The following is a 115343-nucleotide window of genomic DNA, read 5'->3' on the forward strand; positions in this document are numbered from 1 at the left end:
CCGCAGTTCCACGACCTTTAACCGCGACCAGCCTTCAATTCCTAATGACTGGCACAGCATTCCATAACGGGCGGTAATATCGCGCATTGGGTTTTCCAGGACTTTTAGCGCGTAGGGGATTGCCATCAGCGCATTGGTGAAAATCACGATGCCGTCGGCGGATTCCGGTAAGCCAATGCTGTTATTGAGCAGTAAAAAGAAGCCTGTCGCCAGTACGATCCCCGGCATCGCGAGGATCAACATCCCGCTGAGTTCCAGCGTTTGTCCGGCGAATAGTTGCTGGCGTTGGCGTAGCTCGCGGCTACTCCACAGCAGCATCATGGTCAGCACCACACACAGAACGCCCGCCGCCAGCGCAATACGTAGCGATGTCCAGACAGCCTGCCACAGAATGGGTTGCGCCAGCACCTCCGGCAGGCTGCGGTTGACGCCATCGACCACCACGGCGACCAGCGGCGGAAGCAGCATCAGCAGCGCCAGCACGATTAATAAGGCGTCCGTCAGACGGCTGTGGAGACGATCGTCAGGATCGCGCCAGCCCTGCGTCAGCGTCATCCCCGGCGCAATCGCTTTGCTCAACCGTTGGCTTAGCAGTACCAGCGCCAGGCAGCAGACCATCTGGATTAATGCCAGCATCGCCGCGCGGGCGGGATCGTAGTCATAACTGAGCGCCTGAAAGATAGCCAGTTCGATAGTGGTGGCCTGCGGGCCGCCGCCGAGCGACAGAACCGTTGCGAAACTGGCGAAGCAGAGCATAAAAATCAGCGCCGCGACGGGCGGAATTTGGCGGCGTAGCCACGGCCATTCGACAAAACGGAAAAAATACCAGCCGCGCATACCGAGCTGGGCGGCGAGCTGGCGCTGCTCGCCGGGAATGCTTTCCAACGATTGCAGCAACAAACGGCTCGCCATTGGCAGGTTAAAAAAGACGTGCGCCAGTAAAATGCCCTGCAAGCCGTAGGGGGAGAATGTCCACTGAAGCCCCAGCATCTGCCACAGCGAGGCCAGCCAGCCCTGACGGCCATACACGCTAAGAATACCGAACACGGCAACCAGTACCGGCAGAATCAGCGTCATGGCGCACAGACGCAGCAGCGCCAGACGTCCAGGAAAACGGCGTCGATAAAGCGCGCGGGCGAGAAAAACCGCCGGGACCACAGACAGCACTGCGGACAGAAACGCCTGCCAGAATGAGAAGCGCACCACATGCCACAGATAGCTATCCCGCCAGATTGTCGACCACGCGCCCGACGGCGCGTTCAGCCAAAGCGCCAGAAAGGCCGCCAGCGAGACGGTTATCATCAGCGCGGCGGCGCACAGCCCCGGAATCAGCCAGCCGGGAATTAACGGCTGACGGCGCGTTGCCATTCGCTAATCCATGCCTGGCGTTGTGCTGCCACTTGTTGCGGCGTGAATTCCAGCGTTGTGGCGGGTTTGGCCAATGATTCAAACCCTGCGGGTAAGGCGACGTCCGCTACCGGGTACATCCAGTTGCCGGTGGGTATGGCGTTCTGAAACGCCGGAGAAACCATAAATTTGAGGAATTTCTCCGCCAGTTCCGGCTGCTTACTGGCGACGGTACGCGCCGCGACTTCTACCTGTAAGTAATGGCCTTCGCTGAAGTTCGCGGCGGCGTAATTGTCCTTCTTCTCTTCAATAATGTGATACGCCGGAGAGGTGGTGTAACTGAGCACCAAATCGCTTTCACCTTTCAGAAATAAACCGTAGGCCTCGCTCCAGCCTTTCGTCACCGTCACCGTTTTGGCCGCCAGTTTTTGCCAGGCCTGCGGCGCGTTATCGCCATAGACTTTGCGCATCCACAGTAACAGCCCCAGCCCTGGCGTACTGGTACGCGGGTCCTGATAAATCACCCGCCATTTTTGATCGCTCTCGACCAGTTCTTTCAGGCTTTTCGGCGGATTTTTCAGCTTGCTTTTATCGTAGACAAAGGCGAAATAGCCGTAATCGAACGGCACAAATGTGTCGTTTTTCCAGCCGCCGGGCACCTTGACCGCCTCATTCGCCACGCCGCTTTTGGCAAAGAGTTTAGTTTGCGTGGCCGCTTCCAGCAGATTGTTGTCCAGCCCCAACACCACATCGGCTTTGCTGTTCTTCCCCTCCATCCGCAGGCGGTTGAGCAGTGAAACGCCATCCTCCAGCGCCACCAGTTTCAGCTCGCAGTTGCAATCGGCTTCAAACGCTTTTTTCACCGCCGGGCCTGGCCCCCAGTCGGCGGCGAACGAGTCGTAGGTATAGACGGTGAGAACGGGTTTGGCGAAAGCAGGCGCCGCGCACAGGAGTAAAAGCGGAAGATATTTTTTTAACACTTTGCACCTCAGTTAAAGAGTGGCAAAGGACTTGAGAGGTAACCTCAAATCCCTTCGCCGGCATTATCCGGATCAGGTTCGACGGGTATTTTCTCAGCGCGCGCATGAGCGCGGCACCCCGTTGAGTTCGGCGTTAGTGTAGTGATTTTGTTGCCGGGCAGCAATCAAGAGCTGGCGTTAAGGATCTGGCGGCGCAAACCACGCCGATTTAAAATCAAACCAGCCGAGGGTATTCATGCGCAGCCCGCGCATACTGCGTTGTCCCTGGATAATCAGCCAGTGGTGGATCAACGGCACAATCGCTTTGTTGGCCAGCAGTTGCTGGCACCAGTTCGCCAGGTTCATCTCGCCAGCGCGCCACTGCGCGGCGTCGTCCTGCCAGTCGCGCGGAATGCAGTTCTGCAAGAGTGGTACTTCGCACAGGTGCGCGAACAGCGAGAAATCCAGCGGCAGCGTAAAGTTAGCGCTATTGAGCCAGATATCGCTTTCGATCTCGCCGGCGTGCCATTGATCGTAGTCGATCTCCTGAATATGCAGATGCACCTGATGCTCAGCCAGAAGCGCGCTCATGATACGGGCGATAACCCGGTGCTCAATGTGTTCGCGATAGAAGGTCAGCGTGAGGGTTTCCAGACCGGCGGGTTTTTCGCCCGGGCCTGGGCGGGCGTGATGCCAGCGCGGTAAAAGCCCATAGGCCGGGAACCAGAGCTGCTGTAGCGGTTCATCGGCATGATAGAGTAAATTGGTGGGGGAGAGGACGTGGCTTACCCATTCTCTGACCTGCGGATGCGCGCCGCGCGGCGTTCTGGCGTCGAATAGCAGGTAATAGCACCCCTCTTCCAGTCGGCTTTCTATCGCTTTTTCACCGCCTTGTATCGGCCCTTCCAGCATCAAGCCGCAGGCCGGTTCTTCACTGATATCCGGCAGTACCCAGACGTTCACTTCGTCTATCAACGCCCGATAGCCGAAGTAATCATCAAAGGCGAGTATCTTGAGCTGGTTTGGCGTATTACGCCGCACGGCATAAGGCCCGGTGCCGATAGGGTGGCTGGCGAAATTAGCCAGCGTTTCCCACTCCCGCGGCAAAATCATCGCCGGGACCTGGCCCAGCAGCCACGGCAACCAGCGATCCGGCTGGGAAAGATGAATATCCAGCGTCCACGCGGTAGGGGAGTCTATCTTTGTGATGTGCGAGTAAAGCGGAAGCGTATTGATACGCGTCAGCGAGGCGATGACATCTTCCATCTCCAGCTCGCGGCCATGATGAAAATGAATGCCGGGGCGCAGGTAGAAGCGCCACAGTAAAGGGGAAATTTGCTGCCAGTGGTGCGCAATGTCCGCTTCCAGTTCCCCGTTTTCCTCATTTACCCGCGTGAGCGAACTGAAAATTTGCCGGGCAATATGAGTTTCCGAGCGACGTAATGCGGTTCCCGGCAGGAGATTGTGCATCGGACGATAGTAAAGAACCCGCAGAATATGCCGCCCCTGGCGGAAGCTGCGTCCCAGATGGGAAATCAGCATTTGCCTGACAGCGCTTTTATCGCCGACCAGTTGTACCAGTTGATCGATTCGATCTTGTTCCAGCAGGTCTTCCGCCCGCTGCTGTTGCAGCGCCAGTCCGGTATACAGGAACGTCAGACGCGAACGCTTTCCGCGTCCGACCTCGGCTTCCCATGTTAGCCAACCGCGCGCCTGCATCGTATTTAGCAGCGTACGCATATGGCGACGCGAACAGTTCAGCAGATCCGCCAGCTCATTAAGCGTGGTGTCTTGCGTTTTACCGTCACAACATTGCCAGAGACGGATAAATTGTTGTTGCAGGCGACCTGAGGGCATAAAAGGGGAACTCCGATGAAAAACTCAGCAATTTTATTATCCCTATATTAGGCCAATAATATCTTTCGATGAAGCAAGAGGAAGAGGTCACTATGCGCCAGTTCTGGTTGAGATATTTTGCCGCGACGGAAAAAACGTCCTGGCTGGCTTGCCTGAGCGCGCCGCAGCGCTTAAAAATGCTCGCGGAACTGATGCAGTGGGAGGCGACCGATTGAAGCCAATTGCAGACATCATGTGTGACTGAGTATTGGTGTAGGCGATAGCCTAAAATCACCCGCCAGCAGATAATATCTGCTGGCTTTTTTTATTTCGGCTGTTTCTGGATGACGACGATGGGACGGCGTCTCAACGGGATTTATGCGGCGGTTTCTGTGGTCACGCAGGTGGTGAGCGGGCGAGTAAAAGACGTATAAAAAATGCCGGAATATCCCCGGCATGAGCGACTGATGAGTAACCCGGAGCTTGATGGCGCTACGCTTATCAGGCCTACAGGATATAGTGGCAACCTGGTGATATTGCATAACCTGTAGGCCCGGTAAGGCGTCAAGGGTTACCGCATAAATGCCGGTTGTTTATTTTCGTAGGCGGCAATCGCGTCTTCGTGCTGCAGCGTCAGCCCAATGCTGTCCAGACCGTTCAACATGCAGTGGCGGCGGAAGTCGTCGATTTTAAAGCTATAGGTTTTATCGCCTGCTTTCACCACCTGTGCTTCCAGATCCACTTCAAAATGAATCCCCGGATTGGCTTTCACCAGAGCAAACAGCTCATCGACCTGTGCGTCGCTCAGGGTTACCGGCAGCAGTTGGTTGTTAAAGCTGTTGCCGTAGAAGATGTCGGCGAAGCTTGGCGCGATCACCACTTTAAAGCCGTAATCGGTCAACGCCCACGGCGCGTGTTCGCGTGAAGAGCCGCAGCCAAAGTTTTCTCGCGCCAACAGAATCGACGCGCCTTGATATTCCGGAAAGTTCAGCACGAATTCCGGATTTGGCTGTTGGCCCTTTTCGTCCAGGAAGCGCCAGTCGTTAAACAGATGGGCGCCAAAACCGGTGCGCGTAACCTTCTGCAAAAACTGTTTAGGGATAATTGCATCGGTATCGACGTTGGCGGCATCCAGTGGGACAACCAGGCCGGTATGCTGGGTAAATTTCTCTGCCATGGTAGTTTCCTTATTTGATGCTGCGAATGTCGGCGAAGTGGCCGGTAACGGCGGCAGCGGCGGCCATCGCCGGGCTAACCAGGTGAGTGCGACCCCCGCGGCCCTGACGGCCTTCAAAGTTACGGTTGCTGGTGGAGGCGCAGCGCTCGCCCGGGTTCAGGCGGTCGTTATTCATGGCCAGGCACATGGAACAGCCTGGTAAGCGCCATTCAAATCCTGCTTCGATAAAGATCTTGTCCAGACCTTCCGCTTCCGCCTGCGCTTTCACCGGACCTGAACCCGGCACCACCAGCGCCTGCACGCCAGGCGCAACTTTGCGCCCTTTGGCGACTTCCGCCGCCGCGCGCAAATCTTCAATACGCGAATTGGTACAAGAGCCGATAAAGACTTTATCAATAGCAACGTCCGTTAACGGTACGCCCGGCTGTAAGCCCATATAAGCCAGCGCTTTTTCGGCGCTGGCGCGCTCAACCGGATCGCTAAAAGAGGCGGGATCGGGGATGATGTCGGTGACGGAAATCACCTGGCCCGGATTCGTGCCCCAAGTCACCTGCGGCGCGATCTCTTCTGCTCGCAGGGTGACGACAGTATCAAAGGTCGCGCCGTCATCGGTTTTCAGCGTTTTCCAGTACTTGACGGCTTCGTCAAAATCGCGGCCCTTCGGCGCGTGCAAACGCCCTTTTACGTAGTTGAAAGTGGTTTCATCCGGGGCGACCAGACCGGCTTTGGCGCCCATCTCAATCGCCATATTGCACAGCGTCATGCGGCCTTCCATACTCAGCGCGCGGATAGCGTCGCCGCAAAATTCAACCACGTGCCCGGTGCCGCCGGCGCTGCCGGTTTTACCGATGATCGCCAGCACGATGTCTTTGGCGGTAATGCCCGGTGCGGCGTTGCCAGTGACTTCAATCTTCATGGTTTTAGCGCGCCCCTGTTTCAGGGTTTGCGTCGCCAGTACATGTTCTACCTCAGAAGTGCCGATGCCGAAGGCCAGCGCGCCAAACGCGCCGTGGGTGGCGGTGTGGGAGTCGCCGCAGACGATGGTCATGCCCGGCAGGGTGACGCCCTGTTCCGGCCCCATCACATGGACGATGCCCTGATATGGGTGATTCAGGTCATACAGCTCGACGCCGAACTCGTTACAGTTCTTAATCAGCTCCTGCATCTGGATACGCGCCATTTCACCTGAAGCATTAATGTCTTTAGTCTGCGTCGAGACGTTGTGATCCATCGTGGCGAAGGTTTTCCCTGGCTGACGTACCGGACGATGGTGCGCGCGCAGACCGTCAAACGCCTGCGGAGAGGTGACTTCATGCACCAGGTGGCGGTCGATGTACAGCAGCGGCGTTTCGTTTGGCGCCTCAAAGACCACGTGGGCATCAAATAATTTTTCGTATAACGTTTTGGCCATGATTACACCCCTTCTGCGACATAGCGGGCGATAATATCGCCCATCTCATCGGTACTGACTGCGGCAGCGCCCCTGGCTAAATCGCCGGTGCGAACGCCCTCTTCTAATGCGCGATTGATCGCCTGTTCAATGGCCGTTGCCGCATCGTTGGCATCCAGGCTGTAGCGCAGCAGCAGCGCCAGCGACAGGATCTGCGCAATTGGGTTGGCGATATTTTTCCCGGCGATATCCGGCGCGGAGCCGCCAGCCGGTTCATACAGGCCAAACCCTTGCTCGTTCAGGCTGGCGGAGGGCAACATCCCCATTGAGCCGGTGATCATGGCGCATTCGTCGGACAGAATGTCGCCGAACAGGTTAGAGCACAGCAGTACGTCAAACTGCGACGGGTCTTTAATCAACTGCATGGTGGCGTTATCGATATACATGTGCGCGAGTTCCACATCGGGATACGTTTTCGCGACATCATTGACGATCTCACGCCACAGGATAGAGCTTTGCAGTACGTTGGCTTTATCAATAGAGGTGACTTTACGGCGGCGTTTACGCGCCGATTCAAAGGCGATACGGGCAATGCGCTCGATCTCAAAGCGGTGATAAACTTCGGTATCAAAGGCTTTTTCGTACTGACCGCTGCCTTCACGGCCTTTTGGCTGTCCGAAATAGATCCCGCCGGTCAGCTCGCGCACGCACAGGATATCGAAACCGTTAGCGGCGATATCGGCGCGCAACGGGCAAAATGCTTCCAGTCCCTGATACAGTTTCGCCGGACGCAGGTTACTGAATAATTTGAAATGCTTGCGCAGCGGCAGCAGGGCGCCGCGCTCTGGCTGGCTTTCCGGGGGCAAATTTTCCCATTTCGGGCCGCCGACGGAGCCAAACAGAACGGCATCCGCCTGTTCACACCCTTCAACGGTGGCTTTCGGCAGTGGATGACCATGATTGTCGATAGCAATACCGCCGACGTCATAGTGGCTGGTGGTAATACGCATATCAAAACGGCTGCGTACCGCATCCATAACTTTCAGGGCTTGCGCCATGACTTCCGGGCCGATGCCGTCGCCCGGCAATACGGCAATATGATAGTTCTTCGACATTACACGGTTTCCTTGTTGTTCTCTTTATTTTGAGCTTTGCGTTGCAATTCTTTTTCAACTTCGGCGGCGCGCCAGATATTGTTCAGTACGTGCACCATCGCTTTGGCGGAGGATTCGACGATATCCGTCGCCAGCCCGACGCCGTGGAAGCGGCGACCATGATGGTTCACGACGATATCGACCTGACCCAGCGCGTCTTTGCCCTGGCCTTTGGCGTTCAGGTCGTATTTAACCAACTCAACGTCGTAGCCAGTGATGCGGTTAATCGCCTGATAGATGGCGTCGACCGGGCCGTTGCCGTTCGCCGCTTCGGCCTTGATCTCTTCACCACAGGCCAGCTTCACGGAAGCGGTGGCGATATCGCTGGAGCCGGACTGCACGCTGAAGTAATCCAGACGGAAATGCTCTGGTTCTTCTTGCTGTTTATTAATAAACGCCAGCGCTTCCAGGTCATAATCGAACACCTGGCCTTTTTTGTCCGCCAGCTTCAGGAACGCGTCGTACAGGTGGTCCATGTTGTAGTCTGTGTCCTTGTAACCCATCTCTTCCATGCGATGTTTCACGGCGGCACGGCCAGAGCGGGAGGTCAGGTTCAGCTGTATCTGATTCAGACCGATGGACTCTGGCGTCATGATTTCATAGTTTTCGCGGTTCTTGAGGACGCCATCCTGGTGGATGCCGGAAGAGTGGGCGAAAGCGCCGCTGCCGACAATCGCTTTGTTGGCCGGGATCGGCATGTTACAGATCTGGCTGACGGTCTGGCTGGTGCGCCAGATTTCGTGGTGATTGATGTTGGTGTGTACGTTCATGATGTCTTTGCGCACTTTAATCGCCATGATCACTTCTTCCAGTGCGCAGTTACCGGCACGTTCTCCGATACCGTTCATCGCGCCTTCAACCTGACGCGCGCCCGCATGTACTGCCGCCAGCGAGTTGCCTACTGCTATCCCTAAATCGTCGTGGGTATGAACGGAGATGATGGCTTTGTCGATATTGGGGACACGTTCATACAGGCCGGAAATGATTCCCGCAAACTCAAACGGCATGGTATAGCCCACGGTATCGGGAATATTAATGGTTCTCGCGCCGGCGTTTATAGCGGCTTCCACCACGCGCGCCAGATCGTCAACAGGCGTCCGGCCAGCATCTTCGCAGGAGAACTCTACGTCATCAGTGTAATTACGCGCCCGCTTAACCATGTATACCGCGCGTTCGATGACCTCATCCAGCGTGCTGCGCAGCTTGGTGGCGATGTGCATTGGCGAGGTGGCGATAAAAGTATGGATGCGAAACGCGTCGGCGACCTTCAGCGCCTGTGCCGCGACGTCGATGTCTTTTTCTACACAACGCGCCAGGGCGCAAACGCGGCTGTTTTTAATGGTGCGGGCGATGGTTTGGACGGATTCAAAATCACCCGGAGAAGAGACCGGGAAGCCCACTTCCATGACATCAACACCCATGCGCTCAAGGGCCAGGGCAATCTGCAGCTTCTCTTTCGCGCTCAGGCTGGCCTGTAACGCTTGTTCGCCGTCGCGTAAGGTCGTATCAAAAATAATGACTTGCTGGCTCATGATGTGGTCCTTGTCTCCAGGGGCGCCTTGCGTCAGGCATAAAAAAACCCGCGCAACGGCGCGGGTTTTGTTTGACTTCGAGCTGACTTAATGTTGAATGCCGCCCACCGGTCTACCGCGCACAATAAATGCGTTGAGTAGTAGTAGCCCAGTGAAACGAACGATATGTGACATTAATTCAGCTCCAGCGAATGCGTTATGCTTTTAGTGGTACTGGATATGCCGTTTAATGTCAACTCTATTTTCTGTCGCCATTGCATTTTGTTGACGATATCCGGATACGTACTTTAGCTAATTGTGCTGGGCTGCGCGTCCAATAAAGGATAAAAGAACGAGTGGACATTCATACTTTTCATTGTTTGAAATATTTAGGCATTTTTGTTTGCAAATTGGTTAGGGGAATGGCCTGTTAAAGGTATGCTAAAGGTTTGGTTTATCTTTTTGATTTGTTTTATATTTTAACAAATAACCTTGTTTACTTAATGGATAAGGATAAAGTTATTGATAAATTAATGTTAACTTTTTAGCTATTAATAATATAAACATTTAATTGAAACTTAAATGATCATTCACTTGGTGTATGATTGTGTATTCGCCATAGTTATGGTTATATTGCTTGCGTAATTTAAACATTATGAATCGCAATGGTGTGACTCAGGACACATTACGCTTGCGCTGGCATTCTATTTGTCTCTGTCAGCGTCTTTATGTTTTCCGAATTTTAACGCTTTCCCTTTTTCTTATTTTATATGCATGGTAAATCATATTTTCAGGAATTATTTCTGCCTTCAGCCAGAAAAAGGGAGTTAAGCGTGACAGTGGAGTTAAATATGCCAGAGGTCAAAACCGAAAAGCCGCATCTTTTAGATATGGGCAAACCACAGCTTCGCATGGTTGATTTGAACCTATTGACCGTGTTCGATGCGGTAATGCAAGAGCAGAATATTACGCGCGCCGCCCACACGCTGGGAATGTCGCAGCCTGCGGTCAGTAACGCCGTAGCGCGTCTGAAGGTTATGTTTAATGACGAACTTTTTGTTCGATATGGACGAGGAATTCAGCCGACTGCCCGTGCATTTCAGTTATTTGGTTCAGTCCGTCAGGCGTTACAATTGGTGCAAAATGAATTGCCGGGATCGGGGTTTGAGCCGACCAGCAGCGAACGTGTATTCAATCTTTGCGTGTGCAGTCCGCTGGATAATATCCTGACGTCACAGATTTATAATCGTGTAGAAAAAATTGCGCCAAATATTCATGTCGTTTTTAAAGCGTCGTTGAATCAGAATACTGAGCATCAGTTACGCTATCAGGAAACCGAGTTCGTTATTAGTTATGAAGAATTCCGTCGTCCTGAGTTTACCAGCGTACCGCTATTTAAAGATGAAATGGTTTTAGTCGCCAGCCGAAAACACCCGCGTATTAGCGGCCCGCTACTGGAAGGCGATGTTTATAATGAACAACATGCGGTTGTTTCTCTCGATCGTTATGCGTCATTTAGTCAGCCGTGGTATGACACGCCGGATAAACAGTCGAGCGTGGCTTATCAGGGCATGGCGCTTATCAGCGTTCTGAACGTGGTTTCGCAGACGCATTTGGTCGCTATTGCCCCGCGCTGGCTGGCGGAAGAGTTTGCGGAATCGCTGGATCTGCAAATATTGCCGTTGCCTTTAAAACTGAATAGCCGGACATGCTACCTTTCCTGGCATGAAGCGGCTGGGCGTGATAAAGGGCACCAATGGATGGAAGATTTATTAGTTTCTGTTTGTAAGCGATAAAACCGGGCAGAATAAATCAGAAACAAATTCTGGTTTATTCTGCTTTTTAGCGTATATAAAAAATTTTATGCTGAATTAACGGTGAGCGATTCTTTTCGTCGTTGTGAAAAATAGATGAATTGCTGTAAGTCTGCATTTATAAGCGATTATTTATTACCTGGTGTGATTCAGACGGAGTATTTCTCCATTTCTTCTCTTCTTGCCTCCTGATTATTCTAACCTTCCCCATCTTTACGTCATTCCACCCAATTGCCAGGCGTGATAGCGAGCGGTTAAGGTGTCCGTCAAACCGTGATGACAGGTATAAAGTGGAGGCAAGCCGTGGAGATGTTGTCTGGAGCCGAGATGGTCGTCCGATCGCTTATCGATCAAGGCGTAAAGCAGGTGTTCGGCTATCCTGGAGGCGCAGTGCTTGATATTTATGATGCGCTACATACCGTTGGAGGGATCGATCATGTGCTGGTGCGTCATGAGCAGGCCGCGGTGCATATGGCGGATGGCCTGGCGCGAGCCACTGGCGACGTTGGCGTGGTGCTGGTGACTTCCGGACCGGGAGCGACCAATGCGATTACCGGGATTGCTACGGCCTATATGGATTCCATTCCGCTGGTGATTCTTTCCGGCCAGGTCGCCACCTCATTGATTGGCTATGATGCCTTTCAGGAGTGCGACATGGTGGGGATTTCCCGACCGGTGGTCAAACATAGCTTCCTGGTCAAACAGACGGAAGATATTCCCCTGGTGCTTAAAAAGGCCTTCTGGCTGGCGGCAAGCGGACGTCCTGGGCCGGTGGTCGTGGATTTGCCGAAAGATATTTTGAATCCGGCGAAAAAAATGCCGTATGCCTGGCCGGAGACGGTCAGTATGCGCTCTTACAATCCCACAACATCAGGACATAAAGGACAAATTAAGCGTGCCTTGCAAACGCTGGCGTCGGCAAAAAAGCCGGTGGTCTACGTTGGGGGAGGGGCGATAAGCGCGGCCTGCTATGCGCCGTTGCGCCACATCATTGAAACCTTTAACCTGCCGGTGGTCTCTTCATTAATGGGACTGGGCGCGTTTCCTGCTACTCATCGCCAGTCGTTAGGAATGCTGGGAATGCATGGCACTTATGAAGCCAATATGACCATGCATAACGCCGACGTGATTTTCGCTGTTGGCGTACGATTTGACGACCGCACGACGAATAATCTCGCTAAATATTGTCCGAACGCGACGGTATTACACATCGACATTGACCCGACGTCCATATCCAAAACGGTTAACGCTGATATCCCGGTGGTGGGCGATGCCCGCCTGGTACTGGAACAAATGCTGGAGCTACTGGCGCAGGATGCGCCGTCTCAGCCGCAGGATGATATTCGCGACTGGTGGCAGCAGATAGAGAGCTGGCGCGCCCGTCAGTGCCTGAAATATGACGCGGAAAGCGAAAGCATTAAACCCCAGGCGGTGATTGAAACCCTCTGGCGTCTGACGAAGGGCGACGCTTACGTGACGTCCGATGTAGGACAACACCAGATGTTTGCCGCCCTCTATTACCCGTTCGATAAGCCACGTCGCTGGATTAATTCCGGCGGGCTCGGCACGATGGGTTTTGGCCTACCGGCTGCGCTGGGCGTTAAAATGGCCCTGCCGAAAGAAATGGTGGTCTGCGTGACCGGCGATGGCAGTATACAGATGAACATTCAGGAGCTGTCGACAGCCTTACAGTATGAACTGCCGGTACTGGTTCTGAACCTGAACAACCGTTATCTGGGGATGGTAAAACAGTGGCAGGATATGATCTATTCCGGTCGCCATTCTCAGTCTTATATGCAGTCGTTACCGGATTTTGTGCGCCTGGCGGAAGCATATGGCCATGTCGGGCTGCAGATTAACCACCCGGATGAGCTGGAAAGTAAACTCAGCGAAGCCCTTGAGCATGTGCGTAATAACCGACTGGTGTTCGTCGATGTCACCGTTGATGGCAGCGAGCATGTCTATCCGATGCAGATTCGCGGGGGCGGGATGGACGAAATGTGGTTAAGCAAAACGGAGAGGACCTGATGATGCGCCGGATTTTATCGGTATTACTGGAAAACGAATCTGGGGCGTTATCGCGGGTTATCGGCCTCTTTTCGCAACGCGGATATAATATTGAAAGCCTGACCGTCGCGCCGACAGACGATCCGACGTTGTCGCGTATGACTATCCAGACGGTAGGCGATGAAAAAGTGCTTGAGCAAATTGAAAAGCAACTGCACAAGCTGGTTGATGTGCTGCGCGTCAGCGAGCTGGGACAGGGAGCGCACGTTGAGCGGGAAATCATGCTGGTGAAAATCCAGGCCAGCGGCTACGGACGGGAAGAGGTGAAGCGTAATACGGAAATTTTCCGTGGTCAGATTATTGATGTCACGCCAACGCTGTATACCGTTCAACTGGCGGGCACCAGCGATAAACTGGATGCTTTTCTGGCCTCGCTGCGCGACGTGGCGAAAATTGTTGAAGTGGCGCGTTCAGGCGTCGTCGGGCTTTCGCGCGGCGATAAGATTATGCGCTGAGCTGATTCGCCGGATGACGACGCGGTTGCGTTTTATCCGGTCTACAGGCTGATATCTGGCCCAGGTCCGATAAGCGTAGCGCCATCAGGCAGGTTTGCCGGATATCAGCCAACAGGAATTATCGCCCAACCCAATATCACCGGTTGGGCTTTTTTTTGCGAAATCCGTGGTAACCCGGAATAAAAGCGGTTGCCGGAGTGATCAAACTGCGCTTAGATGTTAACGATTTTAACCCATGCCGACATAAAGGTTATGGTTTGTACAATTTACACAAGGGGCAATTGTGAAACTGGATGAAATCGCTCGGCTGGCCGGTGTCTCGCGCACAACTGCAAGCTACGTTATAAACGGTAAAGCAAAGCAATACCGCGTGAGCGACAAAACCGTAGAAAAAGTCATGGCGGTAGTGCGTGAGCACAATTACCATCCTAACGCTGTGGCTGCCGGGCTGCGTGCTGGACGCACACGTTCCATTGGTCTGGTGATCCCGGACCTTGAAAACACGAGCTACACCCGTATCGCAAACTATCTTGAGCGCCAGGCACGCCAGCGTGGCTACCAACTGCTGATCGCCTGTTCTGAAGATCAGCCGGATAACGAAATGCGCTGCATTGAGCACCTTTTGCAACGCCAGGTGGATGCAATCATTGTTTCAACTTCGTTACCGCCGGAGCATCCCTTCTATCAGCGCTGGGCCAACGATCCGTTCCCCATCGTCGCGCTCGACCGCGCGCTGGATCGCGAACATTTCACCAGCGTGGTCGGCGCCGATCAGGATGATGCCGAGATGTTGGCGGAAGAGCTGCGTAAATTCCCGGCGGAAACGGTGCTTTATTTGGGCGCGCTGCCGGAGTTGTCCGTCAGTTTCCTGCGCGAGCAGGGGTTCCGCACCGCATGGAAAGACGATCCGCGGGAGGTGAATTTCTTATATGCCAACAGCTATGAGCGCGAAGCCGCCGCGCAGCTGTTTGAGAAATGGCTGGAAACGCATCCTATGCCGCAGGCGCTCTTTACGACATCATTCGCGCTATTACAGGGCGTGATGGACGTTACGCTGCGGCGCGATGGAAAACTGCCTTCGGATTTAGCGATTGCGACCTTTGGCGATCATGAGCTGCTGGATTTTCTGCAATGCCCGGTACTGGCGGTGGCGCAGCGTCATCGTGATGTCGCGGAACGCGTGCTGGAGATTGTGCTGGCAAGTCTTGATGAACCGCGTAAACCGAAACCCGGCTTAACGCGTATTCGGCGAAACCTGTATCGTCGCGGCATTCTGAGCCGTAGCTAAAGGACCGGCGGTAAAAGACTCTCTCTTCTGCCGCCGTCAAACAAATGCGTATCAGTAAAAATATCCCTCAAATAATTAAGATTATTCCTTAAAATTATCCGAAAATTCTTTTTTATTACCTTTCTTTTGTCCGAAATCGTCCATATTCCACTAATTAAGACGTAACGAGTCTTTTCCTTTGTCTTGTTTTGTTACAAGCAGGCAAGAAATCGTCGAATTAACAGCCACTTTTTGTCTTTGGCGCGACAGTCGCTCGTAGGCGCTGGTATAGCAGGCACCGCACACGTTAAACAGGCACTGTTAACACGGTGCAATATGTCCTAAAATGCCGCTCGCGTCGCAAACTGACACTTTATATTTTTCTCGGATTATATTGAGTCCGTTTTAAACGGCGGTGGGCCTTTGGTTTTTTTCTTACAAATATTCATAACGTTAATTTGGCTTGCACGCTGGGCGGAAATTAATCAACGCAGATATTCGCCGTAAACATTGGCTTTTTTACTTAGGTAAGCGTTGTGACTTGCTTGACAAGCTTTTCCTCCGCTCCGTAAACTCCTTCGAGTGGGAATTTGTGGGATAAAGTGGTAAGAAGGGGTGAGACTGGCATGTTCCGGGGGGCAACGTTAGTCAATCTCGACAGTAAAGGGCGCCTGACCGTGCCGACCCGTTATCGGGAGCAACTGATCGAGAGCGCTACCGGTCAAATGGTATGTACCATTGACATCCATCACCCATGCCTGCTGCTTTACCCCCTGCCTGAATGGGAAATTATTGAGCAAAAGTTATCTCGTCTGTCGAGCATGAACCCGGTAGAACGTCGCGTACAGCGTTTACTGTTGGGCCATGCCAGCGAATGTCAGATGGATGGTGCAGGTCGATTACTGATCGCGCCAGTTCTGCGGCAACATGCCGGACTGACGAAAGAAGTGATGCTGGTTGGACAGTTCAACAAATTTGAGCTGTGGGATGAAACGACCTGGTATCAACAGGTCAAGGAAGATATCGACGCTGAACAGTCAGCTACCGAAACGTTATCGGAGCGGCTGCAGGACTTGTCTCTATAAGATGATGGAAAATTTTAAACACACTACGGTACTGTTGGATGAAGCCGTTAATGGGCTGAATATTCGTCCGGATGGTATCTATATTGATGGCACATTTGGTCGCGGCGGCCACTCGCGCCTGATCCTCTCGCAACTGGGCGAAGAGGGGCGCTTGCTGGCGATCGATCGCGATCCGCAGGCGATCGCCGTTGCGCAGGCCATCAATGATCCTCGCTTCTCCATCATTCATGGACCTTTTTCCGCGTTGGCTGATTATGTAGCCGAGCGCGAGCTTACCGGCAAGATTGACGGGATCCTTCTCGATCTTGGCGTCTCTTCTCCGCAGCTTGACGATGCGGAGCGCGGTTTTTCATTTATGCGCGACGGTCCGCTGGATATGCGAATGGACCCGACGCGCGGCCAGTCTGCCGCCGAGTGGTTACAAACGGCGGAGGAGGCGGATATCGCCTGGGTGCTGAAAACATTCGGCGAGGAGCGTTTTGCCAAACGTATTGCTCGCGCCATTGTTGAGCGCAATCGCGAACAGCCGATGACCCGCACCAAAGAGCTGGCGGAAGTGGTTGCGGCGGCGACCCCGGTAAAAGACAAATTCAAACATCCCGCGACCCGTACCTTCCAGGCGGTGCGCATCTGGGTAAACAGTGAACTGGAGGAGATAGAGCAGGCGCTAAAAAGCTCGCTCAGCGTACTGGCCCCAGGCGGGCGGCTTTCAATCATCAGTTTCCACTCGCTGGAAGACCGTATTGTGAAACGCTTTATGCGTGAGCAAAGCCGCGGTCCGCAGGTGCCGGCGGGATTACCGATGACGGAAGCGCAGCTCAAAAAACTGGGCGGTCGTGAGTTACGAGCGTTAGGCAAGTTGATGCCGGGTGAAAAAGAGGTAGCTGAAAATCCTCGGGCCCGTAGTTCAGTTCTGCGTATCGCAGAGAGGACGAACGCATGATCAGCAGAGTGACAGAAGCCCTAAGCAAAGTGAAGGGATCGATAGGAAGCAACGAGCGCCATGCCTTGCCTGGCGTGATCGGTGACGATCTTTTGCGGTTCGGGAAGCTGCCACTCTGCTTGTTCATTTGCATCATTTTAACGGCGGTGACGGTGGTCACGACGGCGCACCATACTCGTTTACTCACCGCGCAGCGTGAACAATTGGTTCTGGAGCGCGATGCATTGGACATTGAATGGCGCAACCTGATCCTTGAAGAAAATGCGCTCGGCGATCACAGCCGGGTGGAGCGGATCGCAACGGAAAAGCTGCAAATGCAGCATGTTGATCCGTCCCAAGAAAATATCGTAGTGCAAAAATAAGGATAAACGCGACGCATGAAAGCAGCGGCAAAAACGCAAAAATCGAAGCGCCAGGAAGAACAGACCAACTTCATCAGTTGGCGTTTTGCGTTGCTGTGCGGCTGTATTTTACTGGCGCTGGTTTTTTTACTTGGACGCGCGGCGTGGCTACAGATTATCGCCCCGGATATGCTGGTGCGTCAGGGCGATATGCGTTCGCTGCGTGTTCAGGAAGTCTCCACCTCACGCGGTATGATTACCGACCGTTCCGGGCGTCCACTGGCGGTCAGCGTACCGGTTAAGGCGATCTGGGCCGACCCGAAAGAAGTTCATGACGCTGGCGGCATCAGCGTTGGCGATCGCTGGAAAGCGCTTTCTACTGCGCTCAATATTCCGCTCGATCAGCTCTCCGCCCGTATCAACGCCAACCCGAAAGGGCGTTTTATTTATCTGGCGCGCCAGGTAAATCCTGACATGGCGGACTACATCAAAAAACTCAAACTGCCGGGCATTCATTTGCGTGAAGAATCCCGCCGCTACTACCCGTCAGGAGAAGTAACCGCTCACCTCATCGGTTTTACCAACGTCGACAGTCAGGGGATTGAAGGCGTTGAAAAGAGCTTTGATAAGTGGCTTACCGGTCAGCCTGGCGAGCGAATCGTGCGTAAAGACCGCTATGGTCGCGTGATTGAGGATATCTCCTCCACTGACAGTCAGGCAGCGCACAACCTGGCGTTAAGCATTGATGAACGCTTACAGGCGCTGGTTTACCGCGAACTGAACAACGCGGTGGCGTTTAACAAGGCGGAGTCCGGTAGCGCGGTGCTGGTCGATGTCAATACCGGTGAAGTACTGGCGATGGCGAATAGCCCTTCCTATAACCCCAACAACCTTGCCGGTACGCCGAAAGACGCGATGCGTAACCGTACCATCACCGACGTGTTTGAACCGGGTTCTACGGTTAAGCCGATGGTGGTGATGACTGCGCTTCAGCGCGGTATCGTCAACGAAAATACGGTGTTGAATACCGTTCCATACCGAATTAACGGCCACGAAATTAAAGATGTGGCGCGCTACAGCGAATTAACCCTGACCGGGGTTCTACAGAAGTCGAGTAACGTCGGTGTATCCAAACTGGCGTTAGCGATGCCGTCCTCAGCGTTAGTAGATACTTACTCACGTTTTGGGCTAGGAAAGGCGACCAATTTGGGGTTGGTCGGAGAACGCAGTGGCTTATATCCTCAAAAACAACGGTGGTCCGACATAGAGAGGGCCACCTTCTCTTTCGGCTACGGGCTAATGGTAACGCCGTTACAGTTAGCGCGAGTCTATGCAACGATCGGCAGCTATGGCATTTATCGCCCGCTGTCGATTACCAAAGTTGATCCGCCTGTACCCGGCGAACGCATCTTCCCTGAATCCACCGTACGCACCGTGGTGCATATGATGGAAAGCGTGGCGCTGCCGGGCGGCGGCGGCGTGAAGGCGGCAATTAAAGGCTACCGTATCGCGATTAAAACCGGTACGGCGAAAAAAGTGGGGCCGGACGGTCGCTACATCAACAAATACATTGCTTACACCGCAGGCGTCGCGCCTGCGAGTCAGCCGCGCTTCGCGCTGGTGGTTGTCATCAACGATCCGCAGGCGGGTAAATACTACGGCGGCGCCGTTTCCGCGCCGGTATTTGGTGCCATCATGGGCGGCGTTCTGCGCACCATGAACATCGAACCGGACGCGCTGGCAACGGGCGAAAAAAATGAATTCGTAATTAATCAAGGCGAGGGAACAGGTGGCAGATCGTAATTTGCGCGACCTTCTTGCTCCGTGGGTGGCTGGACTACCCGCGCGAGAACTGCGAGAGATGACGCTCGACAGCCGTGTGGCTGCGGCGGGCGATCTCTTTGTGGCAGTGGTGGGTCATCAGGCGGACGGGCGTCGATATATCCCGCAGGCGATAGCGCAAGGCGTAGCTGCCATTATTGCAGAGGCGAAAGACGAGGCGAGCGACGGTGAGATTCGCGAAATGCACGGCGTACCAGTCGTCTATCTCAGCCAGCTCAATGAGCGTTTATCTGCGCTGGCGGGCCGCTTTTACCATGAGCCATCTGAAAACATGCGTCTGGTGGCGGTGACCGGCACCAATGGCAAGACCACCACCACCCAACTACTGGCGCAGTGGAGCCAGTTGCTCGGCGAAACCAGCGCAGTGATGGGAACGGTAGGCAACGGACTGTTGGGTAAAGTGATCCCGACGGAGAACACAACCGGTTCCGCTGTGGATGTTCAGCATGTGCTGGCCAGTCTGGTTGCGCAGGGCGCGACCTTCGGCGCGATGGAAGTCTCTTCTCACGGCCTGGTGCAGCATCGCGTGGCGGCGTTGAAATTTGCCGCCTCCGTGTTTACTAATTTGAGCCGCGACCATCTCGACTATCATGGCGATATGGCGCATTACGAGGCGGCAAAATGGATGCTTTATTCCACCCACCATCACGGACAGGCAATCGTCAACGCCGATGATGAAGTTGGACGCCGCTGGCTGGCGTCGCTACCCGATGCGGTCGCGGTATCAATGGAAGGGCATATCAACCCTAACTGTCACGGTCGTTGGCTGAAAGCGGAGGCGGTGGAGTACCACGACCGCGGAGCGACGATTCGTTTTGCTTCAAGCTGGGGTGAAGGCGAAATCGAAAGCCGCCTGATGGGCGCGTTTAACGTCAGCAACTTACTGCTGGCATTGGCGACGCTGCTGGCGCTGGGCTATCCGTTAACGGATTTGCTGAAAACCGCCGCGCGTTTGCAGCCGGTTTGCGGGCGTATGGAAGTGTTCACTGCGCCAGGCAAACCGACGGTGGTGGTGGATTACGCGCACACGCCGGATGCGCTGGAAAAAGCGTTGCAGGCGGCGCGCCTGCACTGCGCCGGAAAATTGTGGTGCGTCTTTGGCTGTGGCGGGGATCGTGACAAAGGTAAGCGCCCACTCATGGGGGCCATTGCCGAAGAATTCGCGGATATCGTCGTGGTGACTGACGATAACCCGCGTACCGAGGAGCCGCGCGCCATTATCAACGATATTCTGGCCGGAATGCTGGACGCCGGGCAGGTCAGGGTAATGGAAGGCCGCGCTGAGGCGGTAACCAATGCCATTATGCAGGCAAAAGACAATGACGTCGTGCTGATTGCAGGTAAAGGGCACGAGGATTACCAGATTGTCGGCACGCAGCGTCTTGATTATTCAGACCGCGTGACCGCAGCGCGTTTGCTGGGGGTGATCGCATGATTAGCGTAACGCTCAGCAAAATTGCCGATGTCCTTGGCGCCGAACACCGCGGGGCGGATCTCACGCTCGATACGGTCATTACCGACACACGGAAAGTGACGCCGGGATGCCTGTTCGTGGCGCTGAAAGGGGAACGCTTTGATGCGCATGATTTTGCCGATAAAGCAAAAGCGAACGGCGCTGGCGCCCTGCTGGTCAGTCGTCCTCTGGATATCGATCTTCCGCAGGTGATTGTAAAAGACACGCGTCAGGCATTTGGCCAACTGGCCGCCTGGGTACGTATGCAGGTACCGGCGCGGGTGGTGGCGTTAACCGGTTCGTCCGGCAAAACCTCGGTCAAAGAGATGACCGCCGCGATTCTTAGCCAGTGCGGAAATACTCTGTATACCGCAGGCAATTTTAACAACGACATCGGCGTGCCGATAACGCTGCTGCGCTTAAACCATGATTATGGCTATGCGGTAATCGAGTTAGGCGCTAATCACCAGGGAGAAATCGCCTGGACCGTTAGCCTGACGCGCCCGGAAGCGGCGCTGGTCAATAACCTGGCGGCGGCGCATCTGGAAGGTTTCGGCTCGTTGGCCGGCGTGGCGAAAGCGAAAGGCGAAATCTATACCGGTTTGCCTGAGAACGGTATCGCGATTATGAATGCCGATAATAATGACTGGCTGAACTGGCAAAGCATTATTGGCGATCGTCAGGTGTGGCGCTTTTCGCCGAATGCGGCAAACAGCGACTTTACCGCTGCGAATATCCACGTGACGTCACACGGTACTGAATTTACCCTGCAAACGCCGATGGGCAGCATTGATGTGCTGCTGCCGTTGCCGGGGCGGCACAATATTGCCAACGCGCTGGCGGCCGCTGCTTTATCAATGGCGGTGGGGGCTACGCTGACGGCGATTAAAGCAGGGCTGGCGGCGTTAAAAGCCGTACCCGGGCGTCTGTTCCCGATTCAGCTAAGTGAAAACCAACTGGTACTGGATGACGCTTATAACGCCAACGTCGGTTCGATGACCGCCGCAGTGCAGGTCCTTTCTGAAATGCCCGGCTACCGTGTGCTGGTGGTAGGCGATATGGCCGAGCTGGGCGCAGAAAGCGAAGCGTGCCACCTCCAGGTTGGCGAGGCCGCAAAAGCGGCGGGTATTGATCGCGTGTTAAGCACCGGAAAACTCAGTCAGGCTATCAGCCACGCCAGCGGCGTCGGCGAACATTTTGCCGATAAAGCCGCGCTCATTGCGCGTTTACACGCTCTGCTTCAGGAGCAACCAATGATGACTATTTTAGTGAAAGGATCACGCAGCGCCGCGATGGAAGATGTGGTTCATGCGTTACAGGAGAAAGGTTCATGTTAGTTTGGCTGGCCGAGCATTTGGTCAAATATTATTCCGGCTTTAACGTCTTTTCTTATCTGACGTTTCGCGCCATCGTCAGCCTGTTGACCGCGCTGTTCATCTCTTTATGGATGGGCCCGCGTATGATCGCTCGTCTGCAAAAACTCTCTTTTGGCCAGGTGGTACGTAACGATGGCCCGGAATCGCACTTCAGTAAACGCGGTACGCCGACGATGGGCGGCATCATGATCCTGACGGCGATTGTGATTTCCGTTCTGTTATGGGCTTACCCGTCTAACCCGTACGTCTGGTGCGTGCTGGTGGTATTGATCGGCTACGGCATTATCGGTTTTGTCGATGACTACCGCAAAGTGGTGCGGAAAGATACCAAAGGGCTGATTGCGCGCTGGAAATATTTCTGGATGTCGGTTATCGCGCTCGGCGTGGCCTTTGCGCTTTATCTCGTCGGGAAAGACACGCCCGCGACCCAACTGGTGGTGCCGTTCTTTAAAGATGTTATGCCGCAATTGGGGCTGTTTTACATTCTGCTGTCCTACTTTGTTATCGTCGGTACGGGTAACGCCGTAAACCTGACCGACGGGCTTGATGGCCTGGCGATCATGCCGACTGTTTTCGTTGCCGCCGGCTTTGCGCTGGTGGCCTGGGCGACCGGGAACATGAACTTCGCCAATTACCTGCATATTCCGTATTTACGCCATGCGGGCGAGCTGGTGATTGTCTGTACGGCGATTGTCGGCGCGGGATTAGGATTCTTGTGGTTTAACACCTATCCGGCGCAGGTTTTTATGGGCGATGTCGGATCGCTGGCGTTGGGCGGTGCGTTGGGCATTATCGCCGTGCTGCTGCGTCAGGAATTTCTGCTGGTGATCATGGGCGGCGTCTTTGTGGTGGAAACTCTGTCGGTCATCCTGCAGGTGGGCTCCTTTAAACTACGCGGACAGCGTATTTTCCGTATGGCGCCTATCCATCACCACTATGAACTGAAAGGCTGGCCGGAACCGCGCGTGATTGTGCGCTTCTGGATTATTTCGCTGATGCTGGTGCTGATTGGCCTGGCAACGCTGAAGGTACGTTAATCATGGCTGATTACCAGGACAAAAACGTCGTCATTATTGGTCTGGGCTTAACCGGACTCTCTTGCGTGGACTTTTTTCTCGCTCGCGGCGTGACGCCGCGGGTGATGGATACTCGCGTGACGCCGCCGGGTCTGGATAAGCTGCCGCAAGAGGTTGAGCGTCACGTTGGCGGCCTGAACGACGAGTGGCTCTTAGCGGCGGATTTAATCGTCGCCAGCCCTGGTATTGCTCTGGCGCACCCTTCGCTGAGCGCTGCCGCCAGCGCTGGAGTAGAAATTGTCGGCGATATCGAACTGTTTTGCCGCGAAGCGCAAGCGCCGATTGTAGCCATCACCGGCTCGAACGGCAAAAGCACCGTGACCACCTTAGTGGGCGAGATGGCGAAAGCGGCGGGCGTCAATGTCGGCGTTGGCGGCAATATCGGTCTTCCGGCGCTGATGCTGCTGGATGCCGATCGCGAATTGTACGTGCTGGAATTATCCAGTTTCCAACTGGAAACTACCTCAAGTTTGCAAGCGGCGGCGGCAACGGTGCTCAACGTCACTGAAGATCATATGGACCGGTATCCGTTTGGTTTGCAACAGTACCGGGCGGCGAAACTGCGCGTCTACGAGAAGGCGAAAGTGTGCGTAGTGAATGCCGATGATGCGTTGACGATGCCGGTTCGTGGGGCCGATGAGCGCTGCATCAGCTTTGGCGTCAATATGGGCGATTATCACCTTAATCGTCAGCAGGGCGAAACCTGGCTGCGAGTCAAAGGCGAGAAGGTGCTGAACGTGAAAGAGATGAAGCTTTCCGGTCAGCATAACTATACCAATGCGTTAGCGGCGTTGGCGCTGGCGGATGCCGTAGGTCTGCCGCGCGCCAGCAGTTTGAAGGCGTTGACGACATTTACTGGTCTGGCGCATCGCTTCCAGCTGGCGTTGGAGCATAACGGCGTACGTTGGATCAACGACTCGAAAGCGACCAACGTCGGCAGTACCGAAGCGGCGCTAAACGGTTTGCATGTGGACGGTACGCTACATCTGCTGCTGGGCGGCGACGGTAAGTCGGCAGACTTTTCTCCGCTGACACGCTATCTGACCGGCGATCGTATCCGCCTGTATTGCTTTGGGCGCGATGGCGCGCAGCTTGCCGCACTGCGTCCGGAAATCGCCCAACAGACTGAGACGATGGAAGAGGCGATGCGTTTGCTGGCGCCGCGCGTTCAGCCGGGTGATATGGTGCTGCTGTCGCCCGCCTGCGCCAGCCTCGATCAGTTTAAAAATTTTGAGCAACGGGGCGATGTCTTTACCCGTCTGGCGAAGGAGTTAGGTTGATGCGTTTATCTCTCCCCCGTCTGAGAATGCCGCGCGTACCAGGCTTTGGCCTCCTGGCCTGGCTGTTTGCGGCGCTTAAAGGCTGGGTGATGGCTTCGCGCGATAAAGACGCCGACAGTCTGATCATGTATGACCGCACGCTGCTATGGCTGACCTTCGGGCTGGCGGCGATTGGTTTTGTCATGGTGACGTCGGCCTCCATGCCAGTCGGGCAGCGCCTGGCGAACGATCCGTTTTTGTTTGCCAAACGTGATGCGCTCTATATCTTCCTGGCATTTTGTCTGGCGATGGTCACGCTACGTTTGCCCATGACCTTCTGGCAAAAATACAGCACGACGATGCTGATTGCGTCGATCATTATGCTGCTTATCGTGCTGGTCGTCGGGAGCTCGGTTAACGGGGCGTCGCGCTGGATTGCGCTGGGGCCGCTACGTATTCAGCCTGCGGAGTTTACCAAGCTGTCGCTGTTCTGCTACCTCGCGAACTATCTGGTGCGTAAGGTTGATGAAGTGCGAAATAACCTGCGCGGCTTTTTAAAACCAATGGGCGTGATTCTGGTGCTGGCGGTGTTACTGCTGGCGCAGCCTGACCTCGGGACAGTGGTCGTACTGTTTGTCACCACGCTGGCGATGCTGTTTCTCGCCGGGGCGAAATTATGGCAGTTCATCGCCATTATCGGGATGGGCATCTCGGCGGTGATTCTGTTAATCCTCGCCGAACCGTATCGTATTCGCCGCGTTACCTCGTTCTGGAACCCCTGGGAAGATCCGTTCGGCAGCGGTTATCAGCTGACGCAGTCGCTGATGGCTTTTGGTCGCGGTGAGATATGGGGGCAAGGGCTGGGGAATTCGGTGCAGAAACTGGAGTATTTGCCGGAGGCGCACACCGATTTCATCTTCGCCATTATTGGGGAAGAACTGGGTTATATCGGTGTGGTATTGGCGCTTTTAATGGTATTCTTCGTCGCTTTTCGCGCGATGTCGATTGGCCGTAAGGCATTGGAGATTGACCACCGTTTTTCCGGATTTTTAGCGTGTTCTATCGGTATCTGGTTTAGTTTCCAGGCGCTGGTAAACGTTGGCGCGGCCGCGGGGATGCTGCCGACCAAAGGCCTTACGCTGCCGCTGATCAGTTATGGCGGGTCGAGTCTGTTGATTATGTCGACGGCCATTATGTTTTTATTACGTATTGATTATGAAACGCGTCTGGAAAAAGCGCAGGCGTTTACACGAGGTTCTCGATGAGTGGTCAACCGAAGCGGTTAATGGTGATGGCGGGCGGTACCGGCGGGCACGTGTTCCCGGGACTGGCCGTTGCGCATCATTTAATGGCCCAGGGCTGGCAGGTTCGCTGGCTGGGTACCGCCGATCGTATGGAAGCGGATTTAGTGCCGAAGCATGGCATCGACATTGACTTTATTCGGATCTCCGGTCTGCGCGGTAAAGGCGTAAAAGCGCTTCTGGCGGCGCCGCTGCGGATTTTTAACGCCTGGCGGCAGGCGCGGGCGATCATGAAGCGGTTTAAGCCGGATGTCGTGCTGGGAATGGGCGGTTATGTTTCCGGCCCCGGCGGTCTTGCCGCCTGGTCATTGGGTATTCCGGTCGTTTTGCATGAGCAAAACGGTATCGCCGGGCTAACCAATCAGTGGCTGGCCAAAATCGCGACCACGGTGATGCAGGCGTTTCCCGGTGCGTTTCCGAACGCGGAAGTGGTGGGTAACCCGGTGCGTACCGACGTACTGGCGTTGCCGTTGCCGCAGGAGCGTCTGGCCGGTCGTGACGGCCCGATTCGCGTGTTGGTGGTCGGCGGTTCTCAGGGGGCGCGAGTCCTGAACCAGACGATGCCGCAGGTTGCCGCCAGACTGGGCGATACGGTTACAATCTGGCATCAAAGCGGAAAAGGCGCGCAGCACACGGTAGAGCAGGCGTATGCCGGGGTGGGACAATCGCAGCATAAGGTAACGGAATTTATCGATGACATGGCCGCCGCCTATGCGTGGGCGGATGTGGTGGTGTGCCGTTCCGGCGCTTTAACGGTGAGCGAGATCGCCGCCGCCGGGTTACCGGCGATATTCGTGCCGTTTCAGCATAAAGACAGGCAGCAGTACTGGAATGCGCTGCCGTTAGAAAACGCCGGCGCAGCTAAGATTTTTGAGCAGCCGCAGTTTACTGTAGAGGCTGTCGCCGACACCCTGGCGGGGTGGTCGCACGAGGCGTTGTTAACCATGGCGGAGCGTGCCCGCGCGGTATCCATTCCGGATGCTACCGAGCGCGTCGCCAGTGAAGTCAGCCGGGTTGCCCGGACATAATTTGTGGCGGTGCCTTTTGCATCGCAGGGTTTTTCTACCCTCAATAATTTGGGTTGCAGGCAAGCCAACGCATCTGCAATTTGAAGTATGGCGGGTATTGGAGTTAATGGCGTAAAGAATGAATACACAACAACTGGCAAAACTGCGTTCCATCGTGCCCGAAATGCGTCGCGTTCGGCACATTCACTTTGTCGGCATCGGTGGTGCTGGTATGGGCGGTATTGCCGAAGTTCTGGCCAATGAAGGGTATCAGATCAGTGGTTCCGATTTAGCGCCGAATCCGGTGACCCAGCAGTTGACGAGCCTGGGGGCGACGATTTTCTTTAACCATCGTCCGGAAAATGTGCGTGATGCCAGCGTGGTCGTCGTTTCCAGCGCAATTTCCGCGGATAACCCGGAAATTGTCGCGGCGCATGAAGCGCGTATTCCGGTTATTCGCCGTGCGGAAATGCTGGCGGAACTGATGCGTTTTCGCCACGGCATCGCCATTGCCGGGACGCACGGAAAAACCACAACGACCGCGATGGTGTCCAGTATTTATGCCGAAGCGGGGCTGGACCCGACTTTCGTGAATGGCGGATTGGTGAAAGCCGCAGGCGTTCATGCGCGTCTGGGCCATAGTCGTTACCTGATTGCCGAGGCAGATGAGAGCGACGCATCCTTCCTGCATTTGCAGCCGATGGTTGCGATCGTCACCAACATCGAAGCCGACCATATGGATACCTATCATGGCGACTTTGAAAATTTAAAGCAGACGTTTATTAACTTCCTGCATAACCTGCCGTTCTACGGTCGCGCGGTAATGTGCGTCGACGATCCGGTCATCCGCGAGTTGCTGCCGCGGGTGGGGCGTCAGACCACGACGTATGGCTTTAGCGAGGATGCTGACGTCCGCGTAGAAGATTATCAGCAGATAGGGCCGCAGGGGCACTTTACGCTGTTGCGCCAGGGAATGCCGGATCTGCATGTCACGTTGAATGCGCCGGGTCGCCACAATGCCCTGAATGCGGCCGCAGCAGTGGCGGTAGCGACCGAAGAAGGCATCGCCGATGACGCTATCCTGCGCGCGCTGGAAAGCTTCCAGGGGACCGGGCGTCGTTTTGACTTCCTCGGCGAGTTCCCGCTTGAGCCGGTGAATGGTAAAGCCGGGACGGCGATGCTGGTGGATGATTATGGCCATCATCCGACTGAAGTAGACGCCACCATTAAAGCTGCGCGAGCAGGGTGGCCGGATAAAAACCTGGTGATGCTGTTTCAGCCGCACCGTTACACGCGCACGCGCGATCTGTATGACGATTTCGCCAATGTGCTGACCCAGGTCGATGCGCTGCTGATGCTGGACGTTTACCCGGCGGGCGAAGCGCCGATTCCGGGCGCGGATAGCCGTTCTTTATGTCGTACGATTCGTAATCGGGGAAAAATTGACCCGATTCTGGTTTCCGATCCGGCTCAGGTTGCGACAATGTTAGCGCCGGTGCTGACGGGTAACGACTTGATATTAGTGCAAGGCGCAGGAAATGTTGGCAAAATTGCGCGTTACTTATCTGAAATCAAGCTGAAGCCGCAAATCCAGGAGGAAGAGCAACATGGCTGATAAAATCGCGGTCCTGTTGGGCGGAACCTCTGCGGAGCGGGACGTTTCGTTAAATTCCGGCGCGGCAGTGTTGGCCGGGTTACGTGAAGGCGGCATTGATGCGCATCCCGTCGATCCGCAAGAGGTCGATGTCGCGCAGCTTAAAGCAATGGGCTTTCAGAAGGTCTTTATTGCGTTGCATGGCCGTGGCGGTGAAGATGGCACCTTACAGGGAATGCTTGAACTGCTCGGCCTGCCTTATACCGGCAGCGGCGTGATGGCCTCGGCGCTTTCCATGGATAAACTGCGCAGTAAATTGCTGTGGCAGGGCGCAGGCTTACCGGTTGCGCCGTGGGTCGCGCTGACGCGCGCTGAGTTTGAAAAAGGCCTTAGCGAAGAACAAAAAGCGCGAATTTCGGCGCTGGGTTTACCGCTGATCGTCAAACCCAGCCGTGAAGGCTCCAGCGTCGGTATGACGAAAGTAGTAGAAGAAAATGCTTTACAGGGTGCGTTATCATTGGCTTTTCAGCATGATGACGAAATACTGATTGAGAAATGGCTGTGCGGTCCGGAATTTACGGTGGCGATAGTTGGCGAAGAAATTTTACCGTCAATTCGTATCCAACCGGCAGGAACCTTCTATGATTATGAGGCGAAGTATCTCTCTGATGAGACTCAGTATTTCTGCCCTGCCGGTTTAGAAGCGTCCCAGGAAGCCGCGCTACAGTCTCTCGTCCTGCAGGCATGGAAAGCTTTAGGCTGCACGGGATGGGGGCGTATTGACGTCATGCTGGACAGCGATGGTCAGTTTTATCTGCTGGAAGCCAATACTTCTCCGGGGATGACCAGCCATAGTCTGGTGCCGATGGCGGCGCGTCAGGCGGGAATGAGCTTCTCGCAGTTAGTGGTACGAATTCTGGAGTTGGCGGACTGATATGTCGCAGGCTGCGCTGAACACGCGAAACAGTGATGAAGAGACGCCTTCTTCACGCCGCAATAATGGAACGCGTCTTGCAGGAATTTTATTCCTGCTGACGGTACTGTGCACCGTGTTTGTTAGCGGGTGGGTCGTGTTAGGGTGGATGGAAGATGCGCAGCGTTTACCGTTATCAAAGCTGGTATTAACCGGCGAGCGTCACTACACGCGTAACGATGATATCCGTCAGGCGATACTGGCTCTGGGCGCGCCGGGAACCTTCATGACGCAGGATGTGAACATTATCCAGAGCCAGATTGAGCGTTTGCCGTGGATTAAACAGGCCAGCGTCAGAAAACAGTGGCCTGATGAATTGAAGATTCATCTGGTTGAATATGTGCCGATTGCGCGTTGGAATGATCAACATATGGTCGATGCTGAAGGGAACACCTTCAGCGTGCCGTCAGACCGCATCGGCAAACAGGTTTTACCCATGTTGTATGGCCCGGAAGGCAGCGCGAGTGAAGTGTTGCAGGGATACCGCGAGATGGGGCAGGTGCTGGCTAAGGATAAATTCACTCTGAAGGAAGCGGCGATGACCGCACGTCGCTCCTGGCAATTGACGCTTAATAACGGCATTAAGCTCAATCTCGGCAGGGGCGATACGATGAAAAGGTTGGCTCGCTTTGTAGAACTCTATCCGGTTTTACAGCAGCAGGCGCAAACCGATGGCAAACGGATTAGCTACGTTGATTTGCGTTATGACTCAGGTGCGGCAGTTGGCTGGGCGCCGCTCCCCCCTGAGGAATCTAATCAGCAACAGAATCAGGCACAGGCAGAACAACAATGATCAAGGCGACGGACAGAAAACTGGTAGTAGGACTGGAGATTGGCACCGCGAAGGTTGCCGCTTTAGTAGGGGAAGTTCTGCCCGACGGTATGGTCAATATCATTGGCGTGGGCAGTTGCCCATCGCGGGGTATGGATAAAGGCGGGGTGAATGACCTTGAGTCAGTGGTGAAATGCGTTCAGCGCGCCATTGACCAGGCGGAATTGATGGCTGATTGCCAGATCTCCTCGGTATATCTGGCGCTTTCCGGCAAACATATTAGCTGTCAGAATGAAATTGGTATGGTGCCCATTTCCGAAGAGGAAGTGACGCAAGAAGATGTGGAAAACGTCGTGCATACTGCGAAGTCAGTGCGCGTGCGCGATGAGCATCGCGTGCTGCATGTGATTCCTCAGGAGTACGCCATTGACTACCAGGAAGGCATTAAAAATCCGGTCGGTCTTTCCGGCGTGCGTATGCAGGCGAAAGTACATTTGATTACCTGCCACAACGATATGGCAAAAAACATTGTCAAAGCTGTTGAACGTTGTGGTCTGAAAGTTGACCAACTGATATTTGCCGGACTGGCGGCCAGTTATTCCGTGTTAACGGAAGATGAACGTGAACTGGGCGTCTGTGTCGTGGATATCGGCGGTGGTACAATGGATATCGCCGTTTATACTGGCGGCGCGCTGCGTCATACCAAAGTGATCCCTTACGCGGGGAACGTGGTGACCAGCGATATCGCTTATGCCTTTGGTACGCCGCCGAGCGATGCTGAAGCCATTAAAGTTCGCCACGGTTGCGCGCTGGGCTCCATCGTCGGTAAAGACGAGAGCGTTGAAGTACCGAGCGTGGGCGGGCGTCCGCCGCGCAGCCTGCAACGTCAGACGCTGGCGGAAGTGATTGAGCCGCGTTACACCGAGCTGCTCAATCTGGTCAACGAAGAGATATTGCAATTACAGGAACAGCTTCGCCAACAAGGGGTAAAACATCACCTGGCGGCGGGGATTGTGTTAACCGGCGGCGCGGCGCAAATCGAAGGGCTTGCTGCTTGCGCTCAGCGCGTGTTTCATACGCAGGTGCGTATCGGCGCGCCGCTGAATATCACCGGTCTGACGGATTATGCCCAGGAGCCGTATTACTCAACGGCGGTGGGATTGCTTCACTACGGGAAAGAGTCCCACTTAAACGGTGAAGCAGAAGTGGAAAAACGTGTTACGGCATCAGTTGGCTCGTGGATCAAGCGACTTAATAGCTGGCTGCGAAAAGAGTTTTAATTTTTATGAGGCCGCCAGATATTACGGCCTCAGGCGACAGGCACATGACGGAGAGAGATTATGTTTGAACCTATGGAACTAACCAACGACGCGGTGATTAAAGTCATCGGCGTCGGTGGTGGCGGCGGTAACGCTGTTGAACACATGGTGCGCGAGCGCATCGAAGGTGTTGAATTCTTCGCGGTGAATACCGACGCTCAGGCGTTGCGTAAAACGGCGGTTGGCCAGACCATTCAAATTGGTAGCGGCATTACCAAAGGTCTGGGCGCCGGCGCTAACCCGGAAGTCGGTCGTAACGCGGCGGACGAAGACCGTGAAGCGCTGCGTGCGGCGCTTGAAGGCGCAGACATGGTATTTATCGCGGCAGGCATGGGCGGCGGTACCGGAACCGGCGCGGCGCCAGTGGTTGCTGAAGTGGCAAAAGATTTAGGTATTCTGACCGTTGCCGTGGTGACTAAGCCTTTCAATTTTGAAGGCAAAAAGCGCATGGCATTTGCGGAGCAGGGTATTACCGAGCTGTCCAAGCATGTGGACTCGTTGATCACCATCCCGAACGACAAGCTGCTGAAAGTGCTGGGCCGTGGTATCTCCCTGCTCGACGCGTTCGGCGCGGCTAACGACGTGCTGAAAGGCGCGGTTCAGGGTATCGCAGAGCTGATCACCCGCCCGGGCCTGATGAACGTCGACTTTGCTGACGTGCGTACCGTGATGTCTGAAATGGGCTACGCAATGATGGGCTCCGGCGTGGCGAGCGGTGAAGACCGTGCGGAAGAAGCGGCTGAAATGGCTATTTCTTCTCCGCTGCTGGAAGATATCGACCTGTCCGGCGCGCGCGGCGTGTTGGTCAACATTACGGCGGGCTTCGACCTGCGTCTGGACGAGTTTGAAACCGTCGGTAACACCATTCGCGCGTTTGCGTCGGATAACGCCACCGTGGTTATCGGTACTTCTCTGGACCCGGATATGAACGACGAACTGCGCGTGACCGTTGTTGCCACTGGAATTGGTATGGACAAGCGTCCTGAAATCACTCTGGTCACCAATAAACAGGTGCAGCAGCCGGTGTTGGATCGTTATCAGCAGCACGGTATGGCGCCGCTGACGCAGGAGCAAAAAACGGTCGCGAAAGTGGTTAACGACAATACACCACAGGCGGCGAAAGAGCCGGATTATCTGGATATCCCCGCATTCCTGCGTAAGCAAGCTGATTAAGAATTAGCTGGAATTTGGGATTCTGGGCTCTTTGTGCTAAACTGGCCCGCCGAATGTATAGTACACTTCGGTTGGATAGGTAATTTGGCGAGATTATACGATGATCAAACAAAGGACACTTAAACGTATCGTTCAGGCGACTGGCGTCGGTTTACACACCGGCAAAAAAGTCACCCTGACATTACGCCCTGCGCCGGCCAATACCGGGGTCATCTATCGTCGCACCGACTTGAATCCACCGGTAGATTTCCCGGCCGATGCCAAATCTGTGCGTGATACCATGCTCTGTACGTGTCTGGTGAATGAGCATGATGTACGGATTTCAACCGTTGAGCACCTGAACGCTGCTCTGGCGGGCTTAGGTATCGATAACATCGTTATTGAGGTTAATGCCCCGGAAATCCCGATCATGGATGGCAGTGCCGCTCCGTTTGTCTACCTGCTGCTTGATGCCGGTATTGATGAACTGAACTGCGCCAAAAAATTCGTACGCATCAAAGAGACTGTTCGGGTTGAAGATGGCGATAAATGGGCTGAATTCAGACCGTACAATGGTTTTACGTTGGATTTCACCATCGACTTTAACCATCCGGCGATCGATTCCAGCAGCCAGCGCTACGCGATGAACTTCTCTGCGGATGCGTTCATGCGCCAGATCAGCCGTGCGCGTACCTTCGGTTTTATGCGTGATATCGAATATCTGCAGTCCCGCGGCCTGTGCCTGGGCGGCAGCTTCGATTGTGCCATCGTTGTTGACGATTATCGCGTATTGAACGAAGACGGCCTGCGTTTTGAAGATGAATTCGTTCGTCACAAAATGCTCGACGCGATCGGTGACTTGTTCATGTGTGGTCACAATATTATTGGTGCGTTTACCGCGTATAAATCCGGTCACGCATTGAATAACAAATTGTTACAGGCAGTCCTGGCAAAACAGGAAGCCTGGGAATTTGTGACCTTCCAGGACGACGCAGAACTGCCGTTGGCTTTCAAAGCGCCTTCGACGGTACTGGCATAACGACATACGCTGTCGTATAAAATTCGACTGGTTAACCTGGCACTCTCTCCGGCCAGGCGAGCCAGTCGTTTTTTTTACTATCCTTTATCTGCGCTTTCCTTAATACAGCCATTTTGACAGGGTTAAATGGAAACACGGCGCGTTCGCTGTTTTCTTAGCCGATTTTCACCTTAGCTTCTCGTCATTACTGCTGTAGCGCGTACGCTTTAATGATAAGATTTGTGCGCAAATTGTTTTGATTCCGTAAGCCCATGAGGGGCATATCAGGTGGCAATGACGTGAGTGGAATACTGACGCGCTGGCGACAGTTAGGCAGACGATACTTCTGGCCGCATCTCTTATTAGGGATGGTCGCGGCGAGTTTTGGTTTGCCCGCGCTCAGTAACGCCGCTGAAACCAATACGCCTGCAAGGACGACCGCCAGCACCGCGTCTAAAGTTAACTTTAGCCATCTTGCGCTGTTAGAAGCCTCTAACCGTCGTCCCAATTTCACCGTAGATTACTGGCATCAGCACGCTATTCGCACGGTGATTCGCCACCTTTCTTTTGCAATGGCGCCGCAAACGCTGCCCGTTGCCGACGCGCCGTCGCCATTACAGGCGCATCATATCGCCTTACTGAATACGCTCAGCGCGATGCTCACGCAGGAGGGCACGCCGCCGGCGATTGTTCGCCGCCTCTCCCTGGCGTATTTTGCGCCACAAACCGCATTTAGCATCCCGGCCTGGATAAGTCAGGCGCAGGGTATCCGCGCCGGTCCGCAACGTCTCAGCTAACGAAAAAAGACCCTTTTACTTTATTTGTAGCTCCGCGGCGCGGGGCATTTGAGACTTTATTATGCTAATCAAATTATTAACCAAAGTATTCGGTAGCCGTAACGATCGTACGCTGCGTCGTATGCGTAAGGCCGTCAGCCTTATTAATGCGATGGAACCGGAGATGGAAAAACTCTCCGATGACGAACTGAAAGCGAAAACCAACGAATTTCGCGCCCGTATTGAAAAAGGCGAAAGCGTAGAGAGCCTGATTCCGGAAGCGTTCGCGGTGGTGCGTGAAGCCAGTAAACGCGTCTTTGGGATGCGTCACTTCGACGTTCAGCTATTGGGTGGTATGGTGCTCAACGATCGCTGTATCGCCGAAATGCGTACTGGTGAAGGTAAAACGCTGACCGCAACGCTGCCAGCCTACCTGAACGCGCTGTCCGGCAAAGGCGTTCATGTGGTAACCGTGAACGACTATCTGGCGCAGCGTGACGCCGAAAACAACCGCCCGCTATTCGAATTCCTCGGTATGTCCGTTGGTATCAACCTGCCAGGTATGCCTGCGCCAGCCAAACGTGAAGCTTACGCTGCCGACATCACTTACGGCACTAACAACGAATACGGTTTTGACTACCTGCGCGACAACATGGCGTTCAGCCCGGAAGAGCGCGTGCAGCGTAAACTGCATTATGCGCTGGTGGATGAAGTCGACTCCATCCTGATCGATGAAGCGCGTACGCCGCTGATCATTTCCGGCCCGGCGGAAGATAGCTCGGAAATGTACAAAAAAGTGAACAAAATCATTCCGCACCTGATTCGTCAGGAGAAAGAAGATTCTGACACTTTCCAGGGCGAAGGCCACTTCTCCGTTGATGAGAAAGCGCGCCAGGTTAACCTGACCGAACGCGGTCTGGTGCTGATTGAAGAGCTCTTGGTGCAAGAAGGCATTATGGATGAGGGCGAGTCGCTCTACTCGCCTGGCAATATTATGCTGATGCATCACGTCACCGCCGCGCTGCGCGCGCACGCGCTGTTTACCCGTGACGTGGATTACATTGTGAAAGACGGCGAAGTCATCATTGTTGATGAACATACCGGTCGTACCATGCAGGGGCGTCGCTGGTCTGACGGTCTGCACCAGGCGGTAGAAGCGAAAGAAGGCGTTGAAATTCAGAATGAAAACCAGACGCTGGCGTCTATCACCTTCCAGAACTACTTCCGTCTGTATGAAAAACTGGCCGGTATGACCGGTACGGCGGATACTGAAGCCTTCGAATTTAGCTCTATCTATAAGCTGGACACCGTCGTTGTTCCGACCAACCGTCCGATGATCCGTAAAGATTTGCCGGATCTGGTCTACATGACCGAAGCGGAAAAAATCCAGGCCATTATCGAAGATATTAAAGAACGTACCGCGAACGGTCAGCCAGTGCTGGTCGGGACGATTTCTATCGAGAAATCTGAAGTGGTCTCCAGAGAGCTGACCAAAGCGGGTATCAAACATAACGTACTGAACGCAAAATTCCACGCCAACGAAGCAGGCATCGTTGCGCAGGCTGGTTATCCAGCGGCGGTCACTATCGCTACCAACATGGCGGGTCGTGGTACCGATATTATGCTGGGCGGTAGCTGGCAGGCGGAAGTCGCCGCGCTCGAAGCGCCGACGGAAGAACAGATTGCGCAGATTAAAGCGGACTGGCAGGTACGCCATGACGCGGTTCTGGCTGCCGGCGGTCTGCATATCATTGGCACCGAGCGCCATGAATCCCGCCGTATCGACAACCAGCTGCGTGGCCGTTCCGGTCGCCAGGGCGATCCGGGTTCTTCCCGTTTCTACCTGTCGATGGAAGATGCGCTGATGCGTATTTTCGCCTCCGATCGTGTCTCCGGTATGATGCGTAAACTGGGAATGAAGCCGGGCGAAGCGATTGAGCACCCGTGGGTGACGAAAGCTATCGCTAACGCGCAGCGTAAAGTAGAAAGCCGTAACTTCGATATTCGTAAGCAACTGCTGGAATATGATGATGTGGCGAACGATCAGCGCCGTGCAATTTATACCCAGCGTAACGAACTGCTGGATGTGTCTGACGTGAGCGACACCATTAACAGCATTCGCGAAGATGTCTTTAAGGCGACTATCGACGCCTACATTCCGCCGCAGTCGCTGGAAGAGATGTGGGACATCCCGGGTTTGCAGGAACGCCTGAAAAACGACTTCGACCTGGAGATGCCGATTGCCGAATGGCTGGATAAAGAGCCGGAGCTGCATGAGGAGACGCTGCGTGAGCGCATCCTGGCGCAGTCCATCGAGGTGTATCAGCGTAAAGAAGAGGTGGTTGGCGCTGAAATGATGCGTCATTTCGAAAAAGGCGTAATGCTGCAAACGCTCGATTCCCTGTGGAAAGAGCATCTGGCGGCGATGGATTACCTGCGTCAGGGTATTCATCTGCGCGGCTATGCGCAAAAAGATCCGAAGCAGGAATACAAGCGCGAATCCTTCGCTATGTTCGCCGCGATGCTGGAATCGCTGAAATATGAAGTGATCAGTACCCTGAGCAAAGTCCAGGTACGTATGCCTGAAGAGGTCGAAGCGATGGAAATGCAGCGTCGCGAAGAGGCGGAGCGCCTGGCGCAGATGCAGCAGCTAAGCCATCAGGATGACGATGCCGCCGTGGCTGCCGATCTGGCCGCCCAAACCGGCGAACGTAAGATTGGACGTAACGATCCTTGCCCTTGTGGTTCCGGTAAGAAATACAAACAGTGTCACGGTCGCCTGAGCTAATGCGATAAACTTACCGGCCTGATAAGACATAATGTGTTGCCATCCGGTCGGTGCTGGCATTATTGCCGAAGGGCGCTACGCTTATTCGGCCTGGCATTGAACACAGATAAAAAGGCGCAGGCGACTGCGCCTTTTTTATGGATGCAACAAGATGAAAAAACTGCAAATCGCGGTTGGGATTATCCGCAACCCGAACGACGAAATTTTTATCACCCGACGCGCCGCTGATGCGCATATGGCGAACAAGCTGGAATTTCCCGGCGGAAAAATTGAAGCCGACGAAACACCAGAGCAGGCGTTGATCCGGGAGTTACAGGAAGAGGTGGGGATTACGCCAACACAGGTGACATTATTCGACACTCTGGAATATCAATTCCCGGATAGACACATTACGCTGTGGTTTTGGCTGGTTGAACGCTGGGAGGGCGAACCGTGGGGGAAAGAAGGACAGCCGGGACGGTGGATCGCGCAGAACGCGTTGAATACGGAAGATTTTCCGCCGGCCAATGAACCGATTATTCGTAAATTACGCCAATTTTCGCCTTAGTGGGGGATCGCAACACGATCCCCATCGATCTTATTAGCGATTTAATGTCGACATAATTTCCGGCCAGTAGCGGGGGCCGGCCGCGGCGTCGTGAGGAAAAACCGCCTCAATTGCCGCCAGCTCCTGCGGGCTTAGGGTCAGTGATAACGCGCCGAGGTTTTCATCCACCCTGGCGCAGTGGCGGCTACGTTTCTGTTATAGCCTAATCTCGCCGGTTTATTTGTATTATCCCGGCCGCGCGCATATGGCACCAAAACTACGCGTATTTATTGATTATTTTTGTCATAAGGCGATATTGCCGTCTCAACAGAGCCATCACTGTTAGCGCTCTTCGCTCCAGTCGTCGCTATCAGACTGGTCGCCGCTGCTGGCGATTCGTTTCTCTTCGGCGGCCCATTCGCCCAAATCAATTAACTGACAGCGTTTAGAACAAAATGGGCGGAAGGGGCTAATTTCCCCCCAGACGACCGGTTTACCGCAGGTCGGACAGTTTACGACGGTCACGTCAGACATTTTTACTCCTTAGCAACAGGCCAGTTCAAAATCAAGACGCTCCGGCACCAGACCATTTTCACTATCCAGCGGCATAAAGCGAATGGCAAAACGGCTCTTATGGCCGGAAATTTGCGGATAAAGTTGTGAATCGAGCGTCAGTATAAGACGCAGCAAATCGGCGTCGTCCCCGTTATCCTGATAAAAACCGTTCAGGCTGGTTTGCTTACGGAAAGGCGCTGAATTACGGATCAGATCAAGCACCAAAGTCAGCGCCTGGGTGAGGGGATTCAGGCTGGCAAGCCAGCTTTCAATCTGGGCGTCGCGCTGCGCCTGTTGTAGGTGCAACCAGATATGCAGAGTGGGTAAATCGAAACTGCAACAGCCGCCAGGAATACTTAAGCGTTGACGCACAAGGGCAATCAAGCGATCTTCGCGTAGCTGCTGGCCAATCCTCGGGGCGGAGATCAGCACGCTGCCCGCCGATTTTAACTGCTGGCGCAGGGCTTCAATACGGTCTTGATCGACGCCGGGAACCTCAACCCAGGCCTGTAATTTACGCTGCTGGCGCTCCAGTTCTTTCAGCAGTTCGGTACGGACTTCGCCCCGTTCGAACACATCCAGTAGATCGCTGATGTTACGGAAAAAATGCAGTGCGCCAGCATGGTCTGCAATTGGCAGGTTGATGGAGAGCTGTTGGATCAAAAACTCTATGCGCAGCCACGTACGCATCTTCTCATTGAGAGGGTGTTCAAATAGGACCTGGGTGTGCATTACGGTTTTTCCTGTGAGACAAACTGCGACGCGAGCTTAAGATAACTGGCGTGCAGGCGGGCCACATCTGATGCGATAGCATCCGGTGCGCCGTTATTATCAATAACATCGTCCGCCACGGCAAGGCGCGCTTCACGCGTCGCCTGCGCAGCGAGAATGTGTTCAACATGCTCGCGCGTAACATCATCACGCTGCATTGTGCGTATGAGCTGCGTTTCGGGCGTCACGTCAACCACCAGTACGCGGTTGGCTTTTTGATACAGCCTGTTTTCAACCAGCAGAGGCACAACCCATAACACATAGGGCGACGTAGCCTGTTGAAACTGTCGTTGGGTTTCCTGCTGAATTAAGGGATGAAGCAGAGCGTTAAGCCAGGCTTTTTCTTCCGGATGCGAAAAAATACGCTCACGCAGCGCCCGGCGACGTAACGTGCCGTCGGCGGCGATAAGTTCACAACCAAAATGTTCCGCTATTGCGTTCAGGGCGGGCTGCCCTGGCTCAACCATCTGGCGCGCGATAATATCCGCGTCGATGACGGTTATTCCGAGGTCAGCGAAGGCATCAGCGACGGTACTTTTACCGCTGCCAATACCGCCGGTTAAGGCTACGGTATACCTCATATCTCCAGCTTCCGGAATTTTAGTTTGACAATCAAAAGGTTAAATTTTAAGCATACAAAGACGATACGCTCTGAGCATTAACCTACTATTCGCCAGGTAAATTTATGGGATTGTAACGTAAAAAAAGAGAATTTCGCAGTCTTGTACGGCCATGATTAGTGCGTATGATAGCGTCACTGGAGTTGTGAGTTTCGATTTTTCGCCATTAACCCCAGGAATCCGTACATGCGTATTGAAGAAGATCTGAAGTTAGGTTTCAAAGACGTTCTTATCCGTCCTAAGCGTTCTACCCTCAAAAGCCGTTCCGATGTCGAACTGGAACGTCAATTCACCTTTAAACACTCAGGTCAGACCTGGTCTGGCGTACCGATTATCGCGGCCAATATGGATACCGTCGGGACGTTTGAAATGGCGCAAGCATTGGCCGGGTTTGATATTCTGACTGCTGTACATAAACATTATACCGTTGAAGAATGGGCAGCTTTTATCAACACGGCCTCGGCTGATGTTCTGAAGCATGTGATGGTTTCCACCGGGACCTCTGATGCTGATTTCGAAAAAACCGTGCAGATTCTGGCGCTGAATCCTGCGCTGAACTTTGTCTGTATTGATGTGGCCAATGGCTATTCAGAACATTTTGTGCAGTTCGTCGCAAAAGCGCGTGAAGCATGGCCGACAAAAACAATCTGCGCAGGCAATGTGGTAACGGGCGAGATGTGCGAAGAGCTTATCCTCTCCGGCGCCGATATCGTGAAAGTGGGAATTGGTCCCGGCTCCGTATGCACGACGCGTGTAAAAACCGGCGTTGGTTATCCGCAACTGTCGGCGGTTATCGAATGTGCTGACGCGGCGCATGGCCTGGGCGGTATGATCGTCAGCGATGGCGGCTGCACCATGCCAGGCGACGTAGCAAAAGCCTTTGGCGGCGGCGCGGATTTCGTTATGTTGGGCGGCATGCTGGCGGGGCACGAAGAGAGCGGCGGCAGCGTGGTAGAAGAGAACGGCGAGAAATTTATGCTGTTCTACGGCATGAGTTCGGAATCTGCGATGAACCGTCATGTCGGCGGCGTTGCGAAATACCGCGCGGCAGAAGGTAAAACGGTTAAATTGCCGCTGCGTGGGCCGGTGGGCAATACCGCCCGCGATATCCTGGGCGGTCTACGCTCAGCCTGCACTTATGTCGGCGCGTCTCGCCTGAAAGAGTTGACCAAACGCACCACCTTTATTCGGGTGCAGGAACAAGAAAACCGCATTTTCAATAGCCTCTAATATTCTGGCTGGCGTAAATGTGCGCCAGCCTTATCCCATCCCGCTCATCGCGTCTCCCAGATGAAAAATCGGCAAATACATCGCCACCACCAGCGTACCGATAATTAAGCCGGTGATGATCAATAACGCCGGTTCCAACAGCGACGCCAGATTATCGGCCAGCGCCAGCGTAGTTTCACTGTGGTGACGGGCAAGGTTATGCAGCATGATATCGAGTGAACCTGACGCTTCGCCCGTTCTGACCAGTTGCAGGCATAGCGGACTAAATTCCTGGGTATTTTTTAGCGCCAACCAGACCGGATTGCCCGCGGCGATCTCCTGATGTACCTGCGTTAAACGCTGTGACCAGTAAGGGCAGCCGAGACTCTCGATAGCGCTTTCCAGCCCCTGAAGAAAAGGAATGCCTGCGCTTTGGGTCAATGCCAGTACGGTGAATATTTGCGCTAGTTTCTGGCCTCTTATCAGGCGACCCATAACAGGAAGCCGTAGCAGAAGATGCTGCCGCTGCGCTTGCCAGGACGGTTTTTGTTTTACCCTGCGGTGAGCGATAGCAATGAGCATCGTCAGGAACAAGATGAGCCAACCCCATGTCGACCCCCATTGCGCTATCGCAATAATACCGCGTGTCAGAAGAGGAAGCGGGGTATTGAAGCTACGGTAAATGGCGGCAAATTCCGGCAGGACAAAGTGCAGCATGGCGAAAACGACCAGGGCGGCCATTGTTAGAATAATGGCGGGATAGCGCAGCGCCTTTTTCACGCTAACCGTAATCTGCCGTTGCGCTTTTTGCTGACGGGCCAGTTCAAAGCAGCATTCGGCCAGTTTGCCGGTCAGTTCTCCGGTGCGGATCATCGTCTGGTAGAGCGGCGGAAATACCTGCGGCCAGGAGACTAATGCGCTGGAAAAAGGGACGCCCTGTTCAAGCTCATGAGCCAGCGTGCGCAACAGCGCTTGCCATTGTCGGTGGGGATGCTGTTTCGCAAGGAGTTCCAGCCCTTCTGAAAGCGTCAGCCCGGCATGAATGAGCGTGGCCAACTGATGAATAATTTCAGCGCTTTGCTCTTCTTTCCACAGTGCGGCGTTAACGCCTATGCGCTTGATGCGAAGCGGCATAATGCGCTGATGTTGCAGGGTGATGATCAGCGCCAGACGATTGTCCACCCATACAACGTCTTGTTCCAGTTGACCTTTATCGTTAACGCCTTGCCAGCGCCAGAGCTGTTTAACGCTCATGGGGCATTCCCAGAACGCGCAGTATCTCTTCAAAGGACGTCATGCCTTGCTCAACGGCGCGACAGCCATTTTCAAAAAGCGTCCCTGTACCGGTCTGTTGGAGGTGGGCTTCCAGTGCTTGCGCCGATGCGCCGCTCGCAATTAACTGACGTAATGCCGGGGTAACAGTTAACACTTCGAATAACGCGGTTCGGCCATAAAAGCCGTGGTAGCAATGCTGACAGCCGCTTGCCTGCCAGCGCGGTAGCGCGCTGGGCCAAAGATTGGGCGATAGTACCACGGGATCGCTCAGGCGCTGTTTGCAGTGCGGGCAAAGCTTCCTTACCAGGCGTTGCGCTACCACCAGCGTAAGCGCCGATGAGATCATCCAGCGTGCTACGCCCATTTGCTGCAAACGTATCAGGGTTTCGCTGGTGGAGTTCGTATGGAGCGTTGAAAGTACCAGATGGCCCGTTTGTGCCGCCTTAATGGCGATTTCTGCGGTGTCGCCGTCACGAATTTCACCTACCATGATGATGTCAGGGTCCTGGCGTAAAAGCGCGCGCAGCACATTTTGAAAGGTGAGCCCAGCGCGGGGATGGATCTGCGTCTGGTTAATCCCATCCAGTGGAATTTCTATCGGATCCTCAACGCTACAGAGGTTGATACCCGGCGTATTCCGGGTTTGTAGCGCGCTGTATAGCGTGACCGTTTTTCCGCTACCGGTGGGGCCAGTCACCAGTACCAGCCCCTGAGGTTGCTGTAGGGCTTGTCTAAAAGCGGTAAGTTGTGCCCCGTACATGCCCAGCGTGTCCAGATCCAGCGTTTGTTCAACCTGATGCAACAACCGTAAGACGACTTTTTCGCCTTCTTGACAGGGAAGCGTGGCGATACGAAAAGAGATGCTGTCTCCCGTCAGGTCAACGGTAAATTGCCCGTCCTGCGGCAGCCGATGTTCAGCGATGTCCAAATTTCCCAGGACTTTCAATCTGGCCGTCAGCGCAAGCCCCGTCTCTTTGGCGATGTCCTGCAGAATATGAAGAACACCATCGATGCGGAGCCTTATCCGGTAGCGGCTGGCGCCTGGTTCGAGATGGATATCAGAGGCGCGTTTCGCCATCGCCGAGCGTAATATCTGATTGAGAAGCTGGGCCGCGGTTTCTCCGCCTTTCGCGGCGTTTGCCGAGGGTGCCTGATCCGGCTTATGCCGATGATTTTCCATTTGCTGGCGAGTCCAGCACACAATATCAATCTGTTTTTGCGTGGCGAAATGCAGAGCGTCCAGTAACGCATGAGAGGGCGCGTCGACCACCGCAACAGTGATACTGTTGCTGGCGCTATTGATCAGTACAGCCTGATGACGTTGACACAAGGTATTGAGCTGAGCGTCTTTCATCTTGTCTCCTTAGTTGGCGTCAAAACGGAAGACATCTTCACAAGCCTGTTGTAACGCGCTGTCGCTTTGAATATTGCAGTTACGCGTCCAGCCGGTAATGCCGTTAGCATTGTCCCAGGCGGGCGTCATGATGACGCTAAGCCCGCTCAGACTCTCCTGGCCGGTAAGCGTGATGACGCCTTTTTCCACGCTCATGCCCGAAACATAACGGGTGATGACGGGCGAGGGGATACCGTTGACGCCCGCATCGCATGTGCTCGTCCCTCCATGTTCCAGAGCGCAGAGTTCGACGGCGGTACGGTAGGGGACAAACGTTTGCAACATATCCGTCAGCGCCGCTTTACGCAGATAGTTCTGGTAAGCCGGAATGCCAATGGCGCTTAAAATGGCGATGATGCCAATAACGACCATCAGTTCGATAAGCGTGAAACCGCGTTGTTTTTCCATTGTTCGCTCCTTGAGTTAGCTGGCGCTACTGTGGCAAACGAGGAAAGAGCAGGCGAGCGGCAAAAGGTAAAACGGGAAGGCGGATTCTGAAGATTTTTGCTGCGTTACATGACACGGCAACGTTATTGCGAGGCGCTACGAATATTTTACCGAATCACGACGCGGATAGCCGGACAGGTGATTTATAGACCCGACAGCGCAGCGCCATCGGGCGGAGAGGATCAGCAAAAACGCATGGAGAGATCGAGCGCGCGTACGTGCTTGGTCAGCGCGCCAACGGAGATGAAATCCACCCCGGTTTCAGCAAATTCGCGTAAGGTTTCCGCGGTGACGTTGCCGGATACTTCCAGCCGCGCCTGGCCGTTGACGCGTTTCACCGCCTCGCGCATCTGGTCGGTGTTGAAATTATCCAGCATGATAATATCCGCGCCTGCTTTCAGCGCATCGTCCAGTTCATCCAGATTTTCGACCTCGACTTCTACCGGCACGTCCGGATGTAGCCAGAACGCTTTTTCCACCGCCTGACGAACCGAACCGGAGGCGATGATATGGTTTTCTTTAATCAGGAACGCGTCAGTGAGGCCCAGACGATGATTGGCGCCGCCGCCGCATAAAACCGCATATTTGAGCGCGGTGCGCAGACCCGGCAGCGTTTTACGCGTGTCGAGCAACTGGGTTTGGGTGCCAGCCAGCAGTCCAACGTAGCGGCGTACTTCACTGGCGACGCCGGAAAGGGTCTGGACAAAGTTTAGCGCCGTGCGCTCGCCGGTCAGCAATACGCGAGCCGGGCCGTTCAGTTCAAACACTGTTTGGTTGGCGTGAATGGCGTCGCCGTCATCGACATGCCAGGTGAGGCGCACATCATCGCCCGCCAATTGGATGAAGACCTCTTCAACCCAGCGCTTGCCGCAGAAAACGCCGTCTTCACGAGTGATCACCGTGGCATGGGCTTGCGTATCTGCCGGCAAAAGTTGCGCGGTGATATCGTTGCCAGCATCGACTTCTCCACCTAAATCTTCACGCAGCGCCTGAGCAACGGCGGCAGGGATATCGAGATTAATGCGTTCCAGTAGCGCGTCACGTCGGTCGTCTGGGTTATAACGGCGAGGCGGCATGATAAAACTCCAAATTGCTAACGAATCATAAGGTAGAAACATGCTACTCTGAAGCAGCTATAAGCACCACTCAAAAGGAGACTCCGCATGTTGCCAGATAAGGGTTGGTTGGTAGAGGCGCGACGCGTCCCTTCTCCGCATTATGATTGCCGTCCGGATGACGAAAAACCGTCCTTGCTGGTGGTGCATAATATTAGCCTGCCCCCCGGCGAGTTTGGCGGTCCGTGGATCGATGCATTATTCACCGGAACGATAGATCCAGACGCCCATCCTTTTTTTGCAGAAATCGCTCATCTTCGTGTTTCGGCCCATTGTCTGATTCGTCGCGACGGTGAAATCGTCCAGTATGTGCCTTTTGATAAGCGTGCGTGGCATGCGGGCGTGTCAAACTATCAGGGGCGGGAACGTTGTAATGATTTCTCCATTGGTATTGAGCTGGAGGGGACGGATACGCTGGCTTATACCGATGCGCAGTATCAGCAGCTAGCCGCCGTGACGCGCACGCTTATCGCTTGCTATCCGGCGATCGCCGACAATATGACCGGACACTGCAACATTGCGCCTGACCGCAAAACGGACCCTGGCCCTGCCTTTGACTGGCCGCGCTTTCGCGCTTTGGTAGCCCTCTCGTCGCACAAGGAGATGACATGACGCTGTTTACGACATTACTGGTGCTGATTGTCGAGCGCCTGTTTAAGCTGGGCGAGCACTGGCAGCTCGATCATCGGCTGGAGGCGCTATTCCGTCGGATTACGCATTTTTCGATGTTGCGCACGATGGGAATGACGGCGATCGCGATGGTGGTGACTTTTCTACTGCTCCAGGCGTTAAAAGGGCTGCTATTTAACGTGCCGACACTGGTGGTGTGGATTCTCCTGGGCGTGCTGTGTATCGGCGCGGGCAAAGTGCGAGTACATTATCACGCCTGGCTGAAAGCGGCATCCCGTAACGATCCGCATCCTTGCGAGGCGATGGCCAGCGAGCTTACGCTGATTCACGGCGTGCCGCCGGATTGTAATGAGCGTGAATTTTTGCGTGAGCTGCAAAATGCGTTGTTATGGATAAATTTCCGTTTTTACCTCGCACCGCTATTTTGGTTTATCGTTGGCGGTCCATGGGGGCCGGTAACGCTGGTGGGCTATGCGTTTTTACGGGCCTGGCAGACCTGGCTGGCGCGCTATCAGACGCCGCACCAACGTTTGCAATCCGGCATTGACGCTATTCTTCATGTGCTGGACTGGATTCCGGTACGTCTGGCGGGCGTAGTGTATGCATTACTGGGGCATGGCGAGAAAGCGTTGCCGGCCTGGTTTGCCTCGCTGGCGGATCTGCATACTTCGCAGTATCAGGTGCTCACACGTCTGGCGCAGTTCTCACTGGCGCGTGAACCGCATACTGACAAAGTAGAAACCCCCAAAGCGGCGGTGTCGATGGCGAAGAAGGCCTCGTTTGTGGTGGTGGTGATTATTGCGTTGCTCACCATTTATGGGGCATTAGTGTAGCGTTGTGCCGATGGCGCTAACGCTTATGCTGCCTACAATGGAAAAATCTGTAGGCCCGGTAAGCGCTAGCGCCACCGGGCAGTGCAACGGCTTAGATCGTATCGGCTGGCGGCACGCCAAAATCAGGCATCCCGTTTTCGTCCCAGCGCACCCGTTTCAGACGCGTATGGCGGTTGGGATCGTACAACGGATCGCCTTCAATTTCGGTGTAATTTCTCGCGTGGTACACCAGTACATCTTCACCTTCCGGCGTTTGCGTAAAGCTGTTATGTCCCGGCCCATACTGGCGATTTTCATAGCTGGTGGTAAAGACCGGGCGCGGTGATTTATGCCAGTTGGCCGGATCGCGCGGATCGTCGTTTACGTTAATCCACAGTAATCCCATACAGTAGTTTTCATCGGTGGCGCTGGCCGAATAGCTGATAAACAGCTTGTCGCCATGCACCACGACGGCCGGACCTTCGTTAACCCAAAAACCCCGACACTCCCAGTCGTACTCTGGCTTACTGAGTCTTACCGGCTCGCCTTTAATCGTCCACGGATTTTCCAGTTCAGCCAGATAAATATTTGAGTTACCGGCAATATCCGGCGCTTTTTGCGCCCACAGATACCACTGCTTTCCCTGATGATAAAAAGTGGTGGCATCGAGGGCGAAGGTATCAAACGGTGTTTTAATTTGACCTTTCTCCGTCCACTTGCCGGTGAGTGGGTCGGCATCGGCGCACTCCAGGGCAAACATGCGATGCTGGAACATTCCCAGCTTATCAAGCGCTTGAGTATGGGTAGCGGCAAAATAGATGTACCACTTGCCGTTGATGCGGTGCATTTCCGGTGCCCAGATGAGCTGGCTCATCGGGCCACTTTCCGGTTTGCGCCAGACGACAACGGGGTCGGCGGCGCGCAACCCTTCCAGCGAATCAGCCCGGCGGATTTCCAGCCTGTCATATTCCGGTACGGAGGCAATAAAGTAGTAATCGCTGCCGTCGCGTAAAATAAACGGATCGGCACGTTGTTCAATAAACGGGTTTGGCCAGTTTGCCATCAGGCTTTCCTTACGCTTTCAGCGGCTTTGAGGTCCTGCAACTCACTCAATTCGCGGTAATTAGTGCGACGTTTTTCCAAATCGTCCTGGATTTTTTTCATCAGTTCACGGTCAACTTTCAGCAGACGTACCACGCCTGCGGTAATCAGATAGCCAACGCCGGGGATAACGGTAAACAACAGCATAATACCGTTCATCGCCGAGGCGCTTTGCGCTTTGGCGCTGGCGTCATAACCGTACCAGGAGAGCAAAAAGCCGACCATCGCCCCGGCAATCGCCAGGCCCAGTTTCAGGAAGAACAGATTACCGGAGAAGCTAATACCGGTAATGCGTTTGCCGGTTTTCCATTCGCCGTAATCATCGACGTCCGCCATCAGCGACCAGTGCAACGGGGAAGGGATCTGATGCAGAATATTGAGCAGGAAGTAGAGCGCCACTATCATCACGGTAGCTTTCGGATCAAAGAAATAGAACGCGCAGGAGAAAATCGCCAGCGCGATATTGGTCCAGAAAAATACCTTCAATTTACACCAGCGATCGGTTAAGACTTTTGCCAGCATACTGCCGATCATCATACCGACCACGCCAAGGCTAATAAAAAGCGTAGCGAAATGGGTGCTTTGTCCCATCACCCAGGTGACGTAATACATGGTCGCCGCCATACGGATAAACCCCGGGCAGACGTTACATAAGGTCAATAGCAGAATGCGTACCCATTGATCGTTTTTCCACACGTCTTTGAAATCATTCTTCATATCATCGTGCGTCGGAACGGCAGGGCGAACGCGTTCGCGGACGCTGGCAAAGCAGAACAGAAACATACCCATGCCGATAATCGCCAGCACGGTCATCGCCAACTGATAGCCTTTGGCTTTGTCGCCGCCGCCAAACCAGTCCACCATCGGCAATAGCGTTAACGATAGCAACAGCGTCGCGATGCCGACTAACACGAAGCGATAAGCCTGACAGGCCACGCGCTCTTTTGGATCGTTGGTGATCACGCCGCCCAGTGAGCAATAGGGAATATTGATGGCGGTGTAGGTCACGGAAAGCAGAAAATAGGTGACGAAAGCATAGACAACTTTGCTGTTATAGCCCCAGTCCGGCGTCGTGAACATCAGCACGCTGAACAGCGCGTAGGGAAATGCAATCCACAGTAGCCAGGGGCGGAAACGACCATATTTACTTTGGGTACGATCGGCAAGCGCGCCCATCACCGGATCGGTAACGGCATCGATAACGCGTACTGAAAGGAGTAAAACACCGACTAACGCCGGGGCAAGACCAAAAATATCCGTATAAAAGTAATTAACAAACAGCATGATAGCGCCAAAAATAATGTTACATCCGGCGTCACCCATGCCATACCCGATTTTCTCTCTTACCGAAAGTCTGCCCTTATCCATTGAGACTTCTCCCCATCAGATGATGGCGGTAATTATTCGCCTGCGAGCTTTTTTTTGCGTAGCAGGATCACGCCGCTGATATGGATAAAATGGTTATACGTGGGAAACTGTGAGGCAGATAACACCCTCCCCGGACGGGGAGGGCGGAAAAGTAACGTCACGATCAGTGGGCTTTCACCGTTTTTGCCGTTTTTTCTTTACACAGATAGCCGACGCCCAGGATGAGCAGCCATACCGGAATCAGCCACACGGAGATCGCCATACCTGGCGTCATCAGCATAATGATCAATACCGCCGCCATAAACAGCAGACAGAGAACGTTGCCGAACGGATAAAACAGGGCCGGGAAGCGGGTTTTCACGCCCTGTTGCTGTTTCGCGCGACGGAACATCATATGGGCAAGGCTAATCATCGCCCAGTTAATGACCAGCGCGGAGACCACCAGCGCCATCAGCAGTCCGAATGCGGACTCTGGAGCCAGGTAGTTGAGCAGCACGCACAACGCAGTCACGACGGCGGAAACCAAAATGGAGCTCACCGGCACGCCGCGTTTGTCGACGTTCAGCAGCGCTTTCGGCGCATTTCCCTGCTGGGCCAGACCGAACAGCATACGGCTGTTGCAGTAAACGCAGCTGTTATAAACCGATAGCGCGGCGGTGAGAACCACGATATTCAGTGCATTGGCGACAAACGTATCGCCCAGCTCATGGAAGATAAGGACAAATGGGCTGGTATCGGCGGTGACGCGAGTCCATGGCAGCAGCGAAAGCAGAACCGCCAGCGAGCCGATATAAAAAATCAGGATGCGATAGATAACCTGATTAGTGGCTTTGGGGATGCTCTGTTCCGGGTTATCGGCTTCAGCGGCGGTGATCCCTACCAGCTCCAGTCCGCCGAACGAAAACATAATAATGGCCATCATCATCACCAGCCCGGTCCAGCCATGCGGCAGAAAGCCGCCCTGTTCCCACAGGTTGCGCACGGTGGCCTGCGGACCAGCGGTATCGCTGAAGAGTAACCACGCGCCGAACAGAATCATAGCGATGACGGCGATCACTTTAATAATGGCGAACCAAAACTCCATCTCACCGAACACTTTAACGTTGGTCAGGTTGATGGCGTTGATAATCACAAAGAAGGCTGCCGCAGAAGCCCAGGTGGGGATCTCCGGATACCAGAACTGGATATATTTACCCACTGCGGTCAGTTCCGCCATGGCAACTAATACGTACAGCACCCAGTAGTTCCAGCCGGAAGCGAATCCGGCAAAGCCGCCCCAGTATTTATAGGCGAAGTGGCTAAAAGAGCCGGCGACCGGTTCTTCAACCACCATCTCTCCCAGCTGGCGCATAATCAGAAAGGCAATAAAGCCTGCAATCGCATAGCCCAGGATAATTCCTGGCCCCGCCGACTGAATAACGGAGGCGCTTCCCAGGAACAAGCCTGTCCCTATCGCGCCGCCCAATGCGATAAGCTGAATATGGCGGTTTTTCAGGCCGCGCTTGAGCTGCTCGCCGTGCTGCTGACTGTCCATTATAAAACCTCGTGTATCGGGCGCGGTTTATTCATAACGCGCTTATTTTGAACGATGCAGTAGTGCGTGTGTAAGTTTGCAATTCCGCTTTTTGTATTGATTTATTTACAGACTCGTTTTTTTAAATGTCACTTCAACTCTTTCGTCTTGATCAGAATAATGGTATGTGGCCGCGAATGCACCTGCTTTGTGCAGGGGTGATGACGAGTTGCGTAAAAAGAAAGCACTTGTAAATACCTCCTTTTATTTTCCCTTACAGATGTTAATTTGTTTTTATTCATTATTTATGCATAAAAATGCATTTAATCTACTGTTGAATCGGTTCAGATGAGATTTTTTATCGTTTCAAATACGTTAAATCTACCTCCAGGTGGGTAAATTTAACATTTGTGCACAGTTACAGTTTTGAAACATGATTTCTGTAAAATTGTTAAAATGTGCCTCCTTTACTGATTTCAATCAAAACCTGTATGGACAGAAGGTGAATACTTTGTTACTTTAGCGTCACAGACATGAAATTGGTAAGACCAATTGACTCCGGGCAAATGGCTTAAGACAGGAAATCATGGCCTACAGCAAAATCCGCCAACCAAAACTCTCCGATGTGATCGAGCAGCAGCTGGAGTTTTTAATCCTTGAGGGAACATTGCGTCCCGGAGAAAAACTCCCACCGGAACGTGAACTGGCAAAACAGTTCGACGTCTCCCGTCCCTCCTTGCGCGAGGCGATTCAACGTCTCGAAGCGAAGGGATTGTTGCTTCGTCGTCAGGGCGGCGGAACCTTCGTGCAGAGCAGCCTGTGGCAGAGCTTTAGCGACCCGCTGGTGGAACTGCTCTCCGATCACCCTGAATCCCAGTTTGACCTGCTCGAAACGCGCCATGCTCTGGAAGGCATTGCGGCTTATTACGCGGCGCTGCGCAGCACCGATGAAGATAAAGACCGTATTCGCGAGCTGCACCATGCTATTGAGCTGGCGCAAGAGTCCGGCGATCTGGATGCCGAGTCCGAAGCCGTGCTCCAGTATCAAATCGCCGTCACCGAAGCGGCGCACAACGTGGTATTGCTTCATCTGCTAAGGTGTATGGAGCCGATGCTGGCGCAAAACGTGCGGCAGAACTTCGAATTGCTGTATGCGCGTCGGGAGATGCTGCCGCTGGTGAGTACGCATCGCACCCGTATATTTGAAGCCATTATGGCCGGAAAACCAGAAGAAGCGCGTGAAGCGTCACACCGACATCTGGCGTTTATCGAAGAGATTATGCTGGACAGAAGCCGTGAGGAGAGCCGTCGTGAACGCGCTTTACGCCGCCTGGAACAGCGCAAGAATTAGTTTTTTCTGGCAGAACGTTAACCAGAAGATGTTGTGAATAACGCGCAAAAATGTGCGCGGCAACTAAACGCAGAACCTGTCTTATTAAGCTTTCTGACGAAAGTTTAATGGGACAGGTTCCAGATAACTCAACGTATTAGATAGATAAGGAATACCCCCATGTCAGAACGTTTCCAAAATGACGTGGATCCGATCGAAACTCGCGACTGGCTACAGGCGATCGAATCGGTCATCCGTGAAGAAGGTGTTGAGCGCGCTCAGTATCTGATTGACCAACTGCTTTCTGAAGCTCGTAAAGGCGGCGTGAAAGTCGCGGCAGGCGCAGGGGCCAGTAATTACATCAACACTATTGCCGTTGAAGACGAACCGGAATACCCGGGTAATCTGGAGCTGGAACGTCGCATTCGTTCTGCGATCCGCTGGAACGCCATCATGACCGTGCTGCGCGCGTCTAAAAAAGACCTTGAGTTGGGCGGCCACATGGCGTCCTTCCAGTCTTCCGCCACGATCTATGATGTCTGTTTTAACCATTTCTTCCGTGCGCGCAACGAACAGGATGGCGGCGACCTGGTGTACTTCCAGGGCCACATCTCTCCGGGCATCTACGCTCGCGCGTTCCTGGAAGGTCGTCTGACCCAGGAACAGATGGATAACTTCCGTCAGGAAGTTCACGGCAATGGCCTCTCTTCCTATCCGCACCCGAAACTGATGCCGGAATTCTGGCAGTTCCCGACCGTCTCTATGGGTCTGGGCCCAATCGGTGCTATCTACCAGGCGAAATTCCTGAAATATCTGGAACACCGCGGCCTGAAAGATACCTCTAAACAAACCGTTTACGCCTTCCTCGGCGACGGCGAGATGGATGAGCCGGAATCCAAAGGCGCGATCACCATCGCCACCCGTGAAAAACTGGACAACCTAGTCTTTGTTATCAACTGTAACCTGCAGCGTCTTGACGGCCCGGTCACCGGTAACGGCAAGATTGTTAACGAACTGGAAGGCATCTTTGCAGGTGCTGGCTGGAACGTTATCAAAGTCATGTGGGGCGGTCGTTGGGATGAACTGCTGCGTAAAGACACCAGCGGTAAGCTTATCCAGCTGATGAACGAAACCGTTGACGGCGACTACCAGACCTTCAAATCCAAAGACGGCGCTTACGTACGTGAGCACTTCTTCGGTAAATACCCGGAAACCGCCGCGCTGGTGGCCGACTGGACCGATGAGCAGATTTGGGCGCTGAACCGCGGTGGTCACGATCCGAAGAAAGTCTATGCTGCACTGAAAAAAGCGCAGGAAACCAAAGGCAAAGCGACCGTAATCTTGGCCCATACCATTAAAGGTTACGGCATGGGCGACACCGCGGAAGGCAAAAACATCGCTCACCAGGTGAAGAAAATGAACATGGACGGCGTGCGTTACGTCCGCGATCGTTTCAACGTGCCGGTTGCCGATGCTGATCTCGAAAAACTGCCGTACATTACCTTCCCGGAAGGTTCTGAAGAACACAAATACCTGCATGAACGCCGTCAGGCGCTGCATGGCTACCTGCCAAGCCGTCAGCCGAACTTCACCGAGAAGTTAGAGCTGCCTCAACTTTCAGATTTCGGCGCGCTGCTGGAAGAGCAAAGTAAAGAGATTTCCACTACGATCGCTTTCGTGCGTGCCCTGAACGTGATGCTGAAGAACAAGTCGATCAAAGATCGTCTGGTTCCGATCATCGCCGACGAAGCGCGTACTTTCGGTATGGAAGGTCTGTTCCGTCAGATTGGTATCTACAGCCCGAACGGCCAGCAGTACACCCCGCAGGACCGTGAGCAGGTTGCTTACTACAAAGAAGACGAGAAAGGCCAGATTCTGCAGGAAGGTATCAATGAGCTGGGCGCAGGCGCATCCTGGCTGGCTGCGGCGACCTCTTACAGCACCAACGATCTGCCGATGATCCCGTTCTACATCTACTACTCTATGTTCGGGTTCCAGCGTATCGGCGACCTGTGCTGGCAGGCTGGCGACCAGCAGGCTCGCGGCTTCCTGATCGGCGGGACTTCCGGTCGTACTACGCTGAACGGCGAAGGTCTGCAGCACGAAGATGGTCACAGCCACATTCAGTCGCTGACTATCCCGAACTGTATCTCTTACGACCCGGCTTACGCTTACGAAGTGGCTGTCATCATGCATGATGGTCTGGAGCGTATGTACGGTGAGAAACAAGAGAACGTTTACTACTACATCACCACCCTGAACGAAAACTACCACATGCCGGCCATGCCAGCAGGTGCCGAGGAAGGTATCCGTAAAGGTATCTACAAACTCGAAACCCTCGAAGGTAGCAAAGGTAAAGTTCAGCTGCTGGGCTCCGGTTCTATCCTGCGTCATGTGCGTGAAGCAGCACAGATCCTGGCGAAAGACTACGGCGTAGGTTCTGACGTGTACAGCGTAACCTCCTTCACCGAACTGGCGCGTGATGGTCAGGATTGTGAGCGCTGGAACATGCTGCACCCGCTGGAAACCCCGCGCGTACCGTACATCGCTCAGGTGATGAACGACGCTCCGGCTGTAGCATCTACTGACTATATGAAACTGTTCGCCGAGCAGGTTCGTACTTACGTACCGGCTGACGACTATCGCGTACTGGGTACGGATGGCTTCGGTCGTTCCGACAGCCGTGAGAACCTGCGTCACCACTTCGAAGTTGATGCTTCTTATGTGGTTGTTGCAGCGCTGGGCGAACTGGCTAAACGTGGCGAAATCGACAAGAAAGTGGTAGCGGATGCGATTACCAAATTCAACATCGATGCAGATAAAGTTAACCCGCGTCTGGCGTAAGAGGTAAAAGAATAATGGCTATCGAAATCAAAGTACCGGACATCGGGACAGATGAAGTTGAAATCACCGAGATTCTGGTCAAAGTGGGCGACAAAGTGGAAGCTGAACAGTCGCTGATCACCGTAGAAGGCGACAAAGCCTCTATGGAAGTCCCGTCTCCGCAGGCTGGCGTCGTGAAAGAGATCAAAGTCTCTGTCGGCGACAAAACCGAGACCGGCGCACTTATCATGATTTTCGATTCCGCCGACGGTGCAGCCGACGCTGCACCTGCTAAGGCAGAAGAGAAGAAAGAAGCGGCGCCGGCAGCAGCACCTGCTGCGGCAGCGGCGAAAGACGTTCACGTTCCGGATATCGGCAGTGACGAAGTTGAAGTGACTGAAGTGATGGTGAAAGTGGGCGACACCGTAGAAGCTGAACAGTCGCTGATCACCGTCGAAGGCGACAAGGCCTCTATGGAAGTGCCGGCGCCGTTCGCGGGCACCGTGAAAGAGATCAAAGTGAACACCGGTGATAAAGTGTCTACCGGCTCACTGATTATGGTCTTCGAAGTGGCGGGTAAAGCGGGCGCAGCAGCACCAGCGAAAGCGGAAGCCGCTCCGGCTGCGGCTGCTCCAGCAGCAGCGACGGGCGTGAAAGACGTTAACGTACCGGACATCGGCGGTGACGAAGTTGAAGTCACCGAAGTGATGGTCAAAGTCGGCGATAAAGTTGCCGCTGAACAGTCGCTGATCACTGTGGAAGGCGACAAAGCCTCTATGGAAGTTCCTGCGCCGTTTGCGGGGACCGTGAAAGAAATCAAAATCAGCACCGGCGATAAAGTGAAAACTGGTTCTCTGATTATGGTCTTCGAAGTAGAAGGCGCAGCGCCTGCGGCCGCTCCGGCTAAACAGGAAGCGGCGGCACCGGCTCCGGCGGCGAAAGCTGAGAAGCCTGCTGCCCCGGCTGCCAAAGCCGAAGGCAAATCTGAGTTCGCTGAAAACGACGCTTACGTTCACGCTACCCCACTGATTCGCCGTCTGGCGCGCGAGTTTGGCGTCAACCTGGCGAAAGTGAAAGGCACTGGTCGTAAAGGCCGTATTCTGCGCGAAGACGTTCAGGCTTACGTGAAAGACGCTATCAAACGCGCGGAAGCTGCGCCGGCTGCTGCGGGCGGCGGTATCCCGGGGATGCTGCCGTGGCCGAAAGTGGACTTCAGCAAGTTTGGTGAAGTTGAAGAAGTGGAACTGGGCCGTATCCAGAAAATCTCTGGCGCGAACCTGAGCCGTAACTGGGTGATGATCCCACACGTTACGCACTTCGACAAAACCGATATCACCGATCTGGAAGCGTTCCGTAAACAGCAGAACGCCGAAGCTGAGAAGCGCAAACTGGATGTGAAATACACGCCAGTGGTCTTCATCATGAAAGCGGTTGCCGCTGCTCTGGAACAGATGCCGCGCTTCAACAGCTCTCTGTCCGAAGACGGTCAGCGTCTGACCCTGAAAAAATACATCAACATCGGCGTGGCGGTTGATACCCCGAATGGCCTGGTGGTTCCGGTCTTTAAAGACGTGAATAAGAAGAGCGTGACCGAGCTGTCTCGTGAACTGACCACCATCTCCAAAAAAGCGCGTGATGGTAAGCTGACCGCTGGCGAAATGCAGGGTGGTTGCTTCACTATCTCCAGCATCGGCGGCCTGGGAACTACCCACTTTGCGCCGATTGTCAACGCGCCGGAAGTGGCTATCCTCGGCGTTTCTAAGTCGGCGATGGAACCGGTGTGGAATGGGAAAGAGTTTGTGCCGCGTCTGATGATGCCTATCTCTCTTTCTTTCGACCACCGTGTGATCGATGGTGCTGATGGTGCGCGTTTCATTACCATTATCAACAATATGTTGTCTGACATTCGCCGTCTGGTGATGTAAGCGAAAAAGCCGGCCCGACGGCCGGCTTTTTTTTGATAATCTCATGTATTTTGTGAGGTTATTAGCGAAAGCGATAATTCGTGATCCGTTTGTTGTTTCAAAATTGTTAACAATTTTGTAAGATACGGGCGGATAGAACGACCCGGTGGATGATGGGCGATCAAGTACCCCGGACCGCCGGATACAAATAAAGAGGTCATGATGAGTACTGAAATCAAAACTCAGGTCGTGGTACTTGGGGCGGGCCCGGCAGGCTATTCTGCCGCTTTCCGTTGCGCTGATTTAGGTCTGGAAACCGTAATTGTAGAACGCTACAACACCCTTGGCGGTGTTTGTCTGAACGTCGGCTGTATCCCTTCTAAAGCGCTGCTGCACGTAGCAAAAGTTATCGAAGAAGCCAAAGCGCTGGCTGAACACGGTATCGTCTTCGGTGAGCCGAAAACTGATATCGACAAGATTCGTACCTGGAAAGAAAAAGTTATCACGCAGCTGACCGGCGGTCTGGCGGGTATGGCCAAAGGCCGTAAGGTGAAAGTGGTCAACGGTCTGGGTAAATTCACCGGGGCGAACACCCTGGAAGTGGAAGGCGAAAATGGCAAAACCGTGATCAACTTCGACAACGCGATCATCGCGGCGGGTTCTCGTCCGATCCAATTACCGTTTATTCCGCATGAAGACCCGCGCGTATGGGATTCTACCGACGCTCTGGAACTGAAAGAAGTACCGAAGCGTATGCTGGTCATGGGCGGCGGTATCATCGGTCTGGAAATGGGTACCGTATACCACGCGCTGGGTTCAGAGATCGACGTGGTTGAAATGTTCGACCAGGTTATCCCGGCGGCTGATAAAGATATCGTTAAAGTATTCACCAAGCGCATCAGCAAGAAATTCAACCTGATGCTGGAAACCAAAGTGACTGCCGTTGAAGCGAAAGAAGACGGTATCTACGTTTCGATGGAAGGCAAAAAAGCCCCGGCTGAAGCGCAGCGTTATGATGCGGTTCTGGTGGCGATTGGTCGTGTGCCGAACGGTAAAAACCTCGAGGCGGGCAAAGCTGGCGTGGAAGTTGACGACCGTGGCTTTATCCGCGTGGACAAACAGCTGCGCACCAACGTGCCGCACATCTTCGCTATCGGCGATATCGTCGGTCAGCCGATGCTGGCGCATAAAGGCGTTCACGAAGGCCACGTTGCCGCTGAAGTTATCGCCGGGAAGAAACACTACTTCGATCCGAAAGTTATCCCGTCTATCGCGTACACCGAGCCAGAAGTGGCATGGGTTGGCCTGACCGAGAAAGAAGCGAAAGAAAAAGGCATCAGCTATGAAACCGCCACCTTCCCGTGGGCAGCTTCTGGCCGTGCTATCGCTTCTGACTGTGCAGACGGTATGACCAAACTGATTTTCGACAAAGAATCTCACCGCGTGATCGGCGGGGCGATTGTCGGCACCAACGGCGGCGAGCTGCTGGGTGAAATCGGTCTGGCGATCGAAATGGGCTGTGACGCGGAAGACATCGCGCTGACCATTCATGCGCACCCGACTCTGCACGAGTCCGTGGGCCTGGCGGCGGAAATCTTCGAAGGTAGCATTACCGACCTGCCGAACCCGAAAGCGAAGAAGAAATAATCTTCTGCGGGTGGCAATGCGCCACCCGATACAGAAAAGCGGCTTTACAGCCGCTTTTTTTATGCATGGCAAATCAGATGTGTCAAATGATGGCGAAGGATAACGAAACCGCAAAATTTATCCTTTCCGCAGCAGTACGTTTTTCAAAGCTTATGCCGTCGGTAGTGCCTTTGTCTGTCATTTTCGACCAACTAATTGTTTCATAAGAAATACCTCTCCTTACTTTGTCATCATCCTGAAATTGGTAACGCTATAAAATAATAGCGAGCTAATTATGAGGTTTGATATATGAAACTTTTTCTGACAACAGCAGCGCTAACTGCGACCTTGATTTCCGGCATGGCATTTGCCAGCGATCCCGTCATCCCCTGGGCGACTAACAGCGGCGGTACGGAAAGCACGCATATTGCGGCAATGGGCGAGGATTTGAATGCGCAGCATCAGCAGATCACCCACACGCATGAAGGCGTATGGGCGGCCAATTCCGGCAGCATTCAGGCTGATGAAGCCGCGCTGACCAGCAACAAGCCGCCGGTACAAGGCCACCCGGAATTGATGCCGCATCAGGGCTAATGATCACGGCCTGGCGATAACGCCAGGCGCTTACGGGTTATTCGGCGACCTGCCACTGCGCGTCTGGCGCAAAACGCGTGATAGCCTGAACTTTACTCTCCGTCTCCTTGCCTAAATCCGCCTGATAAATACGATCGTCCTGGTTGACCATAAAACTCATCACCCCGGTTTCGCCGTAATGCATCGGCCAGGCCAGAAGCGCCGCGCCGTGACCGTCGTTATCGCTGATAATACGGAAATGGTAGCCGTGGTAACCCTCGTCTGGCGCTGCGGGGCTAAAGTTTGGGCCTAACGGACTGGGGACGTCGCCTGCTTTGGTTGGCCAGTACAGGCCATCTTTTTGGCCTTCGCTACTGATTATCCTGTGCGCCCAGCGATGGTTTTGTAAGTAATAGTCCTGCTGCGCATCAACGTAAGCATGCATGGCCTGTAAGGTAGAAAGTTCATTTCGCCCAATAGTACGGGTGAGGATCTCATTCCCGGCTGCCGCCATATCAAAGCGCCAGCCGCCAGTCTCTTTCACCATGGGCACCGGGAGCTGCCAGTCTTCTCGTCCGACATTCAGGTGCGCCGTATTGTCTTTTTGTACAATGCGATGGCCTTCGCGCCAGTCACGATTGAAGCGGGCCACGGCCTCGGGATCGGCACCTTCCGGCGGCAGAAATTGCCGCCAGTCATCGCCCAGTAGCGCGGTAAGCTGCGTTTCGTTTTTTCCGGCTACCGCCGCGGCGAAGGCGCTGGCGGCCGCTTCCGGGGAGGGGAACCGTTCCTGCGCGTAGCCCAGCAAGGGTAACGACAGTAACAGAGCGCTTAACATAACCTTTTTCATTATCTGCTCCGGTTAACGGCGATGAAATTCATGATGTTCAGAAAAATGTTCCCGCGCGGCGGCGCGTTGCTCGGTGTTTAAGTGACTGCCGCGACGGCTTTCCAGGCCGCGTAGCTGTTGCGATTGCCATGACGGCGATCGACTGTCGTTCCCGCTAAACACATTGGCGTGCATATTCTGGCGAAATGCCTGACGCTGCTGCGGCGTAGAGGATTCAATACGCTGGCGGGCGGTGTCTCTCTGCTGTTGTGAAACAGGGTGCTGCTGGGCTTTAGCCTTCAGCTCGGAACGATGCTGCTGCGTGGTGGATTTATTCAGTGTCTGCTGCGCCGCCTCGCGACGACTGCTGTTTTGTGTTCCGTCATAGCCACGGTAATTATTACGCTGGGCAATTTGATTTAACTGCTGCGATGCCGCCTTACGCTGGGCATCGCGGGTGCCTGGCGCTGGCAAAGAAGCGTTGGCCGTATGGCTGCGCTGTTGAAATTGCGTCATGGCCGCCTGGCGCTGACTGTCGCGAGACACTGGCGCTTGCTGCGTTGCGCTTAACCCGCCGCTAACATTGGTGGGATGGAACCGTTGCGCAACGGTATTATTCGGATAGGGGACGCCATTGCGCCAGGCGGGATTATGCTGCCAGCCCATCGTTTGGCCCGGCAGGTTTTGCCCGGATATCCGGTTGAAATTATTGACATTGATGTTGATATTATCGCCATTATGTTGATAACCGTTACCACCATGATGGTAATCATCATCATGATGGTCGTCGTCATGGTGGTGATGATCGTCGTCATCCCAGTCTATGCTGCTGAACAACGCATAGGTGGTGGCGACGCCCAGACTATAACCAAAACCTTTAACAAAACTATCGGCAAACTGCTGCCCCGGAGGGGGCGGTAAATACACCGGCGGATAAGCGGTATTGGGCCAGGCGCCATACACCGTCGCGGGGTTATAGTTCGGCACGTACACCACCTGCGGATTCGCGGGTTCAATTTTGATGACGGTCGACGGTGTCGCTGGCGTACTGGCGGATGTGGTGGTGGTTGTTGTCGTCGTGACGGCGGTAGAAGCGCTGGACTTCGGCACGCTGGTGACGGTTTGCTGCGGCGTTGATTTTAGCGAACCGGTTTGTTGAGCGAGCAGACGCAACCTTTGCACCGCATCCATCACATCCTGTGGCTGGGCTAAGAACGCATCGCCCAGGTTTTGCACCCATTGCGGATTCTCGCCCATAAGCGCCATCAACTGGGGAAAGGCGACCAGCGATTTGACGCTGGGGTCCCACGGTTGGCTGGCCACCGCCTGAATAGCGGCATCGCCCTGCAGCGTAGGGTTATCGCGCGACCACTGGACGGCCTGAACTACGTTCGCCGGGTAGGTGGAGGCCATGAGCACCTGCGAAAGCAGGGCATCGGGATAAAGCGCGACAGGCGCGACCCATTGATCAATTTGCGCAGTGGTAAAGGTCGTTTTCGCGACAGGCGCGGGCACAGCGCTCTGCGTTGGCTCAGGGGCGGGAGCTGCCGCCTGCGCGGGCGCTTCGGGAGCGCGGCTTTTAACATACAGTACGCCCGAAGCGGCAAATAACCCGGCACTGCACACAAGGGCAATGAGATGGGGTTTAAAGGGCAACGTCATTTTATCTCTCCCGATTCCAGAGAATCGCTATGGTCATTATGCCTGCCGCCGACGGGGTGCAGTTTGGCGTGAGTATAAAGGGACGATAGTTTAATTTTTAGCTAATGTTGGGATCGGTAACGTTACGTGACGATCAAAGCACGAAATGAGGTAAGCATTTATGGCTGCAGCTCCCGTCTCAGTAGAGCATTAGACCATCCTTAACGATTCAGCCACTTTTTTATGTTGCTTTTTTGTAAACAGATTAACACTTAAAGAAAATCCTGTTATTGTGCCTTATGCGGTACCGGGCATTTACCCTACTAACTACTGTCTCACAGGAGCGTGAAGAGAATCGCCCATCAACAAAAGCGCCGCATTATGACAATGAGAGCGAGGAGATATCGTCGTGCTAGAAGAATACCGTAAGCACGTAGCTGAGCGTGCTGCCCAGGGGATTGTGCCAAAACCTTTAGACGCAACCCAAATGGCTGCGCTTGTCGAGCTGCTGAAGACCCCGCCTGTGGGCGAAGAAGAATTCCTGTTAGACCTGTTGATCAACCGCGTTCCTCCTGGCGTAGATGAAGCCGCTTATGTTAAAGCCGGTTTTCTCGCTGCTGTCGCGAAAGGCGACACCACCTCCCCGCTGGTATCCCCAGAAAAAGCCATTGAACTGCTGGGCACCATGCAGGGTGGTTACAACATTCATCCGCTGATTGACGCGCTGGACGATGCGAAACTGGCGCCGATTGCGGCCAAAGCGCTGTCTCACACCCTGCTGATGTTCGATAACTTCTACGACGTAGAAGAGAAAGCCAAAGCGGGCAATGAATATGCCAAACAGGTGATGCAATCCTGGGCCGACGCCGAATGGTTCCTGAGCCGTCCGCCGCTGGCGGAAAAAATCACCGTCACCGTTTTCAAAGTGACCGGCGAAACGAATACCGACGATCTCTCTCCGGCGCCGGATGCGTGGTCGAGACCGGATATCCCGTTACATGCGCAGGCGATGCTGAAAAACGCCCGTGAAGGCATTGAGCCGGATCAGCCAGGCGTTGTCGGCCCCATCAAACAAATCGAAGCATTGCAGAAAAAAGGCTACCCGCTGGCCTACGTGGGCGACGTGGTGGGCACCGGTTCTTCCCGTAAATCCGCGACCAACTCCGTGCTGTGGTTCATGGGCGATGACATCCCGAACGTGCCGAACAAGCGCGGCGGCGGTCTGTGCCTCGGTGGCAAAATTGCGCCTATCTTCTTTAACACTATGGAAGATGCGGGCGCACTGCCAATCGAAGTTGACGTTTCTAACCTGAATATGGGCGATGTGATTGACGTCTACCCGTACAAAGGCGAAGTGCGCAATCATGAAACCGATGAACTGCTGGCAACCTTCGAACTGAAAACCGACGTGCTGATCGACGAAGTGCGTGCCGGTGGTCGTATTCCGCTGATTATCGGACGTGGCCTGACCACCAAAGCGCGTGAAGCGCTGGGTCTGCCGCACTCTGATGTATTCCGTCAGGCAAAAGACGTGGCAGAAAGCAGCCGTGGCTTCTCTCTGGCGCAGAAAATGGTCGGTCGCGCCTGTGGTGTGAAAGGTATCCGTCCGGGCGCGTACTGCGAACCGAAAATGACCTCCGTCGGTTCTCAGGATACTACCGGCCCGATGACCCGCGACGAGCTGAAAGACCTGGCCTGTCTGGGATTCTCCGCCGATCTGGTCATGCAGTCGTTCTGTCACACCGCAGCCTATCCGAAGCCGGTTGACGTCACCACGCACCACACGCTGCCAGACTTCATTATGAACCGTGGCGGTGTCTCTCTGCGTCCGGGCGACGGCGTGATTCACTCCTGGCTGAACCGTATGCTGCTGCCAGATACCGTGGGTACCGGCGGCGACTCCCATACCCGTTTCCCGATCGGTATCTCCTTCCCGGCGGGCTCTGGTCTGGTGGCGTTTGCCGCCGCGACCGGCGTGATGCCGCTGGATATGCCGGAATCCGTGCTGGTACGCTTCAAAGGCAAAATGCAGCCGGGCATCACCCTGCGCGATCTGGTCCATGCCATCCCGCTGTACGCCATCAAACAGGGCCTGCTGACCGTTGAGAAGAAAGGCAAGAAAAACATCTTCTCTGGCCGCATCCTGGAAATCGAAGGTCTGCCGGATCTGAAAGTGGAGCAGGCGTTTGAGCTGACCGATGCTTCCGCCGAGCGTTCTGCTGCGGGCTGTACCATCAAGCTGAACAAAGAGCCGATCATTGAATACCTGACCTCCAACATCGTCCTGCTGAAGTGGATGATCGCCGAAGGCTACGGCGACCGCCGTACGCTGGAACGTCGTATCCAGGGCATGGAAAAATGGCTGGCGGACCCGCAGCTGCTGGAAGCCGATGCTGACGCAGAGTACGCGGCGGTGATCGACATCGATCTGGCGGATATCAAAGAGCCAATCCTCTGTGCGCCGAACGATCCGGACGACGCGCGCCTGCTGTCTGACGTGCAGGGCGAGAAGATCGACGAAGTGTTCATCGGTTCCTGCATGACCAACATCGGCCACTTCCGCGCGGCTGGTAAGCTGCTGGATAGCCACAAAGGCCAGTTGCCAACCCGCCTGTGGGTAGCGCCGCCAACCCGTATGGACGCCGCGCAGCTCACCGAAGAAGGTTACTATAGCGTGTTCGGTAAGAGCGGCGCGCGTATCGAAATTCCAGGTTGTTCCCTGTGTATGGGTAACCAGGCGCGTGTGGCCGACGGCGCGACGGTGGTTTCTACCTCTACCCGTAACTTCCCGAACCGTTTAGGTACCGGTGCGAACGTCTTCCTGGCTTCTGCGGAGCTGGCGGCGGTTGCAGCGCTGATCGGCAAACTGCCGACGCCGGAAGAGTACCAGACCTTTGTGGCGCAGGTGGATAAGACGGCGGTGGATACTTACCGTTACCTGAACTTCGACCAGCTTTCTCAGTACACTGAGAAAGCAGATGGCGTGATTTTCCAGACTGCGGTATAAAAGTGACTGGCCCGGATTTCCGGGCCAGTTTTTACAGCGAAGAATCGTAATAAAAATGGATATCCAGGTTTTCATCGGGCTTGAAGTTTTTTTGTTTAAACTCCAGGGTTAACGGATCAATTTGTTTTAGCGGGTAATTAAAGCAGGGGACGACCACTTCAGTCTCATCCTTCTTATGAATGCGCAAGGTAAAGTCGCCAATGACACCCTCTTTCCAGTTAGCGCCAGTTTTCAGAATATAGCCCAGATAGCCCCAGCCGATATTCGCGCTACCGTCTTCGTTTTTATATTTTATTCCTGCATCCAGCTGTTTTAACGCCTTGCGAGTAGCGGCGGTCAGGCATTGATCGCCGAGCTCATCACCAAGAAGACTGTCAAGGCTGTCAGGCACGCCGGTGGATTTACTGGGCGTGTATGAGTGGTGAATAACGATCTCCTTGCCCGCCGGAAAACGTTGTTGCCAGATAAAATATTGTTGAACGGCAATATTCAGATAGCCGTCATCAAACCACTCTGACGGTAATTGCTGTTTTCCCTCTTTATATCCTTCTTCAATAGAGGCTTTGCCCTCGCGATTGAGGACATGGCGTAGCTGTGGGATCGTCCAGCCGGTTTGCAGTAGTTTCGCCGTAATGTCTTCTTCACCTTTACCGCCTAAGTCATGGATGACTCGCCAGCGGGACTCGCTTTTAACCGGTTTACCGTCCACGCTGATCTTAAAGTTGGCAATACCTTCTGTGCGATCTCCCATATATTGTTGGGAAATAGCCGGCATCGGAAAGGCTACCGGAACGGTAATATCCTGCGCCGAATGATTAATAAATACATAATCGACATTGATACGATCGCTGGCAATCAACAATCGCTCTTTCGCCATGCTGATCTCATTTTGTTGCAGAAATTCAATGGAACCATTGGTTTCCCCGACCGCCGAGTCGTTTGCATAAGCATGATAACTGGTAATAAAACACAGGAGTACGCTCAGCCACTTAAAATATGTCATACCGGTGCATTCCATGTCCGAAACATAATCATTATCATAATCCGGCGAGTGCCGTTTTTCGAGGGAAGAAAAATGCGGTATTATTTATTTTTATTATTAATAATTTGCCAAAATATATTTGCCGAAGAAATAAAACCATTGCCACAAGGTGATACCTGGCGCAAATATATTGCCCTGTCGCTGCGCGATGAAGAAGGGCTTGAGGATGGGCTGTTTAACCTGCGGCGGATTGAAGCAAACAGTAGCATTGCTTACGTTTGTGGCTTAATAAAAGACAAAAACGATAATTTTCTGACGGATGGGCAAAATCAATATCATCTTTATGACCGCGTGATGGCGATAGGTTATCGCTGGAGTTGGGGCAGCGTTGTGCGCTTTGATAAAACCATTGCTTCGCCGCAGGATGTTCACTGCCATTATGGTAAAAACGTACCGTTAACGTCTGCGCTCTTACGTGAGCAGGTCGCCGCGCAAGGGCGCAAAAATATTTGCCAGCCGGTAAAAGCCAGCGACCCGCTGCGAAGCGATATTCTGAACGGCCTGCGCGCCAGTTATATTGGCGACAGCAATAGCTTAACCCTTAATGGCCCGCTGCCGACGGTAAAATTTATCGTCGAAGACCTTTGCGCCACGGAAGATTATGCTTACTTTTTGGGTAAGGCGACGGGAGATAAAACGAGTTTTTTTATCCATGATGACGCCAATAATCGGCTTCGCGTCGTGTTGAAAAAATCCCCGGATGGCGTGTGGCGCCCGCAGCCGGAAAACAACCTGCTGACACAACAATCTAAAGTGAGCGGCGGGTACTATAGCGATGGCACGCTGCGAGAAACCGATTTAGCGCAACTGGCGCAGGCGTGCAGGGTGGAGGGAGACACCGTTAACCTCACCGGCACGCTTCGCCAGCAGGGTGACGGCGAGTCCGCTTACTGGACCCTGACCCCGGATAACCCCCTTGACTGCGTGCGCGATGCCAATAAGCAGCAGCCTGGCTGGAACCAGACGATGCAACTGGTGCTAACCCCACAAGAGCGGGAATCGCTCAACAATTTGGTCGGTAAAAAAGTCAGCGTCGGCGGCGATATTTTTCTGGCCCTGAGCGCCTCGCATCATACGCCGCTGTTACTGGATAATATTTTTCGCTTAACGGAAATAAAGTGAATGAGAAAGTTATGGGGTTATAGGAATGCTATTGATGCTATGCGGCAACGTTGATGCGGCAGCTAAATTACAGTATTTACACGTTACTAACGGTGGGATGATGGCATTTTACGATGACGGTAACGCAAAAATGTGCGCGCGCTGCGAACCGATGGTGCAGAATCTCAAATCAATGAATAACAAGGCGCCTTATGCCCGTTGGAAACAAATGGGGGATGTCATAAAACTGAAGTCGCCAAATGGCGAGAGTGATTATGAATTTTACCAGCAGGGTAAAATTCTTTCTACCTGGTGGATTTTTAATTATAAGACGCTTCATGCGCTCGTGGATTTGAGTGAGTAAAGCGTTTTATGCCATCATTCGTACATGGATGATAAAGAATAAAACGTCACTGCCAGATTTTTCGCAGGCCGGAAATTTTTCTGTTTAAATTCCAGCGTAGTGGCGTTAATCCGCGTTAGCGGCGGCTGAAAGCAGGTGGTGATCACGTCGCCGTGAAGGCGCAGCGTAAACTCGCCGATGTCTCCCTCTTTCCACGCGGGATCACCGGTTAGCACCACATCCATCCGGTTTTGCCCCAAAGCGCCTGCCGGGCCTTGCGTCGCCATTAACTGATCCAGCGCCTGCTGTATTTGCTGGCGGTTTTCCGCCGTCGGGCAGGTGTTGTCATTGTCCAGCTCATCCGTTGACATTAGCGCGCCGAGTGACACGCTCGGGGTATAAACCTGGTGGATAGTCACCGCTTTCCCCGCCGGAAAGGTCTGCTGCCAGATGAAGTTGCGCTGGATAGTAAACTGCGGCTGATTATCCTTAAACCATTCCGGCGGCAGCGCCGGGTGATCCGCCGGAGGCGAAAATTCACCATCGCTTAGCGCGGCGATCAGTTGCTCCACCGTCCAGCCAGCCTGCTGAAGTTTATCGGTGATCTCTTCCTGCGGAGCATTCAGTACTACGGTCCAGCGTGGTTGCGGGGTCACGATCTGACCATCGACGCGGATTTTAATGTTGCGGATGCCGGGGATGTAATCTTCACCGGCTTCGTTAACGTCGCTAAATGACAGCGGCGGCATGGGGAAAACGACAGGAACGGTAATATCCTGCGCGGTCGGATTCACAAACAAATAATCGGCATTAATCCGATCGCGTTCAATTAACAGACGCTCTTTCGCCAGTTGAATATCGCTCTGTGCCAGTAAATGTAATGAACTATTCGCCACGGCCTCATTGGCTTGCGCCGGATGAGGCAATACTGCCAGCAATAACGGGAAACCGAACGCGATCTTTTTCATGAGCAAATGATTACTGATAATAACGCAAAGCGCTATTATTGCACCCTCAATGCAATTTTTCGACGGTCACGTTCATGCGTTATTTTTTATTGGTGTTGGTGATGGTTTGTTGCAATTTATATGCATCAGATATGTTCCCGCTGAAGCCTGATGAAAATCCACGTGGCGCTATTGCGTTAACGCTACGCGAGGAGGTTGGGCTATTAAACGCCCGCTTCGATATCAAGCGGATTGAAATCAACGAGACGCGCGAACTGGCCTATTTTTGCGGCCTGCTAAAAGATACTGACGGTCAATATATTAAAGATGAAGATGATAAATATTATCTCTTCGATCGTATTCTGCTGGACAGCGGTACCGAAGGGTGGGTGAGTACGGTTTACCTGGATGAAGAGTTTAGCGCGCCGGAGCAAGCGAAGTGCCACTTTGCCGGGAATGTTGACCTGAAGTCACAGGAATTACGCGCGCTGGTGAAACAGTACGGGCGCATCGCAGCTTGCCTGCCGGTAGAAAAAGGCGATCCGTTGCGCACGCAACTGCTTGACGCGGTACGTGAAAACTACGTTGGCGATCTTAATCGTAAAACAACGCTGAATAATACGCCTGTGCCATCCTTCGTGGTGACGCAGCTATGCGCGGCGCAAAAATATGCCTATTTTTGTGGCGAACCAGCCAATGCCGATGCTGACTGGTATAGTCAGGATAGTAAAAAGTTGGATGTGGTATTGGTATTGCAGAAAGACGCTAATAATACATGGTGGTTGCCCGTTCCTCAATTTCAGGGCATTAGTCGCCAAAGCTCACTGGCCTGGTGTAACCACAGCACCGACATTTTGCCAGTCAAAACGGTTGAAGAAATGGCGAAAAAACGGCAACAGCGCTGCGTGCGGGAAGGCGATACCGTGTCATTGCGCGGAATACTGGCAGAGCAAAAAAGCGGCGCGCAGCGTTATTGGGTGGTTAAACTCGAAGAACCGTTAACCTGCGTCCAGGATGCCGACATGCAGACAGCCGACTGGAATGGGCAAGTGCAACTCTTGTTGAGCGATGAGATCATAGAAAGAGTTAAAGTACAGTACGGCGACGATTTGTTAAACCAAGACGGCGACAGTTTGTTAAACCAAGAAATTGTTGTCACAGGTGATGTTTTACTGGCATTAAGTTCAGATCACCACACGCCACTGGTACTGGAGAATATTGTGGAACTCATGCCCGTGATGGAGGGGCCGGGCTGGTGATGTGAGACTCTCCATTTTTAATGACTGCGCTCTTCCGGCGCATAATAAAAGGTCATCGACAGATCGTTTTCCGGCTTCTGCGGAGCTGGCGGCGGTAGATACTTACCGTTACCTGAACTTCGACCAGCTCTCTCAGTACACTGAGAAAGCTGATGGGGTGATTTTCCAGACTGCGGTGTAAAAGTGACTGGCCCGGATTTCCGGGCCCGAATGGCGCTTCTTATTTATTATTACGCTTCACTTCCCGTAGCCCCGGCAAATACGTAATTACCCCGCCCATTATTGCCCCGGCTACAATCGCTGGAATAAGCATGATCAATACTTCACCATATATTAATGGCAGTATGCTTATGTCAAAACCATATCGCGCAAAATTAAACAGCGTCGTGATCAGACCACCTGCAATGGCGCAAAGGATCATCCTGTTAATTATTTTTTGATATAATTTCAGGGGTATCAGCGCGCAGGCGACACCGGTTAACCATGCGGGGAGGAGACTGTATATCCAGCCGGTAATAATCACTAATTCTGGTATTGTTCTGCAGAAATACAACAAAAATGAGTCTGGTCCGCCAATAATGGCGGGTAAAAAGTTTATGATACCTATCGCGATGGCTGCGCCTATTAACGGCCCAAACAGAATAAACCAACCGCTATGATAAATTATTCGTCGAAATACAGACATAATGTATCCTTCCTGAATTTTCCTTCAACCGTCTGACAAAAAATACAACTCACTACGGCTTCTCTGCTGATATCGCCCATTGCTGGAGCTCAGTTGAAAAGCGCTTATCAAGTAGCCAACAATTTCATGACAACGACCCGGATGATAAGGAAGCGTCTGAAAGACTAGCAGGCATCGGCGTGGCAGGGTATTGATGATTTCTGAAAAAAAACGCCAGAGGGACACCGGGCTGGTAATGCTATAACTGGATGAGGGTCAGCCGTTTTTAATGACTGCTCTCTTCCGGCGCATAATAAAAGGTCATCTAAACGGCGCGCTGCCTGATGTGAAATTTGTCGTCGAGTTTTCGCTTAACGGAGATTAAGTGAATGTAAACGTGATGGATGAGGGAAATTTTCTTGCAGCTATTGGTAATGCCTATATCCCCAGCATGTCCGGCACCAGCTCTTCCAGTTGCCTGACCAGTTCAGGGTCCATATAGCGATAATCATCGGGGATATCGAGTACGTGCAGGGGCTTATTTTCAATAATACGACGATATTCAGCCATCAACCGGTCTTTATGTTTCTGCTCCATAACGCAGATAACGTCAGCCCACTGAAGTAACCCGCACGACACGCTTTTTTTGGCGTTGCGGCTGGTGCCAGCGGAACGGACGCTAAGGCCAGGATAGCGGCGGAACACCTGCTCCGCCGTGGGGCTGCGCCATTGATTTCGGCTGCATATGAAAAGCACATTCATTAAATAAATACTCTTCCAGATCGCGCTTCGCTAACGGCGAGTTTGTGAATCGTGGAGACTTAATACCCCACGGTGCGGCACGTAGCACTTTGTCGGAGTGCGTGTAGATATATTGAAGCGCTAGAGTGACTTTCTGTATGAATAATAAACTGTTTTGGCATTTTTATTTTATCTTTTGTGCGCCCCGCTGTTTTTCTTTCACCGTGCTGCGATAATTACCTTAAGGCGCAATGCGGTATTGGCGCATTGCCAGGGCAGAGGAAAACAATTATGGATTACGAATTTCTGCGCGACGTTACCGGAGGGGTAAAAGTACGAATGTCGATGGGCCACGAGGTGGTCGGTCACTGGTTTAATGAAGAGGTTAAAGACAACCTCTCGCTACTGGATGAAGTAGAACAAGCCGCGCGTACGGTCAAAGGCAGCGAACGCTCCTGGCAACGAGCAGGGCATGAATACACGATCTGGATGGACGGCGAAGAAGTGATGATTCGCGCCAATCAACTGGATTTTTCCGGCGATGAGATGGAAGAGGGGATGAGTTATTACGATGAAGAGAGTTTATCCCTGTGCGGCATGGAGGATTTTCTACGGGTCGTCGCCGCGTATCGGGAATTCGTCAGTAAAGCCTGACCCTCTCTTCGTTATTGTCCCGCAACGCCAGTCGACGGACAGTTGGGGGCGGTAGTGGAAACGAAATCACCACACATTCCAGCCGGGAGTATCCCGGCTTTTTTATTGCAGAATGATTTTTTGATTTTTATTAATCATTTTAAAACTGTGATCTGACGCGTTTGTGATCTTAATTTGATTGAATATAATCGTTATGATTTTATTCAATCACAACAAGCAACAGGCGGTAAGACCATGAACATCAAAAAAGCAATAGAGCGCGTACCCGGCGGCATGATGGTCGTACCGCTCGTTATTGGCGCAGTCATTAACACCTTCGCCCCGCAGGCGCTTGAGATCGGCGGTTTTACCACCGCCTTATTTAAAAACGGCGCGGCGCCGCTAATTGGCGCTTTTCTGCTGTGTATGGGAGCCGGTATCAGTGTGAAAGCCGCGCCCCAGGCGTTATTGCAGGGCGGGACGATTACGCTCACTAAGTTGCTTGTCGCCATCGGCATTGGCCTGGGCGTGGAGCATCTTTTCGGCGCGGAGGGTATTTTTGGCCTGAGCGGCGTGGCGATTATCGCGGCGATGAGCAATTCAAATGGCGGACTTTATGCTGCGCTGGTAGGCGAATTCGGCAATGAGCGCGACGTCGGCGCTATCTCTATTTTGTCTCTTAATGATGGCCCTTTCTTTACGATGATTGCGCTGGGCGCGGCAGGGATGGCGAACATTCCCATTATGGCGTTGGTGGCGGTGCTGGTTCCGCTGGTTGTCGGCATGATCCTCGGCAATCTTGATCCTCATATGCGCGATTTTTTGACCAAAGGCGGCCCGCTGCTCATTCCTTTCTTTGCTTTTGCGCTGGGGGCGGGCATCAACCTGGAAATGTTACTGCAAGGCGGACTTGCCGGAATTCTGCTCGGCGTGCTGACAACGTTCGTTGGCGGTTTCTTTAATATTCGCGCAGATCGTCTGGTTGGCGGAACTGGCATTGCCGGGGCGGCGGCCTCCAGCACCGCGGGTAATGCCGTTGCGACGCCGCTGGCTATTGCGCAGGCCGACCCTTCGCTCGCCGAGGTGGCCGCTGCTGCCGCTCCGCTGATTGCCGCCTCGGTGATCACCACGGCAATCCTGACGCCAGTGTTGACCTCCTGGGTTGCGAAAAAACAGGCGCGTCAGGCTTCTTTGGAGAAAAACGCATGAAAATGATGGTTATCGCCGATGATTTTACCGGATCGAATGATACCGGCGTCCAGTTGGCGAAGAAGGGGGCGAGAACGGAAGTCATGTTGAGCGCGTCGCAAAAACCGTCCCGCCGCGCCGATGTGTTAGTCATTAACACCGAAAGCCGGGCGATGCCCGCAGATCAGGCGGCATCTGCCGTTTATGCCGCGCTTTCCCCGTGGTGTGAGACATCGCCAGCGCCGCTGGTGTACAAAAAAATCGACTCCACATTTCGCGGCAATATCGGCGCCGAAGTGACGGCGGCCATGCGCGCCAGTCAGCGAAAACTGGCCGTTATCGCCGCCGCGATCCCTGCGGCCGGACGCACGACGCTTGAAGGAAAATGTCTGGTTAATGGCGTCCCGCTACTGGAAACCGAATTTGCCAGCGATCCGAAAACGCCCATTGTCTCTTCCCGCATTGCCGAGATAGTGGCGTTGCAAAGTGAGATCCCTGTGTATGAAGTCTTTTTGCAGGATGTCCGACGCGGCGGGTTAAGCGCCTTACTTACGGCTTATGCGGCTGAGGGCGAAGGGATTATCGTCGTGGATGCGGTGGAAGAGCGGGACCTGACGTTGATTGCGCAAGCGGCGTGCGAACAACCGTCGATGCCGCTGCTCGTCGGCGCAGCAGGTCTGGCGAATGCGTTGCCGGTTGAACTTTTTATGCAAGACCGGCAGCGGCTGCCGGTACTGGTGGTGGCCGGTTCGATGAGCGAAGCCACGCGACGTCAGGTGGATAATGCGCTGTGCCGGGGACGTGCGGAGGTCGTGGATATTGATGCCGCGCGCATGGTGTCGGATAGCGCGGAGCAGGAAATCGCGTCTGTCGTAGAGCAGGCCTGCGCGCTGTTAAGTCAGCATCGACATACGATTTTACGCACCAGCCGTCGCGCAGAAGATCGACAGCTAATCGACGCGCTATGCGAAAAATCCGCGATGAGCCGTCAGCAATTGGGCGAGCGACTGAGCCAGCGGCTTGGCGTCGTCACGTTAAACATTATCGAGCAGGCGCGGATTGGCGGGTTGTTTCTGACCGGCGGCGATATCGCTACCGCCGTCGCCGGCGCGCTTGGCGCTGAAGGTTATCGCATTCAGAGCGAGGTGGCGCCCTGTATTCCCTGTGGAACGTTTGTAAACAGCGAAATTGACGATCTGCCGGTCATTACCAAAGCGGGCGGATTCGGTTCAGACAGTACGTTGTGTGACGCGCTTTATTATATTGAGGAGATGTATTGTGGAGACTAAAACCGTTGCCATTACCATGGGCGATCCAGCGGGCATTGGGCCGGAAATTATTGTTAAAGCGCTAAGTGAAGACGGTCTCAACGGCGCGCCGCTGGTGGTTATTGGATGCCTCGCAACGTTGAAACGTTTACAGGCGAAGGGCATCACGCCGAACGTCGAGTTACGGGCCATTGAACGGGTCGCCGAAGCGCGTTTTGCGCCCGGCATCATTCATGTGATTGATGAGCCGCTGGCGCAGCCGGAGGCGCTGGAGGCCGGGAAAGTTCAGGCGCAGGCGGGGGATTTAGCGTATCGCTGCGTGAAGCGCGCCACCGAGTTAGCGTTACGGGGCGACGTACAGGCTATCGCTACCGCGCCGCTGAATAAAGAGGCGCTGCACCTGGCAGGGCACAACTATCCGGGCCATACCGAGCTGCTCGCGACCCTGACCCATAGCCGCGATTACGCGATGGTACTTTACACCGATAAACTAAAAGTGATTCACGTTTCAACGCATATCGCGCTGCGTAAATTCCTTGATACGTTAAGTACCGCGCGTGTCGAAACGGTGATTGGTATTGCTGATACTTTCCTCAAGCGTGTGGGTTACGTTAAACCGCGTATCGCCGTGGCAGGCGTGAATCCTCATGCGGGCGAGAATGGTCTGTTTGGCGATGAAGAGACGCGTATCCTGACGCCAGCCATTACCGATGCCCGCGCAAAAGGTATGGACGTTTATGGGCCGTGCCCGCCGGATACTGTATTTCTCCAGGCTTATGAGGGACAGTATGATATGGTGGTGGCGATGTATCATGATCAGGGGCATATCCCGTTGAAATTGCTTGGCTTTTATGATGGCGTGAATATCACCGCAGGGCTGCCGTTTATCCGGACTTCTGCCGATCATGGCACCGCATTTGATATCGCCTGGACGGGAAAAGCAAAATCTGAGAGCATGGCCGTATCGATCAAACTGGCAATGCAACTGGCATAATTCCCTGTTATGAAAGGACAACACCGTCTGGATCTCATTGTGGCGTATCTGAAAAACCATACGCTGGTTACGGTAGAACAGCTGGTTGAGGCGGTTGACGCATCGCCAGCCACTATCCGTCGCGATTTGATCAAGCTGGATGAGCAGGGCGTGATCAGCCGTAGTCATGGCGGCGTGGCGCTGCGGCGTTTTGAACCCGCCCAGCCCACCACCAATGAAAAACAACTGCGATCGCCCGCTGAAAAACGGGCGATCGCACGCGTTGCCGCATCGCTGGTCAATGCTGGCGATGCCGTCGTGCTGGATGCCGGTACGACAATGATGGAGCTGGCGAAATGCTTAACCCATCTTCCGCTGCGGGTCATCACCGTCGATCTGCATATTGCGCTGTTTTTAGCTGAGTTCCGGCAAATTGAAGTGACGATTGTCGGCGGTCGTATCGATGACAGCAGTCAGTCCTGTATCGGTGAGCATGGGCGCAAGCTGTTGCGCAGCGTTTATCCGAACATCGCGTTTATGAGCTGTAATTCATGGGGGGTAAAAACGGGCGTGACGACCCCAACGGAAGATAAGGCCGGGCTTAAACAGGAGATTATTGCTAATGCGCAGCGCAAAGTGTTGCTGGCGGACAGCAGTAAGTATGGCGCGCATTCGCTCTTTAATGTGGTGCCGCTTGAGCGCTTTAATGATGTGATTACCGACGTCAATCTGCCGCCGTCAGCGCAGGTTGAACTAAAAGGGCGCGCTTTTGCGCTAACGCTGGTGCAGCCGGAGTGACAGCGCCGTCAGGCACTGCCAGTGGTGAATCAGACCGCAGAAATATTGCGGCCGTAGTAAATCTCGCGCATCTCTTTCCACAGCGCGGCGGTGATCTGCTGGCGTTCGGTTTCAGTGAGATCTTCCGGTTTGGTGTGAAACATATAGTGCTTAAGATCGAACTCTTTAAGCAGCATCTTGGTATGGAAAATATTTTCCTGATACACGTTTACATCCACCATGTCATACAGCGACTTCATATCTTCCGACATAAAATTCTGAATGGAATTAATCTCATGATCGATAAAGTGTTTCATACCGTTGACGTCGCGCGTAAAGCCGCGCACGCGGTAATCGATGGTGACGATATCAGACTCTAGCTGGTGGATCAGGTAATTGAGCGCTTTTAGCGGTGAAATCACCCCGCAGGTTGACACTTCGATGTCGGCGCGAAAGGTGCAAAGCCCGCCTTCCGGATGGCTTTCCGGATAGGTATGCACACAGATATGGCTCTTATCGAGGTGCGCCACCACGGTTTCCGGCAGCGGGCCGGGATGTTCGGTTTGGTCGATAAGTTTCGGGTCGATCGGCTCTTCGCTCACCAGAATCGTGACGCTGGCGCCCTGGGGTTCATAATCCTGACGGGCGATGTTCAGGATGTTCGCGCCGATAATGGAGCAGGTCTCCGACAGGATCTCGGTCAGTCGGTTGGCGTTATAGAGTTCATCGATATAGGCGATATAGCCATCGCGCTCTTCTGCGGTTTTGGCGTAGCAGATATCGTAAATACAAAAACTCAGGCTTTTCGTCAGATTGTTAAAGCCATGCAGTTTCAGCTTTTTCAATTTTTATCACCTCCTTAACGTCACTGTGCGGACAGTGCGTCATGTAGATATTGCGGTAGCGCAAATGCAGCGGCATGAATAGCCGGGTTGTAATAGTGGCATTTGAGGCCAGCGGCATGAAAACGCGCCTGAATAATTTCGCTCGACAGGTGGCGAAGAGCGTCGTTGTCCGTCGCCCAGGCGAAGGTCATAATGCCGCCGTAATAGGTCGGAATCGCCGCCTGGTAGAAGCCGACATCGCTGAAGTAATGACTCAGCTTGCGGTGGCTGTCGAGCGCTTCATCCTGTTGCAGGAAGCACACGCCGTTCTGGGCGACAAAAATGCCGCCCGGATTCAGGCAACGCTTACAGCCTTCATAAAAGGCGGAGGTAAACAGGCTTTCGCCGGGGCCGATCGGATCGGTACAGTCGGAAATGATCACATCAAAGGTCTGATGGGTCTGATTGACGAAATTCACGCCGTCGTCGATCACCAGCGTAAAGCGCGGATCGTCGTAGCTGCCGGCATTGTGGTTGGGTAAATACTGGCGGCAAAACGAGACTACGCCAGCGTCTATCTCTACCATGGTGATGGTTTCGACGTTTTTATGCCGGGTAACTTCACGTAGCATTGCGCCGTCGCCGCCGCCGATAATCAGAACGTGTTTCGCATGACCGTGCGCCAGCAGCGGGACGTGGGTCATCATTTCATGATAAATAAACTCGTCGCGTTCGGTGGTCTGTACCACGCCGTCCAGCGCCATCACGCGGCCAAAAGCGGCGTTTTCAAAGATGATTAAATCCTGGTGATCGGTTTTTTCATGATACAGAACGTTGTCTACGGCAAAGTACTGACCAAACTGGTCGTGTAGCGTTTCATGCCACATCGTATTTTCGGCCATTGGCTGATACCTCCATTGTTAACACCCGTAAAAAAAGGGCGCAACATCATAGCTAACAATGACCGTGGATGCACGGTCATTATTTCAGCAATAGGATCGCGGAGGATTATTTAACGTAGGCTAACAGGCTCAGAGAATCGCGGGCCAGAGCTTTGCATTTTTTAGCGACCGGAATACCGATGCCGCTAAGATCGCGGTAGCTGTCTTCGCCCAACGATTTCATATCGAAGGTGTCGTAGTTACTCAGGTCCCACTGATTCTGCTGGGCAAAAAAGACCAGCGCACGGCGAATCTGACTGTTGGGTAAATTTTGGTAACCACAGTCATTTTTCAGAAAAACGAAAACCGCCGTTAAATCGGCCATATCTTCAGCTTCGGATTCAGTAAGCGCATAGCTATTTGCGCATAAGGCCATCAGGCTGCCAAACAACACGGGTCTGAAAAACGTCTTCATTGCTTCTACCACGGCATCAGGGAAAGTCAACGTTAACATACTGAGAACGTAGCGACGACTTTTATTATCAGGATTGGTCGCGGCGTTTTCATTCTTATTGTATTGCTGTCAGGAACGGTAAAGACGTGTTGCTGGCTTGACCTTCCCGTTAGGGCAGGGTCTAAGCTTAGACACCCGCCTGTTCATTATAAGGAAATGATTATGTTACGCCGTGATTTCTTAAAATATTCAGTGGCGCTGGGGGTTGCATCAGCGCTGCCGCTGTGGAGCCGCGCCGCTTTTGCCGCCGAACGTCCCGCGTTGCCTATTCCTGACCTGTTAACGGCAGATGCGAGCAACCGTATGCAGTTAATTGTTAAAGCCGGACAGTCGACATTCGCCGGTAAGAACGCGACAACCTGGGGCTACAACGGTAATTTGCTGGGGCCAGCGGTACAGCTTCACAAAGGAAAAAGCGTGACCGTTGATATCCATAACCAACTGGCCGAAGACACGACGCTTCACTGGCATGGTCTGGAGATTCCAGGCATCGTCGACGGCGGTCCGCAGGGGATTATTCCCGCAGGCGGAACCCGTACGGTGACGTTTACGCCGGAGCAACGCGCCGCGACCTGCTGGATTCATCCGCACAAACACGGCAAAACCGGGCGCCAGGTGGCGATGGGCCTTGCCGGACTGGTGCTGATTGAAGATGACGAGATTCGCAAATTGCGCCTGCCGAAACAGTGGGGCATCGACGATGTACCGGTGATCATTCAGGACAAACGTTTCTCCGCCGATGGCCAGATTGATTATCAACTGGATATTATGACCGCCGCCGTCGGCTGGTTTGGTGATACGCTGCTGACCAATGGCGCGATCTATCCGCAGCATTCCGCGCCGAAAGGCTGGCTACGTCTGCGCTTGCTAAATGGCTGTAATGCGCGTTCTCTGAATATCGCCGCCAGCGATAATCGCCCGCTTTATGTGATCGCCAGCGACGGCGGCCTGCTGGCGGAGCCGGTGAAAGTCACTGAACTGCCGTTATTAATGGGCGAGCGTTTTGAAGTGCTGGTGGATATCAGCGACGGGAAAGCCTTTGACCTGGTGACCCTGCCGGTCAGCCAGATGGGAATGGCGATCGCTCCGTTTGATAAACCGCATCCGGTGATGCGTATCCAGCCGCTGCGGATTACCGCCTCCGGTACGCTGCCGGATACGTTGACGACGATGCCGGCGTTGCCGTTGCTGGATGGGCTGACGGTGCGCAACCTGAAACTGTCGATGGACCCGCGCCTTGATATGATGGGGATGCAAATGCTGATGAAGAAATATGGCGCTCAGGCGATGAGCGGCATGGATCATGACAGCATGAACGCGCATATGCAGGGCGGCAATATGGGGCATGGCGAGATGGATCATGGCAACATGGATCACAGTGGGATGAATCATGGCGCGATGGGCAATATGAATCACGGCGGAAAATTCGACTTCCATAACGCTAACTTTATCAACGGCCAGGTCTTCGATATGAACAAACCGATGTTCGCGGCGCAAAAAGGCCGACATGAACGTTGGGTGATTTCCGGCGTGGGTGACATGATGCTGCATCCTTTCCATATTCACGGCACGCAGTTCCGTATTTTGTCAGAGAATGGCAAAGCGCCAGCGGCGCACAGAACGGGCTGGAAGGATACGGTACGCGTTGAGGGCGGTATCAGCGAAGTGCTGGTCAAGTTCGATCACGACGCGCCGAAGGAACATGCCTATATGGCGCACTGTCATCTGTTAGAACATGAAGATACGGGAATGATGTTAGGATTTACGGTCTGACCGATGTCTGCGACGCAGGCCGGGTAAGGCGAAACCGCCACCCGGCACAATGCCCGGCATACGCCGGGCATTAATGGTTATTTCGCGTCGTCAGGCAAAGCATAGGCCACGATATAGTCGCCCATCTTCGTACCAAACGAACCGTGGCCTCCGGCAGAAACGACCACGTACTGCTTACCGTTTACCTCATAGGTCATCGGCGTTGCCTGGCCTCCGGCGGGTAAACGTCCCTGCCACAGCTTTTCCCCGTTGCTCATGTTATAAGCGCGCAGGTAGTTGTCGGCGGTCGCGGCGATAAACAGCACGTTACCGGCAGTTGAGATTGGCCCGCCGAGCATGGGCATCCCCATGTTGAACGGCACCGGAACCGGCATCGGAAACGGCATACTGTCGCGCGGCGTCCCTATACGTTTCTTCCACACGATTTCATTGGTCTTCAGATCCAACGCGGAAATATAGCCCCAGGCCGGTTGTTTACACGGCAGGCCAAACGGCGAAAGGAACGGATTCAGCGTGACGCCGAATGGTACGCCGTACTGTGGCTGAATACCCGCTTCTGTACCAGTACCTTTCGCGTCTTTCGGCGGCTCCATTGGATTGCCCGGGCCGCGTGGGATCAGCTTCGAGACAAACGGCAGCGCCATCGGGTTAGCGATAGCGACCTGACGGTCTGGATCGACGGAAATACCGCCCCATTCAAACATCCCCAGGTTGCCAGGGAAGACCAATGTCCCCTGCTCGGATGGCGGGGTGAAGATACCTTCATAGCGCAACTGGTGGAACATAACGCGGCACACCAGTTGGTCGAACATGGTCGCGCCCCACATATCCGCGCCGGAGAGATCTTTTTTCGGGCGGAAGGTTAAATCAGAGAACGGCTGAGTTTTGGCGACATAATCGCCTTTTGCCGCGCCCTGCGGGACCGGTTTTTCCGGAGCGGGCACGACCAGCTCGCCATTACGTCTGTCCAGCACAAAGATATTACCGGTTTTCGCTGGCGCATAGATAACCGGAACGGTAGTACCGTCAACGGTAATATCCGCCAGCGTCGGCTGTGCCGGCAGGTCCATATCCCACAGATCGTGATGGACGGTCTGATAACTCCAGGCCAGTTTCCCGGTGGTGGCATTCAGCGCCAGGATGGAGCTGGCATAACGTTCCTGCTCCGGCGTGCGGTTACCGCCCCAGATATCCGGCGTGGTCACGCCCATCGGCAGATAGACCAGATCCAGTTTCGCATCATAGGCGGCAGGCGCCCAGGAGTTCGGCGAGTTAAAGGTAAAAGCGTGCTCATCGGCTGGAATCGCGTTCGGATCTTTCGCCCCAGGATCGAAGGCCCACAGTAGTTTACCGCTATTAACATCAAAACCACGGATAACGCCGGACGTTTCGCGAGTAGAGAAGTTATCCGTGACCGAACCGGCAATGACAATCGTTTTATCGGTGATAATCGGCGGCGACGTCGGTTCATATAGTCCCGGCGTGGTATCCGGCATATTGGTTTGCAGATTCAGGACGCCTTTGTTGGCGAAGGTTTCACACAGCTTGCCGGTTTCGGCATTCACCGCGAAAAGGCGACCGTCGTTGACCGGGAGGATAATGCGGCGCGGACAGTCGGCGATGACCTCCGGCGAGGCGGTATCCGCTTTGGCCTCATGATAAGAGACGCCGCGGCAGGTCACATGCTGGAAAGACGAATCGGTCTTCAACTGAGGATCAAAATGCCACTTCTCTTTACCGCTGGCGGCGTCCAGCGCGAACAGACGCTGGTGAGCTGTACACAGATAAAGCGTATCGCCGACTTTAATCGGGGTCACTTCGTTGGTGATTTCACCCGGATCGTTGGGTTGTTTCAGATCGCCGGTGCGGAAGACCCACGCTTCTTTCAGTTGGTGAACGTTATCCGCAGTGATCTGTTTCAGCGGCGAATAGCGTTGGCCTTCCTGATTACGTCCATAGGCCGGCCAGTCTTCGTCGGCGATCGACGAACTTGTTGCGGTGGGCGTGGCGTCGGCGCGAAGCGTACCGTTGATCTCCTGCGGGTCGTTGAAGCCGGCCCAGGTCAGAATGCCGCCGCTAATCAGCAGCGCCACGACCAGCGCCGCCACTGCGCCACTGGAAGGAACCACCAGCCGATGCCAGACAAACGGTAATATTAGCCAGATGCCGAAAAACACCAGGATATCGCTACGCGGCGTGAGCGCCCAGAAGTCGAACCCGACTTCCCACACGCCCCAAATCATTGTCGCCAGCAGCAGGGCGGCATACAGCCACAGCGCGGCACGTTTACTGCGCCATAGCAATCCGGCGACAACCAGCATCACGAGGCCCGCGATGGGGTAGTACCAGGAACCGCCAATAGCAACCAGCCAGACACCTCCGATAAGAAGATACAGCCCACAAAGTGCTGCAAAGAGGGCCGTCAGCGTCACGAGTAATCGTGGCGATCGTGCGTTATTTTCTGCCATAAAAAGACACCATCCCAAATTGTTAATTTTTTAGTAGCAATTAAGTATAGGAATTAACATGTGTGATCGTCATCACAAAATGAGCTTTCTTATCAAATGCCGCGAATGAATACGTTTGCTGTTATACTGCGTGCCTTGCGCGTCAATGCGGCGTTATTAGTCACCGGCATTGAGTGATTTGTTTTTAAATCATATGGTTATAAATATGAAACATACTGTTGAAGTCATGATCCCCGAAGCGGAGATCAAAGCACGTATTGCCGAGCTGGGTCGTCAGATTACCGAACGTTATAAAGACAGCGGCAGTGAAATGGTGCTGGTAGGTCTGTTGCGTGGCTCATTTATGTTTATGGCGGACCTGTGCCGTGAAGTTCAGGTTCCTCATGAAGTCGATTTTATGACCGCCTCCAGTTATGGTAGCGGTATGTCCACCACCCGCGACGTGAAAATCCTCAAAGATCTGGATGAGGATATTCGTGGTAAAGACGTGCTGATTGTCGAAGACATTATTGATTCCGGTAATACGCTGTCGAAGGTCCGTGAAATCCTGGGCCTGCGCGAGCCGAAATCGCTGGCGATTTGTACGCTGCTGGATAAACCGTCTCGTCGCGAAGTGGACGTGCCGGTTGAGTTCGTTGGCTTTTCGATTCCGGACGAATTTGTAGTCGGTTACGGTATCGACTACGCCCAGCGTTATCGCCATCTACCGTATGTTGGTAAAGTGGTGCTGCTGGACGAGTAAGCGCAGAAATGCCGGATGGCGTCGCTAAAGCGACTTATCCGGCCTATAGCTAATGGCTTATTGGTGGGGAATGTATTTCAGACTTAGGGCGGAGATACCCTTATGATAGCCGTTCTCCAGCGTTTCTCTGTTGGTGGCGGTGACGTCAAGATCGCGCAGCAGGCCATCATTGATACTGTACGCCCAGCCGTGAATGGTCACATTCTGCCCGCGTTTCCACGCTGACTGCATAATGGTGGAATGCCCCAGGTTATAGACCTGCTCCATGACGTTCAATTCATAGAGCGCGTCCAGACGTTGCTCTTCGGGCATTTTTCCCAACAGCGAGCTATGTTTAAGCCAGATGTCGCGGATATGCAGCAGCCAGTTATTAATCAAGCCCAGCTCAGGGTTTTCTACCGCAGCCTTGATACCGCCGCAACCGGAGTGGCCGCAAATGATAATATGCTCAACTTCCAGAACATCAACCGCATACTGAACCACGGAGAGACAGTTCAGATCGGTGTGAATAACCAGGTTAGCCACATTACGGTGAACAAACAATTCGCCCGGTTCAAGCCCGGTTAAACGCTCTGCGGGAACGCGGCTGTCGGAACATCCAATCCATAGAAAGCGCGGTTTTTGCGCTTGCGCCAGTTTCTCAAAAAATCCGGGGTCCTCTTCCACCAGCATTTTTGACCATAGTGCATTGTTGCTGATGAGTGTATCTATGTCTTTCATGGAAGTTAACGACCTGTAACCAAATAAGTGCGTTGGGCTAATATAGGGCAACTCCGTAATTATTTAAACCATATATAAAGTGTAAGAACGTAAAGTAAGTGAGAATTTATGACCATTGCGCTGGAACTTCAACAACTTAAAAAAACCTATCCCGGCGGCGTTCAGGCGCTGCGCGGCATAGATTTGCAGGTCGAAGCGGGGGATTTTTACGCGCTTCTGGGGCCAAATGGAGCAGGGAAATCGACCACCATCGGTATTATCAGCTCATTGGTTAATAAAACGTCCGGGCGCGTTAACGTTTTTGGTTACGACCTGGAAAAAGACGTGGTTAACGCCAAGCGACAGCTTGGACTGGTGCCACAGGAGTTTAACTTTAACCCGTTTGAAACGGTGCAACAGATCGTAGTGAATCAGGCCGGTTATTACGGCGTGGAGCATAAAGAGGCGGTTTTACGTAGCGAAAAGTATTTAAAACAGCTCGATCTGTGGGAAAAACGTCATGAACGCGCGCGGATGCTCTCCGGTGGGATGAAGCGCCGCCTGATGATCGCCCGCGCATTGATGCATGAGCCTAAACTATTGATTCTCGACGAGCCGACGGCGGGCGTCGATATCGAATTGCGTCGCTCGATGTGGGGGTTCCTGAAAGACTTAAACGCCAAAGGCACCACGATTATTCTTACCACCCACTATCTGGAAGAGGCAGAAATGCTGTGCCGCAATATCGGTATTATTCAGCACGGCGAGCTGGTGGAAAATACTTCCATGAAAAATCTGCTTTCAAAGCTGAAATCGGAGACATTTATTCTGGATTTAGCGCCAAAAAGCCCGCTACCTAAGCTTGCAGGTTATCAATATCGTCTGGTGGATACCTCGACTCTGGAGGTGGAAGTGTTACGCGAGCAGGGGGTTAACAGTGTCTTTAGCCAACTGAGCGAGCAGGGGGTTCAGGTATTAAGTATGCGTAATAAAGCCAACCGTCTGGAAGAACTGTTTGTGTCGCTGGTGCATGAAAAACAAGGAGATCGCGCATGATGCAGCTTTACTGGGTTGCCCTTAAAAGCATCTGGGCGAAAGAGATCCACCGCTTTATGCGGATCTGGGTGCAAACGCTGGTGCCGCCTGTCATCACCATGACGCTCTATTTTATTATTTTCGGTAACCTGATCGGTTCGCGCATCGGCGAAATGCATGGCTTTAGCTATATGCAATTTATTGTGCCGGGCCTGATTATGATGGCGGTCATTACTAACTCCTACGCCAATGTGGCCTCCTCGTTCTTTAGCGCCAAGTTTCAGCGCAATATTGAGGAACTGCTGGTCGCGCCGGTGCCAACGCACGTGATCATCGCCGGATTTGTCGGCGGCGGCGTGGCGCGCGGGCTGTGCGTGGGGATTCTGGTGACGGCGATTTCGCTCTTTTTCGTGCCTTTCCAGGTGCATTCCTGGGTATTTGTCGCGCTAACGCTGATTCTGACCGCGATTCTGTTCTCGCTGGCCGGACTGCTGAACGCCGTGTTTGCGAAAACCTTTGACGATATCAGTCTGATCCCGACCTTTGTGCTGACGCCGCTGACCTACCTCGGCGGGGTATTTTACTCGCTGACGCTGCTGCCGCCGTTCTGGCAAGGGTTGTCGCACCTGAACCCGATCGTCTACATGATCAGCGGTTTCCGTTATGGTTTTCTGGGTATCCATGATGTGCCGCTGGTGACAACGTTTGGCGTACTGGTGATCTTTATCGCTGCTTTCTATCTGCTGTGTTGGTCGCTGATCCAGCGCGGACGCGGTTTGCGTAGCTGATACGATTCTCCTCTTCTCCTGGAGGGAAGAGGAGACTTTTGACGGCTGTCATCATTCCTGATTGGTAACCCTGATAAACTACTTGCCTGCTAAGGAGGTAGGCTATGTTAGGTTGGGTGATTACCTGCCATGACGATCGTGCACAGGATATGCTTGATCGCCTGGAGAGAAAAAATGGTCCGCTGGCGCAATGCCGGGCGGTCAATTTTTGGCGCGGTCTGAGCTCAAACATGCTGAGCCGCATGATGTGTGATGCCCTCCATGCCACCGACTCTGGTGAAGGCGTGATATTTTTAACCGACATTTCCGGCGCGGCGCCTTATCGTGTAGCGTCGCTGATGAGCCATAAACATCCTCAATGTGAAGTTATTTCAGGCATTAGCTATTCATTGATAGAGGAAATGATTCCTTTGCGAGAGTCGATGAGCAGTTCAGCATTTCGCGACCAGATTGTCGCGCTTGGCGCGCCGGATGTCACCAGTCTCTGGCATCAGCAGCAGAAAAATCCGCCTTTTGTATTGCTGCATGATTTGTATGAGTTTTGATCAATACCATTGACGACGCTTTTGCTACAATAACGGCGTTTTTTCGCCTCGGTTATGATATATGGTTATGCGCGTTGTTCTTATCTTGCTGTTCTTTTTCGCCGGTAATGTGTTGGCTGCCTTGCCCGCTCGTTATATGCAAACGACGAAAGATGCCGCCATCTGGTCGCAGATTGGCGACAAAATGGTGACCGTAGGGAATATCCGCGCCGGACAAATTCTTTCCGTAACGCCTGTTGCGGTTGATTATTATGCCTTTAAATTTGGCTTCGGTGTGGGGTTTATCGATAAAGGCCATCTGGAACCCGTGCAGGGAAAACAAAAAGTGGAAGATGGGCTGGGCGATCTTAACAAGCCGCTCAGCAATCAGAATCTGGTGACCTGGAAGGACACGCCGGTGTATAACGCGCCGGACATCAGTAGCGCCCCGTTTGGCGTATTGGTGGATAATTTGCGTTACCCCATTATTAGCAAGCTGAAAGGCCGGCTACATCAAACCTGGTATCAGATCCGTATTGGCGACAGGCTGGCTTATGTCAACGCCATGGATGCGCAGGAAGACAACGGCATTCCGATTTTGACCTATCATCACATTTTACGTGATGAAGAGAATACCCGTTTTCGCCATACCTCCACCACGACTTCGGTTCGGGCATTCAGCAACCAAATGACCTGGCTTCGCGATCGCGGCTATGCCACGTTGACGATGTACCAACTGGAGGATTACATCTATAACCGCGCTAATTTTCCGGCGCGCGCGGTGGCTATCACCTTTGATGATGGCCTTAAATCGGTGAGTCGCTATGCGTATCCGGTATTAAAGCAGTACGATATGAAAGCGACGGCATTTATTATCTCATCGCGTATTAAGCGCCATCCGCAAAAATGGAATCCCAGGTCGCTGCAATTTATGAGCGTGTCCGAATTGCGCAAGATAAGCGATGTTTTTGATTTTCAGTCGCATACCCATTTTTTACACCGGGTAGACGGGCATCGCCGCCCGATTTTATATAGCCGCAGCTACCATAATATTCTGTTTGATTTTGAACGTTCGCGGCGGGCGCTCACACAGTTTACTCCGCACGTATTTTATCTTTCTTATCCCTTTGGCGGCTATAACGCGACCGCGATCAAAGCAGCAAAAGACGCCGGTTTCCATCTGGCGGTCACCACGGTGAGAGGGAAGGTGAAGCCGGGAGATAATCCGATGCTGCTCAAAAGGCTGTATATTTTACGCACGGATTCGCTGGAAACGATGTCGCGGCTGATAGTCAATCAGCCGCAGGGGTAAGGACTATCAGGCAACCTGAACCGGAATGGCTTTCGCGGTGCGCTTCATTTCGTTGTCGCCTTCAAAATAGGCCACTTTCGGACGCCATGTCCGGGCTTCTTCATCAGACATGGTGACGAAGCTGGCGATAATCACAATGTCGCCAACTTCAGCGCAGTGCGCCGCCGCACCGTTCACCGAGATGATTCTGGAGCCGCGTTCAGCCGCAATCGCATAGGTTGAGAAACGTTTCCCATTGGTCACGTTCCAGATATCAATCGCTTCGTTTTCCAGAATACCGGAGGCATCAAGGAAATCCTGGTCAATGGCACAGGAACCTTCGTAGTGCAGGTCCGCCTGCGTGACCTTTACACGGTGGAGCTTGCCTTGCAGCATGGTGCGAATCATAACTTCTTTACCCTGTCGTTTACCTTGGCTAAGCAGGCGCTTGTAGCCTGCTTTGGAAATTCTCAGGCAGTATTGCCCGATTTTTAACCCCTGTCTACTGGGCTAATGTAACGCTTTGATTATCGATCAGACGCGCCTGTCCCAGCCAGGCGGCAGCCAGAATCACTGCGCGTTTGCTGGTTTCCGTCAGCTCCAGCAGCGTGTCGGCATCACGGATTTGAATGTCGTCGGCACGGAAGCCTTTTTCATTCAGTTCCTGTTCGGCAATGGCAATAATCTCTTGCAGCTCACGATTACCCGCAATCAGTTTTTCAGCGATGCTATTCATCACGTTGTATAGACCCGGCGCAATTTTGCGCTGCTCTGCAGTCAGATAAGCGTTACGTGAGCTGAGCGCCAGCCCGTCTTTGGCGCGAATAATCGGCACGCCGACGATCTCAATGTCATAACTCATATCCGCCACCATTTTGCGGATCAGCGCCAGTTGCTGGAAATCCTTCTCGCCAAAGCAGGCGATATCCGGCTGGATCAGGTTGAACAGCTTGCTGACGATAGTCGAGACGCCGCGGAAATGACCTGGACGGCTGGCGCCTTCCAGCATGGTAGAGAGGCCGGGAACATCAACGTACGCCTGGCCTTCCAGCCCATGCGGGTAGATTTCCTCAACGGCTGGCGCAAAGACATAATCGACTTTGCGTTTGTTCAGCTTTTCACAATCTTCCTGCAGCGTGCGCGGATAACGCACCAAATCGTCCGGCCGGTCAAACTGCATCGGATTGACGAAAATGCTGGCGATCACCACATCAGCCCGGGCTTTTGCCTCATCGACCAGCTTCATATGGCCGTCATGCAGGTTGCCCATGGTGGGAACCAGTGCGACGCGTTTACCTTCCTGACGCAGACGACGAATATGCTGGCGCAGCAGCGGCAGGGTTTCAATGATTAGCACAACAAAACTCCTTGAGTTGCTTGATGATCCTGCCCGATGGCGCTGCGCTTATCAGGCCTACATCCGTTGAGGATCTGTAGGCCGGATAAGACGCGTCGCGTCGCCATCCGGCACGGTCAGAAAAATTAGTGAAAGCTGTGTTCTTCGCCCGGATAAACGCCGGACTCCACTTCAGCCATATACTGCTGTACGGCGGCGCGCATGTCGCCCGCTTCGGCAAGGAAATTTTTCGCGAATTTTGGAATATGACCGCCGGTGATGCCAAACGCATCGTGCATCACCAGGATCTGACCGTCGGTGACGTTGCCCGCGCCGATGCCGATCACCGGAATCGACAGCGCTTCCGTGACGCGCTTCGCCAGCTCAACCGGCACGCACTCCAGCACCAGCAGTTGAGCGCCAGCCGCTTCTAAAGCCAGCGCGTCATCCAGCAGCACTTGTCCGGCATCGCCGCGGCCCTGAATTTTATAGCCGCCGAAGATATTCACCGACTGGGGAGTTAATCCCAGATGGCCACACACCGGCACGGCGCGTTCGGTGAGCATTTTCACCGTATCCGTAAGCCATGCGCCACCTTCGATTTTGACCATATTAGCGCCTGCGCGCATGACCGTGGCCGCGTTTTCAAACGCCTGTTCCGGCGTGGCGTAAGCCATAAACGGCAGGTCGGAGAGCAGCAGGCAGTTCGGCGCACCGCGGCGTACCGCACGGGTGTGGTAGGCGATATCTTCCACGGTGACCGGCAGGGTGGAGTCGTGCCCCTGAATTGTCATGCCCAGCGAGTCGCCAACCAGCATCACATTGATGCCTTCATCAGCGAAGAGTTTGGCGAAGCTGTAATCGTACGCGGTAATGGTGGCGAAGCGCTTTTTCTCTTGTTTGCATTTCTGCAGCACAGCGATAGTAGTGGGTTTGCTCATAACCTCTCCGGCCATAATATTGATGAATAGAATGGCCGCATTGTAGGGGAAGAGAACCGCAAGCGTTAGCCCTTTCTGGGCAAATTGCGTTGCGGTTCGTTATAGGATTTTACGGATAGGTGATTGAAAATTGAGCGGTGGCTTTGAAATCACCTGGATTGATTGTTGGATTGTCACCATCGGGCTTTAAGGTTGCCTGGAAATACAACGATTTTGTCGCGCTTCCTACCGGGCTGCCGTCTCCGGTGTTATTGGTGGTATCTTTATAAATTGAGCTTGAGTCGTTAGGTTTGAGTACCATCTGGGCGCTCGAACTACTTTTCAAACCTTCAATTAAAACGCCAATGCCGCTGGCTTTCGTGTTGCTGGTTGAATTGTTGGTTAGTAGCGAGGTGTTTTTCGTCCCGACATTATTACTGGCCAATTTAACTTCAATATTATTGATGTACTGGCAGGAGGAGAGATTGATCTGGAACTTGGTCGGCGACAGCCCTTCCATAATCTGCTTTGGATAAAAGCTACCCAGCTTAACCGTTGATCCCGAAACATTGGTGCCGCTAATGGTACTGGCCGAGCAGGTTGGCCAGACGGCCTTAAGTCCTGTGGCGGCGAGGTTAAACTTCATTTTATAGTTTGATAATCCGCTGCCCGGGTTATCAATGTAGAAATCGGAGTCGCCGTTTTTAGACAGCGTAAAGCTTTGAAGCTGGGCTTCCGTCGGCGCGAAGTCAGAGTCGACATAGGCATAGATTTTCAGGCCATACATTAATTTGCCAAGGTTGCTATAAAGATTTGTTCTGGAGCAGGCTGACGGAAATTCCGTGAACTCGCTGGTGATCGGCGTTGAGGTCTTATCAAACCAGAAGGTGCTTGAGGTCATATTCTCTGCTGGCTGAAGGAAGGTCATCTCAATGGTGAAATAAAAACCGGGGATTGAGGTTTTATACAGCGGATGTCCATTATAGCTTTTGCCAGCAGAGATATAATTATGGGTCAGTTGAAGGTAGGTGTGGTTGCCGCTGCCGTTACAGAACATCTCCATAACGTACTGGATGCCGGACCAGTTAAAAACGGTAATCTGGCGCAGCGCCGTTTCCTTATGAATCGCGATGGTCTGCCCAAAATTGTGGCTGTTATCAGTGAATACCGAATCCCCGCTTGGGCCATCATGTTCACTGGAGGCGTAGTCGCCAACGACCAGGGTAGTATTTATGGCATAACAGTTGGACATGATAGCCATCATCAGGAAAAAGGCGGCAAATCATGTTGTGTTTTTTAAAAGCATATTAACGATATCCTTTCGTTTAATAAAATCTCCTGATTATTCATAGGAGACATTCACCAGTACACGGCTGCTAAGTTCACCGGTCGTCACTTTTTCGGCACTGCGTATTTTTTGCATTCTGGAGTAAAAGGTCCAGACGGTGTCGCTGTAGGTGCTGGCAGCAAAAGTCGCCCGCGATGAACCATCCGTATTAAGCACGTTGGTGCGTGGTGAATCGGTGGTGAAAATCACCACGCCGACATTGTCTACGCCACCAGCATCGGTAGCGATGTCATTAGGAAAAACTTGTTGATTCTCAGGTGAGAACTGCCCGTTTAGTGGTGCGAAATTAAAGGTAACATTGGTTATTTTACCATCACTGATCGGGCAAGAAATAAGCTTAATGGTGAACTCTTTCCCCCCCTCATAATCGGTTTCCGCGGTAATGCCATCGGCAAAATAGGCGGGCGCTATGGTGGCGAAGTTTACCGTTCCATTGCCATCTATCTTTATCTGGCAGGTGTCCTTCTGCACGCTGGCGGTGAAATTCACATTGGTATCGGCGTACAGCGTCGCGCTAAACAGGGCTGTTGCCAGCCCTGAAAATAACGTGGCGAGCGTGGGTTCGCGCAAACGTCTCATTGGTATCACCATTACTGGTAAGTGATGGTGAAGGTGGTGGGCGAGTAGAAATCTCCCGCTGTCATATTTTGAAGCGTACCGCCGCTTTGAGCGACCATCATAGCGCTTAAAGGAAAATCAACAGGCGTTGTTACACTTGCACCAGATAAATCCACGGTTTGTTCTGGTTTCGACCAGCAGTGAAGTTTTACCGCGCCAGTGCCTCCAGGGGTTTCTGTCGTCCATACTTCCATGGCGACCATTGCTGCCTTTGTTGTTGAAGTCGAGGCATTTGCGAATTGCCCATCAGTGCCGCTGCTCCCCGGGCATGCTACATTATTTGGGGCTAGTCTGAACTTAGCTTTTTTATCTTTGAGACCGACACAATCACTGAACCGTAACTTAAAGGGTTTTATTTTACTTTTTGCATATACATTCAGAAATGTAAACGTTGCCAAAAGCGATAGTATCGGTAATGGTATCACCTTCAACCACGGATGCAGAACACGTACCCGCAGTGATATTGGCGTTCACGGTCAGGTCCAGACTGTTGGTTCCATCGGCATATGTCATCGTTGATATGCCAGCTCCCGTGGCAATCAGCGAGCTAAAAATCACGACGCGCAATATTTGCTTTTTCATTATCATCGTCCTTGTTATTGATAAGTGAAGTTAAACGTAGCGGTTGAGCTGAAAGCACCTGTGGTACCTGCGCCGTCGGTCAGTTCACGCAGCGCGACCGTCATTTCCACTTCGTTTGCTGCGCGCTCGTCGGAAGTCCAGCTAAATGAGCCTGAGCCGGGCGTGAAATAGGTTTCATCGGTAGTGCTTTTGCGCTTAAAGCCCATGCCAACATTGGTGGCAGCGCCGCTTGCCGCTGATTGGTTTTTGATAAAATTGCCGCTGGCATCTGTGGAGCTGGCAAGCGTGGTGGTGATTTTGGTCAGAGCGGCACTGCAATCCTTCGCGACAAACTTAAAGTTTTTCTGCGATTCCGCTGATTTTTTAATAATTTTATCCAACCCGACATCGCCGACGTTCAGCGTATAGCCGCTGGTGGCATCACCCGATAAGTTCGAGCCATCTAACGCCGCAATTGACATGCTGCAGGTCGTGGCCAACACGGTGGCGGTAAAGTCGACGTTGATATTTTCCGCCTGACTGGTAAGCGGAAATATCACGGCGAGCACAGAGGCTGCTAAAAGGTATTTATTCCTTTTCATTGTCTATTCCATTTGATTTAAGGTTATTAACACGACAGGTTATGTGGTCTAACAGTAAGGTCTGGCTGGACCCTACCGTTTGTTGCGTTGCCGGCAACGCAAAGGTTGCTAAACAAGTTGCTGGCTGGTTTTCTTCAAACCAGCGTACTGAGAGTTCGCCTGCATCGCTGATGCCGCGAACAAAAGCCTGACCGCCCTGGCCCATGTTGCCGATCTGCACATCGTTCTCGTAGACTTCTGCGCCAAATGGTAGGGCTTTTCCGTCATTACGGGACATGTTGAGAATGACCGAGCGTCCCTGGTCAGTTTCGAAACTGGCTAAGACTACCGCGCCATCACGCGGTATCAGGGTTGTACTGGTGCTCTTTAGTTCGACATCGTTTTCCAGCGTGTCGATATCAATATTGACCTGGTTTTCTCTGTAGGCGGAAAGCGAGTTCGTCGCGCCGTAGCCCCAGCGATCGATGGTGCTGTTGCCGCCATTGATGCGCGCGCCTTTCGCGCCGGGGGCTTTTACCAGCACGATGGCATCGCTATTACCGAAGTTATCGTTAGTGAACGTCACTCCACCGCCATGCAGGACAAAGCCTCCGGTTGTGGCGAGCGAATATTGTCGGCTGCTGTCATTATTGGCAGAGGCTGAAGCAGTAACATCTCCCCAGGGGGACTGATAGCTGGCGTAGCCGCCGACATCGGTGATGTTCTTTTCATTTTTCTGCATGGTGTAGCCGGTGTTCACGCTGTAGTTCAGCGTGTGGTCTTCACTGCTGCCGTTGCTGTTCATGCTCAACTGGTGCCCGCCGTCAAAATCAGTGCGCATTTGCGCCGTCAGTGAGCTGAAACCCGACTTACGGCGACCGCCGCCCAGCAGATTCTCCAGCGGAACGTTGAAGTTGATATAGAGCGAATCATCTTTTTCGCCATCTTCATCCCAGGATCTCTGGAGGTTGATACTGAGGCTGCCCCACGAAAAACCTCTTCCGTAACCGAGGCTATAGTCGGTACGGCTTTCATTGGTAGCCCAGTAGTCGGTCCAGGAGCCTGAGAGGAAAAAGGAACCGTAGTCGACTTCCTTAAACCTCAACGGTTGGTTTATGCTGACCGTGACCTGGTTTTTCATGCGCGAATAGTTAAGCATGGTGTTGCGATCGTCCGCGTCTTTATGTTTCGCGTCATCAATCAGCTGTAGCGCATCATTCAGGCCCAGGTAGTCCTGCGTTGAATAACGATATGCCGCTACGTTAAAGGAGGTTGCCGTCGGTTCAATCAGCTTGTTCCACGTCAGTCGGTAGCTCTGGCCCTTATAGGTTTTATCCTCAGGGATCTCTGTACGAGACTGAGTGACATCAAGTGCAAATGCGCCAAGAGGGGTGTTGAGGCCGACACCCAGCAACCCGGCAAGATAGTTATTATCTGTTCCCTGAACACCTGTATAGAGGGTCAAAAAGTTATTAAGGCCGTAGTAATATGAACCTTGCGCCATATAGGGCTTGTCATGAAGCTCATCGTCATTCACTTCACCGGCGCTGAAATCCCAACGTCCGACGCCCGGGCGCTGCATCTGCATAACCGAGGAGAATGGCTGGCTAAAGGTGCGTTTACTGCCGTCGGCCTCCTCAACGGTGACGATGAGGTCGCTACCGTAGCCGGAAGGACTGATGTCGCTGATTTCAAAGGGGCCTGGCGGTACCGTGGACTCATAAATTTTGTAGCCGCCCTGGGTTATGCTGACCTTGGCGTTACTGTTTGCTACGCCGCGAATAATCGGCGCATAGTTGGCAAGCTGCGAAGGTAGCATTCGGTTGTCGCTATACAGACGAGCCCCGCGAATGCTTACGGAGTCAAATGTTTCGCCCGTGGTATAGGTTTCACCGACAACAAGTTGAGAGCGCATTGAAGGCAGATCGCGCTGCAAGTAGCGATTCTGGTAGTCAAAGGAGCTTCCTGAGTCTTTCGTCCAGTTATAGTTGCCGTTGGCGCGAAAACGCCATGCGCCGAGGTTAATACCGGTGTTAAACGCCGCATACATACTGTCATTATCGGCGTTGCCATTGGTGCTGTGATAGCCGTTCGCCGAGTAGGACAGAAGCGCTGCCGGAATACCATCTTCCCACAGCGAAGGCTCAACATAGCCGTCATAACCTTCAATGAGCCACGCCTGAGGTACGGTAATATCCAGACGCTGTTCGCCCATATCAAAATTGACCTCTGAATGCGCGATGGCGACGGGAAGGTTCAGACAATCTTGATCTTCTTCCTCCCCTTTTTTCAGAATTTGATTGGTCGCATTGATTTCTGGCTGTTTGATATGCAACTGCGCCAGATTTTTTTGTGTCAGGCAGGCTTCTGCACTGACCTTGCCGATATCGATAAAGGGTATGGACAGGCTTGATACGGGGTTTTCGTTGACGAAAACTTTTACGCTATACGTTCCGACAGGCGTTGGGTTGCCGTCGGAGTATTTGCTGATATCGATTGTGGAGGCGCTACTCCCCATTAAAAAGGAACTGTCGTATTCAACGCTTTCAGCGGAAATACTGCTCTGGCTATAAAATAGCGCACAGCAAACTGCGAGCATCGTTTTCTTCGGCATGGCCTTGGAATGTGGAAAGTTTTGCACCGATTTCTTCATCCTGATTCTTGGTTAATCCGTTACAGCGATACGGAACCTTCAATCAAACCGCCAAAATCATTAATGGCGTGATACTCCAGTTTTCCGGCGCTAGCGCCTGACAAGCCTTTCACGGTGAAGGATGATTTACTGAAAGGCGCAACCATGGTGGCTTCAACGTCATAACGTTTACCGCCTGCAGTGTAGGTAGCGTCATTAAATGAGACGAAATACGGAGTTGAGTTATCAGCACGTAGTACCGCGTGGCCTTGTTCGCTCGCTATTTGCCACTTCAGTTGTTTTGCCGCTTCAGCAGGCTGGCCCTTTAGTCCTGTTGGGCGATAGAACAGTTTGATACGGGTACGAAAAGCCAGTTGCAGTAAGCTTTTATTCTCTTCTTTGCTGGTATCCGCTTTTGGCGGTACTTCCAGTACGTTAAACCAGAAGACGCTTTCCCGGTCTTTCGGCAGCGCGCTGGCCTGGGTATACATAATTTTTACCGATTGCCCACGTTTAGGCTCAACGCGTGAAACCGGGGGGGTAGAAACGAAAGGCGCTTTAATACTCCCGGGATCGTCGTTATCGTTACCCAGGTCTATCCAGTTTTGGACTAATAATGGGCGGGTACCCTTATTTTCCAGTCTTATACTGACGTCTTTTTTATTTTCGTCATAAACGATTCGGGTGCCCGAGATAATAATATCCGCATAGCTAAAGGTACTAAATACAGCACTGGCTAATACGATGGCGGTCAGGCTTTTTTTTACATACAACATAAGCGTTCCTTGCCTGTAGAAGATAATGAAATCAACTTTGAATTTAATTAAATTGAATGAACCCCCGGAATCGTTGAAATAATTCCTGGACCCCGAAGGTTATATGAGATCAATAACTGATAAGCACGCTAACTCAAGGAAAGGTACGAGTACTTATTAGTGATAACCGTATGTCCTGTTACTGGTAAGTAAAGGTATACATTGCGTTCGTGGTTACATGACCGGTAGTCACTTCTTTAGAAGCATCGGCACGAACGTAAGACGCCATAAAGTTATAGGTTGCAACTTTGTTTTTGAAGGACGCTTCATGAATTTCAGCGCCATCGATTTTAACCTGAGTTTTGGTATCGGCATCATGGATGGCGATATTCACGTTTTCAGCCCCAGTTTCACCAGCCACGGACAGTGTGGTGTCATTGTCAAGAGTGCCGGTAGTGTTAGAGAATGACGAATCCATTACCAGAGAAGCCTTAGTGGCATCAGTTACATCAGCCGCGCCTGAGCAATCCAGGATGATAGAGAACGGAGCCGGAAGCGCGCCGTATGCGTTAGCAGCAACGCCTTCAGTGATATCGCCTGGGGCTGCTGTAGTCAGATATACGTCACCATCAGTCGCTTGATTACCGCGTGAAGAGGAAACTACTTTAGAACAGGTTGTTGCGCTCACTAAACCGTGGAATTCGATCTGGCCGCCTTCAACTGCCATTGCGGAAGTAGAACCCATAGCCATAACCATTGCGGCAGCTAAAATCGCTTTTTTCATTGCTGTATCCTTACAGGATTGAAATGTTAATAAATTAAATATCTACTAATTTATATTAAATAGCAGGGCTTGGATTTTAGCGTTTGAGGATAATTTTTGTATAATATTTATTATTTATTGTTTTTTTGTGATGAATTACCTCTGATTATATTTAAGGATATTCTGACATTTTATTCATTGTGTCATTAATAGTGTTATTCATGGTGTTTATGTTTAATTGCATTAAGCGGCTGCTTTTTAAACGGATAGCTGAAATATATGGTTTGTTGTTATGTTATATAATGTACGACTGGTTCCATGATTATTTCTAACAAGAGTATTTAATTTATCTAATTATACGGAATAACAGCATAGAAACTATTTGTTGAATTGATAATAGGGGTATTTCTTACCAACGATCGGGACAGGGAGACATTTGGGACATCAGCTCGATCAGCAGACCTTTATCGTCGGGAAACACCAGCTCCGGAGCGATTTCGAATAACGGCCACAGCATAAAACCGCGGTTTTTCATGTCGTAGTGCGGCACGGTCAGACGGTCGGTGTTAATGACTTCATCGCCAAACAGCATAATGTCGAGATCCAGCGTGCGCGGCCCCCAGCGTTCGGCCTTGCGCACCCGGCCCTGTTGCAGCTCAATGCGCTGGGTATGGTTAAGCAATTCTTCGGGGGCGAGAGCGGTATCCAGCGCCACCGCAGCGTTCAGGTAATCGGGCTGATCCTGTGGGCCAAGCGGCGGCGTGCGGTAAAACGAAGAAACCGCGACGATACGGCTATCGGGAATGTCGGCGATAGCCTTCAGGGCGGCATTGACCTGCTCCAGCGGAGAGGCCAGATTACTGCCAAGCGCGATATACGCGATCGTCATACGGTGCCCTCGCGGCGCGGCGCGCGTTTGCGCGGACGTGAACGACGGCGGCGTGGAGCAGGATCGTCGTCCAGCTCGTTGAGCATCCCTTTTTGTTCCGGCGGCGCGGAAGCCTGAAACTCGGCCCACCACTGCGCCAGACGTTGCAGTTCAGTATTATTTTCCACCTGAGCGCGCAGCTCCAGCAAATCAAACGCGGCGCGGAATTTGGGATGTTCCATCAGCTTCCAGGCGCGTTTGCCCTGGCGTCGCGACATCCGTAACTGAAGCTGCCAAATATCACGGGTAAGCGTGGTAAGGCGTTTCGGGATCGCCAGTGAACGGCAGGCTTCATCCAGCACGTCATTCATGGCCAGCGCGAAAGCATCGTAATAGGCAAGGCCGCTCTCCTGAGCGATTTTTTGCGCCATCTCCAGCAGCGGATACCAGAACATGGCGGCAAACAAAAATGCCGGATTAACGCGCATCTCGTTACGGATGCGGTTATCCGTATTCTTCAACACCTGCGCAATGATGCGTTCCATTGCGCTGTCGCCGTTTTCGGTGAAATAACGCGTAATGGTAGGAAACAACGGCTGGAAGAGGTGGTATTCCCGCAGTTGTTGATAGGTTTCATAACCGTTCCCCGCCTGCAACAGCTTCAGCGACTCTTCGAACAGGCGCGCGGGAGGAATGTCGTTTAGCAAGGTTGCCAGACGCGGGATTGGCTCAGCCGTTTCAGGGCTGATACGCATATTGAGCTTCGCAGCGAAACGCACGGCGCGCAGCATTCGAACCGGATCTTCGCGGTAGCGCGTTTCCGGATTGCCGATCAGGCGAATCACGCCTTCTTGCAGATCCTGCATCCCGCCGACGTAATCGCGCACGGTAAAATCCGCCACGCTGTAGTAAAGGCTGTTGATGGTGAAATCGCGGCGCTGGGCATCTTCTTCGATAGAGCCGAAGATGTTGTCGCGCAGCAGCATACCGTTTTGCCCACGCTGGGAGGTCGTACGGTCGCTTTCACTGCCTTCATGATGACCACGAAACGTTGCCACTTCGATAATTTCCGGGCCAAACATCACGTGAGCCAGGCGGAAACGACGCCCCACCAGACGGCAATTGCGGAATAATTTCCGTACCTGATCCGGTGTTGCGTTGGTGGTCACGTCGAAATCCTTCGGCTTTTTACCGAGCAGGAGATCGCGGACGCCGCCGCCGACCAGGTAGGCTTCATAGCCCGCTTTGTTCAGCCTGTACAGTACCTTGAGGGCATTTTCACTGATATCTTTGCGGGAGATAGCGTGCTGTTCACGCGGGATAATCGTCATATGTGGACGGGCGACGGCTTGTTCTGCCTCGCTCTCCTCGCGGCTTAACACCTTACGGCAAAAATTAGCGACTCGGGTAAAAATAGCGCACCTCGGTAGTGTCATACATTAATAAGATCAACTTACTCTATGTCTTTCGCATTACGGCAGACGGGCGTAAGAGAGCAACGCGACCTGGGCTGTAAGCATCATTAACGCCGCAGCAATGCGAAAGACGATGAGCAAAAATAGCGGCTAATCATAGCTCAGCGAGACGCATTTGAGAATGCCGGATTTACATTAGCCGATGTGGGTACGGCTGTAAGCCTCCAGTGCGCCACTGCAAAGCGCAGCAACTCCTCAACAGACATCTCCTGCCACGCTACGACGTCGCGTTGGCCTAAAAAGCGCAATGCCTGGACCAGTACCGGGCGCGGATCGCCTGTCGCAAGCGCAGGGGCATGATTTTGCTTGGAAAGTTTAGCGCCTTGTTCGTTGAGCGCCAGCGGAAGGTGCACGTAGCCTGGCGCACGCCAGCCAAACTGTTTATACAGCGAAAGTTGTCGGACAGTGGGTTCGATTAAATCTGCGCCGCGGACGATCTCCGTCACCCCCTGAAAATGATCGTCGACCACCACGGCCAGATTATAAGCAAACAGTCCGTCGCGGCGGTGGATAATAAAATCTTCGCTCGCCAGCTGTGGGTCAGCCTGGATGTCGCCGCGCAAGGCATCATGGAAATGCATCACCGGATGCTGCTGTTTAATTCTGACGGCGGCATTCTCCGGCCCGTGGCATAACGTCCGACAATGGCCGTCGTAAATACCGCCCAGACGTTGAATGCGCGAGCGGGGGCAAGTGCAGTAGTAGCTCAGTCCCTGCTCGTGAAGCCAGGCCAGCGCCTCGCGATAAGCCTCATGACGCTGTGATTGCCATAAGACCTCGCCATCCCAGTGCAGGCCGTAATGTTCCAGCTGGCGCAGAATGGTCGCTGCGGCACCGGGAACTTCACGTGGGGGGTCGATATCCTCGATGCGAACGCGCCAAATTCCGCGTTGCGCACGGGCTTGTAGATAGCTGCCGAGGGCGGCGATTAACGAGCCGAAATGCAGTTCGCCGGATGGCGACGGCGCGAAACGGCCAATATAGTGTGAGTCAGTCATGCTGCGGGCAATAAAGAATAAGGCGGGAAAACTCCCGCCTGTCATAAATAGGGTAGAAACGAACGGGATTAACCCGCCATCTGTTTTTCGCGAATTTCAGCCAGCGTTTTGCAGTCGATGCACAGATCGGCTGTTGGACGCGCTTCCAGGCGGCGGATACCAATCTCCACTCCGCAGGACTCGCAATAACCGAAGTCTTCATCTTCCACTTTCTTCAGCGTCTTCTCGATCTTTTTGATCAGTTTGCGCTCACGGTCACGATTACGTAACTCCAGGCTAAACTCCTCTTCCTGCGCGGCGCGATCGACCGGATCGGGGAAGTTGGCGGCTTCGTCCTGCATGTGCGTCACAGTGCGATCGACTTCATCCCGGAGTTGATTACGCCATGCTTCAAGAATACGCTTGAAGTGCGATAGCTGGGCTTCGTTCATATACTCTTCGCCCGGTTTCTCCTGGTACGGCTCCACCCCAGCGATGGCGAGAATACTCAGGGACGATGTTTTACGGTTTTGCCCTTCTTGCATGTTGCTTCTCCTTAACACGCACTATCGATCCCCATGTTCGGGGGAAAATCAGGTCGCTATAAATAGCAGATGCTTTTCCGGATAGCAATTATCTAAACGTAACACTTGACAACCCTGTGAGGAAAAGCGTATTTACGCACGCGGCCAGAATACTTAATAATCAGGCTGTTATTCCACTACAACGTTATGGGTACTGGTTCGTTCAGTTCCATTTTTTGGGCTGAAAGTTCTGCTTTATAAGCTAAAACTTCCACGCCTTTATTCTGAGCCTCGCTCAATAGCTGCGCGTATTTTATATCGATATGACGTGCGGGTGAAAAACGTGTAATGGCGGAGTGCAGCACCGCGAACACCACCACTGCGCGATGACCTGCCGCCGCAACGCCCATCAACTCCCGAAGATGTTTTTGCCCTCGTTCGGTGATGGCGTCGGGAAAATAACCGTTTTCTTTTTCCGCTAACGTGACCGATTTCACTTCAATATAGCAGTCCGGGCGGAAATCTGCCTGTAACATAAAATCTATACGGCTGCGCTCGGCGCCATATTTGACTTCACTTTTCAGAATATTGTACCCCGCCAGCGCCGGCAGGCGATTCTCCTGAATCGCTTCTTTCGTTAGCTGGTTCGCCCGCAGCGTATTCACGCAAATGAATGCGCCGGATTGCGTTTCAGTCAATTCCCAGGTATGCGGATATTTGCGTTTAGTATTTTCTGATGTCGAATACCAGACGGTATCGCCAGGCGTGGCGCAGCCGGTCATCGCGCCGGTATTAGGACAGTGCAGCGTAAGCGTTGTACCGTCAGGGGTGATCACATCGGCTAAAAAACGTTTATAGCGCTGAATCAGCGTAGCGCGTTGTAAAGGGGGTGAGAATAGCATCGACATTCCTTCATTATTATTCGCCCAGCGTCCAGCGCTGCAGCTCGGCATAGCGGGTACGGCCTTGCCCATACGAAGAGGCGTAAAGCGCAAACGACGTGACCGGAAATGACCAGCAAAAGCCCGGCGGCGGGATAGCCACCGTATGGCTGGCGTCGCGCAGCAGCGTAATATGCGGGTGAAAAGGCTGCGGGCTTTGGTAACAACCGCTGCGGGCGGCCTGCGCGCGCAGCATATTAGCCAACTGCAACAACCCGCGCGGCGGCTGGCGCATCCCCAGCCACACCACGCGCGAACGCAGCCACTGACCGGCGTCATCCAGATGTAGCGTAAAGCCCGGCTGGCGAATTCGTCCGGCCAGTTGCGCAAGCGCGCGCTGCTTATCGCTACTGACGTCGCCTAAAAAGGCCAGCGTCAGGTGTAGGTTCGCCGCTGCGACGGGGCGTCCGTCTTCAGACGCAAAATGGGCGGCGCGCCAGGCGATAATTTGTGCGCGCGCGTCGTCGGGTAAGTCAATCGCAAAAAACAGCCGTTTTGGCTCAGACATAGGGATACTCGGTTATGGATTAACACGATGCTACAATGCGGCGCAAAGAAAGTTAACCCCGTGGAGCCGTTTGTGACGTCATTGCCCGTTGCCGCCGTATTGCCTGAATTGTTGACAGCCCTAAAAACCGCGCCGCAGGTTTTGTTGTCCGCGCCTACCGGGGCGGGGAAATCCACCTGGCTGCCGTTGCAACTCCTGCAACAGGGGCCGGTTGCTGGAAAAATCCTTCTGCTTGAACCGCGTCGTCTGGCGGCGCGTAATGTCGCGCAGCGTCTGGCGGAAGCGTTGAATGAAAAGCCTGGCGAAACGGTAGGTTACCGGATGCGTGCGCAAAGCTGCGTGGGGCCGCGTACCCGGCTGGAAGTGGTGACAGAAGGCGTATTGACCAGAATGATTCAGCGCGATCCCGAATTACGCGGCGTGGGGCTGGTGATACTGGATGAATTTCATGAGCGCAGTTTACAGGCGGATTTAGCGTTGGCGCTGTTGCTGGATATCCAGCAAGGGCTCCGTGACGATCTCAGGCTGTTAATCATGTCTGCGACGCTGGATAACGACAGGCTTTGTCAGCGACTGCCTGATGCGCCGACGATCGTCTCGGAGGGGCGCGCGTTCCCGGTGGAGCGACGTTATCAGCCGCTCGCGACGCATTTGCGTTTTGATGAAGCCGTCGCGATGGCGACAGCGGAACTGTTGCGCAATGAAAACGGTTCGCTGCTGCTATTTTTACCCGGCGTAGGCGAAATACAGCGCGTTCATGAACATCTGGCGTCGCGGGTAGGGAGCGATGTCCTGCTTTGTCCGCTGTATGGCGCATTGTCTCTGGAAGCGCAACGCAAAGCGATTGTTCCCGCACCCGCCGGGATGCGTAAAGTGGTATTGGCGACTAACATTGCCGAAACCAGTTTGACGATTGAAGGGATTCGTCTGGTCGTCGATAGCGCTCAGGAGCGCGTGGCGCGATTTGACGCGCGAACGGGACTGACGCGGCTGGTTACGCAGCGTATCAGTCAGGCATCAATGACGCAGCGCGCGGGGCGCGCCGGACGACTGGCGCCGGGTATCTGTTTACATCTGCTGGCCAAAGAACAGGCGGAGCGGGCGGCGGCGCAAAGCGATCCGGAAATCTTACACAGCGACCTTTCCGGTTTATTGATGGAGGTGTTGCAGTGGGGATGTCACGATCCGGCATCGCTTTTCTGGCTGGACAGGCCGCCGGAGGTGAATCTTCAGGCCGCCCGCCGTTTATTATTGATGTTAGGCGCGCTGGAGGGCGAGCGATTAAGCGCGCGGGGGCAGAAAATGGCGGCAATGGGTAACGATCCGCGCCTGGCGGCGATGTTAGTCAACGCTGGCGAGGGCGATAGCGCCGCCACTGCCGCCATGCTCGCGGCCATCCTTGAGGACCCGCCGCGCGGCGGCGGTACGGATTTAAGCGTGCTATTTTCGCGGCGACAGCCGGGCTGGCAGCAGCGTAGCCAGCAGCTTTTAAAACGGCTGCAGGTGCGTAATGGCGAGCCGGATAGCGCGCTTATTATGCCGCTGTTGGCCAGAGCGTTTAGCGACCGCATCGCGCGGCGTCGTGGTCAGGAAGGGCGCTATCAGTTAGCCAATGGTATGGGCGCGATGTTAGATGCGGATGACGCGTTGGGACGTCATGAATGGCTGATCGCGCCGCTGTTGCTGCAAGGTAGCGCCTCGCCGGACGCCCGAATATTGTTGGCGCAGCCGCTGGATATCGCCTCGCTGATTCAGGCGTGTCCTGATTTACTGCGCCAGTCTGACACGGTTGAATGGGACGAGGCGCAGGGAACGTTGAAAGCGTGGCGCAGAATGCGTATTGGACAGTTGACGGTTAACGTTCAGCCACTGGCGAAGCCGTCTGAAGAGGAGCTTCATCAGGCGATGCTGAACGGCATCCGCGATAAAGGCCTGTCCGTCCTTAACTGGACGCCGGAAGCGGAGCAGTTCCGTCTGCGTCTGCACTGTGCGGCGAAATGGCTGCCGGAATATGACTGGCCTGCCGTGGATGAGGCGTCGCTGCTGGCGACTCTGGAAAACTGGTTGCTGCCGCACATGACAGGCGTACAGTCGTTACGAGGGCTAAAATCCCTGAACGTTAATCAGGCGTTACGGGGACTGCTTGACTATGCCCTGCTGCAACGTCTGGATAGTGAACTGCCTGGGCATTACACTGTGCCGACGGGAAGCCGAATAACGATTCGTTATCATGAAGATAACCCGCCCGCGCTGGCGGTCAGAATGCAGGAAATGTTCGGCGAGGCAAGTACGCCGACGCTTGCGCAGGGGCGAGTGCCGCTGGTGCTGGAACTGCTTTCGCCTGCGCAGCGACCGCTACAGATTACGCGCGATTTAAGCGCTTTCTGGCAGGGGGCGTATCGCGAAGTGCAAAAAGAGATGAAAGGCCGTTATCCCAAACATGTCTGGCCGGACGATCCGGCGAATACGGCTCCAACGCGGCGCACGAAGAAGTATTCGTGACGTGTTATACGTTGCCTCCAGGCCGGATAAGGCGTTAATCGCCATCCGGCAAAAAGGTAAATTGAGAGATTTCTTCTTCTGTCGTCTGGCGGAAGAATAGAGAATCGGGCCTTTGCGCCTGTATGTTGCGGAGAAAAAGCATGGCGGGGAATGACCGCGAGCCGATTGGACGTAAGGGGAAACCGTCACGTCCTGTGAAACAAAAGGTGAGCCGTCGTCGGCAGCATGACGACGATTATGATGATGACTATGAGGATGAAGAACCGATGCCGCGTAAAGGTAAGGGCAAAGGGCGTAAGCCTCGTGGCAAGCGCGGCTGGCTGTGGCTATTGCTAAAACTGTTTATCGTTTTTGTGGTGCTGTTCGCCATTTACGGCGTCTATCTGGATCAAAAAATCCGCAGCCGTATTGATGGCAAGGTCTGGCAGCTTCCGGCGGCGGTATATGGCCGGATGGTGAACCTTGAACCAGACATGCCTGTCAGCAAAAACGAGATGGTGAAATTGCTGGAAGCGACGCAGTATCGTCTGGTGACGAAGATGACCCGTCCCGGCGAATTTACCGTGCAGGCCAATAGCATTGAGATGATCCGTCGTCCGTTTGACTTCCCGGACAGCAAAGAAGGGCAGGTGCGCGCGCGGCTGACGTTCAGTGACGGGCATCTGGAAACCATCGTCAATCTGGATAACAACCGCCAGTTTGGCTTCTTCCGACTCGATCCGCGGCTTATCACCATGCTTTCTTCGCCAAATGGCGAGCAGCGTTTATTCGTCCCGCGCAGCGGCTTCCCGGATCTGCTGGTCGATACGCTGTTGGCGACGGAAGACCGTCATTTCTATGAGCATGATGGCATTAGTCTTTACTCTATCGGGCGTGCGGTGCTGGCCAACCTGACGGCGGGACGCACGGTGCAGGGGGCCAGTACGCTGACCCAGCAGCTGGTGAAGAACCTGTTCCTCTCCAGCGAAAGATCATACTGGCGTAAAGCGAATGAAGCCTACATGGCGCTGATCATGGATGCCCGTTACAGTAAAGATCGTATTCTTGAGCTGTACATGAACGAGGTCTACCTCGGTCAAAGCGGGGATAATGAAATTCGCGGTTTTCCGCTGGCGAGCCTGTATTACTTTGGTCGTCCGGTAGAGGAACTGAGCCTCGATCAGCAGGCGTTACTGGTTGGGATGGTAAAAGGGGCGTCGATTTATAACCCGTGGCGCAATCCGAAACTGGCGCTGGAGCGTCGTAACCTGGTGTTACGCCTGTTACAGCAGCAGAAAATCATCGATCAGGAACTCTATGACATGCTGAGCGCGCGTCCGCTTGGCGTACAGCCGCGCGGCGGCGTTATCTCACCGCAGCCAGCGTTTATGCAGATGGTTCGTCAGGAACTGCAGGCGAAGCTGGGGGATAAAATTAAAGATCTCTCCGGCGTGAAGATCTTCACCACCTTTGACTCCGTGGCGCAGGATGCCGCAGAAAAAGCCGTTGTCGAAGGCATTCCGGCGTTGAAGAAGCAGCGTAAATTGAGCGATCTGGAAACCGCGATGGTGGTAGTGGATCGCTTTAGCGGCGAGGTACGCGCGATGGTTGGCGGGGCGGAGCCGCAGTATGCCGGCTATAACCGTGCCATGCAGGCGCGCCGTTCCATCGGGTCGCTGGCGAAACCGGCGACCTATCTGACCGCGTTAAGTCAGCCGAACTTATACCGTCTGAACACCTGGATTGCCGATGCGCCGATTTCTCTGCGCCAGCCGAATGGTCAGGTCTGGTCGCCGCAGAACGACGATCGTCGCTACAGCGAAAGCGGGAAAGTGATGCTGGTGGATGCGTTAACTCGCTCAATGAACGTACCGACGGTCAATCTGGGGATGGCGTTAGGTTTACCGGCGGTAACCGATACCTGGACGAAGCTCGGCGTGCCGAAAGATCAGCTCAATCCGGTTCCGGCGATGCTGTTAGGGGCGCTGAACCTGACGCCGATCGAAGTGGCGCAAGCGTTCCAGACTATCGCCAGCGGCGGAAATCGCGCGCCGTTATCAGCGCTGCGTTCGGTTATTGCGGAAGATGGTAAGGTGCTGTACCAAAGTTATCCGCAAGCTGAACGCGCCGTACCGGCACAGGCGGCTTACCTGACGCTCTGGACAATGCAGCAGGTCGTCCAGCGTGGTACGGGGCGTCAGCTTGGCGCGAAATATCCGGGTCTGCATCTGGCGGGTAAAACCGGGACGACAAACAACAATGTCGATACCTGGTTTGCCGGTATCGACGGCAGCCAGGTGACTATTACCTGGGTAGGCCGTGATAACAACCAGCCGACGAAATTGTACGGCGCCAGCGGCGCGATGGCGATTTACCAGCGCTATCTGGCGAACCAGACGCCGACGCCTTTAGTTCTGACGCCGCCGGAAGATGTGGTGGATATGGGCGTTGATTACGACGGTAATTTTGTCTGTAGCGGCGGTATGCGCACTCTGCCGGTCTGGACGGACGATCCAAATACGCTGTGCCAGCAGGGCGAGATGATGCAGCAGCAACAGCAGCCGTCAGGCAATCCGTTCGATCAGTCGTCTCAGCCGCAGCAGCCTGCGCAGCAACAGCCGCCGAAAGAAGAGAAGAGCGACGGCGTTGCCGGCTGGATTAAGGAGATGTTCGGCGGCAATTAATCACGGTAATAGTACCGGGTGGCGCTGTGCTTACCCGGTCTACACCGTTACGACCCCATTATGTGCGACGTAGGCCGAATAAGACGCTTACGTCGCCATCCGGCAAATCTTCCATAAATAACATTTCAGTCTAATTTATTAACCCTTCCTTTTCATCTGGTTATTTCTTAACCCCTTAGTTTTCGTAGGGCCGCGTATCGCTTGCCATTGCGACGATATTTCGCCTATCATGCTGCGGTTATAATAATAATTATCGTTTACGTTATCATTCACTTTCATCAGAGATATACCAATGGCGCGTCTTAAAACTGCTCAGCCAAACTCCTCACTGCGTAAAATCGCAGTTGTAGTAGCCACAGCGGTTAGCGGCATGTCTGTCTATGCACAGGCGGCGGTTCAACCGAAAGAAGAAACCATTACCGTAACCGCAGCGCCTGCGCCGCAGGAAAGTGCCTGGGGACCGGCTCCGACCATCGCCGCGAAGCGTTCCGCCACTACCACCAAAACTGATACACCTATCGAAAAAACGCCACAGTCGGTTTCGGTGGTCACTAACGAAGAGATGCAGATGCATCAATTCCAGTCAGTAAAAGAAGCGTTGGGTTACACGCCGGGCGTAACGGTAAGCAGTCGCGGCGCTTCCAATACCTATGACTTCGTGATTATCCGTGGCTTCTCTTCCGTCGGTCTGAGCCAGAATAACTATCTGGATGGCCTGAAATTGCAGGGTAACTTCTACAACGATGCGGTTATTGATCCCTACATGCTTGAGCGTGTTGAGTTGATGCGTGGCCCAACGTCCGTTCTCTACGGTAAGAGCAACCCGGGCGGTATTATTTCGATGGTTAGCAAGCGGCCGACTACTGAGCCGCTGAAAGAAATTCAATTCAAAATGGGGACGGACAATTTGTTCCAGACCGGTTTTGATTTTAGTGATTCCCTGGATGACAACGGTGAGTTCTCATATCGTCTGACGGGGCTGGCGCGTTCGACAAATGAGCAGCAAAAGAGTTCTGAGTCGCAGCGCTATGCGATTGCGCCCTCTTTTACCTGGCGTCCTGATGAGAAAACGAATTTTACGTTCCTTTCTTATTTCCAGAACGAACCAGAGACCGGCTACTACGGCTGGCTGCCGAAAGAGGGAACGGTTGAACCGTTACCGAATGGTAAACGCTTGCCAACAGATTTCAATGAAGGGGCGTCAAACAACACCTATTCTCGTAACGAGAAAATGGTGGGATACAGTTTCGAGCATGGCTTCAACGACACTTTTACCGTGCGCCAGAATTTACGTTTTGTCGAAATGAAAACCGCGCAAAAAAGCGTCTATGGCACGGGGATTGCGGCGGACGGCCATACGCTTAACCGCGGTACTATCGTTGACAACGAGCGTTTACAGAATTTCAGCGTAGATACACAACTGGAAAGTAAATTCGCGACCGGCGATATTGATCATACGTTGCTGACGGGTGTCGATTTCATGCGTATGCGTAATGATATTAACGCGACGTTTGGTAGCGCGCCGTCAATCGATCTCTATAACAATTACCATCCTGAATACTTTGCTTTCGGCGGCGCTGAGCCGTACCAGATGAACGAAAGTAAACAAACAGGCCTTTATGTTCAGGATCAGGCGGAATGGAATAAGTGGGTATTTACTCTCGGCGGCCGCTATGACTGGTCTAAACAAGCGACAACGGTGCGTCAGAATTCCACTACGCCGACAGAAGGATATATTGAACGTAATGACCACCAGTTCACCTGGCGCGGTGGCGTAAACTACGTATTCGATAATGGAATTTCACCTTACTTCAGCTATAGCCAATCTTTCGAGCCAAGCGCCTTCGATTTGTGGAGCACCCCACGCGTTTCTTACAAGCCGTCAAAAGGCGAGCAATATGAAGCCGGGGTGAAATACGTACCGAAAGACATGCCGGTTGTTGTTACGGGTGCCGTTTATCAGCTGACCAAAACCAATAACCTGACCGCCGATCCAACCAACCCATTAGCGCAGGTGCCGGCAGGCGAAATTCGTGCGCGAGGTGTAGAGCTGGAAGCCAAAGCAGCATTGACGGCTAACATCAATATGACGGCGTCTTACACTTATACTGATGCTGAATACACGAAAGACACTAATCTGAAAGGGAATACGCCAGAGCAGGTGCCTGAACACATGGCGTCGTTGTGGGGCGATTACACCTTCAACGACGGTCCGTTGTCAGGTTTAACCCTGGGAACAGGCGGTCGTTTTATTGGTTCCAGTTACGGCGATCCGGCCAATAGCTTCAAGGTAGGCAGCGCAGCGGTGATGGATGCGGTCGTCAAGTACGATCTGGCGCGTTTTGGTATGGCGGGCTCCAGCATTGCGGTTAACGTTAATAATCTGCTCGACCGCGAATACGTCGCCAGCTGCTTCCAGACCTACGGCTGTTTCTGGGGCGCAGAACGTCAGGTCGTTGCAACGGCAACCTTCCGTTTCTAATTTCTTTTTGGGCACGGCTTGCCGTGCCCGTTTTACAAGTTGGCTGCGATGCAGGAAAACCACATTCATTCCGATACCACCTTTGCGCTGCGAAGCGTCGCCTTTCGTGTGCCGGGCCGCACGCTTTTACACCCCCTCTCGTTAACGTTTCCCGCAGGTCGCGTCACCGGACTTATCGGCCATAATGGTTCCGGTAAATCCACGCTGTTAAAAATGCTGGGCCGCCATCAGCCGCCTTCCGAAGGGGATATTCTGCTCGACAATCAGCCGCTGGCGAGCTGGAGCAGCAAGGCGTTTGCCCGCAAAGTTGCCTATCTGCCTCAACAATTGCCGCAGGCGGAAGGAATGACGGTGCGCGAACTGGTGGCGATTGGCCGCTATCCGTGGCACGGCGCGCTGGGACGCTTTGGCGTCGCGGACCGGGAAAAAGTAGACGAGGCGATTACGCTGGTCGGCTTAAAACCGCTGGCGCATCGTCTGGTAGACAGCCTTTCCGGCGGCGAGCGCCAGCGCGCGTGGATTGCCATGCTGGTCGCGCAGGACAGCCGTTGTCTGCTGCTGGATGAGCCGACATCAGCGCTGGATATCGCCCATCAGGTTGACGTGCTGGCGCTGGTGCATCGTTTAAGCCAGCAGCGCGGGCTGACGGTGGTTGCGGTGCTGCACGATATCAACATGGCGGCCCGCTACTGTGATTATTTAGTCGCGCTACGCGGCGGTGAAATGATTGCGCAAGGAACGCCTGCGGAACTGATGCGCAGTGACACGCTGGAACAGATTTACGGTATCCCGATGGGTATCCTTCCGCATCCGGCGGGCGCCGCACCTGTGAGTTTTGTGTATTAATGCGTGAGTTATATCCTCTTACTCGCCGCCGTTTATTAACGGCGATGGCGCTCTCGCCGCTGCTGTGGCAAATGAATACGGCGCAGGCTGCCGCTATCGATCCCCGCCGGATTGTGGCGCTGGAGTGGCTGCCGGTTGAGCTGCTGCTGGCGCTCGGTATTACGCCGTATGGCGTGGCGGACGTGCCAAATTATAAGCTGTGGGTTAGCGAACCGCCGTTGCCGGATTCGGTGATTGATGTGGGTCTTCGCACTGAACCCAATCTCGAACTGCTGACGGAGATGAAGCCGTCGTTTATGGTCTGGTCGGCAGGCTACGGACCCTCGCCGGAGAAACTGGCGCGGATCGCGCCGGGGCGCGGGTTCGATTTTAGCGACGGCAAAAAGCCGCTGGCGGTGGCCCGACGCTCGCTGGTTGAACTGGCGCAGACGCTGAATCTGGAAGCTGCGGCAGAAAAACATCTGGCGCAATACGATCGCTTCATCGCCAGCCAGAAGCCGCATTTTATCCGCCGCGGGGGGCGTCCGTTACTGATGACGACGCTTATCGATCCGCGGCATATGCTGGTGCTCGGCCCGAATTGCCTGTTCCAGGAGGTGCTGGACGAGTATGGCATTGTCAATGCCTGGCAGGGTGAAACCAACTTTTGGGGCAGTACGGCGGTCAGTATCGATCGGCTGGCGATGTATAAAGAAGCGGATGTAATCTGCTTCGATCACGGGAATAGCACCGATATGAACGCGCTGATGGCAACGCCGCTGTGGCAGGCCATGCCGTTTGTCCGCGCCGGGCGTTTTCATCGGGTGCCCGCCGTTTGGTTCTATGGCGCGACCCTCTCCACGATGCATTTTGTCCGCATCCTGAATAACGTGTTGGGAGGCAAAGCGTGAGCAGAAAACGTGAAATACCGGATGGCGGCGCGAAAAACGCCTTAACCGACCTACGGTTCGGGCGCTTTGTAGGCCGGATAAGGCGAAGCCGCCATCCGGCGTTGCTGTTATTGGCGCTGTTGGTTGCCGCCTGCTGGCTGACATGGGTTAACTTCTCCGTTGCGCTACCGCGCAGTCAGTGGCAACAGGCTATCTGGTCACCGGATATCGACATCATTGAGCAGATGATTTTTCATTACAGCCTGCTGCCAAGACTGGCGATTTCGCTGCTGGTGGGCGCGGGGCTTGGGCTGGTAGGCGTCCTGTTCCAGCAAGTATTACGTAACCCGCTGGCGGAACCGACCACGCTGGGCGTGGCGACCGGCGCGCAATTGGGGATCACGGTGACTACGCTTTGGGCGATTCCCGGCGCGCTGACCACGCAGTTTGCCGCCCTGGCGGGAGCCTGTATCGTCGGCGCGCTGGTGTTTGGCGTGGCGTGGGGCAAACGCCTGTCGCCAGTGACCCTGATCCTCGCCGGGCTGGTGGTCAGCCTCTATTGTGGCGCAATCAACCAGTTACTGGTGATTTTCCACCACGATCAGTTGCAAAGCATGTTTTTATGGAGCACCGGAACGCTAACGCAAACCGACTGGAGCGGCGTGCAGCGTCTGTGGCCGCAGTTGCTGGGCGGCGTGATGCTCACGTTATTGTTGTTACGTCCGATGACGCTGATGGGGCTGGATGACGGCGTTGCGCGTAATCTGGGTCTGGCGCTGTCGTTAGCGCGTCTGGCGGCGCTGTCGCTGGCGATTGTGTTGAGCGCTCTGCTGGTCAACGCGGTGGGCATTATCGGTTTTATCGGCCTGTTTGCGCCGCTGCTGGCGAAAATGCTTGGCGCAAGACGTCTGCTGGCGCGCCTGATGCTGGCGCCGCTCATTGGGGCGCTTATTTTGTGGCTATCCGATCAGATTATCCTTTGGCTCACCCGCGTATGGATGGAGGTTTCCACCGGGTCAGTGACGGCGTTAATCGGCGCGCCGCTGCTCCTGTGGCTGCTGCCGCGGCTTAAAAGCATGAGCGCGCCGGATATGAACGCCAGCGATCGTGTGGCGGCGGAACGTCGGCACGTTCTTGCTTTTGCCGTTGCCGGTGGCGCGCTCCTGCTGCTGGCAACATGGGGCGCGCTCTCTTTTGGTCGCGACGCGCACGGCTGGACGTGGGCGAGCGGAACGCTGCTTGAAGAACTGATGCCGTGGCGCTGGCCGCGGATACTGGCGGCGTTAATGGCGGGCGTCATGCTGGCGGTGGCGGGCTGCATTATTCAGCGTCTGACCGGTAATCCAATGGCCAGCCCGGAAGTGCTGGGGATCAGTTCCGGAGCCGCGTTTGGCGTGGTGTTGATGCTGTTTTTGGTGCCGGGGAATGCTTTCGGTTGGCTACTGCCTGCCGGAAGCCTGGGTGCGGCGGCGACACTGCTGATTATTATGATAGCCGCCGGGCGCGGCGGTTTCTCACCGCAACGGATGTTGCTGGCGGGGATGGCGCTCAGCACCGCGTTTACCATGCTGCTAATGATGCTCCAGGCGAGCGGCGACCCGCGGATGGCGGAAGTATTGACCTGGCTCTCAGGATCTACCTATAACGCCACTGGCGGGCAGGTTACGCGAACCGCGATCGTGATGGTGATTTTGCTGGCACTTGTGCCGTTGTGTCGCCGCTGGTTAACGATTTTGCCTCTGGGCGGCGATGCTGCGCGCGCGGTGGGCATGGCGCTTACGCCGTCGCGTATCGCGCTGCTGGCGCTGGCGGCTTGTTTGACAGCAACCGCGACGATGACCATTGGGCAGCTGAGTTTCGTTGGACTGATGGCGCCGCATATTGCGCGGATGCTCGGTTTTCGCCGGACGATGCCGCATATGGTCATCTCGGCGCTGGCAGGGGGCGTTTTACTGGTCTTTGCCGACTGGTGCGGCAGGATGGCGCTATTTCCGTATCAGATCCCGGCGGGACTGCTTTCAAGCTTTATTGGCGCGCCGTATTTTATCTATTTGCTACGTAAACAGAGCCGGTAAAAAAAGGCTGTGCCACATTTATGTCGGGTGGCAGCCATGCTCAACCCGACCTACAAATTACACAATATCAATATGTTGTGGCAATATTTTGTAGACCTAAAAATAGCTGAACGCTATCAGGTGCGAGAGCTGTCCTGTCACGTTTTATCGAGGGAATTCTGCTTTTATTTTCAGCAAGAAGCAGGTGTTATTTCTGTATCGATAAGTCATGTGCTATTTCAGTGGCGCGCTGCTGTCTTCTGAACAGGGTGACTAATTTCAACATATCCAGGCCCGAAACGTTGATGATAAATTGCGGCATGATCTATTCAATAATAAGAATTACCGGTTTCGGTATTAAGCCTTTTTAAATATTAAGATGTGGATGCCGCATCTTTAATGCATCTCGTAAATCAATTTTAATTTAATAATAAATTTTCATTATAAAACTTCGATAATAAAATATTATTTTTTTATCGAAGTAATAAAAAACAACTCTATTAAAATAAATTAATTGCCACGAGTAAACAAAAAAAATGTAATTTAGCATTTTTTGTTTTTTTTAATGAAATTTATACCAAAAATAAATGTTACGCGTCATTGCTATATATTCAGTACTGTAATTCTGATCTTTTTTTATTCATTTTGACATGTTTATTGCTTTTTTGGCTCTCCCGTCTTGCTTGCTTTGTTTGTTTTTTGAACGGTAAAAATATTTATTATTTAATTCTGATAATCCTTTAAATAAAAAACACTTGTCTTTGGGTTTTTAATGGAAAATACTTCACCGCGCCTAAGGGATGTTATTTATTAACGTGTTGTTTGCTTCTTTTGAATGTTGCATCGGCAATTTCATAACTCGTCATATAATATATATCTACTAATATAAACATGGGGTATTGAGTATAACTCCGTGTGAATAGCGTAAAAATACTCACCAACTTTTAATAAGGATGAAAAATGAATACAGCAGTAAAAGCTGCGGTTGCTGCCGCACTGGTTATGGGTGTTTCCAGCTTTGCCAATGCTGCAGGCAGTAATACTGGTACGGTGACTTTTACCGGTACTATTGAAGATTCACCGTGTTCAATCGTGGTTGGCGACGAACACCAGACCGTTAACCTGGGCCATATCGGTACCGGTTCTCTGATGGGCGGTAAAGAATCTTCAAAAGTCGATTTCCATATCGGTCTGGAAAACTGCGCATTCACCACTGAGAAAGAAGCGTCTACCGTTTTCTCTGCCATCGGTAACGAATCCAGCGCTAATCCGGGCAGCGTTGCGCTGATGCGTATCGGCGGCGGCGAAATGGCGGGTTCCAGCATTGTCATCGGCAACCACCTGGGTTCCGCGATCAAATTGGGCGACGCTTACAGCGAAAATCTGACGATGAACGGCAGCGTTGCGGCGGCGAAACAGACTCTTAACTTCAAAGCCTGGGTGAAAGGCGATTCCGCTGCCAGCACTATCGATACCGGCGAATTCAGCAGCACCGTAAACTTCACGATCAGCTATCTGTAAGTGAAATATCATCCTGCGGCAGTCTGCCGCAGGATAATGCTTAAAGTAAAAAAATAGATTATATATTTCAGGGATAGATTGTCTGATGGCTCACTATAAAAAATTTCGTCTGAGCACGCTTGCGGCCGTGGTGGGTATTGTTCTGGCTGTCGGTCCGGAAAATAGCTATGCGGAAGCGCCCATTCAATTTAATACCCGATTTCTTGATGTTAAAGATGATGCCAGCCTGGATCTCTCCCGTTTTTCCCGTAAAGGCTACATTATGCCGGGGAGCTATCATCTCCAGGTGCTGGTCAATCAGAGTCAAATTGCCCAGGATAATGTTATTACGTATTCCGTTGATAATAACGATCCTGATAACACCTATCCCTGTTTATCGCCTGAACTGGTATCGCTGCTGGGGTTAAAACCTGAAATAGCAGATAAAATGATCTGGATAAATGCCGGTCAGTGTCTGCAACCAGATCAACTGGAAGGGATGGAAACCCAAACGGATTTAAGCCAGTCAACGCTGACGGTGATTATTCCGCAGGCCTATCTGGAATACAGCGATGAAGAGTGGGATCCACCTTCCCGCTGGGATGAAGGGATTCCCGGCGTATTATTTGACTACAACGTTAACAGCCAGTGGCGACATGCTGAACATGATGACGGCGATGAATATGACATCAGCGGCAACGGCACGGTGGGTGCCAACCTCGGCGCGTGGCGTTTGCGCGCGGACTGGCAGGCTAACTATCGTCACGAAAATGACAGCGAAGATAAAGACAACTTTGGCTCCAGTTCCGAACAGAACTGGGACTGGAACCGCTATTACGCCTGGCGGGCGATCCCGCAGCTCCGGGCGCAGCTAACGCTGGGCGAAGGATCGCTGGAATCCGATATTTTCGATGGCTTTAACTATGTTGGCGGCAGCCTTATCACCGACGATCAGATGTTACCGCCTAATCTGCGCGGCTACGCCCCGGATATATCAGGCGTGGCGCGCACCAACGCCAAAGTCA

At 53.5% G+C, this 115343-nt stretch carries 98 protein-coding genes, 5 pseudogenes and 1 riboswitch (2 of these 104 cut by a window edge); of the genes and pseudogenes, 57 read left to right on the plus strand and 46 right to left on the minus strand.

Translation table 11 applies throughout. The annotated features are described in order from the left end of the window. The 3 genes from thiP to sgrR all read right to left on the minus strand — a co-directional run. Positions 1-1368 carry the 5' portion of a thiamine/thiamine pyrophosphate ABC transporter permease ThiP gene (gene thiP, locus ACLJTG_RS15875; RefSeq protein ID WP_079951388.1) on the minus strand. Its footprint begins 243 nt before the window's first position, so 1368 of the gene's 1611 nt are visible here — the first part of the coding sequence; the start codon lies at positions 1366-1368; its stop codon lies beyond the left edge, outside the window. Next, complete coding sequence (gene thiB / locus ACLJTG_RS15880; protein ID WP_000915326.1) at positions 1344-2327, minus strand: thiamine ABC transporter substrate binding subunit; 984 nt, start codon at positions 2325-2327, stop codon at positions 1344-1346. Before thiB ends, thiP begins: the two co-directional genes overlap by 25 nt. Positions 2328-2358: 31 nt before the next feature. Further along, a riboswitch (TPP riboswitch) is annotated at positions 2359-2458 on the minus strand. A 46-nt stretch (positions 2459-2504) separates the two neighbouring features. Further along, positions 2505-4163, minus strand: a complete 1659-nt coding sequence (sgrR, locus tag ACLJTG_RS15885; protein WP_001139028.1) for an HTH-type transcriptional regulator SgrR — start codon at positions 4161-4163, stop codon at positions 2505-2507. A 92-nt stretch (positions 4164-4255) separates the two neighbouring features. On the opposite strand from sgrR, the gene sgrT reads away from it, so the two are divergent. Next, the gene (gene sgrT / locus ACLJTG_RS15890; RefSeq protein WP_001248755.1) at positions 4256-4378 is read left to right on the plus strand and encodes a glucose uptake inhibitor SgrT; all 123 of its coding nucleotides are present in this window, start codon (positions 4256-4258) and stop codon (positions 4376-4378) included. Between the two features lie 335 nt (positions 4379-4713). On the opposite strand, the gene leuD is transcribed toward sgrT, so the two are convergent. The 5 genes from leuD to leuL form a co-directional block, all read right to left on the minus strand. Further along, positions 4714-5319 carry a 3-isopropylmalate dehydratase small subunit gene (gene leuD / locus ACLJTG_RS15895; protein ID WP_000818264.1) on the minus strand — a complete coding sequence of 202 codons (606 nt, stop codon included), beginning with the start codon at positions 5317-5319 and terminating at the stop codon, positions 4714-4716. A 10-nt stretch (positions 5320-5329) separates the two neighbouring features. Then, positions 5330-6730: a 3-isopropylmalate dehydratase large subunit gene (gene leuC / locus ACLJTG_RS15900; RefSeq protein WP_001140634.1), complete on the minus strand. Its 1401-nt coding sequence runs from the start codon at positions 6728-6730 to the stop codon at positions 5330-5332. A 2-nt stretch (positions 6731-6732) separates the two neighbouring features. Continuing rightward, on the minus strand, positions 6733-7824 hold the full coding sequence (gene leuB, locus ACLJTG_RS15905; protein ID WP_001523171.1) for a 3-isopropylmalate dehydrogenase: 1092 nt from the start codon (positions 7822-7824) through the stop codon (positions 6733-6735). Further along, positions 7824-9395 (minus strand): 2-isopropylmalate synthase, encoded by a 1572-nt coding sequence (leuA, locus tag ACLJTG_RS15910; RefSeq protein WP_000082819.1) that lies wholly within the window; start codon positions 9393-9395, stop codon positions 7824-7826. Before leuA ends, leuB begins: the two co-directional genes overlap by 1 nt. Before the next feature lie 87 nt (positions 9396-9482). Beyond that, a complete protein-coding gene (gene leuL, locus ACLJTG_RS15915) occupies positions 9483-9569 on the minus strand; it encodes a leu operon leader peptide (RefSeq protein ID WP_001575587.1) in 87 nt (28 codons plus the stop codon). A gap of 656 nt (positions 9570-10225) precedes the next feature. Between leuL and leuO the strand changes: the two genes are divergently transcribed. The 23 genes from leuO to mutT all read left to right on the plus strand — a co-directional run bounded on the left by leuO (position 10226) and on the right by mutT (position 37599). Beyond that, positions 10226-11170 (plus strand): transcriptional regulator LeuO, encoded by a 945-nt coding sequence (gene leuO / locus ACLJTG_RS15920; RefSeq protein WP_001115420.1) that lies wholly within the window; start codon positions 10226-10228, stop codon positions 11168-11170. 321 nt (positions 11171-11491) lie between these two features. Next, positions 11492-13216, plus strand: a complete 1725-nt coding sequence (gene ilvI / locus ACLJTG_RS15925) for an acetolactate synthase 3 large subunit (RefSeq protein ID WP_000425603.1) — start codon at positions 11492-11494, stop codon at positions 13214-13216. Positions 13217-13218: 2 nt separating this feature from the next. Beyond that, on the plus strand, positions 13219-13710 hold the full coding sequence (gene ilvN / locus ACLJTG_RS15930; RefSeq protein WP_001563086.1) for an acetolactate synthase small subunit: 492 nt from the start codon (positions 13219-13221) through the stop codon (positions 13708-13710). A 283-nt stretch (positions 13711-13993) separates the two neighbouring features. Further along, positions 13994-14998, plus strand: a complete 1005-nt coding sequence (gene cra / locus ACLJTG_RS15935) for a catabolite repressor/activator (protein WP_000762406.1) — start codon at positions 13994-13996, stop codon at positions 14996-14998. Between the two features lie 605 nt (positions 14999-15603). Further along, positions 15604-16062 (plus strand): division/cell wall cluster transcriptional repressor MraZ, encoded by a 459-nt coding sequence (mraZ, locus tag ACLJTG_RS15940; RefSeq protein ID WP_000488294.1) that lies wholly within the window; start codon positions 15604-15606, stop codon positions 16060-16062. Between the two features lies 1 nt (position 16063). Beyond that, positions 16064-17005: a 16S rRNA (cytosine(1402)-N(4))-methyltransferase RsmH gene (gene rsmH / locus ACLJTG_RS15945; protein ID WP_000970433.1), complete on the plus strand. Its 942-nt coding sequence runs from the start codon at positions 16064-16066 to the stop codon at positions 17003-17005. Further along, positions 17002-17367: a cell division protein FtsL gene (gene ftsL, locus ACLJTG_RS15950; protein WP_000625651.1), complete on the plus strand. Its 366-nt coding sequence runs from the start codon at positions 17002-17004 to the stop codon at positions 17365-17367. The genes rsmH and ftsL overlap by 4 nt, the downstream gene beginning before the upstream one ends. A gap of 15 nt (positions 17368-17382) precedes the next feature. Then, positions 17383-19149 (plus strand): peptidoglycan glycosyltransferase FtsI, encoded by a 1767-nt coding sequence (gene ftsI / locus ACLJTG_RS15955; RefSeq protein WP_000642235.1) that lies wholly within the window; start codon positions 17383-17385, stop codon positions 19147-19149. Beyond that, positions 19136-20623: a UDP-N-acetylmuramoyl-L-alanyl-D-glutamate--2,6-diaminopimelate ligase gene (murE, locus tag ACLJTG_RS15960; protein WP_000775073.1), complete on the plus strand. Its 1488-nt coding sequence runs from the start codon at positions 19136-19138 to the stop codon at positions 20621-20623. The genes ftsI and murE overlap by 14 nt, the downstream gene beginning before the upstream one ends. Then, positions 20620-21978, plus strand: a complete 1359-nt coding sequence (gene murF / locus ACLJTG_RS15965) for a UDP-N-acetylmuramoyl-tripeptide--D-alanyl-D-alanine ligase (RefSeq protein ID WP_198898306.1) — start codon at positions 20620-20622, stop codon at positions 21976-21978. Before murE ends, murF begins: the two co-directional genes overlap by 4 nt. Next, complete coding sequence (gene mraY, locus ACLJTG_RS15970; protein WP_000964138.1) at positions 21972-23054, plus strand: phospho-N-acetylmuramoyl-pentapeptide-transferase; 1083 nt, start codon at positions 21972-21974, stop codon at positions 23052-23054. Before murF ends, mraY begins: the two co-directional genes overlap by 7 nt. A 2-nt stretch (positions 23055-23056) precedes the next feature. After that, positions 23057-24373 carry a UDP-N-acetylmuramoyl-L-alanine--D-glutamate ligase gene (gene murD, locus ACLJTG_RS15975; protein ID WP_198898307.1) on the plus strand — a complete coding sequence of 439 codons (1317 nt, stop codon included), beginning with the start codon at positions 23057-23059 and terminating at the stop codon, positions 24371-24373. After that, positions 24373-25617 carry a cell division protein FtsW gene (gene ftsW / locus ACLJTG_RS15980; RefSeq protein WP_001239803.1) on the plus strand — a complete coding sequence of 415 codons (1245 nt, stop codon included), beginning with the start codon at positions 24373-24375 and terminating at the stop codon, positions 25615-25617. Before murD ends, ftsW begins: the two co-directional genes overlap by 1 nt. Continuing rightward, complete coding sequence (murG, locus tag ACLJTG_RS15985) at positions 25614-26681, plus strand: undecaprenyldiphospho-muramoylpentapeptide beta-N-acetylglucosaminyltransferase (protein WP_198898308.1); 1068 nt, start codon at positions 25614-25616, stop codon at positions 26679-26681. Before ftsW ends, murG begins: the two co-directional genes overlap by 4 nt. 118 nt (positions 26682-26799) lie before the next feature. Then, entirely contained in the window at positions 26800-28275 is a 1476-nt protein-coding gene (gene murC, locus ACLJTG_RS15990) for a UDP-N-acetylmuramate--L-alanine ligase (protein ID WP_001096070.1), read from the plus strand. Next, the gene (locus ACLJTG_RS15995) at positions 28268-29188 is read left to right on the plus strand and encodes a D-alanine--D-alanine ligase (RefSeq protein WP_000763895.1); all 921 of its coding nucleotides are present in this window, start codon (positions 28268-28270) and stop codon (positions 29186-29188) included. Before murC ends, ACLJTG_RS15995 begins: the two co-directional genes overlap by 8 nt. A gap of 1 nt (position 29189) precedes the next feature. After that, positions 29190-30020, plus strand: a complete 831-nt coding sequence (ftsQ, locus tag ACLJTG_RS16000; RefSeq protein WP_000075728.1) for a cell division protein FtsQ — start codon at positions 29190-29192, stop codon at positions 30018-30020. Further along, positions 30017-31279, plus strand: a complete 1263-nt coding sequence (ftsA, locus tag ACLJTG_RS16005; RefSeq protein WP_000588463.1) for a cell division protein FtsA — start codon at positions 30017-30019, stop codon at positions 31277-31279. The genes ftsQ and ftsA overlap by 4 nt, the downstream gene beginning before the upstream one ends. Positions 31280-31339: 60 nt before the next feature. Next, entirely contained in the window at positions 31340-32491 is a 1152-nt protein-coding gene (gene ftsZ, locus ACLJTG_RS16010; protein WP_000462785.1) for a cell division protein FtsZ, read from the plus strand. 100 nt (positions 32492-32591) lie between these two features. Further along, entirely contained in the window at positions 32592-33509 is a 918-nt protein-coding gene (gene lpxC, locus ACLJTG_RS16015) for a UDP-3-O-acyl-N-acetylglucosamine deacetylase (RefSeq protein WP_000595487.1), read from the plus strand. 278 nt (positions 33510-33787) lie between these two features. Next, positions 33788-34285, plus strand: coding sequence for a secA translation cis-regulator SecM (gene secM, locus ACLJTG_RS16020; protein ID WP_000014336.1), 498 nt, complete (start codon positions 33788-33790; stop codon positions 34283-34285). A 61-nt stretch (positions 34286-34346) separates the two neighbouring features. Continuing rightward, complete coding sequence (secA, locus tag ACLJTG_RS16025) at positions 34347-37052, plus strand: preprotein translocase subunit SecA (RefSeq protein ID WP_000905756.1); 2706 nt, start codon at positions 34347-34349, stop codon at positions 37050-37052. 151 nt (positions 37053-37203) lie between these two features. Continuing rightward, the gene (gene mutT / locus ACLJTG_RS16030) at positions 37204-37599 is read left to right on the plus strand and encodes an 8-oxo-dGTP diphosphatase MutT (RefSeq protein WP_000736060.1); all 396 of its coding nucleotides are present in this window, start codon (positions 37204-37206) and stop codon (positions 37597-37599) included. A gap of 33 nt (positions 37600-37632) precedes the next feature. On the opposite strand, the pseudogene ACLJTG_RS16035 reads toward mutT, so the two are convergent. Further along, positions 37633-37785: pseudogene (locus ACLJTG_RS16035) on the minus strand (aldo/keto reductase); the annotation flags it as partial. Between the two features lie 28 nt (positions 37786-37813). Between ACLJTG_RS16035 and ACLJTG_RS16040 the strand changes: the two are divergent. Next, a pseudogene (locus tag ACLJTG_RS16040) lies at positions 37814-37924 on the plus strand (LysR family transcriptional regulator); the annotation flags it as partial. Here the strand turns inward: ACLJTG_RS16040 and yacG are convergent. Genes yacG through coaE form a run of 3 tightly spaced genes read right to left on the minus strand, consistent with a single transcriptional unit; the run spans position 37921 to position 39485 of the window. Then, positions 37921-38112: a DNA gyrase inhibitor YacG gene (gene yacG / locus ACLJTG_RS16045; protein WP_001286419.1), complete on the minus strand. Its 192-nt coding sequence runs from the start codon at positions 38110-38112 to the stop codon at positions 37921-37923. The pseudogene ACLJTG_RS16040 and the gene yacG sit on opposite strands and share 4 nt — an antisense overlap. Before the next feature lie 9 nt (positions 38113-38121). Beyond that, a complete protein-coding gene (gene zapD / locus ACLJTG_RS16050) occupies positions 38122-38865 on the minus strand; it encodes a cell division protein ZapD (RefSeq protein ID WP_198898309.1) in 744 nt (247 codons plus the stop codon). Continuing rightward, positions 38865-39485, minus strand: a complete 621-nt coding sequence (coaE, locus tag ACLJTG_RS16055; RefSeq protein ID WP_001622535.1) for a dephospho-CoA kinase — start codon at positions 39483-39485, stop codon at positions 38865-38867. Before coaE ends, zapD begins: the two co-directional genes overlap by 1 nt. 225 nt (positions 39486-39710) lie before the next feature. Between coaE and ACLJTG_RS16060 the strand changes: the two genes are divergently transcribed. After that, positions 39711-40754 (plus strand): GMP reductase, encoded by a 1044-nt coding sequence (locus ACLJTG_RS16060; protein WP_001217365.1) that lies wholly within the window; start codon positions 39711-39713, stop codon positions 40752-40754. Between the two features lie 30 nt (positions 40755-40784). Here ACLJTG_RS16060 and hofC read toward each other — a convergent pair whose 3' ends face one another. The 4 genes from hofC to nadC all read right to left on the minus strand — a co-directional run bounded on the left by hofC (position 40785) and on the right by nadC (position 44924). Continuing rightward, complete coding sequence (hofC, locus tag ACLJTG_RS16065; RefSeq protein WP_198898310.1) at positions 40785-41987, minus strand: protein transport protein HofC; 1203 nt, start codon at positions 41985-41987, stop codon at positions 40785-40787. After that, positions 41977-43362 carry a type II secretion system protein GspE gene (gene gspE / locus ACLJTG_RS16070; protein WP_410959017.1) on the minus strand — a complete coding sequence of 462 codons (1386 nt, stop codon included), beginning with the start codon at positions 43360-43362 and terminating at the stop codon, positions 41977-41979. The genes hofC and gspE overlap by 11 nt, the downstream gene beginning before the upstream one ends. A 9-nt stretch (positions 43363-43371) precedes the next feature. Then, complete coding sequence (ppdD, locus tag ACLJTG_RS16075; protein WP_000414989.1) at positions 43372-43809, minus strand: prepilin peptidase-dependent pilin; 438 nt, start codon at positions 43807-43809, stop codon at positions 43372-43374. A 221-nt stretch (positions 43810-44030) separates the two neighbouring features. Beyond that, positions 44031-44924, minus strand: coding sequence for a carboxylating nicotinate-nucleotide diphosphorylase (gene nadC / locus ACLJTG_RS16080; protein ID WP_001135135.1), 894 nt, complete (start codon positions 44922-44924; stop codon positions 44031-44033). Positions 44925-45011: 87 nt separating this feature from the next. Here nadC and ampD point away from each other — a divergent pair, with 87 nt between their 5' ends. Both ampD and ampE read left to right on the plus strand, forming a co-directional pair. Next, complete coding sequence (ampD, locus tag ACLJTG_RS16085; protein WP_000936326.1) at positions 45012-45575, plus strand: 1,6-anhydro-N-acetylmuramyl-L-alanine amidase AmpD; 564 nt, start codon at positions 45012-45014, stop codon at positions 45573-45575. Continuing rightward, positions 45572-46426, plus strand: a complete 855-nt coding sequence (ampE, locus tag ACLJTG_RS16090; protein WP_000172039.1) for a beta-lactamase regulator AmpE — start codon at positions 45572-45574, stop codon at positions 46424-46426. Before ampD ends, ampE begins: the two co-directional genes overlap by 4 nt. A gap of 91 nt (positions 46427-46517) precedes the next feature. Here the strand turns inward: ampE and ACLJTG_RS16095 are convergent, their stop codons facing one another. From ACLJTG_RS16095 to aroP, 3 genes are all read right to left on the minus strand, one after another. Further along, a complete protein-coding gene (locus ACLJTG_RS16095) occupies positions 46518-47468 on the minus strand; it encodes a family 43 glycosylhydrolase (protein WP_000024767.1) in 951 nt (316 codons plus the stop codon). After that, positions 47468-48874, minus strand: a complete 1407-nt coding sequence (locus tag ACLJTG_RS16100) for a glycoside-pentoside-hexuronide (GPH):cation symporter (RefSeq protein ID WP_000357537.1) — start codon at positions 48872-48874, stop codon at positions 47468-47470. Before ACLJTG_RS16100 ends, ACLJTG_RS16095 begins: the two co-directional genes overlap by 1 nt. 163 nt (positions 48875-49037) lie before the next feature. Next, the gene (aroP, locus tag ACLJTG_RS16105; RefSeq protein ID WP_000969487.1) at positions 49038-50411 is read right to left on the minus strand and encodes an aromatic amino acid transporter AroP; all 1374 of its coding nucleotides are present in this window, start codon (positions 50409-50411) and stop codon (positions 49038-49040) included. A 562-nt stretch (positions 50412-50973) separates the two neighbouring features. Here aroP and pdhR point away from each other — a divergent pair. The 5 genes from pdhR to ACLJTG_RS16130 all read left to right on the plus strand — a co-directional run bounded on the left by pdhR (position 50974) and on the right by ACLJTG_RS16130 (position 58664). After that, positions 50974-51738 carry a pyruvate dehydrogenase complex transcriptional repressor PdhR gene (gene pdhR / locus ACLJTG_RS16110; protein WP_000331771.1) on the plus strand — a complete coding sequence of 255 codons (765 nt, stop codon included), beginning with the start codon at positions 50974-50976 and terminating at the stop codon, positions 51736-51738. A gap of 159 nt (positions 51739-51897) precedes the next feature. After that, on the plus strand, positions 51898-54561 hold the full coding sequence (gene aceE, locus ACLJTG_RS16115; protein WP_000003852.1) for a pyruvate dehydrogenase (acetyl-transferring), homodimeric type: 2664 nt from the start codon (positions 51898-51900) through the stop codon (positions 54559-54561). A 14-nt stretch (positions 54562-54575) separates the two neighbouring features. Next, positions 54576-56465 (plus strand): pyruvate dehydrogenase complex dihydrolipoyllysine-residue acetyltransferase, encoded by a 1890-nt coding sequence (gene aceF / locus ACLJTG_RS16120; RefSeq protein ID WP_079951394.1) that lies wholly within the window; start codon positions 54576-54578, stop codon positions 56463-56465. A gap of 201 nt (positions 56466-56666) precedes the next feature. Continuing rightward, a complete protein-coding gene (gene lpdA, locus ACLJTG_RS16125; RefSeq protein WP_079951395.1) occupies positions 56667-58091 on the plus strand; it encodes a dihydrolipoyl dehydrogenase in 1425 nt (474 codons plus the stop codon). 288 nt (positions 58092-58379) lie between these two features. Continuing rightward, positions 58380-58664: an outer membrane protein gene (locus tag ACLJTG_RS16130; RefSeq protein WP_000765363.1), complete on the plus strand. Its 285-nt coding sequence runs from the start codon at positions 58380-58382 to the stop codon at positions 58662-58664. 37 nt (positions 58665-58701) lie between these two features. Here the strand turns inward: ACLJTG_RS16130 and ACLJTG_RS16135 are convergent, their stop codons facing one another. Both ACLJTG_RS16135 and ACLJTG_RS16140 read right to left on the minus strand, forming a co-directional pair. Further along, a complete protein-coding gene (locus ACLJTG_RS16135; RefSeq protein WP_000757452.1) occupies positions 58702-59493 on the minus strand; it encodes a DUF2950 family protein in 792 nt (263 codons plus the stop codon). A gap of 12 nt (positions 59494-59505) precedes the next feature. Continuing rightward, positions 59506-61134: a DUF3300 domain-containing protein gene (locus ACLJTG_RS16140; protein ID WP_079951396.1), complete on the minus strand. Its 1629-nt coding sequence runs from the start codon at positions 61132-61134 to the stop codon at positions 59506-59508. Between the two features lie 388 nt (positions 61135-61522). On the opposite strand from ACLJTG_RS16140, the gene acnB reads away from it, so the two are divergent. After that, positions 61523-64120, plus strand: coding sequence for a bifunctional aconitate hydratase 2/2-methylisocitrate dehydratase (acnB, locus tag ACLJTG_RS16145; protein WP_021294366.1), 2598 nt, complete (start codon positions 61523-61525; stop codon positions 64118-64120). 31 nt (positions 64121-64151) lie between these two features. Here acnB and ACLJTG_RS16150 read toward each other — a convergent pair whose 3' ends face one another. Beyond that, a complete protein-coding gene (locus tag ACLJTG_RS16150) occupies positions 64152-65123 on the minus strand; it encodes a DUF4424 family protein (protein WP_020839585.1) in 972 nt (323 codons plus the stop codon). A gap of 138 nt (positions 65124-65261) precedes the next feature. Between ACLJTG_RS16150 and ACLJTG_RS16155 the strand changes: the two genes are divergently transcribed. Further along, positions 65262-66284 carry a DUF4431 domain-containing protein gene (locus ACLJTG_RS16155; protein WP_239699644.1) on the plus strand — a complete coding sequence of 341 codons (1023 nt, stop codon included), beginning with the start codon at positions 65262-65264 and terminating at the stop codon, positions 66282-66284. A gap of 25 nt (positions 66285-66309) precedes the next feature. Continuing rightward, entirely contained in the window at positions 66310-66627 is a 318-nt protein-coding gene (locus ACLJTG_RS16160; protein ID WP_079951398.1) for a hypothetical protein, read from the plus strand. A gap of 14 nt (positions 66628-66641) precedes the next feature. Here the strand turns inward: ACLJTG_RS16160 and ACLJTG_RS16165 are convergent, their stop codons facing one another. Continuing rightward, a complete protein-coding gene (locus ACLJTG_RS16165; protein WP_079951399.1) occupies positions 66642-67574 on the minus strand; it encodes a DUF4424 family protein in 933 nt (310 codons plus the stop codon). Positions 67575-67648: 74 nt separating this feature from the next. Between ACLJTG_RS16165 and ACLJTG_RS16170 the strand changes: the two genes are divergently transcribed. Together ACLJTG_RS16170 and ACLJTG_RS16175 are read left to right on the plus strand one after the other, a co-directional pair. Next, on the plus strand, positions 67649-68812 hold the full coding sequence (locus ACLJTG_RS16170) for a DUF4431 domain-containing protein (RefSeq protein WP_020839581.1): 1164 nt from the start codon (positions 67649-67651) through the stop codon (positions 68810-68812). Between the two features lie 88 nt (positions 68813-68900). Next, positions 68901-68993, plus strand: a pseudogene (locus tag ACLJTG_RS16175) (hypothetical protein); the annotation flags it as partial. A gap of 39 nt (positions 68994-69032) precedes the next feature. On the opposite strand, the gene ACLJTG_RS16180 reads toward ACLJTG_RS16175, so the two are convergent. Both ACLJTG_RS16180 and ACLJTG_RS16185 read right to left on the minus strand, forming a co-directional pair. Then, a complete protein-coding gene (locus tag ACLJTG_RS16180; RefSeq protein WP_000110437.1) occupies positions 69033-69497 on the minus strand; it encodes a membrane protein in 465 nt (154 codons plus the stop codon). 417 nt (positions 69498-69914) lie between these two features. Continuing rightward, positions 69915-70238 (minus strand): low molecular weight protein tyrosine phosphatase family protein, encoded by a 324-nt coding sequence (locus tag ACLJTG_RS16185; RefSeq protein ID WP_001101535.1) that lies wholly within the window; start codon positions 70236-70238, stop codon positions 69915-69917. Between the two features lie 270 nt (positions 70239-70508). Here ACLJTG_RS16185 and yacL point away from each other — a divergent pair, with 270 nt between their 5' ends. The 5 genes from yacL to ACLJTG_RS16210 all read left to right on the plus strand — a co-directional run bounded on the left by yacL (position 70509) and on the right by ACLJTG_RS16210 (position 75077). Continuing rightward, on the plus strand, positions 70509-70871 hold the full coding sequence (gene yacL / locus ACLJTG_RS16190; RefSeq protein ID WP_000384308.1) for a protein YacL: 363 nt from the start codon (positions 70509-70511) through the stop codon (positions 70869-70871). Between the two features lie 234 nt (positions 70872-71105). Next, the gene (locus ACLJTG_RS16195; protein WP_001022089.1) at positions 71106-72059 is read left to right on the plus strand and encodes a 2-keto-3-deoxygluconate permease 1; all 954 of its coding nucleotides are present in this window, start codon (positions 71106-71108) and stop codon (positions 72057-72059) included. Continuing rightward, complete coding sequence (gene dtnK, locus ACLJTG_RS16200) at positions 72056-73327, plus strand: D-threonate kinase (protein ID WP_000783302.1); 1272 nt, start codon at positions 72056-72058, stop codon at positions 73325-73327. The genes ACLJTG_RS16195 and dtnK overlap by 4 nt, the downstream gene beginning before the upstream one ends. Further along, positions 73317-74300 (plus strand): D-threonate 4-phosphate dehydrogenase, encoded by a 984-nt coding sequence (locus tag ACLJTG_RS16205; protein ID WP_000448745.1) that lies wholly within the window; start codon positions 73317-73319, stop codon positions 74298-74300. Before dtnK ends, ACLJTG_RS16205 begins: the two co-directional genes overlap by 11 nt. 9 nt (positions 74301-74309) lie before the next feature. Next, the gene (locus ACLJTG_RS16210) at positions 74310-75077 is read left to right on the plus strand and encodes a DeoR/GlpR family DNA-binding transcription regulator (RefSeq protein ID WP_000678254.1); all 768 of its coding nucleotides are present in this window, start codon (positions 74310-74312) and stop codon (positions 75075-75077) included. A gap of 29 nt (positions 75078-75106) precedes the next feature. Here the strand turns inward: ACLJTG_RS16210 and speD are convergent, their stop codons facing one another. The 3 genes from speD to ACLJTG_RS16225 form a co-directional block, all read right to left on the minus strand. Further along, complete coding sequence (gene speD, locus ACLJTG_RS16215; protein ID WP_000734279.1) at positions 75107-75901, minus strand: adenosylmethionine decarboxylase; 795 nt, start codon at positions 75899-75901, stop codon at positions 75107-75109. Between the two features lie 20 nt (positions 75902-75921). Further along, positions 75922-76782: a polyamine aminopropyltransferase gene (speE, locus tag ACLJTG_RS16220; RefSeq protein ID WP_052932272.1), complete on the minus strand. Its 861-nt coding sequence runs from the start codon at positions 76780-76782 to the stop codon at positions 75922-75924. Between the two features lie 106 nt (positions 76783-76888). Next, positions 76889-77236 (minus strand): YacC family pilotin-like protein, encoded by a 348-nt coding sequence (locus ACLJTG_RS16225; RefSeq protein WP_000846613.1) that lies wholly within the window; start codon positions 77234-77236, stop codon positions 76889-76891. A gap of 201 nt (positions 77237-77437) precedes the next feature. On the opposite strand from ACLJTG_RS16225, the gene cueO reads away from it, so the two are divergent. Further along, positions 77438-79048: a multicopper oxidase CueO gene (gene cueO, locus ACLJTG_RS16230; protein WP_079951400.1), complete on the plus strand. Its 1611-nt coding sequence runs from the start codon at positions 77438-77440 to the stop codon at positions 79046-79048. A gap of 77 nt (positions 79049-79125) precedes the next feature. Here cueO and ACLJTG_RS16235 read toward each other — a convergent pair whose 3' ends face one another. Then, positions 79126-81516 carry a glucose/quinate/shikimate family membrane-bound PQQ-dependent dehydrogenase gene (locus ACLJTG_RS16235; RefSeq protein WP_000829739.1) on the minus strand — a complete coding sequence of 797 codons (2391 nt, stop codon included), beginning with the start codon at positions 81514-81516 and terminating at the stop codon, positions 79126-79128. Between the two features lie 205 nt (positions 81517-81721). Here ACLJTG_RS16235 and hpt point away from each other — a divergent pair, with 205 nt between their 5' ends. Continuing rightward, positions 81722-82258 carry a hypoxanthine phosphoribosyltransferase gene (gene hpt / locus ACLJTG_RS16240; RefSeq protein ID WP_000683342.1) on the plus strand — a complete coding sequence of 179 codons (537 nt, stop codon included), beginning with the start codon at positions 81722-81724 and terminating at the stop codon, positions 82256-82258. A gap of 57 nt (positions 82259-82315) precedes the next feature. Here the strand turns inward: hpt and can are convergent, their stop codons facing one another. Then, positions 82316-82978: a carbonate dehydratase gene (can, locus tag ACLJTG_RS16245; protein WP_000651591.1), complete on the minus strand. Its 663-nt coding sequence runs from the start codon at positions 82976-82978 to the stop codon at positions 82316-82318. Positions 82979-83086: 108 nt separating this feature from the next. Here can and ACLJTG_RS16250 point away from each other — a divergent pair, with 108 nt between their 5' ends. From ACLJTG_RS16250 to ACLJTG_RS16265, 4 genes are all read left to right on the plus strand, one after another. After that, a complete protein-coding gene (locus tag ACLJTG_RS16250; protein ID WP_000150617.1) occupies positions 83087-84013 on the plus strand; it encodes an ABC transporter ATP-binding protein in 927 nt (308 codons plus the stop codon). Beyond that, positions 84010-84780, plus strand: coding sequence for an ABC transporter permease (locus ACLJTG_RS16255; RefSeq protein WP_000983418.1), 771 nt, complete (start codon positions 84010-84012; stop codon positions 84778-84780). The genes ACLJTG_RS16250 and ACLJTG_RS16255 overlap by 4 nt, the downstream gene beginning before the upstream one ends. A 104-nt stretch (positions 84781-84884) precedes the next feature. Then, positions 84885-85325, plus strand: coding sequence for a PTS sugar transporter subunit IIA (locus ACLJTG_RS16260; RefSeq protein ID WP_000901966.1), 441 nt, complete (start codon positions 84885-84887; stop codon positions 85323-85325). A 61-nt stretch (positions 85326-85386) separates the two neighbouring features. Continuing rightward, positions 85387-86616: a polysaccharide deacetylase family protein gene (locus tag ACLJTG_RS16265; protein ID WP_000245322.1), complete on the plus strand. Its 1230-nt coding sequence runs from the start codon at positions 85387-85389 to the stop codon at positions 86614-86616. A gap of 6 nt (positions 86617-86622) precedes the next feature. Here ACLJTG_RS16265 and panD read toward each other — a convergent pair whose 3' ends face one another. The 16 genes and pseudogenes from panD to thpR form a co-directional block, all read right to left on the minus strand. Beyond that, a complete protein-coding gene (panD, locus tag ACLJTG_RS16270; RefSeq protein ID WP_000621526.1) occupies positions 86623-87003 on the minus strand; it encodes an aspartate 1-decarboxylase in 381 nt (126 codons plus the stop codon). A 94-nt stretch (positions 87004-87097) separates the two neighbouring features. Continuing rightward, complete coding sequence (gene panC, locus ACLJTG_RS16275; protein WP_198898314.1) at positions 87098-87952, minus strand: pantoate--beta-alanine ligase; 855 nt, start codon at positions 87950-87952, stop codon at positions 87098-87100. A gap of 125 nt (positions 87953-88077) precedes the next feature. Then, entirely contained in the window at positions 88078-88872 is a 795-nt protein-coding gene (gene panB / locus ACLJTG_RS16280) for a 3-methyl-2-oxobutanoate hydroxymethyltransferase (protein WP_198898315.1), read from the minus strand. Positions 88873-88981: 109 nt separating this feature from the next. Continuing rightward, positions 88982-90121: pseudogene (locus tag ACLJTG_RS16285) on the minus strand (fimbrial-like adhesin); the annotation flags it as partial. A gap of 72 nt (positions 90122-90193) precedes the next feature. Further along, positions 90194-90778, minus strand: a complete 585-nt coding sequence (locus ACLJTG_RS16290; RefSeq protein WP_001253683.1) for a fimbrial-like protein — start codon at positions 90776-90778, stop codon at positions 90194-90196. An 11-nt stretch (positions 90779-90789) separates the two neighbouring features. Further along, a pseudogene (gene staE, locus ACLJTG_RS16295) lies at positions 90790-91399 on the minus strand (fimbrial protein StaE). A 14-nt stretch (positions 91400-91413) separates the two neighbouring features. Next, positions 91414-91980: a fimbrial protein gene (locus ACLJTG_RS16300; protein WP_000827925.1), complete on the minus strand. Its 567-nt coding sequence runs from the start codon at positions 91978-91980 to the stop codon at positions 91414-91416. Then, the gene (staC, locus tag ACLJTG_RS16305; RefSeq protein WP_052932269.1) at positions 91967-94573 is read right to left on the minus strand and encodes a Sta fimbria outer membrane usher protein StaC; all 2607 of its coding nucleotides are present in this window, start codon (positions 94571-94573) and stop codon (positions 91967-91969) included. The genes ACLJTG_RS16300 and staC overlap by 14 nt, the downstream gene beginning before the upstream one ends. A 59-nt stretch (positions 94574-94632) precedes the next feature. Further along, positions 94633-95367: a fimbrial chaperone gene (locus ACLJTG_RS16310; protein WP_000967610.1), complete on the minus strand. Its 735-nt coding sequence runs from the start codon at positions 95365-95367 to the stop codon at positions 94633-94635. Positions 95368-95545: 178 nt separating this feature from the next. Next, positions 95546-96130, minus strand: coding sequence for a fimbrial protein (locus tag ACLJTG_RS16315; RefSeq protein ID WP_000709193.1), 585 nt, complete (start codon positions 96128-96130; stop codon positions 95546-95548). A gap of 388 nt (positions 96131-96518) precedes the next feature. Next, the gene (gene folK / locus ACLJTG_RS16320) at positions 96519-96998 is read right to left on the minus strand and encodes a 2-amino-4-hydroxy-6-hydroxymethyldihydropteridine diphosphokinase (protein ID WP_000150775.1); all 480 of its coding nucleotides are present in this window, start codon (positions 96996-96998) and stop codon (positions 96519-96521) included. After that, on the minus strand, positions 96995-98392 hold the full coding sequence (gene pcnB / locus ACLJTG_RS16325) for a polynucleotide adenylyltransferase PcnB (protein WP_125540466.1): 1398 nt from the start codon (positions 98390-98392) through the stop codon (positions 96995-96997). The genes folK and pcnB overlap by 4 nt, the downstream gene beginning before the upstream one ends. A gap of 161 nt (positions 98393-98553) precedes the next feature. Next, positions 98554-99450, minus strand: coding sequence for a tRNA glutamyl-Q(34) synthetase GluQRS (gluQRS, locus tag ACLJTG_RS16330; protein ID WP_000132295.1), 897 nt, complete (start codon positions 99448-99450; stop codon positions 98554-98556). Between the two features lie 68 nt (positions 99451-99518). Further along, entirely contained in the window at positions 99519-99974 is a 456-nt protein-coding gene (gene dksA, locus ACLJTG_RS16335; protein WP_001155232.1) for an RNA polymerase-binding protein DksA, read from the minus strand. A 176-nt stretch (positions 99975-100150) separates the two neighbouring features. Further along, a complete protein-coding gene (gene sfsA, locus ACLJTG_RS16340) occupies positions 100151-100855 on the minus strand; it encodes a DNA/RNA nuclease SfsA (protein ID WP_000899412.1) in 705 nt (234 codons plus the stop codon). A gap of 16 nt (positions 100856-100871) precedes the next feature. After that, entirely contained in the window at positions 100872-101402 is a 531-nt protein-coding gene (gene thpR, locus ACLJTG_RS16345; protein ID WP_001294178.1) for an RNA 2',3'-cyclic phosphodiesterase, read from the minus strand. Positions 101403-101474: 72 nt separating this feature from the next. Between thpR and hrpB the strand changes: the two genes are divergently transcribed. The 8 genes from hrpB to ACLJTG_RS16385 form a co-directional block, all read left to right on the plus strand. Continuing rightward, entirely contained in the window at positions 101475-103904 is a 2430-nt protein-coding gene (hrpB, locus tag ACLJTG_RS16350) for an ATP-dependent helicase HrpB (protein WP_198898317.1), read from the plus strand. 140 nt (positions 103905-104044) lie between these two features. Beyond that, positions 104045-106567, plus strand: a complete 2523-nt coding sequence (gene mrcB / locus ACLJTG_RS16355) for a bifunctional glycosyl transferase/transpeptidase (RefSeq protein WP_198898318.1) — start codon at positions 104045-104047, stop codon at positions 106565-106567. A gap of 292 nt (positions 106568-106859) precedes the next feature. Then, positions 106860-109049 carry a ferrichrome porin FhuA gene (fhuA, locus tag ACLJTG_RS16360; protein WP_000113226.1) on the plus strand — a complete coding sequence of 730 codons (2190 nt, stop codon included), beginning with the start codon at positions 106860-106862 and terminating at the stop codon, positions 109047-109049. A gap of 48 nt (positions 109050-109097) precedes the next feature. Then, on the plus strand, positions 109098-109895 hold the full coding sequence (fhuC, locus tag ACLJTG_RS16365) for a Fe3+-hydroxamate ABC transporter ATP-binding protein FhuC (protein ID WP_001157204.1): 798 nt from the start codon (positions 109098-109100) through the stop codon (positions 109893-109895). Beyond that, positions 109895-110785 (plus strand): Fe(3+)-hydroxamate ABC transporter substrate-binding protein FhuD, encoded by an 891-nt coding sequence (gene fhuD, locus ACLJTG_RS16370; RefSeq protein WP_077464329.1) that lies wholly within the window; start codon positions 109895-109897, stop codon positions 110783-110785. The genes fhuC and fhuD overlap by 1 nt, the downstream gene beginning before the upstream one ends. Positions 110786-110799: 14 nt before the next feature. Continuing rightward, complete coding sequence (gene fhuB, locus ACLJTG_RS16375) at positions 110800-112839, plus strand: Fe(3+)-hydroxamate ABC transporter permease FhuB (protein ID WP_198898328.1); 2040 nt, start codon at positions 110800-110802, stop codon at positions 112837-112839. A 939-nt stretch (positions 112840-113778) separates the two neighbouring features. Next, positions 113779-114339: a fimbrial major subunit StfA gene (gene stfA, locus ACLJTG_RS16380; RefSeq protein ID WP_001090553.1), complete on the plus strand. Its 561-nt coding sequence runs from the start codon at positions 113779-113781 to the stop codon at positions 114337-114339. A gap of 85 nt (positions 114340-114424) precedes the next feature. Continuing rightward, a protein-coding gene (locus ACLJTG_RS16385) for an outer membrane usher protein (RefSeq protein WP_198898319.1) crosses the window boundary here: on the plus strand, positions 114425-115343 show its start. 1739 nt of this gene lie beyond the right edge of the window; the window shows 919 of its 2658 coding nt (coding positions 1-919); it begins with the start codon at positions 114425-114427; the stop codon falls past the right edge of the window.

Source organism: Salmonella sp. SAL00672 (assembly GCF_046552175.1).
Taxonomy (GTDB): Bacteria; Pseudomonadota; Gammaproteobacteria; order Enterobacterales; family Enterobacteriaceae; genus Salmonella; species Salmonella enterica.

What these genes read in the sequence shown, in the direction of transcription:
- sgrR (WP_001139028.1), bottom strand. Translation starts at nt 4,163, where the DNA reads ATGCCCTCAGGTCGCCTGCAACAACAATTTATCCGTCTCTGGCAATGT.
- sgrT (WP_001248755.1), top strand. Translation starts at nt 4,256, where the DNA reads ATGCGCCAGTTCTGGTTGAGATATTTTGCCGCGACGGAAAAAACGTCC.
- leuD (WP_000818264.1), bottom strand. Translation starts at nt 5,319, where the DNA reads ATGGCAGAGAAATTTACCCAGCATACCGGCCTGGTTGTCCCACTGGAT.
- leuC (WP_001140634.1), bottom strand. Translation starts at nt 6,730, where the DNA reads ATGGCCAAAACGTTATACGAAAAATTATTTGATGCCCACGTGGTCTTT.
- leuB (WP_001523171.1), bottom strand. Translation starts at nt 7,824, where the DNA reads ATGTCGAAGAACTATCATATTGCCGTATTGCCGGGCGACGGCATCGGC.
- leuA (WP_000082819.1), bottom strand. Translation starts at nt 9,395, where the DNA reads ATGAGCCAGCAAGTCATTATTTTTGATACGACCTTACGCGACGGCGAA.
- leuL (WP_001575587.1), bottom strand. Translation starts at nt 9,569, where the DNA reads ATGTCACATATCGTTCGTTTCACTGGGCTACTACTACTCAACGCATTT.
- leuO (WP_001115420.1), top strand. Translation starts at nt 10,226, where the DNA reads ATGCCAGAGGTCAAAACCGAAAAGCCGCATCTTTTAGATATGGGCAAA.
- ilvN (WP_001563086.1), top strand. Translation starts at nt 13,219, where the DNA reads ATGCGCCGGATTTTATCGGTATTACTGGAAAACGAATCTGGGGCGTTA.
- mraZ (WP_000488294.1), top strand. Translation starts at nt 15,604, where the DNA reads ATGTTCCGGGGGGCAACGTTAGTCAATCTCGACAGTAAAGGGCGCCTG.
- rsmH (WP_000970433.1), top strand. Translation starts at nt 16,064, where the DNA reads ATGATGGAAAATTTTAAACACACTACGGTACTGTTGGATGAAGCCGTT.
- ftsL (WP_000625651.1), top strand. Translation starts at nt 17,002, where the DNA reads ATGATCAGCAGAGTGACAGAAGCCCTAAGCAAAGTGAAGGGATCGATA.
- ftsI (WP_000642235.1), top strand. Translation starts at nt 17,383, where the DNA reads ATGAAAGCAGCGGCAAAAACGCAAAAATCGAAGCGCCAGGAAGAACAG.
- murF (WP_198898306.1), top strand. Translation starts at nt 20,620, where the DNA reads ATGATTAGCGTAACGCTCAGCAAAATTGCCGATGTCCTTGGCGCCGAA.
- mraY (WP_000964138.1), top strand. Translation starts at nt 21,972, where the DNA reads ATGTTAGTTTGGCTGGCCGAGCATTTGGTCAAATATTATTCCGGCTTT.
- murD (WP_198898307.1), top strand. Translation starts at nt 23,057, where the DNA reads ATGGCTGATTACCAGGACAAAAACGTCGTCATTATTGGTCTGGGCTTA.
- ftsW (WP_001239803.1), top strand. Translation starts at nt 24,373, where the DNA reads ATGCGTTTATCTCTCCCCCGTCTGAGAATGCCGCGCGTACCAGGCTTT.
- murG (WP_198898308.1), top strand. Translation starts at nt 25,614, where the DNA reads ATGAGTGGTCAACCGAAGCGGTTAATGGTGATGGCGGGCGGTACCGGC.
- murC (WP_001096070.1), top strand. Translation starts at nt 26,800, where the DNA reads ATGAATACACAACAACTGGCAAAACTGCGTTCCATCGTGCCCGAAATG.
- ACLJTG_RS15995 (WP_000763895.1), top strand. Translation starts at nt 28,268, where the DNA reads ATGGCTGATAAAATCGCGGTCCTGTTGGGCGGAACCTCTGCGGAGCGG.
- ftsQ (WP_000075728.1), top strand. Translation starts at nt 29,190, where the DNA reads ATGTCGCAGGCTGCGCTGAACACGCGAAACAGTGATGAAGAGACGCCT.
- ftsA (WP_000588463.1), top strand. Translation starts at nt 30,017, where the DNA reads ATGATCAAGGCGACGGACAGAAAACTGGTAGTAGGACTGGAGATTGGC.
- ftsZ (WP_000462785.1), top strand. Translation starts at nt 31,340, where the DNA reads ATGTTTGAACCTATGGAACTAACCAACGACGCGGTGATTAAAGTCATC.
- lpxC (WP_000595487.1), top strand. Translation starts at nt 32,592, where the DNA reads ATGATCAAACAAAGGACACTTAAACGTATCGTTCAGGCGACTGGCGTC.
- secA (WP_000905756.1), top strand. Translation starts at nt 34,347, where the DNA reads ATGCTAATCAAATTATTAACCAAAGTATTCGGTAGCCGTAACGATCGT.
- mutT (WP_000736060.1), top strand. Translation starts at nt 37,204, where the DNA reads ATGAAAAAACTGCAAATCGCGGTTGGGATTATCCGCAACCCGAACGAC.
- yacG (WP_001286419.1), bottom strand. Translation starts at nt 38,112, where the DNA reads ATGTCTGACGTGACCGTCGTAAACTGTCCGACCTGCGGTAAACCGGTC.
- zapD (WP_198898309.1), bottom strand. Translation starts at nt 38,865, where the DNA reads ATGCACACCCAGGTCCTATTTGAACACCCTCTCAATGAGAAGATGCGT.
- coaE (WP_001622535.1), bottom strand. Translation starts at nt 39,485, where the DNA reads ATGAGGTATACCGTAGCCTTAACCGGCGGTATTGGCAGCGGTAAAAGT.
- ACLJTG_RS16060 (WP_001217365.1), top strand. Translation starts at nt 39,711, where the DNA reads ATGCGTATTGAAGAAGATCTGAAGTTAGGTTTCAAAGACGTTCTTATC.
- hofC (WP_198898310.1), bottom strand. Translation starts at nt 41,987, where the DNA reads ATGAGCGTTAAACAGCTCTGGCGCTGGCAAGGCGTTAACGATAAAGGT.
- gspE (WP_410959017.1), bottom strand. Translation starts at nt 43,362, where the DNA reads ATGAAAGACGCTCAGCTCAATACCTTGTGTCAACGTCATCAGGCTGTA.
- ppdD (WP_000414989.1), bottom strand. Translation starts at nt 43,809, where the DNA reads ATGGAAAAACAACGCGGTTTCACGCTTATCGAACTGATGGTCGTTATT.
- nadC (WP_001135135.1), bottom strand. Translation starts at nt 44,924, where the DNA reads ATGCCGCCTCGCCGTTATAACCCAGACGACCGACGTGACGCGCTACTG.
- ampD (WP_000936326.1), top strand. Translation starts at nt 45,012, where the DNA reads ATGTTGCCAGATAAGGGTTGGTTGGTAGAGGCGCGACGCGTCCCTTCT.
- ampE (WP_000172039.1), top strand. Translation starts at nt 45,572, where the DNA reads ATGACGCTGTTTACGACATTACTGGTGCTGATTGTCGAGCGCCTGTTT.
- ACLJTG_RS16095 (WP_000024767.1), bottom strand. Translation starts at nt 47,468, where the DNA reads ATGGCAAACTGGCCAAACCCGTTTATTGAACAACGTGCCGATCCGTTT.
- ACLJTG_RS16100 (WP_000357537.1), bottom strand. Translation starts at nt 48,874, where the DNA reads ATGGATAAGGGCAGACTTTCGGTAAGAGAGAAAATCGGGTATGGCATG.
- pdhR (WP_000331771.1), top strand. Translation starts at nt 50,974, where the DNA reads ATGGCCTACAGCAAAATCCGCCAACCAAAACTCTCCGATGTGATCGAG.
- aceE (WP_000003852.1), top strand. Translation starts at nt 51,898, where the DNA reads ATGTCAGAACGTTTCCAAAATGACGTGGATCCGATCGAAACTCGCGAC.
- aceF (WP_079951394.1), top strand. Translation starts at nt 54,576, where the DNA reads ATGGCTATCGAAATCAAAGTACCGGACATCGGGACAGATGAAGTTGAA.
- lpdA (WP_079951395.1), top strand. Translation starts at nt 56,667, where the DNA reads ATGAGTACTGAAATCAAAACTCAGGTCGTGGTACTTGGGGCGGGCCCG.
- ACLJTG_RS16130 (WP_000765363.1), top strand. Translation starts at nt 58,380, where the DNA reads ATGAAACTTTTTCTGACAACAGCAGCGCTAACTGCGACCTTGATTTCC.
- ACLJTG_RS16135 (WP_000757452.1), bottom strand. Translation starts at nt 59,493, where the DNA reads ATGAAAAAGGTTATGTTAAGCGCTCTGTTACTGTCGTTACCCTTGCTG.
- ACLJTG_RS16140 (WP_079951396.1), bottom strand. Translation starts at nt 61,134, where the DNA reads ATGACGTTGCCCTTTAAACCCCATCTCATTGCCCTTGTGTGCAGTGCC.
- ACLJTG_RS16150 (WP_020839585.1), bottom strand. Translation starts at nt 65,123, where the DNA reads ATGACATATTTTAAGTGGCTGAGCGTACTCCTGTGTTTTATTACCAGT.
- ACLJTG_RS16160 (WP_079951398.1), top strand. Translation starts at nt 66,310, where the DNA reads ATGCTATTGATGCTATGCGGCAACGTTGATGCGGCAGCTAAATTACAG.
- ACLJTG_RS16165 (WP_079951399.1), bottom strand. Translation starts at nt 67,574, where the DNA reads ATGAAAAAGATCGCGTTCGGTTTCCCGTTATTGCTGGCAGTATTGCCT.
- ACLJTG_RS16170 (WP_020839581.1), top strand. Translation starts at nt 67,649, where the DNA reads ATGCGTTATTTTTTATTGGTGTTGGTGATGGTTTGTTGCAATTTATAT.
- ACLJTG_RS16180 (WP_000110437.1), bottom strand. Translation starts at nt 69,497, where the DNA reads ATGTCTGTATTTCGACGAATAATTTATCATAGCGGTTGGTTTATTCTG.
- ACLJTG_RS16185 (WP_001101535.1), bottom strand. Translation starts at nt 70,238, where the DNA reads ATGAATGTGCTTTTCATATGCAGCCGAAATCAATGGCGCAGCCCCACG.
- yacL (WP_000384308.1), top strand. Translation starts at nt 70,509, where the DNA reads ATGGATTACGAATTTCTGCGCGACGTTACCGGAGGGGTAAAAGTACGA.
- ACLJTG_RS16195 (WP_001022089.1), top strand. Translation starts at nt 71,106, where the DNA reads ATGAACATCAAAAAAGCAATAGAGCGCGTACCCGGCGGCATGATGGTC.
- dtnK (WP_000783302.1), top strand. Translation starts at nt 72,056, where the DNA reads ATGAAAATGATGGTTATCGCCGATGATTTTACCGGATCGAATGATACC.
- ACLJTG_RS16210 (WP_000678254.1), top strand. Translation starts at nt 74,310, where the DNA reads ATGAAAGGACAACACCGTCTGGATCTCATTGTGGCGTATCTGAAAAAC.
- speE (WP_052932272.1), bottom strand. Translation starts at nt 76,782, where the DNA reads ATGGCCGAAAATACGATGTGGCATGAAACGCTACACGACCAGTTTGGT.
- ACLJTG_RS16225 (WP_000846613.1), bottom strand. Translation starts at nt 77,236, where the DNA reads ATGAAGACGTTTTTCAGACCCGTGTTGTTTGGCAGCCTGATGGCCTTA.
- cueO (WP_079951400.1), top strand. Translation starts at nt 77,438, where the DNA reads ATGTTACGCCGTGATTTCTTAAAATATTCAGTGGCGCTGGGGGTTGCA.
- ACLJTG_RS16235 (WP_000829739.1), bottom strand. Translation starts at nt 81,516, where the DNA reads ATGGCAGAAAATAACGCACGATCGCCACGATTACTCGTGACGCTGACG.
- hpt (WP_000683342.1), top strand. Translation starts at nt 81,722, where the DNA reads ATGAAACATACTGTTGAAGTCATGATCCCCGAAGCGGAGATCAAAGCA.
- can (WP_000651591.1), bottom strand. Translation starts at nt 82,978, where the DNA reads ATGAAAGACATAGATACACTCATCAGCAACAATGCACTATGGTCAAAA.
- ACLJTG_RS16250 (WP_000150617.1), top strand. Translation starts at nt 83,087, where the DNA reads ATGACCATTGCGCTGGAACTTCAACAACTTAAAAAAACCTATCCCGGC.
- ACLJTG_RS16255 (WP_000983418.1), top strand. Translation starts at nt 84,010, where the DNA reads ATGATGCAGCTTTACTGGGTTGCCCTTAAAAGCATCTGGGCGAAAGAG.
- ACLJTG_RS16260 (WP_000901966.1), top strand. Translation starts at nt 84,885, where the DNA reads ATGTTAGGTTGGGTGATTACCTGCCATGACGATCGTGCACAGGATATG.
- ACLJTG_RS16265 (WP_000245322.1), top strand. Translation starts at nt 85,387, where the DNA reads ATGGTTATGCGCGTTGTTCTTATCTTGCTGTTCTTTTTCGCCGGTAAT.
- panD (WP_000621526.1), bottom strand. Translation starts at nt 87,003, where the DNA reads ATGATTCGCACCATGCTGCAAGGCAAGCTCCACCGTGTAAAGGTCACG.
- panB (WP_198898315.1), bottom strand. Translation starts at nt 88,872, where the DNA reads ATGAGCAAACCCACTACTATCGCTGTGCTGCAGAAATGCAAACAAGAG.
- ACLJTG_RS16290 (WP_001253683.1), bottom strand. Translation starts at nt 90,778, where the DNA reads ATGAGACGTTTGCGCGAACCCACGCTCGCCACGTTATTTTCAGGGCTG.
- ACLJTG_RS16300 (WP_000827925.1), bottom strand. Translation starts at nt 91,980, where the DNA reads ATGAAAAGGAATAAATACCTTTTAGCAGCCTCTGTGCTCGCCGTGATA.
- staC (WP_052932269.1), bottom strand. Translation starts at nt 94,573, where the DNA reads ATGCCGAAGAAAACGATGCTCGCAGTTTGCTGTGCGCTATTTTATAGC.
- ACLJTG_RS16310 (WP_000967610.1), bottom strand. Translation starts at nt 95,367, where the DNA reads ATGTTGTATGTAAAAAAAAGCCTGACCGCCATCGTATTAGCCAGTGCT.
- ACLJTG_RS16315 (WP_000709193.1), bottom strand. Translation starts at nt 96,130, where the DNA reads ATGAAAAAAGCGATTTTAGCTGCCGCAATGGTTATGGCTATGGGTTCT.
- folK (WP_000150775.1), bottom strand. Translation starts at nt 96,998, where the DNA reads ATGACGATCGCGTATATCGCGCTTGGCAGTAATCTGGCCTCTCCGCTG.
- gluQRS (WP_000132295.1), bottom strand. Translation starts at nt 99,450, where the DNA reads ATGACTGACTCACACTATATTGGCCGTTTCGCGCCGTCGCCATCCGGC.
- dksA (WP_001155232.1), bottom strand. Translation starts at nt 99,974, where the DNA reads ATGCAAGAAGGGCAAAACCGTAAAACATCGTCCCTGAGTATTCTCGCC.
- sfsA (WP_000899412.1), bottom strand. Translation starts at nt 100,855, where the DNA reads ATGCTATTCTCACCCCCTTTACAACGCGCTACGCTGATTCAGCGCTAT.
- thpR (WP_001294178.1), bottom strand. Translation starts at nt 101,402, where the DNA reads ATGTCTGAGCCAAAACGGCTGTTTTTTGCGATTGACTTACCCGACGAC.
- mrcB (WP_198898318.1), top strand. Translation starts at nt 104,045, where the DNA reads ATGGCGGGGAATGACCGCGAGCCGATTGGACGTAAGGGGAAACCGTCA.
- fhuA (WP_000113226.1), top strand. Translation starts at nt 106,860, where the DNA reads ATGGCGCGTCTTAAAACTGCTCAGCCAAACTCCTCACTGCGTAAAATC.
- fhuC (WP_001157204.1), top strand. Translation starts at nt 109,098, where the DNA reads ATGCAGGAAAACCACATTCATTCCGATACCACCTTTGCGCTGCGAAGC.
- fhuD (WP_077464329.1), top strand. Translation starts at nt 109,895, where the DNA reads ATGCGTGAGTTATATCCTCTTACTCGCCGCCGTTTATTAACGGCGATG.
- stfA (WP_001090553.1), top strand. Translation starts at nt 113,779, where the DNA reads ATGAATACAGCAGTAAAAGCTGCGGTTGCTGCCGCACTGGTTATGGGT.